94 protein-coding genes and 4 tRNA genes (1 of these 98 running past the window's edge) are annotated in these 115,343 nt (G+C 56.4%); 72 read left to right on the top strand and 26 right to left on the bottom strand.

The window, feature by feature from the left end; translation table 11 throughout:
* The 12 genes from dppA to MWH02_RS14880 form a co-directional block, all read left to right on the top strand.
* Window positions 1-1,553, top strand: partial view of a dipeptide ABC transporter periplasmic-binding protein DppA gene (gene dppA, locus MWH02_RS14935; protein WP_101763804.1) — the 3' portion only. The gene continues 58 nt to the left of window position 1, outside the view; 1,553 of the gene's 1,611 nt are visible here — the last part of the coding sequence; its start codon lies beyond the left edge, outside the window; the stop codon is at window positions 1,551-1,553.
* 198 nt (window positions 1,554-1,751) lie between these two features.
* Window positions 1,752-2,771: a dipeptide ABC transporter permease DppB gene (gene dppB / locus MWH02_RS14930; RefSeq protein ID WP_110867892.1), complete on the top strand. Its 1,020-nt coding sequence runs from the start codon at window positions 1,752-1,754 to the stop codon at window positions 2,769-2,771.
* A 9-nt stretch (window positions 2,772-2,780) separates the two neighbouring features.
* Window positions 2,781-3,683, top strand: coding sequence for a dipeptide ABC transporter permease DppC (dppC, locus tag MWH02_RS14925; protein WP_110867893.1), 903 nt, complete (start codon window positions 2,781-2,783; stop codon window positions 3,681-3,683).
* Window positions 3,684-3,695: 12 nt separating this feature from the next.
* The gene (gene dppD, locus MWH02_RS14920) at window positions 3,696-4,682 is read left to right on the top strand and encodes a dipeptide ABC transporter ATP-binding protein (protein WP_008104610.1); all 987 of its coding nucleotides are present in this window, start codon (window positions 3,696-3,698) and stop codon (window positions 4,680-4,682) included.
* Complete coding sequence (gene dppF, locus MWH02_RS14915) at window positions 4,672-5,682, top strand: dipeptide ABC transporter ATP-binding subunit DppF (RefSeq protein ID WP_137384884.1); 1,011 nt, start codon at window positions 4,672-4,674, stop codon at window positions 5,680-5,682. Before dppD ends, dppF begins: the two co-directional genes overlap by 11 nt.
* A 473-nt stretch (window positions 5,683-6,155) precedes the next feature.
* Window positions 6,156-6,815, top strand: coding sequence for a cellulose biosynthesis protein BcsO (bcsO, locus tag MWH02_RS14910; RefSeq protein ID WP_271460923.1), 660 nt, complete (start codon window positions 6,156-6,158; stop codon window positions 6,813-6,815).
* On the top strand, window positions 6,806-7,606 hold the full coding sequence (gene bcsQ / locus MWH02_RS14905) for a cellulose biosynthesis protein BcsQ (protein WP_101763799.1): 801 nt from the start codon (window positions 6,806-6,808) through the stop codon (window positions 7,604-7,606). The genes bcsO and bcsQ (MWH02_RS14905) overlap by 10 nt, the downstream gene beginning before the upstream one ends.
* Window positions 7,607-7,660: 54 nt before the next feature.
* Window positions 7,661-9,766, top strand: coding sequence for a UDP-forming cellulose synthase catalytic subunit (bcsA, locus tag MWH02_RS14900; protein WP_101763798.1), 2,106 nt, complete (start codon window positions 7,661-7,663; stop codon window positions 9,764-9,766).
* On the top strand, window positions 9,763-12,294 hold the full coding sequence (bcsB, locus tag MWH02_RS14895) for a cellulose biosynthesis cyclic di-GMP-binding regulatory protein BcsB (protein WP_271460922.1): 2,532 nt from the start codon (window positions 9,763-9,765) through the stop codon (window positions 12,292-12,294). Before bcsA (MWH02_RS14900) ends, bcsB (MWH02_RS14895) begins: the two co-directional genes overlap by 4 nt.
* A gap of 11 nt (window positions 12,295-12,305) precedes the next feature.
* Window positions 12,306-16,109, top strand: coding sequence for a cellulose biosynthesis protein BcsC (locus MWH02_RS14890; RefSeq protein ID WP_271460921.1), 3,804 nt, complete (start codon window positions 12,306-12,308; stop codon window positions 16,107-16,109).
* On the top strand, window positions 16,109-16,555 hold the full coding sequence (gene bcsD, locus MWH02_RS14885) for a cellulose biosynthesis protein BcsD (RefSeq protein ID WP_008104594.1): 447 nt from the start codon (window positions 16,109-16,111) through the stop codon (window positions 16,553-16,555). Before MWH02_RS14890 ends, bcsD begins: the two co-directional genes overlap by 1 nt.
* A 9-nt stretch (window positions 16,556-16,564) precedes the next feature.
* The gene (locus tag MWH02_RS14880; protein ID WP_101763795.1) at window positions 16,565-17,569 is read left to right on the top strand and encodes a family 8 glycosyl hydrolase; all 1,005 of its coding nucleotides are present in this window, start codon (window positions 16,565-16,567) and stop codon (window positions 17,567-17,569) included.
* Window positions 17,570-17,626: 57 nt separating this feature from the next.
* Here MWH02_RS14880 and nadS read toward each other — a convergent pair whose 3' ends face one another.
* The 7 genes from nadS to bcsR form a co-directional block, all read right to left on the bottom strand.
* Window positions 17,627-17,911, bottom strand: a complete 285-nt coding sequence (nadS, locus tag MWH02_RS14875; RefSeq protein ID WP_222234973.1) for a NadS family protein — start codon at window positions 17,909-17,911, stop codon at window positions 17,627-17,629.
* A gap of 1 nt (window position 17,912) precedes the next feature.
* On the bottom strand, window positions 17,913-18,245 hold the full coding sequence (locus MWH02_RS14870; protein WP_222234972.1) for a type II toxin-antitoxin system RelE/ParE family toxin: 333 nt from the start codon (window positions 18,243-18,245) through the stop codon (window positions 17,913-17,915).
* A gap of 99 nt (window positions 18,246-18,344) precedes the next feature.
* On the bottom strand, window positions 18,345-21,734 hold the full coding sequence (gene bcsC / locus MWH02_RS14865) for a cellulose synthase complex outer membrane protein BcsC (protein ID WP_271460920.1): 3,390 nt from the start codon (window positions 21,732-21,734) through the stop codon (window positions 18,345-18,347).
* A complete protein-coding gene (bcsB, locus tag MWH02_RS14860) occupies window positions 21,727-24,012 on the bottom strand; it encodes a cellulose biosynthesis cyclic di-GMP-binding regulatory protein BcsB (protein WP_271460919.1) in 2,286 nt (761 codons plus the stop codon). The genes bcsC and bcsB (MWH02_RS14860) overlap by 8 nt, the downstream gene beginning before the upstream one ends.
* Window positions 24,013-24,027: 15 nt before the next feature.
* Window positions 24,028-26,631 (bottom strand): UDP-forming cellulose synthase catalytic subunit, encoded by a 2,604-nt coding sequence (bcsA, locus tag MWH02_RS14855; RefSeq protein ID WP_271460918.1) that lies wholly within the window; start codon window positions 26,629-26,631, stop codon window positions 24,028-24,030.
* Window positions 26,628-27,359, bottom strand: coding sequence for a cellulose biosynthesis protein BcsQ (gene bcsQ, locus MWH02_RS14850; protein ID WP_271460917.1), 732 nt, complete (start codon window positions 27,357-27,359; stop codon window positions 26,628-26,630). The genes bcsA (MWH02_RS14855) and bcsQ (MWH02_RS14850) overlap by 4 nt, the downstream gene beginning before the upstream one ends.
* Window positions 27,359-27,553 carry a cellulose biosynthesis protein BcsR gene (bcsR, locus tag MWH02_RS14845; RefSeq protein WP_101763788.1) on the bottom strand — a complete coding sequence of 65 codons (195 nt, stop codon included), beginning with the start codon at window positions 27,551-27,553 and terminating at the stop codon, window positions 27,359-27,361. Before bcsR ends, bcsQ (MWH02_RS14850) begins: the two co-directional genes overlap by 1 nt.
* A 194-nt stretch (window positions 27,554-27,747) precedes the next feature.
* On the opposite strand from bcsR, the gene bcsE reads away from it, so the two are divergent.
* The 6 genes from bcsE to MWH02_RS14815 all read left to right on the top strand — a co-directional run bounded on the left by bcsE (window position 27,748) and on the right by MWH02_RS14815 (window position 36,923).
* A complete protein-coding gene (gene bcsE / locus MWH02_RS14840; RefSeq protein ID WP_271460916.1) occupies window positions 27,748-29,298 on the top strand; it encodes a cellulose biosynthesis protein BcsE in 1,551 nt (516 codons plus the stop codon).
* Entirely contained in the window at window positions 29,295-29,483 is a 189-nt protein-coding gene (gene bcsF / locus MWH02_RS14835; RefSeq protein ID WP_271460915.1) for a cellulose biosynthesis protein BcsF, read from the top strand. The genes bcsE and bcsF overlap by 4 nt, the downstream gene beginning before the upstream one ends.
* Window positions 29,476-31,107, top strand: coding sequence for a cellulose biosynthesis protein BcsG (bcsG, locus tag MWH02_RS14830; protein WP_110867905.1), 1,632 nt, complete (start codon window positions 29,476-29,478; stop codon window positions 31,105-31,107). The genes bcsF and bcsG overlap by 8 nt, the downstream gene beginning before the upstream one ends.
* A gap of 540 nt (window positions 31,108-31,647) precedes the next feature.
* A complete protein-coding gene (gene hmsP / locus MWH02_RS14825) occupies window positions 31,648-33,660 on the top strand; it encodes a biofilm formation regulator HmsP (RefSeq protein ID WP_271460988.1) in 2,013 nt (670 codons plus the stop codon).
* Between the two features lie 228 nt (window positions 33,661-33,888).
* Complete coding sequence (locus MWH02_RS14820) at window positions 33,889-35,169, top strand: dicarboxylate/amino acid:cation symporter (RefSeq protein WP_101763784.1); 1,281 nt, start codon at window positions 33,889-33,891, stop codon at window positions 35,167-35,169.
* A gap of 245 nt (window positions 35,170-35,414) precedes the next feature.
* Entirely contained in the window at window positions 35,415-36,923 is a 1,509-nt protein-coding gene (locus tag MWH02_RS14815) for a M16 family metallopeptidase (protein WP_101763783.1), read from the top strand.
* A gap of 3 nt (window positions 36,924-36,926) precedes the next feature.
* On the opposite strand, the gene MWH02_RS14810 is transcribed toward MWH02_RS14815, so the two are convergent.
* Window positions 36,927-37,799, bottom strand: a complete 873-nt coding sequence (locus MWH02_RS14810; protein WP_101763782.1) for an alpha/beta hydrolase — start codon at window positions 37,797-37,799, stop codon at window positions 36,927-36,929.
* 398 nt (window positions 37,800-38,197) lie between these two features.
* Window positions 38,198-39,127: a 2-dehydro-3-deoxygluconokinase gene (kdgK, locus tag MWH02_RS14805; protein ID WP_101763781.1), complete on the bottom strand. Its 930-nt coding sequence runs from the start codon at window positions 39,125-39,127 to the stop codon at window positions 38,198-38,200.
* A gap of 282 nt (window positions 39,128-39,409) precedes the next feature.
* Here kdgK and pdeH point away from each other — a divergent pair, with 282 nt between their 5' ends.
* Together pdeH and MWH02_RS14795 are read left to right on the top strand one after the other, a co-directional pair.
* Entirely contained in the window at window positions 39,410-40,183 is a 774-nt protein-coding gene (pdeH, locus tag MWH02_RS14800; RefSeq protein ID WP_101763780.1) for a cyclic-guanylate-specific phosphodiesterase, read from the top strand.
* Window positions 40,184-40,244: 61 nt separating this feature from the next.
* Window positions 40,245-42,305, top strand: coding sequence for an AsmA family protein (locus MWH02_RS14795; protein WP_271460914.1), 2,061 nt, complete (start codon window positions 40,245-40,247; stop codon window positions 42,303-42,305).
* On the opposite strand, the gene ppiC is transcribed toward MWH02_RS14795, so the two are convergent.
* Window positions 42,306-42,587, bottom strand: a complete 282-nt coding sequence (ppiC, locus tag MWH02_RS14790) for a peptidylprolyl isomerase PpiC (protein ID WP_271460913.1) — start codon at window positions 42,585-42,587, stop codon at window positions 42,306-42,308.
* Between the two features lie 72 nt (window positions 42,588-42,659).
* Between ppiC and rep the strand changes: the two genes are divergently transcribed.
* Window positions 42,660-44,681, top strand: coding sequence for a DNA helicase Rep (rep, locus tag MWH02_RS14785; protein ID WP_137384900.1), 2,022 nt, complete (start codon window positions 42,660-42,662; stop codon window positions 44,679-44,681).
* A 184-nt stretch (window positions 44,682-44,865) separates the two neighbouring features.
* Here the strand turns inward: rep and gppA are convergent, their stop codons facing one another.
* Together gppA and rhlB are read right to left on the bottom strand one after the other, a co-directional pair.
* The gene (gene gppA, locus MWH02_RS14780) at window positions 44,866-46,350 is read right to left on the bottom strand and encodes a guanosine-5'-triphosphate,3'-diphosphate diphosphatase (protein WP_222234962.1); all 1,485 of its coding nucleotides are present in this window, start codon (window positions 46,348-46,350) and stop codon (window positions 44,866-44,868) included.
* Window positions 46,351-46,357: 7 nt separating this feature from the next.
* The gene (gene rhlB / locus MWH02_RS14775) at window positions 46,358-47,653 is read right to left on the bottom strand and encodes an ATP-dependent RNA helicase RhlB (RefSeq protein ID WP_110867909.1); all 1,296 of its coding nucleotides are present in this window, start codon (window positions 47,651-47,653) and stop codon (window positions 46,358-46,360) included.
* Between the two features lie 117 nt (window positions 47,654-47,770).
* On the opposite strand from rhlB, the gene trxA reads away from it, so the two are divergent.
* The 18 genes from trxA (at window position 47,771) to MWH02_RS14685 (ending at window position 63,363) form a co-directional block, all read left to right on the top strand.
* Window positions 47,771-48,103 (top strand): thioredoxin TrxA, encoded by a 333-nt coding sequence (gene trxA, locus MWH02_RS14770; protein ID WP_008105741.1) that lies wholly within the window; start codon window positions 47,771-47,773, stop codon window positions 48,101-48,103.
* A gap of 345 nt (window positions 48,104-48,448) precedes the next feature.
* Window positions 48,449-49,708 (top strand): transcription termination factor Rho, encoded by a 1,260-nt coding sequence (gene rho, locus MWH02_RS14765; RefSeq protein ID WP_008105744.1) that lies wholly within the window; start codon window positions 48,449-48,451, stop codon window positions 49,706-49,708.
* 278 nt (window positions 49,709-49,986) lie between these two features.
* Window positions 49,987-51,060 carry a UDP-N-acetylglucosamine--undecaprenyl-phosphate N-acetylglucosaminephosphotransferase gene (wecA, locus tag MWH02_RS14760; protein WP_101763775.1) on the top strand — a complete coding sequence of 358 codons (1,074 nt, stop codon included), beginning with the start codon at window positions 49,987-49,989 and terminating at the stop codon, window positions 51,058-51,060.
* A 34-nt stretch (window positions 51,061-51,094) separates the two neighbouring features.
* The gene (wzzE, locus tag MWH02_RS14755; protein ID WP_192414398.1) at window positions 51,095-52,144 is read left to right on the top strand and encodes an ECA polysaccharide chain length modulation protein; all 1,050 of its coding nucleotides are present in this window, start codon (window positions 51,095-51,097) and stop codon (window positions 52,142-52,144) included.
* Window positions 52,145-52,154: 10 nt separating this feature from the next.
* Window positions 52,155-53,279 carry a non-hydrolyzing UDP-N-acetylglucosamine 2-epimerase gene (wecB, locus tag MWH02_RS14750; protein ID WP_101763773.1) on the top strand — a complete coding sequence of 375 codons (1,125 nt, stop codon included), beginning with the start codon at window positions 52,155-52,157 and terminating at the stop codon, window positions 53,277-53,279.
* A 2-nt stretch (window positions 53,280-53,281) separates the two neighbouring features.
* A complete protein-coding gene (wecC, locus tag MWH02_RS14745; RefSeq protein ID WP_271460912.1) occupies window positions 53,282-54,541 on the top strand; it encodes a UDP-N-acetyl-D-mannosamine dehydrogenase in 1,260 nt (419 codons plus the stop codon).
* Entirely contained in the window at window positions 54,538-55,614 is a 1,077-nt protein-coding gene (gene rfbB, locus MWH02_RS14740; protein ID WP_271460911.1) for a dTDP-glucose 4,6-dehydratase, read from the top strand. The genes wecC and rfbB overlap by 4 nt, the downstream gene beginning before the upstream one ends.
* Window positions 55,615-55,636: 22 nt before the next feature.
* Complete coding sequence (gene rfbA, locus MWH02_RS14735) at window positions 55,637-56,518, top strand: glucose-1-phosphate thymidylyltransferase RfbA (protein ID WP_137384905.1); 882 nt, start codon at window positions 55,637-55,639, stop codon at window positions 56,516-56,518.
* Window positions 56,496-57,194 carry a dTDP-4-amino-4,6-dideoxy-D-galactose acyltransferase gene (rffC, locus tag MWH02_RS14730; RefSeq protein ID WP_271460910.1) on the top strand — a complete coding sequence of 233 codons (699 nt, stop codon included), beginning with the start codon at window positions 56,496-56,498 and terminating at the stop codon, window positions 57,192-57,194. Before rfbA ends, rffC begins: the two co-directional genes overlap by 23 nt.
* Window positions 57,191-58,321: a dTDP-4-amino-4,6-dideoxygalactose transaminase gene (rffA, locus tag MWH02_RS14725; protein ID WP_271460909.1), complete on the top strand. Its 1,131-nt coding sequence runs from the start codon at window positions 57,191-57,193 to the stop codon at window positions 58,319-58,321. The genes rffC and rffA overlap by 4 nt, the downstream gene beginning before the upstream one ends.
* A complete protein-coding gene (gene wzxE / locus MWH02_RS14720; RefSeq protein ID WP_271460908.1) occupies window positions 58,321-59,574 on the top strand; it encodes a lipid III flippase WzxE in 1,254 nt (417 codons plus the stop codon). The genes rffA and wzxE overlap by 1 nt, the downstream gene beginning before the upstream one ends.
* The gene (gene wecF, locus MWH02_RS14715) at window positions 59,571-60,641 is read left to right on the top strand and encodes a TDP-N-acetylfucosamine:lipid II N-acetylfucosaminyltransferase (RefSeq protein ID WP_271460907.1); all 1,071 of its coding nucleotides are present in this window, start codon (window positions 59,571-59,573) and stop codon (window positions 60,639-60,641) included. Before wzxE ends, wecF begins: the two co-directional genes overlap by 4 nt.
* Complete coding sequence (gene wzyE / locus MWH02_RS14710) at window positions 60,638-61,981, top strand: ECA oligosaccharide polymerase (RefSeq protein WP_192236885.1); 1,344 nt, start codon at window positions 60,638-60,640, stop codon at window positions 61,979-61,981. The genes wecF and wzyE overlap by 4 nt, the downstream gene beginning before the upstream one ends.
* Before the next feature lie 28 nt (window positions 61,982-62,009).
* The gene (gene wecG / locus MWH02_RS14705) at window positions 62,010-62,744 is read left to right on the top strand and encodes a lipopolysaccharide N-acetylmannosaminouronosyltransferase (RefSeq protein WP_271460906.1); all 735 of its coding nucleotides are present in this window, start codon (window positions 62,010-62,012) and stop codon (window positions 62,742-62,744) included.
* A gap of 159 nt (window positions 62,745-62,903) precedes the next feature.
* Window positions 62,904-62,980: transfer RNA gene (locus MWH02_RS14700), tRNA-Arg, on the top strand.
* A gap of 90 nt (window positions 62,981-63,070) precedes the next feature.
* Window positions 63,071-63,146: transfer RNA gene (locus MWH02_RS14695), tRNA-His, on the top strand.
* Window positions 63,147-63,162: 16 nt separating this feature from the next.
* A tRNA-Leu gene (locus MWH02_RS14690) sits at window positions 63,163-63,249 on the top strand.
* 37 nt (window positions 63,250-63,286) lie between these two features.
* A tRNA-Pro gene (locus tag MWH02_RS14685) sits at window positions 63,287-63,363 on the top strand.
* 586 nt (window positions 63,364-63,949) lie between these two features.
* Here MWH02_RS14685 and hemY read toward each other — a convergent pair.
* The 4 genes from hemY to hemC are packed head-to-tail and all read right to left on the bottom strand — an operon-like array spanning window position 63,950 to window position 67,981.
* Entirely contained in the window at window positions 63,950-65,146 is a 1,197-nt protein-coding gene (gene hemY / locus MWH02_RS14680; protein ID WP_271460905.1) for a protoheme IX biogenesis protein HemY, read from the bottom strand.
* A 2-nt stretch (window positions 65,147-65,148) separates the two neighbouring features.
* The gene (hemX, locus tag MWH02_RS14675; RefSeq protein WP_271460904.1) at window positions 65,149-66,279 is read right to left on the bottom strand and encodes a uroporphyrinogen-III C-methyltransferase; all 1,131 of its coding nucleotides are present in this window, start codon (window positions 66,277-66,279) and stop codon (window positions 65,149-65,151) included.
* Window positions 66,280-66,302: 23 nt separating this feature from the next.
* Entirely contained in the window at window positions 66,303-67,043 is a 741-nt protein-coding gene (gene hemD, locus MWH02_RS14670) for a uroporphyrinogen-III synthase (RefSeq protein ID WP_101763759.1), read from the bottom strand.
* Window positions 67,040-67,981: a hydroxymethylbilane synthase gene (gene hemC, locus MWH02_RS14665; RefSeq protein WP_271460903.1), complete on the bottom strand. Its 942-nt coding sequence runs from the start codon at window positions 67,979-67,981 to the stop codon at window positions 67,040-67,042. The genes hemD and hemC overlap by 4 nt, the downstream gene beginning before the upstream one ends.
* Before the next feature lie 316 nt (window positions 67,982-68,297).
* Here hemC and MWH02_RS14660 point away from each other — a divergent pair, with 316 nt between their 5' ends.
* The 9 genes from MWH02_RS14660 to MWH02_RS14620 all read left to right on the top strand — a co-directional run bounded on the left by MWH02_RS14660 (window position 68,298) and on the right by MWH02_RS14620 (window position 79,074).
* Entirely contained in the window at window positions 68,298-70,859 is a 2,562-nt protein-coding gene (locus tag MWH02_RS14660; protein ID WP_101763758.1) for a class I adenylate cyclase, read from the top strand.
* Window positions 70,860-70,993: 134 nt separating this feature from the next.
* Window positions 70,994-71,197 carry an LPS translocon maturation chaperone LptM gene (lptM, locus tag MWH02_RS14655; RefSeq protein WP_101763757.1) on the top strand — a complete coding sequence of 68 codons (204 nt, stop codon included), beginning with the start codon at window positions 70,994-70,996 and terminating at the stop codon, window positions 71,195-71,197.
* A 29-nt stretch (window positions 71,198-71,226) separates the two neighbouring features.
* Entirely contained in the window at window positions 71,227-72,051 is an 825-nt protein-coding gene (gene dapF, locus MWH02_RS14650; protein ID WP_110867946.1) for a diaminopimelate epimerase, read from the top strand.
* Window positions 72,048-72,752 carry a DUF484 domain-containing protein gene (locus MWH02_RS14645; protein WP_101763756.1) on the top strand — a complete coding sequence of 235 codons (705 nt, stop codon included), beginning with the start codon at window positions 72,048-72,050 and terminating at the stop codon, window positions 72,750-72,752. The genes dapF and MWH02_RS14645 overlap by 4 nt, the downstream gene beginning before the upstream one ends.
* Window positions 72,749-73,657: a tyrosine recombinase XerC gene (gene xerC, locus MWH02_RS14640; RefSeq protein ID WP_271460902.1), complete on the top strand. Its 909-nt coding sequence runs from the start codon at window positions 72,749-72,751 to the stop codon at window positions 73,655-73,657. Before MWH02_RS14645 ends, xerC begins: the two co-directional genes overlap by 4 nt.
* Window positions 73,657-74,373 (top strand): 5-amino-6-(5-phospho-D-ribitylamino)uracil phosphatase YigB, encoded by a 717-nt coding sequence (gene yigB, locus MWH02_RS14635; protein ID WP_110867923.1) that lies wholly within the window; start codon window positions 73,657-73,659, stop codon window positions 74,371-74,373. Before xerC ends, yigB begins: the two co-directional genes overlap by 1 nt.
* Before the next feature lie 76 nt (window positions 74,374-74,449).
* Window positions 74,450-76,612 (top strand): DNA helicase II, encoded by a 2,163-nt coding sequence (gene uvrD, locus MWH02_RS14630; RefSeq protein ID WP_271460901.1) that lies wholly within the window; start codon window positions 74,450-74,452, stop codon window positions 76,610-76,612.
* Between the two features lie 310 nt (window positions 76,613-76,922).
* Window positions 76,923-77,876: a magnesium/cobalt transporter CorA gene (gene corA, locus MWH02_RS14625; RefSeq protein WP_008105777.1), complete on the top strand. Its 954-nt coding sequence runs from the start codon at window positions 76,923-76,925 to the stop codon at window positions 77,874-77,876.
* A gap of 145 nt (window positions 77,877-78,021) precedes the next feature.
* Window positions 78,022-79,074 (top strand): AbrB family transcriptional regulator, encoded by a 1,053-nt coding sequence (locus MWH02_RS14620; RefSeq protein ID WP_210081002.1) that lies wholly within the window; start codon window positions 78,022-78,024, stop codon window positions 79,072-79,074.
* Here MWH02_RS14620 and rarD read toward each other — a convergent pair.
* Window positions 79,045-79,944, bottom strand: a complete 900-nt coding sequence (gene rarD / locus MWH02_RS14615; RefSeq protein ID WP_192236906.1) for an EamA family transporter RarD — start codon at window positions 79,942-79,944, stop codon at window positions 79,045-79,047. The two genes, MWH02_RS14620 and rarD, sit on opposite strands and share 30 nt — an antisense overlap.
* 22 nt (window positions 79,945-79,966) lie before the next feature.
* Window positions 79,967-80,437 carry a thioesterase family protein gene (locus MWH02_RS14610; RefSeq protein WP_101763750.1) on the bottom strand — a complete coding sequence of 157 codons (471 nt, stop codon included), beginning with the start codon at window positions 80,435-80,437 and terminating at the stop codon, window positions 79,967-79,969.
* A 165-nt stretch (window positions 80,438-80,602) separates the two neighbouring features.
* Here MWH02_RS14610 and pldA point away from each other — a divergent pair, with 165 nt between their 5' ends.
* Genes pldA through rhtC form a run of 3 tightly spaced genes read left to right on the top strand, consistent with a single transcriptional unit; the run spans window position 80,603 to window position 83,967 of the window.
* Window positions 80,603-81,481: a phospholipase A gene (gene pldA / locus MWH02_RS14605; RefSeq protein ID WP_101763749.1), complete on the top strand. Its 879-nt coding sequence runs from the start codon at window positions 80,603-80,605 to the stop codon at window positions 81,479-81,481.
* 23 nt (window positions 81,482-81,504) lie between these two features.
* Window positions 81,505-83,331, top strand: a complete 1,827-nt coding sequence (gene recQ / locus MWH02_RS14600; RefSeq protein WP_101763748.1) for an ATP-dependent DNA helicase RecQ — start codon at window positions 81,505-81,507, stop codon at window positions 83,329-83,331.
* A gap of 12 nt (window positions 83,332-83,343) precedes the next feature.
* On the top strand, window positions 83,344-83,967 hold the full coding sequence (gene rhtC / locus MWH02_RS14595) for a threonine export protein RhtC (protein ID WP_271460900.1): 624 nt from the start codon (window positions 83,344-83,346) through the stop codon (window positions 83,965-83,967).
* A 137-nt stretch (window positions 83,968-84,104) separates the two neighbouring features.
* Here the strand turns inward: rhtC and rhtB are convergent, their stop codons facing one another.
* Window positions 84,105-84,728 (bottom strand): homoserine/homoserine lactone efflux protein, encoded by a 624-nt coding sequence (gene rhtB / locus MWH02_RS14590; RefSeq protein ID WP_101763746.1) that lies wholly within the window; start codon window positions 84,726-84,728, stop codon window positions 84,105-84,107.
* Between the two features lie 104 nt (window positions 84,729-84,832).
* On the opposite strand from rhtB, the gene pldB reads away from it, so the two are divergent.
* Window positions 84,833-85,825, top strand: coding sequence for a lysophospholipase L2 (gene pldB / locus MWH02_RS14585; protein WP_101763745.1), 993 nt, complete (start codon window positions 84,833-84,835; stop codon window positions 85,823-85,825).
* 37 nt (window positions 85,826-85,862) lie between these two features.
* Complete coding sequence (gene yigL / locus MWH02_RS14580; protein WP_271460899.1) at window positions 85,863-86,663, top strand: sugar/pyridoxal phosphate phosphatase YigL; 801 nt, start codon at window positions 85,863-85,865, stop codon at window positions 86,661-86,663.
* 33 nt (window positions 86,664-86,696) lie between these two features.
* Here yigL and glpT read toward each other — a convergent pair whose 3' ends face one another.
* On the bottom strand, window positions 86,697-88,037 hold the full coding sequence (gene glpT / locus MWH02_RS14575) for a glycerol-3-phosphate transporter (protein WP_110867929.1): 1,341 nt from the start codon (window positions 88,035-88,037) through the stop codon (window positions 86,697-86,699).
* A 336-nt stretch (window positions 88,038-88,373) separates the two neighbouring features.
* Between glpT and MWH02_RS14570 the strand changes: the two genes are divergently transcribed.
* A complete protein-coding gene (locus tag MWH02_RS14570) occupies window positions 88,374-89,237 on the top strand; it encodes a carboxylate/amino acid/amine transporter (RefSeq protein ID WP_101763742.1) in 864 nt (287 codons plus the stop codon).
* 133 nt (window positions 89,238-89,370) lie between these two features.
* Here MWH02_RS14570 and MWH02_RS14565 read toward each other — a convergent pair whose 3' ends face one another.
* Window positions 89,371-89,850 (bottom strand): YehS family protein, encoded by a 480-nt coding sequence (locus MWH02_RS14565; RefSeq protein WP_110867931.1) that lies wholly within the window; start codon window positions 89,848-89,850, stop codon window positions 89,371-89,373.
* A gap of 93 nt (window positions 89,851-89,943) precedes the next feature.
* Window positions 89,944-90,876 (bottom strand): HTH-type transcriptional regulator MetR, encoded by a 933-nt coding sequence (gene metR, locus MWH02_RS14560; RefSeq protein WP_192236893.1) that lies wholly within the window; start codon window positions 90,874-90,876, stop codon window positions 89,944-89,946.
* A gap of 135 nt (window positions 90,877-91,011) precedes the next feature.
* Between metR and metE the strand changes: the two genes are divergently transcribed.
* Window positions 91,012-93,282, top strand: coding sequence for a 5-methyltetrahydropteroyltriglutamate--homocysteine S-methyltransferase (metE, locus tag MWH02_RS14555; RefSeq protein ID WP_271460898.1), 2,271 nt, complete (start codon window positions 91,012-91,014; stop codon window positions 93,280-93,282).
* A gap of 40 nt (window positions 93,283-93,322) precedes the next feature.
* Here metE and MWH02_RS14550 read toward each other — a convergent pair whose 3' ends face one another.
* Window positions 93,323-94,159, bottom strand: coding sequence for a dienelactone hydrolase family protein (locus MWH02_RS14550; protein WP_192414432.1), 837 nt, complete (start codon window positions 94,157-94,159; stop codon window positions 93,323-93,325).
* 301 nt (window positions 94,160-94,460) lie between these two features.
* Here MWH02_RS14550 and udp point away from each other — a divergent pair, with 301 nt between their 5' ends.
* From udp to tatD, 10 genes are all read left to right on the top strand, one after another.
* The gene (gene udp, locus MWH02_RS14545; RefSeq protein WP_008105797.1) at window positions 94,461-95,222 is read left to right on the top strand and encodes a uridine phosphorylase; all 762 of its coding nucleotides are present in this window, start codon (window positions 94,461-94,463) and stop codon (window positions 95,220-95,222) included.
* Window positions 95,223-95,321: 99 nt separating this feature from the next.
* Window positions 95,322-96,593 (top strand): tetratricopeptide repeat protein, encoded by a 1,272-nt coding sequence (locus tag MWH02_RS14540; protein WP_271460897.1) that lies wholly within the window; start codon window positions 95,322-95,324, stop codon window positions 96,591-96,593.
* A gap of 201 nt (window positions 96,594-96,794) precedes the next feature.
* Entirely contained in the window at window positions 96,795-98,306 is a 1,512-nt protein-coding gene (gene rmuC / locus MWH02_RS14535) for a DNA recombination protein RmuC (RefSeq protein ID WP_271460896.1), read from the top strand.
* 75 nt (window positions 98,307-98,381) lie between these two features.
* Entirely contained in the window at window positions 98,382-99,140 is a 759-nt protein-coding gene (gene ubiE / locus MWH02_RS14530; protein ID WP_008105805.1) for a bifunctional demethylmenaquinone methyltransferase/2-methoxy-6-polyprenyl-1,4-benzoquinol methylase UbiE, read from the top strand.
* Window positions 99,141-99,146: 6 nt separating this feature from the next.
* Complete coding sequence (gene ubiJ / locus MWH02_RS14525; RefSeq protein ID WP_271460895.1) at window positions 99,147-99,752, top strand: ubiquinone biosynthesis protein UbiJ; 606 nt, start codon at window positions 99,147-99,149, stop codon at window positions 99,750-99,752.
* Complete coding sequence (gene ubiB / locus MWH02_RS14520) at window positions 99,749-101,386, top strand: ubiquinone biosynthesis regulatory protein kinase UbiB (protein WP_101763734.1); 1,638 nt, start codon at window positions 99,749-99,751, stop codon at window positions 101,384-101,386. The genes ubiJ and ubiB overlap by 4 nt, the downstream gene beginning before the upstream one ends.
* Window positions 101,387-101,496: 110 nt before the next feature.
* The gene (gene tatA, locus MWH02_RS14515) at window positions 101,497-101,751 is read left to right on the top strand and encodes a Sec-independent protein translocase subunit TatA (protein WP_008105810.1); all 255 of its coding nucleotides are present in this window, start codon (window positions 101,497-101,499) and stop codon (window positions 101,749-101,751) included.
* A gap of 2 nt (window positions 101,752-101,753) precedes the next feature.
* Window positions 101,754-102,281 carry a Sec-independent protein translocase protein TatB gene (gene tatB / locus MWH02_RS14510; RefSeq protein ID WP_210080993.1) on the top strand — a complete coding sequence of 176 codons (528 nt, stop codon included), beginning with the start codon at window positions 101,754-101,756 and terminating at the stop codon, window positions 102,279-102,281.
* Window positions 102,282-102,283: 2 nt separating this feature from the next.
* A complete protein-coding gene (gene tatC, locus MWH02_RS14505; protein WP_101763732.1) occupies window positions 102,284-103,042 on the top strand; it encodes a Sec-independent protein translocase subunit TatC in 759 nt (252 codons plus the stop codon).
* 84 nt (window positions 103,043-103,126) lie between these two features.
* Window positions 103,127-103,909 (top strand): 3'-5' ssDNA/RNA exonuclease TatD, encoded by a 783-nt coding sequence (tatD, locus tag MWH02_RS14500; RefSeq protein WP_271460894.1) that lies wholly within the window; start codon window positions 103,127-103,129, stop codon window positions 103,907-103,909.
* Here tatD and rfaH read toward each other — a convergent pair.
* The gene (rfaH, locus tag MWH02_RS14495) at window positions 103,906-104,394 is read right to left on the bottom strand and encodes a transcription/translation regulatory transformer protein RfaH (RefSeq protein WP_101763730.1); all 489 of its coding nucleotides are present in this window, start codon (window positions 104,392-104,394) and stop codon (window positions 103,906-103,908) included. The genes tatD and rfaH overlap by 4 nt on opposite strands.
* A gap of 209 nt (window positions 104,395-104,603) precedes the next feature.
* Between rfaH and pepE the strand changes: the two genes are divergently transcribed.
* The 3 genes from pepE (at window position 104,604) to fre (ending at window position 107,634) form a co-directional block, all read left to right on the top strand.
* Window positions 104,604-105,335, top strand: coding sequence for a dipeptidase PepE (gene pepE / locus MWH02_RS14490; protein ID WP_210080991.1), 732 nt, complete (start codon window positions 104,604-104,606; stop codon window positions 105,333-105,335).
* Window positions 105,336-105,408: 73 nt separating this feature from the next.
* Window positions 105,409-106,893, top strand: coding sequence for a 4-hydroxy-3-polyprenylbenzoate decarboxylase (gene ubiD / locus MWH02_RS14485; protein WP_101763728.1), 1,485 nt, complete (start codon window positions 105,409-105,411; stop codon window positions 106,891-106,893).
* 39 nt (window positions 106,894-106,932) lie between these two features.
* Window positions 106,933-107,634: an NAD(P)H-flavin reductase gene (fre, locus tag MWH02_RS14480; RefSeq protein ID WP_101763727.1), complete on the top strand. Its 702-nt coding sequence runs from the start codon at window positions 106,933-106,935 to the stop codon at window positions 107,632-107,634.
* 117 nt (window positions 107,635-107,751) lie between these two features.
* On the opposite strand, the gene fadA is transcribed toward fre, so the two are convergent.
* Complete coding sequence (gene fadA / locus MWH02_RS14475; protein WP_137386834.1) at window positions 107,752-108,915, bottom strand: acetyl-CoA C-acyltransferase FadA; 1,164 nt, start codon at window positions 108,913-108,915, stop codon at window positions 107,752-107,754.
* A gap of 10 nt (window positions 108,916-108,925) precedes the next feature.
* Entirely contained in the window at window positions 108,926-111,109 is a 2,184-nt protein-coding gene (gene fadB / locus MWH02_RS14470) for a fatty acid oxidation complex subunit alpha FadB (RefSeq protein WP_271460893.1), read from the bottom strand.
* A 186-nt stretch (window positions 111,110-111,295) separates the two neighbouring features.
* On the opposite strand from fadB, the gene pepQ reads away from it, so the two are divergent.
* Genes pepQ through hemG form a run of 4 tightly spaced genes read left to right on the top strand, consistent with a single transcriptional unit; the run spans window position 111,296 to window position 115,277 of the window.
* On the top strand, window positions 111,296-112,627 hold the full coding sequence (gene pepQ / locus MWH02_RS14465; RefSeq protein ID WP_192414452.1) for a Xaa-Pro dipeptidase: 1,332 nt from the start codon (window positions 111,296-111,298) through the stop codon (window positions 112,625-112,627).
* On the top strand, window positions 112,627-113,244 hold the full coding sequence (locus MWH02_RS14460) for an IMPACT family protein (protein WP_137384924.1): 618 nt from the start codon (window positions 112,627-112,629) through the stop codon (window positions 113,242-113,244). Before pepQ ends, MWH02_RS14460 begins: the two co-directional genes overlap by 1 nt.
* 27 nt (window positions 113,245-113,271) lie before the next feature.
* Complete coding sequence (trkH, locus tag MWH02_RS14455; RefSeq protein WP_101763723.1) at window positions 113,272-114,723, top strand: Trk system potassium transporter TrkH; 1,452 nt, start codon at window positions 113,272-113,274, stop codon at window positions 114,721-114,723.
* 17 nt (window positions 114,724-114,740) lie between these two features.
* Window positions 114,741-115,277 (top strand): menaquinone-dependent protoporphyrinogen IX dehydrogenase, encoded by a 537-nt coding sequence (gene hemG / locus MWH02_RS14450; protein WP_110867943.1) that lies wholly within the window; start codon window positions 114,741-114,743, stop codon window positions 115,275-115,277.
* Window positions 115,278-115,343: the final 66 nt, after the last annotated feature.

The following is a 115,343-nucleotide window of genomic DNA, read 5'->3' as shown; positions in this document are numbered from 1 at the left end:
TGACCGTTGCCGCTGGTGTCCAGGCGAAAACCCTTGTTTATTGTTCAGAAGGTTCGCCGGAAGGCTTCAACCCGCAGCTCTTCACATCGGGCACCACCTACGACGCAAGCTCGGTACCGATCTACAACCGACTGGTTGAGTTCAAAACCGGTACCACCGAGCTGCAGCCAGGTCTGGCAGAAAAATGGGATGTCAGCGCGGACGGTAAAACTTATACCTTCCACCTGCGTCAGGGCGTGAAGTGGCAAACCACCAAAGACTTCAAGCCAACCCGCACCTTCAATGCCGATGACGTCGTGTTCTCCTTCGAGCGTCAGCTCGACAAAAACAACAAATATCACGGTGTTTCTGGCGGCAGCTACGAATACTTCGAAGGCATGGACATGCCTAAGCTGATCGCCAAAATCGAAAAAGTTGACGATTACACCGTACGCTTCACGCTGACGCGTCCAGAAGCGCCGTTCATTGCTGACCTCGGCATGGACTTCGCCTCAATCATTTCTAAAGAATATGCCGACAACATGCTGAAAGCGGGCACGCCTGAGAAGCTGGACCTCAATCCAGTGGGCACCGGTCCGTTCGTACTGCAGCAGTATCAGAAAGACTCGCGCATTCTGTATAAAGCTAACCCAGACTTCTGGGGCACTAAGCCGAAGATTGATCGCTTAGTGTTCTCCATCACGCCAGACGCCTCTGTGCGTTATGCGAAACTGCAGAAAGGCGAATGCCAGGTCATGCCGTACCCGAACCCGGCCGACATCGCCAGCATGAAGAAAGACGACAAAATTAACCTGATGGAACAGCCAGGTTTGAACGTTGGTTACCTGTCGTTCAACACCGAGAAAAAGCCGCTGGATAACGTGAAGGTGCGTCAGGCACTGACCATGGCGGTGAACAAACAAGCCATCATTGATGCCGTTTATCAGGGCGCTGGCCAGGCCGCGAAAAACCTGATCCCACCCACCATGTGGGGCTACAACGACGACATCAAAGATTACGCTTACGATCCTGAGAAAGCCAAAGCGCTGCTGAAAGAGGCAGGCATGGCGGATGGTTTCTCCATCGACCTGTGGGCAATGCCGGTTCAGCGTCCATACAATCCGAACGCACGTCGCATGGCGGAAATGGTTCAGGCTGACTGGGCGAAAATTGGCGTGAAAGCCAAAATCGTCACCTTCGAATGGGGCGAGTACCTGAAACGCGCGAAAGCCGGTGAACACCAGACGGTGATGATGGGCTGGACCGGTGATAATGGGGATCCGGATAACTTCTTCGCCACGCTGTTCAGCTGTGCAGCGGCGAAAGACGGTTCTAACTACTCACGTTGGTGCTACAAGCCGTTTGAAGATTTGATTCAGCCAGCCCGTGCTGAAGCCGATCACAACAAACGTATTGAACTGTACAAACAGGCTCAGGTAGTGATGCATGACCAGGCTCCAGCGCTGATCATCGCTCACTCAACCGTCTACGAGCCAGTGAGTAAGAAAGTCTCTGGTTATGTGGTTGATCCATTAGGTAAACATCACTTCGAAAACGTCGATATCCAGGAATAACCTTTCGGATTATCGCGGTCAGGGCCAGCATTGCTGGCCCTCGGGCGGCACCTTCGCCGCCCGTATTCCGCTCTTTTTTTCCGGCAAATTCTACTAATGAAGCGCTTCTTGCGTCGCGTCCGCCTTTGGCTGGCTGCGAGTGTTGAGCAATGTTGTCCCCGGCGGTAACGCTGTGGGAAATGTCAGAGAACCAGGCTTATGCTGCAATTCATACTCCGACGTTTGGGCCTTGTCATCCCAACGTTCATCGGTATCACGTTATTGACCTTCGCGTTTGTCCACTTGATCCCCGGCGATCCGGTACTGATCATGGCTGGCGAACGCGGTATCTCTCCTGAACGTCACGCGCAATTGATGGCGCAGTTTGGCCTCGATCAGCCGATGTGGAAGCAATACATCACCTACATCAACGGCGTCTTACACGGTGACCTCGGCATCTCGCTGAAAAGCCGTATCCCGGTTTGGGACGAATTCGTACCACGCTTCAAAGCTACGCTGGAACTGGGCATCTGCGCCATGTTGTTCGCGGTCGCTGTCGGCATTCCTGTTGGCGTGCTGGCCGCGGTGAAACGCGGCTCGATCTTCGATCACACCGCCGTGGGCATCTCGCTCACCGGTTACTCGATGCCGATTTTCTGGTGGGGCATCATGCTGATCATGCTGGTCTCGGTGCAGTGGAACCTCACGCCGGTCTCCGGGCGCGTCAGCGACACCATCTTCCTCGACGACAGTCATCCGCTCACCGGCTTTATGCTGATCGATACGCTGTTCTGGGGCGAAGAGGGCGATTTTAAAGATGCGGTGATGCACATGATTCTGCCGGCCATCGTGCTCGGCACCATTCCGCTGGCGGTGATCGTGCGTATGACGCGCTCCTCGATGCTGGAAGTGCTGGGTGAAGATTACATCCGCACCGCGCGCGCCAAAGGGCTGACGCGTATGCGTGTGATTGTGGTGCATGCGCTGCGTAACGCCATGCTGCCGGTCGTCACCGTGATTGGTTTGCAGGTTGGTACGCTGCTGGCCGGTGCGATTCTGACCGAAACCATCTTCTCGTGGCCGGGACTCGGTCGCTGGCTGATCGAAGCGCTGCAACGCCGTGACTATCCGGTGGTGCAGGGTGGCGTGTTGCTGGTGGCGATTCTGATCATCGTGGTCAACCTGCTGGTTGATCTGTTGTACGGCGTGGTCAATCCACGTATCCGTCATAAGAAATAAGGGGGAATCATGTCTGCTGTTGATCCCGCAAGCGTAACTGCTGCACCCAAGCCGATGACCCCGTTGCAGGAATTCTGGCACTACTTCAGGCGTAACAAAGGCGCGGTTATCGGCCTGGTTTACATCGTTCTGATGCTGTTAATCGCTATCTTTGCTGATGTGTTGGCACCGCACGCACCGGCTGAGCAATTCCGTGATGCCTTGCTGCATCCGCCGGTTTGGCAGGAAGGCGGCAGTTGGAGCTACATCCTCGGTACCGATGACGTGGGCCGCGATGTGCTGTCGCGCCTGATGTACGGCGCGCGCCTGTCGCTGCTGGTTGGCTGCATGGTGGTGGTGCTGTCGCTGATTCTCGGCGTGATATTTGGCCTGATGGCCGGCTACCTTGGCGGCGTGGTTGACGCCATCATTATGCGTGTGGTCGATATCATGCTGGCGCTGCCAAGCCTGCTGCTGGCATTGGTGCTGGTAGCGATCTTCGGTCCGTCGATCGTTAATGCCTCGCTGGCGATTACCTTCGTCGCCTTGCCGCACTATATCCGTCTGACGCGTGCTGCGGTGCTGGTTGAAGTTAACCGCGACTACGTTACCGCCTCAAGCGTGGCGGGTGCCGGTACGCTGCGCCAGATGTTCATCAATATTCTGCCTAACTGCCTGGCACCGCTGATCGTGCAGGCATCATTAGGTTTCTCCAACGCCATCCTCGATATGGCGGCGTTGGGCTTTCTCGGTATGGGGGCGCAACCGCCAACGCCGGAGTGGGGCACCATGCTCTCTGACGTGTTGCAGTATGCGCAAAGTGCCTGGTGGGTGGTGACATTCCCTGGAGTGACCATTCTGCTAACGGTTCTGGCATTCAACCTCATGGGCGATGGTTTGCGTGATGCACTCGACCCGAAACTCAAGCAGTAAAGAGGCACCGAGATGGCGTTATTAAATGTAGACAAGTTATCGGTGCATTTCGGCGACGAAAAAACACCGTTCCGTGCGGTTGACCGCATCAGCTATCAGGTCGAGCAAGGCCAGGTAGTCGGCATCGTCGGGGAATCCGGTTCCGGTAAATCGGTCAGTTCGCTGGCGATTATGGGCCTGATCGATTATCCCGGCCGCGTGATGGCCGAGAAACTGGAATTCAATCAGCGCGACCTGCAGAAAATTTCCGAAAAAGAGCGCCGCCAGTTGGTGGGCGCCGAAGTAGCGATGATCTTCCAGGACCCGATGACCAGCCTCAACCCTTGCTACACCGTGGGTTTCCAGATCATGGAAGCGCTGAAGGTGCATCAGGGCGGCAGCAAACGTACCCGTCGTCAGCGTGCGATTGATCTGCTCGATCAGGTGGGCATTCCCGACCCGGCATCGCGCCTGGATGTCTATCCGCATCAACTGTCGGGCGGGATGAGCCAGCGCGTAATGATCGCGATGGCGATTGCCTGCAAACCGAAGCTGCTGATCGCCGATGAGCCGACCACCGCGCTCGACGTGACCATTCAGGCGCAAATCATCGAACTGCTGCTGGAGTTGCAGAAGCAGGAGAACATGGCGCTGATCCTGATTACCCACGATCTGGCGCTGGTGGCCGAAGCGGCTCAGCACATCATCGTGATGTATGCCGGACAAGTGGTGGAGAGCGGTAAAGCGGTGGATATCTTTAAAGCGCCGCGTCATCCCTACACGCAAGCCTTACTGCGCGCGCTGCCGGAGTTTGCTGCGGACAAAGCGCGTCTGGCCTCGCTGCCTGGCGTGGTGCCGGGTAAATACGACCGCCCAACCGGCTGCCTGTTAAATCCGCGCTGCCCGTATGTGACCGATCGCTGCCGCCGCGAAGAACCGGAGCTGCGCGACATTCCTGGCCGCCAGGCCAAATGTCACTTCCCACTGGATGATGCAGGGAGACCGACTTATGAGTCTTGATAACGATAAGCAGGATTACCTGCTGCAGGCGATTGACCTGAAAAAACACTACCCGGTGAAGAAAGGTCTGTTTGGCCAGGAACGTCTGGTCAAAGCGCTGGATGGCGTCTCGTTCAACCTCGAACGCGGCAAAACGCTGGCGGTGGTCGGCGAGTCTGGCTGTGGTAAATCCACGCTGGGCCGCTTGCTGACGATGATTGAAACGCCGACCGAAGGCCAGCTGTTCTGGCACGGTCAGGATCTGTTGAAACACGATCCGCAGGCGCAGAAACTGCGTCGCCAGAAAATTCAGATCGTGTTCCAGAACCCGTATGGCTCGCTCAATCCGCGTAAGAAAATCAGCCAGATTCTGGAAGAGCCGCTGGTGATCAACACCTCGCTGACCAAAGCGGAGCGCAAGGAAAAAACGCTGGAGATGATGGCGAAGGTTGGCCTGAAAACCGAGCATTACGATCGCTATCCGCACATGTTCTCGGGCGGCCAGCGTCAGCGTATCGCGATTGCGCGTGGTTTGATGCTCGATCCTGATGTGCTGATCGCCGATGAGCCGGTCTCCGCGCTCGACGTGTCGGTGCGTGCGCAGGTGCTGAATCTGATGATGGATTTGCAGCAGGATTTAGGCTTGTCCTACGTCTTCATCTCGCACGATCTCTCCGTGGTGGAACACATCGCCGATGAGGTGATGGTGATGTATCTCGGCCGCTGCGTTGAGAAGGGCAGCAAAGAGGCGATCTTCAGCAATCCGCGTCATCCTTACACGCAGGCACTGCTGTCGGCGACACCACGTCTCAACCCGGACGATCGCCGCGAGCGCATCAAACTGACGGGCGAGTTGCCAAGCCCGCTCAATCCGCCGCCGGGCTGTGCGTTTAACGCGCGCTGCCGTCGTCGTTTTGGCACCTGCGTTCAGCTGCAGCCAAAACTGAAGCAATATGGCGATCAGCAAATCGCCTGCTTCGCGGTTGATCAGGATGAAAATCAGCCGGTAGGCGTGTCATAAATTACTGCCATAAATGAATCAAGGCTCCTGCGGGAGCCTTTCTTTTTGCTGATTAATACATGAGATAAATTAACGACAAAAAGGGTTACTGCCAAAGCCCTGACAAAAGCATTACGCCACTGCATCTGTGAACAATTGGTCCTGATTTAGATATATAGCGTAAAGGCAAATTCCTATTTTCATCATCATTGTGTGAGCAATGTCACTGCAGAATAAAATCCATAACTTGCAGCGCAGTAGAGGTTTTTCAGTAGCTTAGGTTAAAATCCCCTGCGTGATTATTTCTGTTAATTGATACTAATTAATCTCCGTCCATAAATAACTGCATGCTTTTTGCATTCCCGCTTTTTCAATCTTAAAGATAGAATTGTTTTATTGAATGCGCTGTTTTAGTAATCAGATTTGTCTCACCGTCTTTTAATGTGTGTGATATATTCGCGGAAAATTCTCTCCCGCTTTTACAGGCTCTGATCATGAAGAATTACGACGATCTGCAGCGTTTTAAAGAGAAAACGCAGACGCTTGACATCGCTTTTAAGGATATGTCCGGTCAATCGCAGGAAGCCGATCAAAGTCAGTGGGCGCTACTGCGTCAATTGACCACCGAACAAGAGCCTGAATTAGGCAGCGGTCAGCGCATTGATATGCCGCAACCACAGCCGATTCGCGGGGATGAATTCAGCGCACCGCCGGAACCGGCTCAGGCTGCACCAGCCAGCCCGACGCGCGCATCGATTCTCGATAGCCTGAACGCACCTGCCGCCGCGCAACCGGAGAGCGGCTCATCGCTGTTTCCGCCCGCGCCGTCGGTTAAGCCGCTCTCCTCTGCGACGCCATTAGCGCCGAAAGCCACGCTGGTCGAGCGCCAGGCGACAACCTCACTGTTTCCACCAGCAAAACCTGCCGCCGCGCCAGCCGCTCAGCCTGCTGCTGTTGCCGCACCGGCAGCTCCCGCGCCAATCGCGCCAGTGCCTGTGCCAACCCTGGCCGCTGCGGTTAAACCGGCACGTCCGGCTGCGCCGGCCCCGTCTCGCTTTGGTGCGCTGTTCCGCTCGCGTCCAGCCGAGCCGGCTAACCTGTCAAAAGAAACACCGTTAAAACCGCTACTGGAGAAGATTGCGCTATGCCGTTAGTTTGTGTGTGCTCGCCAAAAGGGGGAGTAGGGAAAACCACCATGGCGGCCAACCTTGCGTGGAGTCTGGCTCGCGCTGGCAGCAAGGTATTGGCAATCGATTTCGATGTTCAGAACGCCTTGCGCCTGCATTTCGGTGTACCGCTGAATGATGGTCGCGGCTTTGTGGCACGCTCTGAAGATCAGGCTGACTGGAGCCAATCGATTCTGACCACCGGCGGCAATATTTTCGTCATGCCGTATGGCGAGGTGAGCGAAGAGCAGCGTGAACGCTTTGAAGAGAACCTGGTAAAAGATCCGCATTTCCTGAAACGCGGGCTGGATACGGTGCTGAATTATCCGGGACTGGTGATTATCGCCGATTTTCCCCCCGGTCCGGGTCCGGCGCTTAAAGCAATGCAGGCACTTGCCGATATGCATTTAGTGGTGATGTTAGCGGATACCGCATCGGTCTCGTTGCTGCCGCAAATAGAAAATGACCGCATGATCGGTCGGCCGCTGAATAATAAACGTGGTCACTATTTTGTCCTTAACCAGAGCGATAACCGCCGCAATATTAGCCGTGAAGTCACCGCTTTTATGCAGCAGCGGTTGGGTGAGAACTTATTAGGCGTGGTTCATCGTGATGAAAGCGTCGCGGAAGCCAATGCCTCGCAACAATCGGTTTATGATTTCAGCCCAGCGTCTGCAGCTGCGTTTGATATCGAATTAGTGGCAAAACGCGTAGCCAATATCCTGGATATCACCGTGGGTAACGGCGAAGTTCAGGCACCTTTTCGCAGCCACTATTAATAATGAGGCCGACTCCGGCCACATAATAACAACACAGCTTCTTCAGGGTGAATCATGAGTAAACTCGGGTTTTACCTGCTGCTGCTGGTGCTTGCACCGGTGGCGGCGGTAATTGTCATCACGCCTATGGACAGCCAGAAGCAATATATATTTGGCTTAATCAGCATCGGGATGATGTTTTTACTGGGCTTCAGCAAAAGCCGCAAAATAACCATCGTTATGGTTATCTTATCCGCGCTGATGTCGACCCGATATATCTGGTGGCGTACTACGGAGACGCTGCAATTTAATTCTGAGATTGAAGCGATTCTCGGTATCGGCTTATATCTGGCCGAACTCTATGTCTGGCTGATCTTAATTCTCGGCTTCCTGCAAACCACCTGGCCATTAAAACGCACCATCGAACCTTTGCCGGATGATACCAGCCTGTGGCCGACGGTGGATGTCTATGTTCCGACCTACAACGAAAGCCTCGATGTGGTGCGTGATACCGTGCTGGCGGCGCAGTGTATTGATTACCCGCGTGACAAGCTGAAGGTCTATTTGCTGGATGACGGTAAGCGCAGTGAGTTTGCGGTATTTGCCGCCGATGTTGGCGTGGGTTACATCACCCGTGACGACAATAATCACGCTAAAGCCGGTAACCTCAACCACGCGATGAAGATCACCAAAGGTGAGCTGATTTGCATCTTCGACTGCGATCACGTGGCCACGCGCACCTTCCTGCAGGCGACGGTCGGTCCGTTCCTGAAAGATCCAAAGCTGGCGCTGCTGCAAACCCCGCACTACTTCTATTCACCGGATCCGTTCGAGCGTAACCTGCGCGCGGCGCGCAGCATCCCGAACGAAGGTTCACTGTTCTACGGCCCGGTGCAGCAGGGTAACGATAACTGGAACGCCACCTTCTTCTGCGGTTCTTGTGCGGTGATTCGCCGTAGCGCGCTGGAAGAGATCGGTGGTTTTGCGGTGGAAACCGTGACCGAAGATGCGCATACCGCGCTGAAAATGCAGCGTCGCGGTTGGGGATCGGCCTTCCTGGCAATTCCGCTGGCGGCCGGTCTGGCGACCGAGCGTCTTGGCCTGCACGTCGTGCAGCGTAACCGCTGGGCGCGCGGCATGACGCAGATCTTCCGCGTTGATAATCCGCTGTTTGGCCGTGGATTGAAGTGGCAGCAGCGTCTGTGCTACCTCAACGCCATGCTGCACTTCCAGTTTGGCTTGCCGCGCGTGGCGTTCCTGACGGCACCGCTGGCCTACCTGCTGTTTAACCTGAATATCATTCATTCGTCAGCCTCGCTGATTTTCGCCTACGTCCTGCCGCATCTGGTGATGTCGCTCTACGTCAACTCGCGAATGAACGGCAAGTTCCGTTACACCTTCTGGGGCGAAATCTACGAAACCGTGATGTGCTTCCACCTCGTCATCCCAACGCTGCTCACCATGCTGGCGCCGAAGCGCGGTAAGTTTAACGTAACGGATAAAGGCGGCCTGCTCGATCAGGGCTTCTTCGACTTCCACATCGTGCGTCCACATGTGATTGTCGCGGTGCTGCTGTCGATCGGCATCATCGCGGGCGTGGTGCGCGCTACTGCGCATGACTACTTTGGCGTCGATCCTTACGTTATTGCGCTCAACGTCGGCTGGGCGGTATTCAGCCTGGTTATCCTGATGGCGGCGATTGCCGTGGCGCGCGAAACCAAGCAGGTGCGTAAAACCATTCGTATTGAGGTGCAGATCCCGGCGGTGATTCACTACGCTAGCGGCATCTCGTCACGCACGAAAACCAGCGATCTGTCGATGGGCGGCGCGCAGCTGGATGCGCCGGACAATCGTCATGAGCACGATGAAATTGAAGAGATCGATCTGCTGCTGAAGTCGGGCACCATCACCATTCCGGTGAACAAAATCTCCGGCGATGAGGAGAGCATCCGTCTGCGCTTTGGCGATATGCCGCTGTCGCGCCGCCGTGAGCTGGTGCGCGTGGTACTGGCGCGTGCCGATGCGTGGATTCAGCCAGAGTATAAGCAAGACAATCCACTGGTTTCGCTTGGCACCATTATTCGTACCGTCTTTGAGCTGTTCTGGCTGACCTGGAAAGATCGCCGTGAGAAGCGTAAGCGTGACAACCAGCCCGCAGTAAAAGAGGACAGCGCTGCATGAAGAATTTGACGCAAAGGTTGCTGGCAAGCTCGCTGGCAACGGCGCTGCTGCTCGCGCCAGCGTGGGCCGAAACCCCGCCAGTCACTCAGGATAGCGCTGCACTTTCAGACGTGCCGCCGCCGCAAGGCATCGAAAGCGCTGCCGATCCGCAGCTGCAACAGGCAGCGGGCGCTGCACCTTATGCGCCAGCGGAAACCGCACCGCAAACCGCTCCCGAAACCGCACCGGAAGCCGCATCGACAACGGAAAACAACGCGCCTGCTGAACCTGCGCCCAGCGAACCTGCTGCCGCACCAGAAATGGTGCTGCCAACGGTAGCGCCAACCGCACCGGCGATGATGCCAGAAACGTCTTCCGTGACGCTTAACCAGCCGATCAGCAGCACCGTTTCGGTGGCGCAAATGGGCCAGCCGCGCGGCATTACGTTGACCGGCGGCCAGCTGCAATCCGGCATCATGTTCACGCTGCCCAGCGATGAAGTGATCACCAACGCGCGTCTTAATCTGTCGCTGCGCGTCTCGGCGGCGCTGGCCGCGCGTAACACCTCGCTGCAGCTGATGCTGAACGGTCAGCCGCTGGGTACCTTGCCTTTGGGCGCCAGCGACAGCGATGTCAGCGATTACCAGCTGGATATTCCGGCGGCGATGGTGGTCTCCAGCAATAACCTCAGCTTCAAGATTAACGATGCCGACAAGCTGCTGTGCGAGAAAGAGAGCGCGCAGCAGTATCAGGTGTCGATTTTGCCGAAGACCTCGCTGAGCCTCGAAGGCCAGCAGCTGAACATCGGCACCAGCCTGCGTAACTTCCCGCGTCCGTTTATTGATGCGCAGCGCATGACGCCCGCCAGCGTCACCTTTGGCTTTGCCGCCAATGTCGCGCCGGACAGCATCAGCGCCGCTGCGCTGGTGGCATCGTGGATGGGCATTCAGTCGGATTATCGTGGCATCCGTTTCCCGGTGGTGCGCGGCGATCTGCCTGAACACAACGGCATTCTGGTCGGCCATCCGGGCGACAAAATTGGTACCGTAACCTTGCCAGCCACCAGTGGTCCGCTGCTGCAGGTGATCGATAATCCGAACAATCCGGTCTACAAACTGCTGCTGGTGGTGGGCGCGAATGACGATCAGCTACGTCAGGCCGCTAACCGTTTAACCACTCAGCCGCTGGCGACCGATGCCAGCAGCCTTAACGTGCAGCCGCAGCCGATAGGTGAACGTAAGCCGTACGATGCGCCGCGCTGGATCAACACCATGCGCCCGGTGCGTTTGAGCGAACTGCTGCGCAAAGATCAGAGCCTGACCACCACTGGCATCTGGCACGATGCGCTGAGCGTCAACTTCCGCGCGGCGCCAGACCTGTTCCTGTGGGATGGCGACACCATTCCGGTGGAGCTGCACTATCGCTTCCCATCCGAAAGCTGGATTGATGAGGACAACTCGTTCCTTAACGTAATGATTAACGGCACATTCCTGCGCAATCTTACAGTGAATAAAGTCGGCTTGCTGGAGAGCGCCTGGCATCGGCTGGGCGGCGACGCGCGTCAGGAGCATTACACCCTGAAGCTCGAACCGTACCTGATTTACGGTGACAACCAGCTGGCGCTCTACTTCAACATCAAGCCGAAAGCGGATGCGCCGTGTGGCGTGCTGCTGAACAACAACATTAAGAGCCGCATTGAAGAGGATTCGTGGATCGATCTGAGCCACACGCGCCACTTCACCATGCTGCCGAATCTCTCTTACTTTGTTGGCGCTTCGTTCCCGTTCTCGCGTCTGGCGGACTTCTCGCAGACCACGCTGCTGTTGCCGGAACAACCAAGCGATGCGGAGATCGCCACGCTGCTGGATATGGCCTCACGCGCCGGTAACGCTACCGGCGTACCGCTGCTGCAAAATCAGGTGCTGTTTGGCCTGCCAAACGGCGGCACCAACATGACGCGCCTGCAGCAGAGCGATCTGCTGGCGGTCAGCACCACGCAGAACAACGAGTTCAACCAGGCCATGCTGGCGAACACGCCGTTCGATACCAGCGGCAACACGCTGGGCGTGAAAGAGCCCACCACCTGGGACAAACTGCGTGGCTGGCTGACCGGCGACTGGTATCGCCAGCCGCTGGATGCCGATCGTTACTTCTCCTCCAACGAAGCGTGGCGCGGCTTTGTCAGCTATCGCTCGCCGTGGAACCCGGATCGCTTAGTGGTGATGACGGTGGCGACCAGCGATCAGCAACTGCTGCGCCTGCATGAAGACCTGAATTCTGCACGCATCAACGCCGGGATTCGCGGCGATACCGCCATCATCACCGATGAGAACGGCATTCGCAGCTTCCGCGTCGGCCCGCAATTCCCGAGCGGCGAAATGCCGTGGTACATGATGGTGGTGTGGTATGCCAACCAGCACTCGGTGCTGATGGCGCTGGCGGCGCTGCTGCTTTCAGCGTTGGTCGGCGGCGGTGCATGGGTGATGCTGAAACGTCATGCGTGGCGTCGTCTCAACCCAAAAGTTGATAGCAAGTCCGGCAAGAAGTAAGGATAAAAACAATGAAAAAACATCTGTTAAGTGCCGGTATTCGCCATGCCTTGATTCTGGGTGGCGCGCTGACGCTCTCTCAGCCGCTGCTGGCGGCGGAGAGCAGTAATCCTGCGTTACAGGCGCTGTTTGATCAGGCGGCTTACTGGCACCAGAAAGCGCATGACGATTTGGCCAAAGCCTCGCTGCAGAAAGTGCTGATGGTTGAGCCCAACAACACGCAGGCGCTCTATCTGCTGGCGCTCTATTCACAGCAGAGCGGCGGCACGGCGGAGGCGGCGCAGTGGCGTGCGCGCCTGAGCGCGGCCTCGCCGAACGATCCGCATCTCACCGAGCTGGATAACGCCCGCCAGCTGCAAACCATTCCGCAGGCGCAGCTGCAGTTGGCGCGCCAGCAGGCACGCAGCGGCAACATCGCGGCGTCGCTGCAAACCTGGCGTAACACCTTCAGCGGCAACGAGCCGCCGCCGAGCGTGGCAGCCGAATATTATCTAACCATGGCGGGCGATCGTTCGCTGCTGCCGCAGGCGGTTGAAGCGCTGCGTCAGTTCTCCGCCGATCATCCGCAGGATACCGGTGCCAAACTGGCGCTGGGTAAAGCACTAACTTATCAGGAAGCAACGCGTCGTCAGGGTATCGATGTGCTCGGCAGCCTGGCAGACGGCAACAAAGAAGCGGACCGTTCGCTGCGTCAGGCGCTGTTGTGGCTGGGTCCGCAGGCGTCCGATGCGTCGCTGTACCAAACCTGGCAGCAGCGCCATCCGCAAGACAACGCGGTGCTGGATTACTACCGTAAAAACGTTGGCGGTGCGGAGAAGGGCGCAGGCTTTACCGCGCTGAACAGCGGCGACGTCAGCAACGCGCAGAACAACTTTGAGAAAGTACTGCAAGCTAATCCGCAAGATGCGGATGCGCTGGCCGGTATGGGCTATGTGGCCCAGCGCGCCGGACGTTATGCCGAAGCGGCGGATTACCTGACGCGCGCGGCGCAGATGGGTGGCGATCAGAGCGATACGCGCCAGAAGCAGGCCGCCGATGCACGCTTCTACGCGCAGCTGGCCTCCGCGCAGCAGGCGCTGAAAAATGGCGACAGCGCGCAGGCGTTGGCGCTGAGCGAACCGCTGGCGCAGGCCGACGGCGAGAAAGGCGTCTCGGCCAAACTGTTCCGCGCCGATGTGCAGCGTCGCAGCAATCAGCTCGATCAGGCGGAGCAAACCTATCGCGCCATCCTGCAAAGCGATGCCAATAACCGCAACGCCAAAGAAGGCTTGTTCTACGTGCTGCGTCAGCAGAACCGGGGCGCAGAAGCCAATACGCTGCTGGCATCACTGCCCGACAGCGTGCGTCAAAGCGTGGCACCGCGCGGCAGCAGCACCGATCCGATTCGTGCCCAGGCCAAACGTGAAGTGGCGGCGGGCAATAACAGCGCCGCCATCGCCACCTTGACCTCGGGTATTCAGCGCTATCCCAACGATGGCTGGCTGCGTCTCGATCTGGCACGTCTCTACCGCGCGCAGGGCAATAACATGATGGCGGCCAATATCATGCAGCCCACCCTGCGCAGCGGCGCCAGCACCACCGAACTCTATGCAGGTGCGTTAAACGCCAGCGAAAGCAGCGCCTGGCAGCAGGCGAGTCAGTTGCTGTCTCGCATTCCCAACAGCAGCAAAAACAGCGATATGCGCGAGCTGGCGCAGCGCGTCAACTTCAACCTGCAGATGGCTACCGCCGATCAGTATCTGGCGCAGGGCTCGAACGCGGCAGCGGCCAACACCCTGCGCGCGCTGGCCTCTACGCCGCCCGCCAATCCGGTGGATGCAGGTAACCTGGCGCAGAAGCTGGCGAAAGCCGGCGATCTCACCAGCGCGGTGTCCGTGGTGCGCAGCAATATGCAGCGCGGCATTCAGGGCAATGCCGGTGATTACGCCGCGCAGGTGGCGGTGCTGAATCAGGCCGGGCTGAATACCGAAGCGCAGAGCTTCCTCAGCAGCCCGGAACTGCAGGCACGCAGCACGCCAACCCAGCTGGCGGGCATCCGCAACGGCTACGTGATCAACGAAGTGGATCGTCTGCGCGAGCAGAAACAGTACGCCGCCGCTTACGACAAGCTGGTGGGCGCGCTGCAGCACGATCCGCAGAACCGCGATCTGATGTTCGCCATGGCGCGACTCTACCAGTCCGGCAAGATGAACAAAGAAGCGGGCGTGGTATACGACTACCTGATGACGCAGGATACGCCAACGCAAGACGCGCGCACCGGCGCCATCAACGTGGCGCTGGCACAAAATGACGTCAACAAAGCCAATACCTTAGCGCGCGGCCTGCGCAACGAGCAGTCGCCGGATCGCTTGCTGCTGTTAGCCCGCGTGGCCGAAGCCAACGGCGAACACAGCCAGGCGATGAGCTACCTGCGCACCGCGCGCGGTCAGCTGATTGGTCTGCAGGGCGCAGAAACCGGCAGCGTGCCAGGCGTAGGTGGTCTGGCGCTGGCTGACAATCCGTTTATCAATCGCGGCACCTCGCCGGTGGGGCGTACGCCTTCCAGCTATGGCGCGGTGATGCCGTGGCAGTCGGCACCGGCGGCCACCAGCAGCGCCGAAGGCGTGACGCTGGCGAGCAACACCCCGGCGATTCAGCAAAGCCAGACGCTGCGCCAAATCGACAACATGATGGATGACCTGCAAGAGAAAACCGGCACCTGGGTGCAGGGTGAAATGCAGGTACGCGGTCGTGATGGCGAATCAGGTTTGAGCAAACTCACCGAAGCTAAAGCGCCGCTCACCTTCTCCACCGTGCCGTTTGGCGAGTCGCGCTTCGACTTCACCATGACGCCGGTTTCCCTCACCGCCGGCAGCGCCGGTGGCGACGCATGGCGTCGATTCGGCACCAACGCGCTGGTGCAGGGCAATGTGGTTGCCACCGGTGCGGCGAAAATTGATGATACGCCCAACTCCACCACCGATTCGCAATCCGCGACCGGCGTGGAGCTGAACATGGCGCTGAAGGGCGACAGCTACAAGATTGACCTCGGCAGCACGCCGCTGGGTCAGGACTTGAGTACGCTGGTTGGCGGCGTGCAGTGGTCGCCGAAGCTGACCGACTTCCTGACGCTGATCCTTACCGGTGAACGCCGCGCGATGACCGACAGCTTGCTGTCGTATGTCGGCGTCGAAGACAAAACCAGCGGTAAACGCTGGGGCCGCGTGACTAAAAACGGCGGTAACGCCTTGCTGAGTTACGACAACGGCGATGCCGGTTTTTATGTCGGCGGCGGCGCGTACAGCTACATCGGCGAAAACGTGGCGACCAATAACAGCGTGCAGGCGACCGCAGGCGCGTATGTGCGTCCGTATCACCTCGACGATCGCGAGCTGAAAGTCGGCATGAGCTTGTCGTGGATGGATTACTCGAAAAACCTCAGCTACTTCAGCTACGGTCAGGGCGGTTACTTCAGCCCACAGAACTATGCGTCGGTGTCGTTCCCTATCGAATTCAGCCGCAAGTTTGACGATCTGAAAGTGAACGTCGGCGGTTCGGTGGGTTATCAATCCTATAGTCAGGATAAGAGCGCCTACTTCCCGAATAATCCGTCGTTGCAGGCGCAGCTGCAAAGTCTGGCCGATCAAGGCTACGTGAAGGATGCGTTCTACAGCGGCGACAGCAAAAACGGCATTGGCTACAACCTGCATGCCGGTGCGGATTATAAGATCAACAAAGATGTCACCGTGGGCGGTCAGCTCGGCTACGACACCTTTGGCGATTACAACGAGAGCACCGCCAATCTGTACTTCCGTTACATGTTCGGAGATTACTAATGAGTGAGCAAGTAACCGCACGCGTCAGCCATCCGCATCAGCCGGGCTGGTTTGATTTGGTGAGCGCGATGATTGAGAGCATGCTGGACAACGCGGGCGAGGAAGCGGAAGGCTTTCTCAATGGCGTCGGCGTATCGCTGGCAACACGCTATCCTTTACCCGACGCGCGCACCGTGCAGGATCTGGAGCGTGAAATGAATTTGCAGCTGGCGCGATTTAACTGGGGCTTTGTGCAGTTACAGCCGCAGGAGAATGCCATTCTGATTCAGCACCACGCGCTGCCGCAGGGCGACAGCAACGTCGGTGTTGAACGTTGGCAGCTGGCGTTGAGCGCGGTGCTGGCGGGCGTGTATGCACAATGGCTGCAGGCACAAGGCGGCAGCGCGGCGGTGCCGGTGACGCTGGAGAACAACGACGGCGGCACGCTGCACTATCGATATCAATAGGATGCTGTAATGAGAGTGATGCGGTTCTGGCGTCAATGGATGCTGTGTTTCATGGTGATGTTTTTTAGCGCTCAGGCGGCCGCAGATGGCTGGAGTACCTATAAAAGCCGTTTTATGGGCAGCGATGGCCGAATCAGCGATACGGCCAACAACAACGTTAGCCATACCGAAGGGCAAGGCTACGGCATGTTGCTGGCGGTGGCGCATGACGATCGCGCCACTTTCGATCTGCTGTGGCAGTGGACGCGCAGCCATCTGCGTAATCCGCAAAACGATCTGTTCTACTGGCGCTACACGCCAGGCGCCGCCGATCCGATTGCCGACAAAAATAACGCTTCCGATGGTGATGTCCTGATTGCCTGGGCGCTGCAACGTGCGGCACAGAAGTGGGGCGGCGATTATCAGCAGGCCTCCGACCGCATTCAGCGTGCGATCGTGAAGCTGAATGTGATCAGCTACGGCGGACATAAAGTGATGCTGCCGGGCGCGCAGGGCTTCAACAAAACCAGCTACGTGGTGCTTAATCCCTCTTATTTCCTGTTTGAGGCCTGGCGCGAGTTTGCGGAACACAGCCATCTGCGTATCTGGAATGAGCTGATTGATGACGGCATGGATTTGCTGGGTGAGATGCACTTCGGCAAAACCGGCCTGCCGCTCGATTGGGTGGCGCTGAATGCTGATGGTTCTGTGGCACCGGCGGTCGGCTATTCCAATCGCTTCAGCTATGACGCGATCCGTATTCCGCTAAATATCTGGTGGTACGACCCGCAAAGCCTGCGTCTGGTGCCGTTCCAGCGTGTCTGGCAAGGTTCGGCGCGCATGACCACGCCCGCCTGGTATGATGTGTTGGGCAACACGCCAGCGCCGTACAACATGGAGGGGGGATTGATTGCGGTGCGCGATTTGACCCTGGGCCAAACCCAGTATCTCAATGACACGCTGGCAGCGGATCAAAACTACTTTTCCGCCAGCCTGCAGCTGCTGACCTGGCTGGCATATCAGGAAAAGCGCTAAATCTCATTTTTGGCCTGGTCGCTATAAATGGCGACTTCAGGACGGCGGAGCTGTTGATTAATGTGACGCAAGCTCGTGGAAGAATTTTGGATTGGCTTGAATCATTGCCAGCACCTTTGCGGCCAGTCCGGTCGGATTGCGCCGCCCCGTTTCCCAACTTTTAATGGTATCAAGGCTGGTGCCGAGGACCTGCGCCATTTCGCTTTGCGAGACGTTCAGCTGCATCCTAATGGCTTTTACATCAGCCAACTCATAACGGGTAACGCGAGCAGGCTCGCTTGTACCGTTTTTAATTTCTACAGCTTCTTCAAGCGATGCTTTCAGCTCGTCAAAAAAACTCATGTTATACCTCGTCTTTTAATCGTTGGGTCAACTTCTTCAACTCGGCTTTTTCCGCATGCGTGAGGCTCTCTTTGATATTTTTCGGGTAGGCCATTACCAGGTAAATCACTTCAACGGTGGCGAGGAAATAAATCACCCTTGCACTGCCACTTTTTCCCTGATTACCCGTTGCCATCCTGATTTTTCGCAGGCCACCAGTATGTTGAATGAGATCACCTTTCTCAGGTGACTCGATAAGCGTTTTTTGTAACTCCCTGAGTTCGTCATCCGTGGCGATTTGCTTTATCTGGCGAGTAAATATTGGAGTTTCAATAAACTCAATCGCATGACTCATCGGCTATCTCCTTTGCCTTCAAGGAGTACATTGTACACTAAAATGTGTGCCGTTAAAGACTCTCAGGCGTCAGAGTTAATGTGAGCTACGTCCGAAGTGCTATTTAAAATCCGCATACGGCGTCAGCGGTTGTGGCGGCATATCCATGTCGCCGTTCCAGCCGGACATCGAGTAGCGCATGAAAATCAGGCCGTGGCTCGGGGTGTAATCCTTCGCCTGCTGAATATCCATCGCCAATCCCACCGACCAATGCGGCGTAATGCGTCGCTCTACCAGCGCCTGCAGCGTGTAGCCAAAACCTCTACCCGAACTGCTGTCTGAGGTGGGATTCGACGCCAGCATAAAGCCTGGATTGACCGGATAGCGCTGCTGCCCGTCGGTATGCGATTGCGACCAGGAAACCGAGCCGCCGAGATCAAACGACCAGTTCTCTGTGCGCTGGCGATAGGTCACCGGCAGCGACAGCGAGAAATATTGCTGCGGGCTGTAATAGCCGCCCTGACCGAAGGTGTAGTCGCTGAGATCCTTCTGGTAATGCCACAGCATGCTGTTCAGGCCCACGGTGGCGCGGCGATTATCTTCATTAATCAGCTTGTAGTAATAGCCCGCCATCAGGCGCTCGCGGCTGTTATCCGCCACGTTATCACCGCTGAGTTGATGCGCACTGATATCGCCCCACACGCCATGCGCGCCGCCCTGATCATAACTCAGTCCGAGCGAGCCGCCGGTTGCCACCACGCCGCCCCAGGTTTTGCCGCCGTTTGCCGCGGGATCGCGCGCGCCTGCGTACGCCAGCAGCGAGCTGGAGATCGGTCGGCGTGATGCGGTGAACGTCAGGCCAATGTCTTTGACGTCGGTTTTCCAACTGACGCCGCCGACCCAGTTGCGGGTCTCGAAGCCGAGCGGCGTGGTGCCGAAATCAGCCGACCAGCGATCGTTATGCCAGCCCACGCCTAGCGCGGTACCTTCATCGCGCTGAGTAAAGTCGCGGCTGCATCCGCCGGAATTGTCATCGTTACAGCTGCCGAACTGCTCGCTGTGGCTGCCGTTGCTGGTGGAGAAAGTGCCGGCTGAAACCCGCACATGATCGACACGCACAAAGCTGTGGCCATCGGCCAGCGGTGTTTCCGCCTGCATCATGGTGGTATGGGCGGTGAAATCGGAAGTGCCGCCGTTGCCTTTGTTGCGCGAGTAATCCTGCTCCAGCGTGAACGTGGTGTCCTGCTGACGATAAAGATCGGCGGCGTCGCTGCGGATGCTACGTTTCAGCCAGTCATCCTGCGCCTGATTGCGGGTTAATTGCGTATAACGATCGTTATCCTGTGGCACATCCGGGCTGATGCCGCTCGCGGCCATCGCCCGTTGATAATCCTGCTGCGCTTGTGCGGGTTGTTGCAGCTGCGTTTCCAGCCGCGCCGCATCGCGAAACACCAACGCTTTTTCCTGTGACGCGGCCTGTTGCGCCGCGCGGATTTTCAGCTCAGCAAACATCTGTTGAGCACGCACCGCATCGCCACTGTTTTGCCAGGCGAGCGCCACGCGCCGACCACTGTTCACGCTTTGCTGCGCCACGCCTGGCGGCAAGTCTTGTAACGCGCGTTGCGCTTCTGCAGGGCGTTTTAAGGCGATCAAGGCTTCGATACGACCCAGCGCCGCATCGCCGTTTTTACGGTCTTGCTGCTGCACCTGTTGATAGCTCGCCAGCGCACTGCGGGCGTCGCCGCGCTCCAGCGCCCAATCGGCCAGCGTGATATCGCGGCGGATAGAAGCGGGTTGCTGTTGTAGTAATGCAATCGCCGCCGTTTCATCGCCGCGCGTGCGTAAATCACTGGCGCGGGTAAACACTTTGTCCTGCTCGAGACGATCGGCCAGCTCATGCATGTTGCTGTCCCAGCGCGCAGCGGGCAGGCGATGCAAGGTGGCCAGCGCCGCGTCATCGCGGTCGCCGGAAGCCAGCCACAGCGCCGATGCATACAGCGCTGTGGGTTCCTGTGGATGCTGGCGCACCATCGCGTCCATCACCTGCGCGCCCTGAGTTTCTTCGCCGCCGTTGCGCAGCGCGCCAGCCAGTCGATAAACCAGCCAGATATCATCGGGATTCGCCTGCGCCAGCTGGCGATACTTCTCCGCCGCCTGATGCCATTGGCCTTGCTGCGCCAGCGCATCGGCTTCGGCCATTAGCGCATCGGTGCGCAGCTGTAGCAGACGACGTTTCGCCGTGCTATTGCTGCGATCTAAGCGCAGCGCCTGCTGCCAATAACGCTCTGCCTGCGCAGAATTTTTGCGTGCCAGCGCGGCATCACCTAAGCCAATCAGCGCCCAGCTATCGCGATTATCCAACTCTTGCGCGCTGCGGTAATAGCCTTCCGCCGCGGCGATATCGCCTTTTTTCAGCGCCGCATCGCCGTTGTTAATCGCCAGCCAGTAACGGTTGGTTTGCAGCAGCGACTGCCATTTGCCGATCTGCGTGCTGGCCTGACCGGCCTGTATCGCTTTCTCCAGCCAGCGAATGGCGGCGGCGCGATTGTTGGCTCGCGCCTGCGCCTGGCCCATCGCGCCCATCAGTTCAGCATCGTTGGGATTGGCGGTTAGCGCGGCATTGAGCGCGGCAATCGCATTGGCGCCGCCACCGGCATCCACCAGCGCTAAGCCACGCATGCGCTGGCGATACGCCGGATCGGCGAGCAGTTTTTGCTGACGCGCCAGCTCTTGCTGACCGCGCTGCTGGGCATCGCCTTCGGTAAAGGTTTGCAGATATTGCTGCAGGCTGGCGACGCTGCTTTCGCTCACCGGCTGATTCTGGATCTGCTGTAGCCACAGCTCGGAAGCGGCATCGCGCCCGCCGTTGCGGTTGGCGAGACGACGCAACTGGGTGAAGGCTTCGGCCGGCTGATTATTATCAAACGCCATGCGCGCCAGCTGCAGTTCTACGCCGATGTTGCCGGGATAGCGCTGTTCCAGCGCCTGCAACTGTTGATACGCTTGCAGCTGCTGGCCGGGTAAACGCGCCACCAGCCGCCAATACTCCAGCTCGGTATTCACATCAGGGAACACGCCGTGGAACAGCGCGTCCCACGCGGCTTTGGCTTCTACGACGTGCCCGGCGGTGGCCAGCAGTCGCGCCTGCTGCAGCTGCTGACGCCCTTCCGCAGTCACCAGACGCAAGCCGGCTGCTGATTCACGCGTGGCGGCGGCATTCGGTGCCACGCGCTTCAGTTCATCCAGCAGTTTTTGCGCTTTGGCCTGATCGCCCTGGCGCAGTGCCATGCGGATTTGCGCCGCCAGCACCTGCGGATTATCAGGATCGATTTTTTCCAGCCGATAGAGCGATTGCTGTACCAGATCGATTTTGTTGGTCGATTCGCCGGTACGAATCTGCATCAGCAGCCACTCAACCGGCGAAACCTGGGGACCGATCGGGGCGGCAGTCGCGCCTGCCAACACCCCGAGCGTGCTACTGATCAGCAATCCCAGCTGCAGCTTATTCATCGTCATCCAGCTCGGCCAGACGGCGACGGCTGACCATGCGCATTAAACGCCACGCCATCAGCGCAAACAGAACCACGACCACCACCGCGCAAATCGCCAGCCACACCGGATGGGTGGCCAGCAGATTCCACAGGCGTTCCCACCACGGCAGGTGACCGACGTAATAGGTATCGCCGACGCGGATGCTGTTAACCCCCGATTCACGGATCACCGTGGCGGTACCGAACACTGCCGCGCGTTTGCCGCTGTCGAGCAGCGCGTTATTCAGCAATTCCCAGCCGCGTGGGCTGTCGGCCAGCAATGCCACGACGCTGCGTTGATCGTTGAACGGTGACTGGAAACCGACAATCGCGCCCATCGGCCCGCGTGAGCTAATGGTAGTTTGGCTTTCCACCGCGCGTTCACTGTCAGAAATCGGTACGTTGGCTGCTGCGTTGCTGCGTGCAGGCATGCTGATCCAGCTGCGGGCGGCATCGGCCAGCAGCGGGATCTTCGTGTCGTCCTGCAGATCCTGCGGAATGCCGCCGATCATCAACATATCCGCATCCGCCGATTTCGCTTTGCTCCAGTCATCGCTCATCTGCACGCGCAGCGCCGGATAACCGGTTTGTGCGCCGATGCTGCCGAGCGCATTCAGCAGCGTGCTGACTTCGTCATTGCTCGGCCTGGATTGCACCAGCACCAGCGTTTGCGCCAGATCGGCGTAGCGGCTGTACGGGAAACCGGCGTTGGCGAACGCGCCCAGCGACGGCATTTCGATGTAGTGACGATAGCCGGAGAAATCGATGCTCGAGGTATCGTCAATCACCACGTGATGTCCGACGGCGGTGACGGTTTCGCAGCGGCCATCGGCGGTACCGCCAATAAAGGTGTTGGCGTAATCAAAGTTAAAACGCAGCTGATTCACCACGCCGAGGCGCAGCGCCGGAATGGTCAACTGGCGATTGCTGTCCTGCAAACCCTGCATCAGCGGGATGCGCATCAGCTGCTGACCGGCGGTATCTTTCTGCGTCAGCGGATAATCCTGCATGAACTGATTGTTGAGATGCACCGCGAGACGCGAGCCATCCTGCTGAATCGGCGAGGTGTAGCGGTAGCGCAGATCCATATCGATGCCGCGCGCGCGCACCAGGAACAGATCCGGTGGCAGATTCAGCGTCAGGCTGATCGGATTCGGCTGCAAACCGTTGCCCTGTAGCTGGTTTTGATACTGCGTCAGCTCGGCAAAGGTGGTGCGGCGATCGGTGCGCACCCAGTTCGGCGCGTCGTACGCCTGACGCGGCGCCAGCCGTTTTACGCTGTCGATGGTTGAGCTGTCGCCGCGCAGCAGCAGCTGGCCTTGCGCAATGCCTTCGACGGCGGTCAGCAGGTCATTATCGTCACGGCCAAGGATCAGCAGCATCTTCTCGTACGGATTATCCGGCTGATTCACCATCTCCACCGTCGGTTTCTCCACTGGCGGCAGATCTTTCAGGAAGTCGGGACGATGATCGTTGGTGGCAAACACCACCGCATGCTGCTCTTTGGGCAGCTGGTTATACAGCACCGGGAAAGATTGTCCGCGCCACTGCGCTTTGCTGCCAAACCAGGAAGCCAGAATCCCGGCCGCACGCTGTTGCAGCAGATTCGGCTGGGCGTTGAAGACCATCGGTAGCTGCAACGGACGGCTGTCGCGCGTATCTAAGAACGGCTCCGGGAAATGCGACAGATCGTTCTTCAGCGGCAGCTTCTGCAGCGTCAAATCGAGTTTGCTGGCTTTGCCGATATCCAGCCAGATGGTGCTGTTGGCCGGGTTTTCACATACGTTGGCATAGTGACCTACCAGCTCAAGTCGCACGCGGTTGAAGTCGCTGATAAAGCGCGGATCGATAGGGATTTGCGTTTGGTTCTCTTTGCCGAGCTGCTCGGCGGTGACCGTCACCAATCCCACCAGTTCATCGTTGAGATAGACTTTGAGCTGCGACAGCGTCGGAATCAGCGCCGGCGAAGGACGATAGCTCAGATTCAGCAGCGCGCGCGTCACCACTTCATCGCTGCGCACGCCGAACTCAATCTGGCTGCTCGGTTCGGTACCGCGCAGCATCATGCTGCCGGGCGGCGGAGCGACCTGATTAAACACCAGCTGGCTGTCACGCAGCGGCGCGTTGGCGTCGACCCGCGCGTTCACCTCCGGTAACGGCTGCGGCGCAGTCATGGCGCCAGAAGTCAGCGGCGCGGCCTGCACCACAGAGACGCAGCCCAGCAGCAGGGCGGTGAACCAACTCAGTTTTTTCGTCATGGTCATATCATCAACTTAAGTAAAATCGGTTTTGATCGTCGCAGGCTGGCGGTCAATACGCTGCGGTAGCAGTGTCGCCAGCCAACTCACCAACGCGGTGAGGCCACGGAATAAGCGGCGCAGCGGCGCAGGTCCATACTCGGCCAGACGCAGATAGCCTTTAAAACCCAGCACCATAATGTCGGCCAGACTTTGCACCGGTTTATCTTCCGGGAATCCGTCCTGCCACAGCGCCCAGGTATCGGCGCGAGCGAAGGTGCACTGAATAAATTCAATGTGTTGGCGCGTCGTGAGTTGATGCAGGCGAATCCCGGCGCGACGGCCAAACACGCGCTGCACCTGACACGGGAAGCTGAACTCTTGCTGACCACGGCGCAGCAGCAGCGACACGGTTTCGTCCTCTTTCAGCGCATCGGCTTCGCGCAGCTCAACGCCCACGCCGCCGTCGGAATAGTCACGCAGGGTGCACGGCACCATGTGTCCATCTTCACGTGCGATGGCGGCGGGCATGGCGATTTCCACACGATGCGCTTCGCGGATCTGACGCGCTTCAACCGATACCGCCACCGCGCCGCCGAGGATAATCATGTTGTAAATCACCCACACCAAACTGACCCAAATGGTGAGCATTTCGTTGGCCGGACCGTACGCCATGCGCCAGAAGGCCATGCCAATACCGGCGATATTCAGCAGCACCAGCATCATGTACGGCTTGGTAATCACCCAATCGAGATGACGTTCGGCCACCAATCCACCTTTGGCGGTAACGTTGAATTTGCCTTTGTGCGGATTAAACAGCGCCACCGTGGTTGGCCGCGCGATGTACCACGCCAGCACAGTTTCATACACTTCGCTCCAGAACGAATGTCGCCAGCGGCCCTGAATGCGCGAGTTGGTCAAACTGGTGTGCAGCATGTGCGGCAACACGTAGATGGCGATCGCCAGCGCGGGCGCGTAGATGATGTAGGCGTGGAACAGCAGAAACGCCAGCGGTGCCAGCAGGAAGATCAGACGCGGAATCCCGGCGAGAAAGTGCAGCATGGCGTTGGCGTAACACAGGCGCTGCACCAGCTTTAATCCTTTACCGAACAGCGGGTTATCGAGGCGGAAAATCTGCACCATACCGCGCGCCCAGCGGATACGCTGGCCGATATGCGCGGACAAACTCTCGGTGGCCAGACCGGCAGCCTGCGGAATACGGATATACGCCGAGGTGTAACCCTGACGATGCAGGCGCAGCGAGGTGTGCGCATCTTCGGTGACGGTTTCTACCGCAATGCCGCCGATCTGATCCAGCGCAGTTCGGCGCAATATGGCGCAAGAGCCGCAGAAGAACGCCGCATCCCAGGTATCGTTGCCATCCTGCACCAAACCGTAAAATAGCGAGCCTTCGTTAGGCGTCTGGCGGAAACGACCGAGGTTACGTTCAAACGGATCGGGTGAGAAGAAGTGGTGCGGCGTTTGCAGCATCGCCAGCCGATGATCTTTCAGGAACCAGCCCATCGTCAGCTGCAGGAACGAGCGCGTCGGCACATGGTCGCAGTCAAAAATGGCAACATATTCTCTGCGGCACACGGCTTTCAAAGCATGGTTGATGTTACCCGCTTTGGCGTGTTCGTGGGTGGGACGCACCACGTAATTGACGCCGACGCTGGCGGCAAACTCGCGGAACTCTTCGCGCGTGCCGTCGTCCAGCAGGTAGATATTGAGCTTGTCCTGCGGCCAATCGATGCCCATCGCCGCGTAGAGGGTCGGTTTCACGACGCTCAGCGGTTCGTTGTAGGTCGGTACCAGAATATCGACGCTCGGCCACGAGGTGATTTCCGGCGGCATCGAGACCGGCTGACGATTGAGTGGCCACAGCGTCTGGAAATAACCCAGCACTAATACCGCCCACGCATAGGTTTCTGCACCTATCAGCAGCAGACCAAATGTCAGGCTGATCGGGTCGTCCCAGTTGAGGGTTTCGGTGTAGCGCCACCACAGATAACGGCAGGAAATCGTCAGCGATAACACGATCAGCATGATGGTGGACAAGCGGCCCGGCACGCGACGCACCAGCATCGCCAATCCCCATAACAGCAGCACGAAGACAAACTGCGTAGTGATGCCGAAGGGCTGCGAGATGCACAGCAGCGCCAGCAGGCTGGCGACAATCGCTGCCACGATAAACAGCAGCTGCCGCAACCACGCGGGCAGCGCCTGAATACGTTGTTCGCTGCGCTGGGCGAACCGGTTTCGTTCCAGCCGTGCCGGCAGCGCACCGAGCCACTGATAGAGCGGCTCGCGCCAGCGGAACAGCGGTTTGACGCTGAAACTTTTACGCGTGCGTTTATCCAGCGGCAATACCAGCATCAGCCACAGGCTTTGCAGTGCATAGCGCAGCGGGTCAAGCGGACGTGGGCGCAGCGGCGAAATTTGCGGGTAGTAACGTTGACGATGTTGCAGGATGCGCTGCCATCCCGGTGTTTCCAGCCGCAACAGCGACCACGCGAGTACGCACCACATTAAATGCAGCGCGATGGTGAAACGGCCCGCGCCATGCTGATGCGCCAGCTGAGCGCGGCGTTGCAGCGCCTGCCACGCTTGCGGCATCAGCAGCCAGCGTAATGGATTCACGCCGCGCCTCCCGGCACATGCAGCAGCAGCCAGTTAGCCAGGGTGTTGATCTCTTCGCTGGCCAGCGCATGCGGCCGATATTCGCCCACCGGCTGTTTCATCATCAGCGCTTCCGCCAGCGCTTCATCGCGGTGAATCACTTGGGGAATCAGGTTTTTCAGTGAGTTGATCCACAGCTGATGCAGATCCTGCTGTAGCTGGCTGTTGGCGTTGAACTGGTTGATCAGAAACAGCGTGTGCGCAGGAAAACGCGCGTGATGCAGACGCAACTGACAGTTGGCATCCAGCGTTAGCACCTGCAGCAGACGATCGGCCGCGGTAACCAGGGATCGCTGCCACGGCAACAGATCCGTTGGCATGTCGAAAATAATCCAGTTGTAGTGCGATTTCAGGGCCGGTAGCGCGTGTAGCAGCGGTGCGGCAAATTCTGCGTTGATAGCGCTGATGCTGGCGTACTGTTGCGACGTGAGTGCGCCAAACGGCAGAAAATCCAGCCCTGCCTGATAGCGCTGAGCGCACTGCTGCCACGCTTGCTGTTCGAGCAGCGCGGGCGCCCAGCCCTGAGCGCGGTCGAGCGGCATATTAAAGTGGACAGCTAGCTGATTTACCGGGGAAAAATCGATAACCAGCACCGATTGCTGCAGCGCGTTAAACGCCCAGCCGAGTGCGGCGCTCAGCGAGGTAGCGCCACAACCGCCACGCAATCCTTGTAATGCAATAACAGGCATTAACGTTCTGACTCCTGTGCGGCGCTTATTTCACGCAGCAATGGCCAGCGCGTCATAATGGTATTCAGTCGCGCTTCGCGGGCAATATCAATGTAGCGAAATGCCTTAAGGGAAAAGGCATCACTTAAGGCAGTAATGTCATCGTGCTCTTCGCTGCTAGTCGCATTCAGCGAAAATGCATTCTCTGTTTTCATTATTTTTTGCCACCAAAAAATCGACAACGGATGAATTGTGGTTTTATTTTTTGTAAAGTTTAAACCTGAAGTAAAGACAAATGCTATCCACAGATCAATATGATTTGCGCTAATACGCTATTTTTTATTTCACCCGTTCCAATTGCGGCTGTCTCGATTAAACTAGCCTGGATTGTATCGATCGCGAATCAAATATGAAAAAACATTATGCGCTTGGCCTGCAGCAGATTCAGCAGGAATTAAATACTCTGCAGAATCCGGGGTTTTACTGGATTACCAGCCAGCGTCAGGATGATGCGCGAACGCTGCTGCGTCAGGTAGTTAGCCAACAAAAGGCGGCTACGCTCATCAGTGCGGATGAGAAACCGCAGGCGCTTTTGACGCCCGATCCCATCGGCGGTCCAGCGCGTATGCCGTTATTTTCACTGCCGGCTAATAAACGCAGCCTAAAGCAGCTTGAAAGTGATTTTTCCCGTGTGCTTAATAGTCGCAGTGGCCTGGTGATTTTTTATAGTAATGCCGCGCTGTGGGGAAAATTATCGCCCGATGAGTTAAGCTTCTGGCTTAAGCGCATGCGCCGTTTGTTATGTAAAAAACAAATTACGTTGTTAATGATCACCTCCGGTACGTCAATAATTCACCTGCGTAATCATCTGCAAGGTTATTTTCGCCAGCTTGATGGTCTCGCACATTTGGAGTTTCAGCAGGACAGTTGGCATTATCGAATTAACTGGTGGTATGCGGCAGATAAATTACTGGCCGACCGCGCTATCCGTTTGAGTTATGTCGATAATCAATTTATTGCCGTTAATCAAGCGGAACAAAATATTCCCTTAAGCCGCAATGATGAAAACCAATTCCTTGCTCAGGAAGGTGTGCTGGAAGGCGCGCCGCCGCTTTCGGCGCAATGGCAATTGTTTAGCGATAATGAAAGCGTGTTCTCGCGTGCGCAGCAGGCGAATGCCGCCACGGTCATCTTTACTCTGGTTCATAATCAAGACATTAATTTTTTAGCAACGATGGTCCATAGTTTGCGGCGCTCACGCGGTAGCGCGCTTAAGATTGTGGTGCGCGAAATCAGTACCACGCTGCGCTACAGTGATGAGCGTTTGCTGCTGGCCTGCGGCCTGAATGCCATTGTGCCGACCGCGGCCAGCCTGTCGCGCTTTCTTACCACGCTGGAAGGGGTTCAGGGGCAGCAGTTCTCGCGCCATGTGCCTGCCAATCTCAATGCCCTGATGCAGGCGCTGCAGCCGCTACAGCAGAAAGGCTATTTACCGCTGGATGCCTTTTGCGCGGCGGTGCAGCAGTTGATGAGCAATACGCTGCTGCCGGAAAATGACAAAGGCTTGATGGTGGCGCTGCGCGCGGTGCCGCAGCTGAAACCTGAACAGATTCTGACGCTGTGTAAACCGCGCCGCTTCGGCGATTTGGTGACGCTGGTGAACGACCGCATCTATCTGTTCCTCTCTTCATGCCGATTCAATGATTTGGATATCGCGCTGAAGTCGATCTTCTCGCTGCCGCACGACGAGCTGTTTAGCAATCGTATCGTCTGGTTTGAAGACAATCAGATCGTGTCGGAGGCGGACAAAATTCGTCAGCTGACGCCGGTGGCACAGCGCGACCGGCAGGCCACGCCGCTGGCCGCTGCGCCAGTCAGCACGCAAACCGCCGCGCCTGAGCGCGGGGCACAAACGCCGCAGCCGATTACCCTCAACCTCGACGGAGTAAGCCACCAATGACGCTGATGGATTGGGTGCAGGTGGCGATCCTGCTGTTACTGATTTTGCTGTTACTGACATCACTGTTTGGGCGCGGACGAGCGCGTAGCGGCTCTAATCCGCTGCTGCGTTTGCTGCCGACGCGCGCATTGAGATCAGAAGGACAGTGGCAACGCAAAACCCATAAAACGGATAAACATGAATAACAGATTCACGATGCACGGTTCGTGGTGGCGCGGCCTCGGCGGCTGGAACTTTTACTTCCTGATCAAATTTGCGCTGCTGTGGTACGGCTATCTTAATTTTCACGCGCTAAGTAACCTGGTGTTTCTGGCGTGGCTGCTGTTCCCGCTGCCGGGCGTGCGGCTGCATCGCTTGCGTCAGTGGATTTCGCTGCCGATTGGCGTGGCGCTGTTCTGGCACGATACCTGGCTGCCGGGACTCAATTCGATTATGAGCCAGGGCAGCCAGCTGGCAGGCTTCTCGCCCAGCTATCTGCTCGATCTTGCCAATCGCTTTATCAACTGGGAGATGATTGGCGCGGGCTTTGTACTGCTGGTGCTGTATCTGTTTATCGCGCAGTGGATTCGCGTCACCGTGCTGGTGTCGCTGATGCTGATCTGGCTCAACGTGCTGACGATCGCCGGACCGGCAATGAATTTACTGCCGAACAGTGCCGCCACGCCGACGGTGAAGCTCAACGATACGCCAGCGGCGAAAGCGCCAGATGGCCTCGATCAATCCGCGCCGCCAACCAGCGCCAACCTCACCGCGTGGCTCAACCGTTTTTACGATGCCGAGCGCCAGCGTGCGACCCATTTCCCGGACGCCTTGCCAGCTGATTCGCAGCCGTTCGATATTCTGGTGATCAACATCTGTTCGCTGTCGTGGTCGGATTTGAACGTCGCGCAGCTGCGTAATCATCCGCTGTGGCAGCACTTCGATATTCTGCTTAACAACTACAACTCTGCTACCGGTTACAGCGGCCCGGCGGGGATTCGTCTGCTGCGCGCCAGCTGCGGCCAGAGCTCGCACAGCGATCTGTACAAAGCCACCGATCAGCGTTGCTATCTGTTTGATAATCTGGCGAAGCTGGGCTTTAAGCAGCAATTGATGATGGATCACACCGGCGTGTTTGGTAACTATCTCAAAGAGCTACGCGAAGAGGGCAATCTGCAGGCGCCGCTGATGTCGCAGGCGGGCATCTCGCCGGAGGTGACGTCATTTGATGGCTCGCCGGTATTTAATGATGCGCAGCTGATGCAGCGCTGGCTCGACGATCGCACCAAGAGCAGCGATGCGCGCTCCGCGACCTTCTATAACCTGATTCCGCTGCATGACGGTACGCGCGAGTTGGGCAGTACGCGCAGCGCAGACTGGCAGCCGCGCGCCAAAGTGCTGTTTGATCAGCTCGATGCCTTCCTGACCAATCTGGAGAAGTCGGGCCGTCGCGTGATGGTGCTGGTGGTGCCGGAACACGGCGCGGCGCTGCAGGGCGACAAGATGCAGATGTCAGGATTGCGTGATATCCCCAGTCCGGATATCACCCATGTGCCGGTCGGCATTAAGTTTGTTGGCATGAAAGCACCGCATCAGGGCCAGCCGCTTAGCGTGGAGACGCCAACCAGCCTGATGGCGATCTCGGAAATCGTGTCGCGCGTGGTGGATGGCCAGGTATTTAACGCGCCGAACGTTAATATGTCGGTGCTGACCGATAATTTGCCGCAGACGCCGGTGGTGTCTGAGAACGATAACGCGGTGGTGATGATGTATCAGGGTAAACCGTGGATCCGCCTCAACGGCGGCGATTGGGTGCCGTATCCGCAGTAGGGCGCCATTAATGGTGTGATGCCGCTCAGTTAAGCGCGGAGCGACTTTCGTTCGCCATGTGCTGAGGCAGTTGCAGCACCTACGTGCGGCGACCGAGCAGAGGACGCCTGGCCGCGCCCTCTGCACTCCCGGGCCTTGCGCCAGCCCAACCCGCCGCTTCGCGGTGCCTTCACTCATTCACGATTCCTGACGGACCGGTGGCGATTCGCTCCTGCTCAGCGCCACCTCTCGCCGCATCCATGCGGCTCGCCCTGGAATCCCTCATTCGCTCAGCGGCTCGGGATGTCGCCTCAACACCCGCGCTGCAGCATTAACGCGTATTTTTCACTCGCAATCGCTACAAATCTCATGGGGTTGTCATCCATGACGGCCAGGCGCGCTTGAATGCGCGTCAAAACCTGCATAATTCCGAATCACTTCATAAATAACCAAACTTGCTTATTTTTCGCCTTTATCCCGGCGAAAAAAACGCGTGACCTGGGATATACTCGCTGCGAATTTCATCTCATTACACGCCTTTGGTGGCCTGGAGAAGTTTTGTTGCGCGTCAGTCGTTCTCTAACGATAAAGCAGATGGCGACGGTTTCCGCCGTGGCGATGGTGACCATCTGCATCTTTATTGTCATCCAGCTCTTTCACTTTGTGCAGCAGCGCAGGATTGACTACGCCCAGCAAATGGAAAATGTGGCGCACACCGTGCGTCAGCCACTCTCCGAAGCGGTACTCAAAGCCGATATTCCGCAAGCCGAACGCATCCTTAATACCCTGAAACCGGCCGGTATTTTATCGCGCGCCGATGTGGTGTTGCCAAATGCCTTCCAGGCGCTGCACGCCGATTTTGCGCCGGAAAAACCGGTGCCGCGCTGGGTCGCACGCCTGTTTGAGCTGCCGGTACAAATCACGCTGCCGCTCTATTCCGTGGAGCGTTCCGGTTTGCCGAAGCCGATTGCCTATCTGGTGCTACAGGCTGATTCCTCCCGCGTCTATCAGTTCCTGCTCAGCACGTTATCCACCATGATCACCACCTATCTGCTGCTGGCGCTGATTCTCTCGATCGCCATTAGCTGGTGTATCAACCGCTTGATTGTGCATCCGCTGCGCGATATTTCGCGTGATTTACAGGAGCTGCCGCCGCAGGCGATTCTGACCCACAAAATGAAGCTGCCGAATAATCATCGCGATGATGAAATCGGCATGTTGATCCGCAGCTACAACCGCAATCAGCAGGTGCTGGAGTCGATTCACGACGAAATGAGCCGCATGACCACGCATTTTGCCGTTACGGATCTGCCCAATCGCGCGCTGTTCCTTGCGCTGCTCGAACAGCACATCAGCCATCGCCACAATCGTCAGGCGTGGGGCTTGATGGTGATTCGCATTGAAACGTTGCAGGAAGCCAACGGCGTACTGAGCGATGAGCAGCGCGATACGCTGATGCTGACGCTGGTGGAGAAGATTCGCAGCACCGTTGACGATCACTCACTGCTGGCGCAAACCGGGCCCAGCGACTTCGCCTTGCTGATGAAGCGCGCGCACAATCCGTTCCGCGCCATGCGTCTGGCGCGCAACCTGATGATTCGCATTAATCAGCCGGTGAACCTGCAACAGCTGCAGCTGCGCCCGAACGCCAGCATTGGCCTGGCGCTGCATGAAGAGAGCAGCATCTCGGCCAGCGAACAGCTCGATCGCGCCACCTCGGCGATGATGTCGGCGCGGCATCAGGGCAAAAACCAGATTCTGTTCTTCGATCCGGCGCTCACCGAGCGGGCGCAAAAGCGTTTAACGCAGGAACACGACATCTTGCAAGGTCTGCAGGACGAGCAGTTTGCCCTCTATCTCCAGCCACAAATCAATATGGAAACCGGCGAGCTGGCCGGTGCCGAAGCGCTGTTGCGCATGCGCATGCCGGATGGCAGCTACGGATTATCGGAAGAGTTTATTGCCAGCGCTGAAGAGATTGGCGTGATCTCGGCCATTGGCCGCTGGGTGTTTGAAGAAGCCTGCCGCATTCTGGCCGGCTGGCAGAAGCAGGGCATTAACATCCCGCTCAGCGTCAATATCTCGGCGGTGCAGCTGCGTGATGCCAGCATGGTCAGCCATTTGCAGGGCTTGCTGGAGCGCCATCGCATCGCGCCGGGCAACTTCGTATTGGAAATCACCGAAACCGCGCAGATTGGCGATGCCGAACAGGCGATTGCGCTGCTGCGCTTGCTGCAGCAAACCGGCGTGGCGGTAGCGCTCGATGATTTCGGAATGGGCTACTCCAACCTCAACTATCTGCATCAGTTCAAAGCGCTGCCGGTAAATAAGCTGAAAATGGATCGCAGCTTCGTCGCCGCGCTGCCGGATGACGACACCATGGTGCGCATCGTGGCGGCGATTGCCGACATCATTCACCTCGACGTCATCGCCGAAGGTGTGGAAACCGCCGAGCAGCGCGACTGGCTGCTGGCGCGCGGAATTACTATAGGGCAAGGCTACTTATACGCTGAAGCGCTGCCGCTCCACATCTTTAACCAACGCTGGCTCAATAGCTCGCAACTCCCTGAATAATCACCTTGGTTATTGATTTTCCTTACAAAATTGTAGCGGATCGCTGTGCTGAAGCGTTTCAGTTCATAGTTAGAGTTTTGTAACTTTTGTAAGGAATAGTAGGGGATATTAATCTTGTTAACAGGGTGTTATTTTCCTCGCCATCGGTAAGGTTTTACGCTTCTGGCGGCTTGCCGCATGCGTTCTCCACAACAATGGCGGTGCGAACCGTCTTACTGGACACCTGTTATGAAAATCTTAAAAAGCCTCTATTTTCAGGTACTGGTTGCCATCGGCATCGGCGTCCTGTTGGGCCACTTCTATCCTGAGTTAGGCGCGCAAATGAAGCCGCTTGGCGATGGTTTCGTTAAGTTGATCAAGATGATCATCGCCCCCGTGATTTTCTGTACGGTGGTGACCGGTATTGCCGGCATGGAGAGCATGAAAGCCGTTGGACGTACGGGCGCAGTGGCGCTGCTGTACTTTGAAGTGGTCAGCACCATCGCGCTGATCATCGGTTTGGTGGTGGTTAACGTGGTGCAGCCTGGCGTGGGCATGAACGTTGATCCGGCCACGCTGGATGCTAAAGCAGTCGCGGTATACGCGCAGCAGGCGGAGCAGCAAGGTGTGGTCGCCTTCCTGCTGGATGTGATCCCGAATAGCGTCATTGGTGCCTTTGCCAGCGGCAACATTCTGCAAGTGCTGCTGTTCGCTATCCTGTTCGGCTTCGCCCTGCATCGCCTGGGCAGCGCCGGCACCGTGATGTTCAACGTCATTGAGAGCTTCTCGAAAGTGATCTTCGGCGTGATCAACATGATTATGCGTCTCGCGCCAATCGGTGCCTTCGGGGCGATGGCCTTCACCATCGGTAAATATGGCGTCGGCTCGCTGGTGCAGTTGGGGCAGCTGATCATCTGCTTCTATATCACCTGCGTGCTGTTCGTGGTGGTGGTGTTGGGGCTGATTGCACGCTTCGCTGGCTTCAACATCTTTAAATTTGTCGCCTACATCAAAGAAGAGCTGCTGATTGTGCTGGGCACGTCATCTTCCGAGTCTGCGCTGCCGCGCATGCTGGATAAGATGGAGAAGCTGGGCTGTAAGAAATCGGTGGTGGGGCTGGTGATTCCAACCGGCTACTCCTTCAACCTGGATGGCACCTCGATTTACCTCACCATGGCGGCGGTGTTTATCGCTCAGGCGACCAACGCGCATATGGACGTGTTCCACCAAATCACGCTGTTAGTGGTGCTGCTGCTCTCCTCGAAAGGCGCAGCGGGTGTAACCGGCAGTGGCTTTATCGTGCTGGCGGCGACCTTGTCAGCGGTGGGACATTTACCGGTTGCGGGTCTGGCGCTGATTCTCGGTATCGACCGCTTTATGTCCGAAGCGCGTGCGCTGACCAATCTGGTGGGCAACGGCGTGGCGACCATCGTGGTGGCGAAGTGGGTCGGCCAGCTGGATGAGAAACAATTGAATGCGACGCTTTCTGCCGGGAAAAAGGTGAATAACGCACCAGAAACCGCCGCATAACCTGCTATTTGCGTTAATTTGCCGAGAAATGCCCGCTGTCGCTTGCCCTGACAGCGGGCATTTGCATAATAAACCCCATTGATTTTTTTCCCGATTTTTTGCCTCGTTGCGCGACATCCTGACCTTCTCGTGGTCAAAGAGTCTGTTATTAAATAAACGTGGCGGCACAATGCCGCGCCGGTCACCCCAGATGTGACCGAACATGCCGCGCTAACGAGCGTTGATCTGTTTGAGTAGGGGTTCACATGCAGGGCACCAGAATTCGGCTTTTGGTTGGCGGATTGCTACTGGCAGCGTCCGGTTTTGGCGTGCACGCCGAGACGCTCCAACCCGATCCCGCCTGGCAGGAAGGCAAACTGGACAATGGTTTTAGCTGGCAGCTGCTAACCACACCACAACGTCCAAGCGATCGTATTGAGCTGCGCCTGATTGTTAACACCGGTTCGCTGGTGGAGAGTGCGCAACAAACCGGCTATAGCCATCTTTTACCGCGTTTAGCGATGGTGCATAACGCCACGCTGGACACCAATCAGCAACGTGCGCTGTGGCAGCAAGCCATGGATCCGCAACGTCCGCTGCCACCCGCTATTTCGTCGTACGATTACACCCAATACAACCTGAGCTTGCCGAATAACCGCCCTGATCTGCTGAAAGAAGCGCTCAGCTGGCTGGCGGCGACCGCCGGGAAAATGACGATTAATGAGCAGGTGGTTTCTACCGCATTAATGGCGACCGATCCGATTGCCACCTGGCCTGCCAATACGCAGGATGTGTGGTGGCGCTATCGCCTGAAAGGCTCGGCGATGCTGGCGCACGATCCCGGCGAGCAACCGCGCGCGCCGGTGGATATCGCACAGCTCAACAGCTTCTATCAGCAGTGGTACACGCCCGACGGCATGACGCTGTACGTGGTAGGTAACGTCGATAGCCGCAGCATGGCGGAGCAGATCAACAAAGCTTTTGCGCCGCTGAAAGGTAAGCGTGTCGCACCTGCCGCGCTACCGACGCTGTCACCGCTGCCGCATCAGCCGGTGAATCTGGTGAATGGCGGCATGAATCAGGATCGCCTGTCGCTGGTGTGGGACACCGCATGGCAGCCGATTCGTGATTCGCAAAATTTGCAGCGCTACTGGCAGAGCGATTTAGCGCGTGAAGCGCTGTTCTGGCATGTGCAGCGCGCGCTGGCTGACAGCAAAGCGCAAAGCGTGCAGGTTGGCTTCGATTGCCGCGTGCTCTATCAACGTGCGCAGTGCTCGATCAACATGGACAGCCCGAATGCCTCTTTGCCGCAGAATATGAATCAGGTAGCGAAAGAGCTGGCGGCGGTGCGCGACAAAGGGTTACCGCAGGAAGAGTTTGATGCGCTGATGGCGCAGAAGCTGCTGGAGCTCAATAAGCTGTTTGCCACATACGCCCGCACCGACACCGATATTCTGATGGGCCAGCGTCTGCGCTCGCAGCAAAACGCGGTGGTGGACATTGCGCCTGAGCAGTATCAGAAGCTGCGTCAAACCTTCCTCAGCGAGATGACGCGCGATCAGCTAAATCAGGAACTGCGCCAGCAACTGTCGCAGGAGCTGACCATGGTGCTGATTCAGCCGCAGGGTGAAGCCGAGACCAACGTGAAGATGCTGCAGGAAAGCTGGGATAAAGTGATGAAGCTACCCGAACCGCCAGCGGTACCCGCGAGTCCGGAAGAAGTGAAACCGGATAACAGCGCAGGCGCGGCGGATCAGACCGCGCCATCATCCTAAACATTAGGTCTTAGCACGTAGCCATTCGGTTACCAGCATCGGCCAACTGGCGAGCGGTAAATCTGCCACGCCACGGATACCAAATCCGTGGCCGCCTTTCTGGTAGAAGTGAATCTCCACCGGCACTTTATGCTCACGCAGCGCGCTGAAGAACACCATGCTGTTGTTCACCGAAACCGATTCATCATCGGACGCGTGAATCAGCAGCGTCGGTGGCGTGTGTGCGTGTACGCGCGTCTCCAGCGAATAAGCATCAACCATCTTCTGATCCGGCCATGCGCCGAGCAAGCGGGTGCGTGCACCTTCATGCGCCAGACCTTCACGCATGCTGATCACCGGATAGAGCAGCACCATCGCATCCGGGCGCGGTGTGAAGCTGTCGGCTTGATCCTGCACCGGATAGAGTTTCTCGCCAAAGCGGGTGCCGAGGCTGGCGGCAACGTGTCCACCCGCCGAGAAGCCCATCATCACGATATATTTGCCGTTCAGCCCGCGCTGCGCACGTTCACGCAGCACGCGCACCGCACGCTGCGCATCGGCCAGCGGCGCGTCTGGACCTTCATGGTGACCGTCATACGGCAGGCGATACGTCATCACCGCCAGCGTGTAGCCCATTGACGTGAAGAAAGTGGCAAGCGCGCTGCCTTCGCGGTCGATCAATACCCGCTGATAACCGCCGCCCGGCGCGACCAGCAGCGTGATGCCGTTCGAGGTTTCCGGATGCCAGATGGCAATTTCCGGGCAGCGCACGCCGGTGGCGGCGCGGTCATAAGGTTCATACTCTTTGGCGAGATCGACGATCTGCGGCTGAGCGCGCGAATCGCTCGCGCCTGGCGCATCACCGTGTGGCCAGATATTGATGATTTCTGTGTGCATAAGTCAGTCCTGAGCGAGTCATGTTGTCGTTATTTTTTTCGCGGCCGGAGTAACAGCGTCCTGCTGTTGTTGATTAAAACATGGTCTTTTTTGCTGCTGGCGTCCAGCCGAAAACCGCCGATTTCGCCAGTTTCGGACTATGCCTGGCGGCCAGATTTCCTGCCATAACACATTGAATTTAAATCGATCTGATTAGCGCGAGTGAAGAAGTAATACCGTTTTTGTTACAGAAGTGGATGAGTCAGGTCGTTAGCGGAAATTGGCAGGGAAAAATGCTGCGTTAAGGCAAACTGCGCGGGCGGGTTGGTTAGCACAGGTAATGAATGGCGCAGAGATTTGTAGCGGCGCGATTCATCGCGCAATCAATTGCGCCGCTACGGTTGGTGCAGGTGGTTAAGTCATTTCGGCATCGCGCTGAGCGGGATAATCGCCCCGCGATACTGGATCACCGTGCTGGCGGTGAGATGACCGCGTGCGGCGGCATCTTCGGCGCTTCCTCCGGCTAAACGCACCGCCAGATAACCAGCGCTGAAGGAGTCGCCAGCCGCGGTGGTATCGATCACTTTCTCTTTCGCCAGCTTGATGGCGGCGACCTCGCGCAGCGGCTCATCGCCAACCGCCACCAGACAGGAGTCCGCACCGCGTTTGATGGCAATTTCCTGCACGCCCGCAGCGCGTGTGCGAGCAATCACCGCATCCAGCGGCTGCTCGCCCCACAGCAAATCTTCGTCGTCGAGCGTCAGAAATGCCATGTCGGTATGACGCAGCATCTCGGCATACGCCTGCTGAGCGCTGGCTTTATCGGCCCACAGACGCGGACGATAGTTGTTATCGAAAATCACCTTGCCACCGTTCTGACGACAGGCGCTAAGCAGCGTCATCAGTTTTTCGCGACTGGTCGCAGGCAGAATCGCCAGGCTGATGCCGCTCAAATAGAGATAATCATAGTGCGCCAGCTGCTGGCAAATCGCGTCCGCTTGCGCGCTGTCCAGCCAGAAACGGGCGGCGGCGTCGTTGCGCCAGTACCAGAAGGTCCGCTCGCCGTGGTCGTCGGTTTCGATGAAGTACAAACCCGGCATTTTATTGTCGAGGCGCTGAACCAGCGCGGTTTCGACATTTTCCTGCTGCCAGGCGGCGATCATCTGGTCACTGAAACTGTCGGTGCCGAGTGCGGTGACATAATCGACACGCAGCTGTTTATCTGACTGACGCGCCAGATACACCGCCGTGTTCAGCGTATCGCCGCCAAAACCGCGTTTGATGTTCTCACCTTTCTCGGACAGCTCAATCATGCATTCGCCAATAATGGCGATTTTCTTCTGCGTCATGGTCTTCAGCCTGTAGTGAATTCTGCCTTAGTCTCGCGTCTGGTATGGCAGTCGTCAATGGTTTTTAAAACGATGTTTTGATTTAACTTAAGGCAGCAAACCGCCTGCGCCACGGTGATTTAGCGGCCAAAGCGCGTTTTGTTTTGCCGATTAAGTGCGAAGCACGCTGTTACACTCAACTCTTCATGGGACTAACGAGATTGATAAAGTTATCCCGGCGATCGCCGATACTTGCCGCTGAGATGCTATTTGCAGGCACTCAACACCAACCAGGAAAAAACCATGGTGATGAAGAATTTGAGTCATCGGCTGCCTGTTTCAAATGAATTGGAGCAACAACAGGAAACGCGTCTCTTCTGGCAACAGTGCCAACGATTCTATACTTTCCAGCCGATTTACCAGGTCTCAGGCCGCATGCTGGCTATTGAATTACTGACGGCGGTTACCCATCCCTCCGCGCCAGAAAAAAGGCTGTCGCCCGAAGACTATTTTGAAGCACTGACTATCGCGCAGCGGCTTGGTGTCGTCCAGGAACAACTCGAGCTGCTGATAACATGGTCAGCGTTTTTCAATCAGCGTCAGCTGGTGGCGTCGGTTAATATCGACGGTCCAACGCTGATGGAGATTGAGAAGCATGAGTCGATTCGCACGCTGATTGCGCAGCTGCCGTGGGTGCGCTTCGAGCTAACGGAGCATCATGCGCTGCCGCAGGAAGAGATGGTGGCGAAGATGCCCGAACTCGGGCCGCTGTGGCTGGATGATTTTGGCTCTGGCATGGCGAACTTCTCCGCGCTGACCGAACTGCGTTACGACTACATCAAACTCTCGCGCGAGCTGTTTATGCTGCTGCGCGCCAGCGATGAAGGCCGCTCGATGTTCTCGATGCTGCTGGCGTTGATTAACCGTTACTGCAACGGCGTCATCGTTGAAGGCGTCGAAACCGAAGAGGAGTGGCAACAGGTGCGTAGCTCGCCAGCGATGGCGGCGCAGGGCTACTTCTTCTCGCGCCCGGTGCCGTTTAGCGAGCTGGAACGTATGGCTCTTGAGCTTCCCTGATCCCGTTCCGCGGCGTCTCGACTATCCTTAGTCAGACGTGGAAGGGCAAGGAGGAAGCAATATGTCACGTACTCGAAAGATCCTGAGCTGGGTGTTCGGGATTTTTTTGTTATTGGTTGTAGTGATTGTGGTGCTCATCGCCACCTTTGACTGGAACCGCTTGAAACCAACGATTAATCAAAAAGTTTCAGCCGAACTGAACCGACCTTTCGCGATTCGCGGCGATCTCGGCGTGGCCTGGGTTCGCAACCGTGAAGAACCTGGCTGGCGCAGCTGGGTGCCGTGGCCGCAGGTGCATGCCGATGATGTGATGCTCGGCAATCCGCCCTCTATTCCTGATGTCACCATGGTTCATCTGCAGCGGGTTGAAGCCACCATTGCGCCGCTGGCGCTGCTGCATCAGCAGATCTACCTGCCGTGGATCAAGATGCAAAAGCCGGATGCGCGGCTGGTGCAAACCGCAGACAAAAAGAATAACTGGACCTTTGATCTCGCCAGCAGCCAGAACAGCGATGCTAACGCCGCGCCTTCTGCCTGGTCCTTCCGCCTCGACAACATCCTGTTCGATCAGGGACAAGTGCGCTATCGCGACGCCGTCAATAAAGCCGATGTCACAGTGACCATCAATCCGCTGGGCAAACCGGTGCCGTACGCCCAGGTGGCGGGCGGTGACGATCAGCAGAAAGGCGCGGGTGATTTTGTCTTTGGCTGGCAGGCGAACGGCACCTACAACAATCAGAAGCTGGATGGCGACGGCAAAATTGGCGGCATGCTATCGCTGCGCAGTAAAACCACGCCGTTCCCGCTGCAGGTGGATGTGCGTAATGGCACCACGCGTGTACGTATTGACGGTACCTTGCAGGATCCGCTCAATCTTGGCGGACTTGATGTGCGTCTGCGCTTCGCGGGCGATACGCTGGCCAATCTGTATGGCCTGACCGGCGTGCTGCTGCCCGATACGCCGCCCTATGAAACTGACGGCCATTTGATTGCGCGTTTCAATGAGGCGAAAGGGCCGCTATTCCGCTACGAGAAGTTTAACGGCCACATCGGCGACAGCGATATTCACGGCTCGCTCACCTATCGTCAGGGCAAACCGCGTCCAACGCTGACCGGTGAATTGACCTCGAACCAGCTGCGGATGGAAGATTTGGGGCCGCTGATTGGCGTCAACTCCGGCAAAGGCAGCGAGAAAACGCAGCAGGCCAAAGCGCAGCGCGGCGAAGCCTCATCGCAGCCCGCCGATCGCGTGTTGCCACACGACAAGTTTGATACCAAGAGCTGGGACGTGATGGATGCGGATGTGAAGTTCAGCGGCAAACGCATTGAACACAGCAGCAAGCTGCCGCTCAGCGATCTCTATACGCATCTGCAGCTGAAAAACGGCGACCTGTTGCTCGATCCGCTGCGCTTCGGTATGGCCAGCGGCAGCATCAACTCCACCATTCATCTGGAGGGCGACCGCAGCCCGATGCGCGGACGTGCCGATTTGCACGCGCGTAAGCTGCGTCTGCGTCAGCTGTTCCCGGATGTTACGGCGATGCAGAACAGTTTGGGCCAGCTCAACGGCGATGCCTCGCTGAGCGGCACCGGCAATTCGGTGGCGGATCTGCTCGGCACCAGCAATGGCGAACTGAAGCTACTGATGAATGATGGCCTGATCAGCCGCAGCCTGATGGAGATTGCCGGACTAAACGTCGGTAACTATGTGGTGGGTAAGCTGTTCGGCGATGATGAAGTGAAGATCAACTGCGCGGCGACCGATATGAATATTCGTCAGGGCTTAGCGACGCCGAAACTGTTCCTGCTGGATACCGAGAACGCGGTGATCAACGTGACCGGCAACGTTAATTTCGCGAATGAACGCATGGACTTGTCGATCAATCCGGAGAGTAAAGGGATTCGCATCATCACGCTGCGTTCGCCGCTGTATGTGCGCGGCACCTTTAAAAATCCGGATGCCGGGGTGAAAGCCGGACCGCTGATTGCACGCGGTGCCGCAGCGGTGGCGCTCGGGGCGGTGGTTGCTCCCGCCGCCGCGTTGATCGCACTGATTTCGCCTAGCGATACTGACGACAATCAGTGCAGTAATGTGCTGCAGCAGATGAAGAATCAGAAGTGATCAGTTACGCCACAGCACTTTGATGATGTGGTAACCAAAGGCGGTTTTCACCGGTCCGTAAGGCTGTAGCAGCGGACAGGAGAAGACCGCCTTATCAAATGCCGGTACCATTTGTCCTTTACGGAACTCACCCAAATCACCGCCGTTGCGTCCGGATGGGCAGGTAGAGTTTTTCTTTGCCAGCTGCTGGAAGTTCGCCCCTTTCTCAAGTTGCGCCAGCAGGGATTTGGCCTGCGCTTCCTCTTTCACGAGGATATGTAAAGCCGCCGCGGTTTTCGCCATGATGAAGTCCTAATGTGTATAATCCGGCCATTATAACCTCCTTTCTTTTGATTCAACTGAGCGAATTCCGTTATGCGTTTAAACCCCGGCCAACAACGAGCTGTCGAATTTGTCACCGGTCCTTGTCTGGTGCTGGCCGGTGCTGGCTCGGGTAAAACCCGCGTGATCACCAACAAAATCGCCCACCTGATCCGCGAATGTGGCTATCAGGCGCGCCATATCGCCGCCGTAACCTTTACCAATAAAGCCTCGCGCGAGATGAAAGAGCGCGTGGCGCAGACGTTGGGGCGTAAAGAGGCACGCGGCCTGATGATTTCCACCTTTCATACGCTGGGACTGGAGATCATTAAACGCGAATACAAGGCGCTGGGAATGAAAGCCAGCTTCTCGCTGTTCGACGATCAGGATCAGCTGGCCTTGCTTAAAGACCTGACCAAACAGTGGCTGGAAGAGGACAAGACGCTGTTACAGCAGCTGATTTCCACCATCTCCAACTGGAAGAACGATCTGGTCGATCCGCAGGGCGCAGCGGGTTTGGCGCAATCGCAGCGTGACCAGATTTTTGCTCACTGTTATCAGCTGTATGACCAACACCTGAAATCCTGCAACGTGCTGGATTTCGACGACTTAATCGCGCTGCCCACGCTGCTGCTGCAGCGCAATCAGGAAGTGCGCGAACGCTGGCAGCAGCGCATCCGCTATCTGCTGGTGGATGAGTATCAGGACACCAACACCAGCCAATATGAGCTGGTGAAGCTGCTGGTGGGTGCGCGCGCGCGCTTTACCGTGGTGGGCGATGACGATCAGTCAATTTACTCGTGGCGTGGCGCGCGTCCGCAAAACCTGGTGCTGCTGCAGCAGGATTTCCCGGCGCTGGAAGTGGTGAAGCTGGAGCAAAATTATCGCTCGACGCAGCGCATCCTGAAATCGGCCAACATCCTTATCGCCAACAATCCGCACGTATTTGAGAAGCGCCTGTTCTCAGAGTTGGGGCAGGGCAGCGAGCTGAAGGTGCTGAGCGCGAATAACGAAGACCACGAAGCGGAACGCGTGGCGGGCGAATTGATCGCGCATCACTTCATCAACAAAACCGCCTATAAAGATTACGCCATTCTCTATCGCGGCAATCATCAGTCGCGCGTGTTCGAAAAGCAACTGATGCAGAACCGTATTCCGTATCGTATTTCGGGCGGTACGTCGTTCTTCTCACGCCCGGAAATCAAAGATTTGCTGGCTTATCTGCGCGTGCTGACCAATCAGGAAGATGACAGCGCGTTTCTGCGTATCGTGAATACGCCGCGCCGTGAGATTGGTCCGGCAACGCTGCAGAAGCTGGGCGAATGGGCCAACCTGCGCAATAAAAGCCTGTATAACGCCAGCTTCGATATGGGACTGGAGCAAACGCTGAGCGGGCGCGGGCTGGAGCATCTGCAGCGCTTTACGCACTGGCTGAGTGAAATCGTCCAGCTGACCGAACGCGAGCCGGTGAATGCGGTGCGTGATCTGATTCGCGGCATCGACTACGAAAGCTGGCTGTTTGAAACCTCGCCCAGCCCGAAAGCCGCTGAGATGCGCATGAAGAACGTTAACCTGCTGTTCCAGTGGATGACCGAGATGCTGGAAGGCGATGAGCTGAACGAGCCGATGACGCTGGCGCAGGTGGTGACGCGCTTTACGCTGCGCGACATGATGGAGCGCGGTGAAAGCGACGAAGAGCTCGATCAGGTGCAGCTGATGACGTTGCACGCCTCAAAAGGGCTGGAGTTCCCGTATGTCTATCTGGTTGGCATGGAAGAGGGGTTATTGCCGCACCAGAGCAGCATCGATGAGAACAACATTGAGGAAGAGCGGCGTCTGGCTTACGTGGGGATTACGCGAGCGCAGAAAGAGCTGACCTTTACGCTGTGCCGGGAACGCCGCCAGTATGGCGAGCTGATGCGCCCGGAACCGAGTCGCTTCCTGCTGGAGTTGCCGCAGGACGATGTGGTGTGGGAGCGCGAGAAAAAAGTGGTGAGCGCCGAAGAGCGCGTGAAGACCGGGCAGACGCGCGTCGCTGGATTGAGAGCGATGCTGGAGAATGCGAAGAAAGGTTGAGTTCCCGGTCCGTGCTCGCAGTCCCCCTCCTCGGTCCGTGCTCGCAGTCCCCCTCCTCGGTCCTCCCCCATGAATGGGGGAGGAAGATGCTGCAAAATGTAAGTGTTGAAGCAGCCTGTGGCAGCATCTCCTTCCCCCGCGGGCGGGGGAAGGTCGGGATGGAGGACAGCCAGCACATCCCCAATCAGGAAATCGTCAGTAACCAGTGCACGTAGGACTGATAATGACTCTCCTGCTCTAACAGCTCAGAACGCAGCGGATGCGCTTCGCGCCAACCGGCCGGCAACGTCAAATGCAGTGCATCATCATCCGCCTGTAAACGCACGGCAGGCAAAGTGTCATCGCGACGACGACTTGAGAAGATAATCGCTAAGCGTAGCAAACGACTTAAACGCTCCGCCATGCGCGGCGGTACGGCGTTTTGCTGGGTCAGCAAGGCTAAATCGATGCTGCCGCTTTGGTTCTGCAGCAGGCAAGCCAGCATTTTTTTCTGCGCGGGAGTGAAGCCAGGAAGATCGAGATGACGAATCAGGTAAGCGGCGTGTTGCGGTGCCTGGCGGAAATCGACGCTCAGGCCAATTTCGTGGATAGAACAGGCGCTAAGGAGTAGATCGCGACATCGGTTATCCAGCTTCCAACTGCTGCTCACCTGACGGAAGAAACTTTCCGCCAACTGACGTACGCGACCGGCCTGGTCAATATCAATGGCAAAACGACGCTGCACGTTCTGCAATGTGCGGCTGCGGATATCACGATCCACCGGCAGATGCAGCATGCCATACACTAAACCTTCGCGCAGTGCGCCGCCGGCTAGCGTCATGCCTTCAATGCTGAGTTCCTGGAAGATAGCGATGAGAATCGATAAACCGCTCGGGAACACTAAGGCGCGCTCCAGCGTCAATCCTTCAATTTCCAGCTCTTCCAACTTGCCGCACTGAATCGCGCGCTGTTTCAGTTGTTGCAGTTTGCTAAGGGTGATGCGCTCATCCATGCCCTGCGCCATCATAATTTCCTGCAACGCTTGTACGGTGCCCGACGCTCCGACGCAGATTTGCCAGCCTTTTTCGCGCAGCGCAGCGGCCACCGGACGGATCATCTCGCGCGCGGCCAGTTCGGCCTGCTCGAAATTCTCTTTGGCCAGATGACGGTCGCTGAAGTAGCGTTCAAGCCAGGTTACGCAACCCATCGACAAGCTGAACAGCGTGGTAGCATGTGAACCTTCGCCAGTCACCAGTTCGGTGCTGCCACCGCCGATATCGACCACTAAACGCTGATCGGAACCGCCGGTGGTATGCGCTACGCCCTGATAAATCAGGCGTGCTTCCTCTTCGCCGCTGATGACATTCACCGCGCAGCCAAGAATGTGTTCAGCCGTTGTGAGGAAATCCTGCGCATTTTCGGCAAGGCGCAGCGTGGCGGTTGCCACCACGCGGATTTGTTCCGAAGGAATATCCTGCAGCTGTTCGGAGAACAACCTCAGGCACTGCCAGCCGCGTTGCATCGCCTCAGCGGAGAGGTGATTCGCTTTGTCGAGGCCAGCCGCCAGACGCACTTTGCGCTTTATCCGCGCGACGGTCTGAATGCTGCCAGACACCTCGCGCACCACCAACATATGAAAGCTGTTAGAACCTAAATCAATCGCTGCATAAAGTGACGATGCGCTTAGCATGGTGTGCTTAACCCGAACGTTTACGGTTGCTATTGCGCGGCGCGCCGCTCCGACGGTTACTGTTGTTCCCGCCACGGCGTGGGCCGTTACCCGAGCGGCTGCGTTGCAGACGTTTCGGCGGTGGCAGTTCGCTCATCAGCGCATCGCTGTTGTACTTGCTGACCGGAATACCGTGACCAATATACTCTTCGATTGCCGGCAGGTTCAGCGCGTACTCTTCGCACGCCAGGCTGATGGAGTGACCGCTGGCACCCGCGCGGCCAGTACGACCGATACGGTGAACGTAGTCTTCGCGATCGTCAGGCAGATCGTAGTTGAACACATGCGTGACGGCAGGAATGTGCAAACCCCGTGCCGCGACGTCGGTGGCAACCAGGATATCCACATCGCCTTTGGTGAAGTCATCGAGGATACGCAGACGTTTTTTCTGCGCTACATCGCCGGTCAGCAGACCCACGCGATGACCATCGGCAGCCAGATGGCCCCAAATGTCTTCACAGCGGTGCTTGGTGTTCGCAAAGATGATGGCGCGATCTGGCCACTCTTCTTCTACCAGCGTCTGCAGCAAGCGCATTTTCTCTTCGTTTGAAGGGTAGAAAAGCTCTTCTTTAATACGGTGGCCGGTTTTCTGCTCGGGTTCCACTTCCACGTATTCGGCGTTGTTCATGTGCTCAAACGCCAGTTCACGCACGCGGTAAGACAAGGTTGCAGAGAACAGCATACTCAGGCGTTGGGTGGCCGGCGGCATGCGGCGGAACAGCCAACGAATGTCTTTAATAAAGCCGAGATCGAACATGCGATCGGCTTCATCCAGCACAACAACCTGAATCGCGCCCAGGTTAACATGGTTCTGCTTGGCGTAGTCGATCAGACGTCCGGTGGTGCCCACCAGAATATCGACACCATCAGCCAGCACTTTCAGCTGTTTATCGTAGCCGTCGCCACCATAAGCCAGGCCCAGCTTTAAGCCAGTGACTTTCGCTAATGGTTCTGCATCGGCATGAATTTGTACGGCGAGCTCACGCGTCGGGGCCATGATCAGCGCACGTGGCTGATTGATCTGGCGACCTTCTGCGGCAGGATGAGAAAGAAGATAATGAAACGTTGACGTCAGGAACGCCATCGTTTTGCCGGTACCGGTTTGCGCCTGACCCGCAACATCACGCCCTGAAAGCGTAAAAGGCAATGCGAGCGCCTGGATAGGCGTGCAGTTAGAAAAGCCTTTGGTATCAAGGGCTTCTACCACCTGAGGGTGCAGGGCGAAGTCGGAAAACTTCTGTTCAGTTAAGTGTGTTTTGCTCATAGTGTGGTAGAATATCAGCTTACTAGCGCTTTACGAAAGCGTATCCGATGAAATAAAGTCAACCTACGTTGGTATCATTTCCGCCAATTCGCCAGGCGCAATCTTTTGGAGTTAAACATGAGCAGCGATAAGATCGTTCACTTGACCGATGACAGTTTCGACACAGACGTACTGAAAGCAGACGGTGTCACTCTGGTAGATTTCTGGGCTGAATGGTGTGGTCCTTGCAAAATGATCGCCCCAATTCTCGACGAAGTCGCAGAAGAGTACGAAGGTAAACTTACCATCGCTAAGTTGAACATTGATGACAACCCGGGTACAGCGCCAAAATATGGCATCCGCGGTATCCCAACTCTGCTGCTGTTCAAGAACGGCGAAGTGGCGGCAACCAAGGTTGGCGCACTGTCTAAAGGACAGTTGAAAGAGTTCCTGAACGCTAACCTGGCCTAAGCCCGGCGCGGTGTTTGTTCGGCAGTGGTGAATTTTTTCGCCACTGCTGGACGTCTCACTTTAAGCGTGTTAAGTTAATTTCACTGCATTACGCTCTTACCTTGTAGTTTGCATCTAAGTTTTCCCTTGTCAGACCCTACTCGCAATGAACGTTATCGTGGTTTGGCAATCTGATGACTAGCACATTCGGCATCATCTTTCGACTGTCTCCTCGTTTCCTATCGCCACATCTGACGATAATCGTCGAGCTGAGTTGAAAAAGAGCCATTAACAGGCATGGAATTTTTGCCATACCACTCACGACAATCATTTCGAGAATTACCCCGAGTTTAAGAACCCATCACTATGAATCTTACCGAATTAAAGAATACGCCGGTTTCTGAGCTGATTACCCTCGGCGAAAATATGGGGCTGGAAAACCAGGCGCGTATGCGCAAGCAGGATATTATTTTCTCTATCCTGAAACAGCACGCAAAAAGCGGCGAAGACATCTTTGGTGATGGTGTGCTGGAGATATTGCAGGACGGATTTGGTTTCCTCCGTTCTGGAGATAGCTCCTACCTCGCCGGTCCCGATGATATCTACGTCTCTCCCAGCCAAATCCGCCGCTTCAACCTCCGCACTGGTGACACCATTTCTGGCAAGATTCGCCCGCCAAAAGAGGGTGAACGCTACTTTGCGCTGTTGAAAGTTAATGAAGTTAACTATGACAAGCCGGAAAACGCGCGTAACAAGATTCTGTTCGAAAACCTTACGCCGCTGCACGCCAGCAAGCGTATGCGTATGGAACGCGGTAATGGCTCGACTGAAGATCTGACCGCACGCGTACTGGATCTGGCTTCTCCGATTGGTCGTGGTCAACGTGGTCTGATTGTGGCGCCGCCGAAAGCGGGTAAAACCATGCTGCTGCAGAACATCGCGCAGAGCATCGCCTACAACTATCCAGATTGCCTGCTGATGGTGCTGCTGATTGACGAACGTCCGGAAGAAGTGACCGAGATGCAGCGTCTGGTTAAAGGTGAAGTGATCGCTTCGACCTTTGATGAGCCAGCGTCACGTCACGTGCAGGTTGCTGAGATGGTGATCGAGAAGGCCAAGCGCCTGGTTGAGCACAAGAAAGATGTGATCATCCTGCTTGACTCCATCACGCGTCTGGCGCGTGCCTACAACACCGTGGTTCCAGCATCAGGTAAAGTGCTGACCGGTGGTGTGGATGCCAACGCCTTGCATCGTCCGAAGCGTTTCTTCGGTGCGGCACGTAACGTGGAAGAGGGCGGCAGCCTGACCATCATCGCGACCGCGCTGGTTGATACCGGTTCGAAGATGGACGAAGTGATTTACGAAGAGTTTAAAGGTACAGGTAACATGGAATTGCACCTCTCGCGCAAAATCGCCGAGAAGCGTGTATTCCCAGCGATTGACTACAATCGTTCCGGTACCCGTAAAGAAGAGCTGCTCACTACGCAGGAAGAGCTGCAGAAGATGTGGATTCTGCGCAAAATCATCCATCCAATGGGTGAAATCGACGCGATGGAGTTCCTCATCAACAAACTGGCCATGACGAAAACCAACGACGAATTCTTCGATATGATGAAGCGTTCCTAAGTTGCGATCGGCGAGTCGCTAAGCCAAGCGGTGATTCGCACAATATGCCAGGAAATATTGCTAACGCCACGTCTTAACGTGGCGTTTTTTATTTATGGGCATTAGGATTAGCGCAGTCAGGAAGCTTTTATATTGACTGTGACAGAGATTCGTTTGTTTTTTCAGCAATCAGACTTTTCTGTAGCAGAATTCGGAATAGGGATATACGGCAATGGCGGGTGTTTTGCATATTGTTGTCCACGATTTTAGCTGAGAGCATTAACGTGAATTTACTCACTATGAGTACTGAGCTTGGTTTAGTTTTTCTTTTTACTTTAGTGTTCCTGTTTTTTGCTCGCAAAGCAGCTAAAAAAATTGGGCTTGTGGACACACCAAACTCCAGAAAAAGGCACCATGGCGCCATTCCGTTAGTTGGCGGCATTTCCGTGTACGCGGGAATCTGCTTCGCTTTTGCCATCTCAAATTATTATTTGCCGCACGCGATGCTGTATCTGAGTTGTGCGGGCGTATTGGTGCTGGTTGGCGCACTGGACGATCGCTTCGATATCAGCGTTAAAATTCGTGCGCTGGTGCAGGCGGCGGTTGCCATCGTGATGATGGTCGGCGCCAAACTCTATTTGCTCAGTCTGGGCTTTATTATCGGGCCGGTTGAGTTAATTGTCGGTCCCTTTGGCTACGTATTGACGCTATTCGCCGTATGGGCCGCCATCAACGCGTTCAATATGGTGGATGGGATTGATGGCCTGCTTGGCGGCCTCTCCAGCGTCACTTTCGCCGCCATCGGCATCATTCTCTATTTCGACGGCCAGACCAGCCTCGCCATGTGGTGCTTCGCGATGATCGCCGCCACCATTCCTTATATCCTGCTTAATCTCGGCTTGATTGGCCGTCGCTACAAAGTGTTTATGGGCGATGCCGGCAGCACCATGATCGGTTTCACCATCATCTGGATTCTGCTGGAAACCACCCAAGGCCTGAGTCATCCGATCACGCCCGTCACCGCGCTGTGGCTGATCGCGATTCCGCTGATGGATATGGTGGCGATTATGTATCGCCGTTTGCGCAAAGGCATGAGCCCGTTTTCCGCTGACCGCCAGCACATCCACCATTTAATTATGCGCGCCGGATTCACGTCACGTCAGGCGTTCCTGCTGATTACCGTCGCCGCCGCGCTTCTGGCGGGTATTGGTGTGCTCGGCGAGTATCTGGCTTTCATCCCGGAATGGGTGATGCTGGTGCTGTTCATGATGGCATTCCTCCTTTATGGCTATTGCCTGAAACACGCATGGCGCGTGGCGCGCAAAATCCGTCGGATTAAACGTCGCTGGCAAAGCAGCGAAGATAAAAAATAAATTACCCAGAAAGTACCCTGATAAGGATTTTGTTATGACCTCTGTCGTTGTGGAGAACGAACTGGATATACGTGGCCTTGGCTGCACACTCTGGCGTGGTAAACGCTGGATTATCGGTCTGGCGCTGCTGTTTGCGCTGGTCGCCTGGTTAGCATCGATGTTAATGAAGCAGGCGTGGAGCACCACGGCGGTGACCGATCGTCCAACGGTCAATATGCTGGGTGATTTCTTCGTACAGCAGCAATTCCTCAATAATCTGGATGTGCGCACCAATACGCTCAATCTCAGTTCGCCAGCGCCGACCGTGATGGATGAGGTTTATCAGGAGTTCACCATGCAGCTGGCATCATGGGATACGCGCCGTGATTTCTGGCAGCAGACCGAATACTTCAAAAGCCGCAAAAGCGGTAACGCGCACAACGATGCGGCGCTGCTCGACGACCTGATCACCAACATTCAGTTCACCGCTGCCGACCCGGCGCGCAATATCTTAGATAACATTAAGCTGGTGGCCGAAACCGCCAGCGATGCTAACAATCTGCTGCGTCAATATATTGCCTACGCCAGCGAGCGTGCGGCGCGTCATCTTAATGCGGAGCTGAAAGGCGCCTGGCAGGCGCGCAGCGTGCAGCTGGCGTCGCAGGTTAACCGCCAGCAGGAAGTGGCGCAGACGGTATTTGAACGTCAACGTCAGCGCATCGAACAGGCGCTGAAAGTGGCGAGCGAGCAGGGGATTAAAGAGAATCGCGCGCCGGCAACCGGCGAAGCGCTGCCAGACAGCGATCGTTTCCTGCTGGGTCAGCAAATGCTGCAGGCGCAACTCGACACTTTACAAGCCAGCGGGCCTGCTTACGATTTAAGCTATGATCAAAACAAAGCGATGCTGAGTACGCTGCAGGCCGGTCCGCGTCTGGATAAACAATTCCAGACTTACCGCTATTTGCGCACCCCGGAAGAGCCGGTGTCGCGCGATAGTCCGCGCCGCCTGTTTATGATGATCATGTGGGGCGTAATTGGCGCGCTGGTCGGTGCGGGAGTGGCGCTGGTGCGTCGTCCGCGTTCAACGTTAGCAACGAGCCATTAAGAGAAGCCACGTGAAAGTTCTGACGGTATTTGGCACGCGTCCTGAAGCGATCAAAATGGCTCCGCTGGTGCAGGCGCTGGCGCAGGATGCTGCGTTCGAGTCACGCCTATGCGTCACCGCACAACATCGTGAAATGCTCGACCAGGTGCTGCGTTTGTTCCAGCTGCAGCCTGATTATGATCTGAATATCATGCGCCCGGAGCAAGGGCTGACGGAGATCACCAGCCGCATACTGCAGGGCATGAAAACCGTACTCGCTGATTTCCAGCCGGATGTGGTGTTAGTGCACGGCGATACCACCACCACGTTTGCGGCCAGCCTGGCGGCGTTTTATCACCAGATTCCGGTGGGTCACGTAGAAGCGGGATTGCGTACCGGCAACCTGATGTCGCCGTGGCCGGAAGAGGCCAATCGCACGCTCACCGGCCATCTCGCCAGTTATCACTTCACGCCCACGCAAAATTCGCGACAAAATCTGCTGCGCGAGAATCTGCCGGATGCGCGCATTTTCGTGACGGGCAACACGGTGATTGATGCGCTGCTGTGGGTGCGTGATCGCGTGCTGGACGATGCCGATCTCAATGCCCGCCTCGCCGCGCGCTATCCGTTCCTCGACGCTGACAAAAAACTCATTCTGGTTACGGGTCATCGCCGCGAAAGTTTTGGCGACGGCTTTGAACGCATTTGCAGTGCGCTGGCGCAAATCGCGCGCCAGCATCCGCAGGTGCAAATTGTCTATCCCGTGCACCTCAATCCCAACGTCAGCGAGCCGGTTAACCGCATTCTCAGCGGCATCGAAAATATCATCCTGATTGAGCCGCAAGAGTATCTGCCGTTTGTCTGGCTGATGAATCGCTCATGGCTGATTCTCACCGACTCCGGTGGCATTCAGGAAGAAGCGCCGTCATTAGGCAAACCGGTGCTGGTGATGCGCGATACCACCGAGCGTCCGGAAGCGGTGGAGGCAGGCACGGTGAAACTGGTCGGCACCGATATCAGTAAAATTGTCGCTGAAGTCAGCCTGCTGTTGCAGGACGATGAAGCCTGGCAGGCAATGAGTCGCGCGCACAATCCGTATGGCGATGGCCATGCCTGCGCGCGCATCTTGCAGGCCCTAAAACAACACAGAGTGTAACCATGCGTTTTGAAACCATTTCCGTTATCGGACTGGGCTACATTGGGCTGCCAACGGCAGCCGTTTTTGCCTCAAAGGGAAAGAAAGTCGTTGGCGTGGATATTAATGTCCGCGCCGTTGAAACCATCAATCGTGGCGATATCCATATCGTGGAACCCGAGTTGGGTGATGTGGTGCGCGAAGCCGTGCGTGCCGGTCATCTACGTGCGACTACACAGGCCGAAGCCGCCGATGCATTCCTGATCGCCGTGCCCACGCCGTTTATCGGCGACCATCAGCCGGATCTCAGCTATGTGCAGGCCGCGGCGCTGTCGATTGCACCCGTGTTAAAAGCGGGCGATCTGGTGATCCTCGAATCGACGTCGCCGGTGGGCGCCACCGAGCAAATGGCGGAATGGCTGGCGGCGGCGCGTCCCGATTTGCGTTTCCCGCAGCACGGTGATGCGTGCGATGTGTTTATCGCTTACTGCCCGGAGCGCGTGTTGCCCGGCAAAGTGATGGTTGAACTGCTGGAAAACGATCGCGTCATTGGTGGCATGACGCCAGCCTGTTCCGCACACGCCAGCGAGCTGTACCGCATTTTCCTGCGCGGCGCGTGTGTGGAAACCAATGCGCGTACCGCCGAGATGTGCAAATTGACAGAAAACAGCTTCCGCGATGTGAATATCGCCTTTGCCAATGAGCTGTCGCTGATTTGCGCCGAGCAGGGCATCAACGTGTGGGAGCTGATAGCGCTGGCGAATCGCCATCCGCGCGTCAACATCCTGCAACCCGGACCGGGCGTCGGCGGGCACTGTATCGCCGTCGATCCGTGGTTTATCGTGGCGCAGAATCCAGAACAGGCGCGACTGATTCGCACCGCACGTGAAGTGAATGATGCCAAACCGGGCTGGGTGCTGGATCAGGTAAAAAAGGCGTTAGCAGAGTGCCTCACCGCCAGCGGAAAACGCGCCAGCGATGTCACCATTGCCTGCTTTGGTCTGGCCTTCAAACCGAATATTGACGATCTGCGCGAAAGTCCGGCGATGAGCGTCGCCCATCGGATTGCCGAGTGGCACAGCGGCGCAACCTGGGTGGTTGAACCGCATGTGGAAGACATTCCGCAACGTCTGGCGCACGAAGCCACGCTGGTTGCCACGGACGTAGCGCTGCAGCAGGCGGATATTCTGGTGATGTTGGTTGATCACGCACAGTTCCGCGCGATTGATGCGGCCCAGATTGCCCAGCCGTGGATTGTTGATACCAAAGGCGTTTGGCGATGAAACAGTTTCTGGTGACCGGCGGGGCAGGATTTATCGGTTCTGCGCTGGTACGTTTTCTGCTTGAAAACACTGAACACCGCGTGGTGGTGGTCGATAAGCTGAGCTATGCCGGCAATCTGGCGTCGCTGGCGCCGGTGCAACAGAATGCACGTTTCGCCTTCGAACAGGTGGATATTTGCCATCGCGCTGAGCTGGATCGCGTCATGGCACACTATCAACCGGATTGCATTATGCATCTGGCGGCAGAAAGTCATGTTGACCGCTCGATCGATGGACCTATCGCCTTCATCGAAACCAATATTGTCGGCACCTATCAGCTGCTGGAAGCGGCGCGTCATTACTGGAATGGCATGGCAGATGAACGCAAAAAAGGCTTCATTCTGCATCATATCTCCACTGATGAAGTGTTTGGTGACCTGCACGGTAGCGACGATTTCTTTACCGAAACCACGCCGTATGCGCCGAGCAGCCCCTATTCGGCGACCAAAGCCAGCAGCGATCATCTGGTGCGCGCCTGGCTGCGCACCTACGGTTTGCCGGTCATCATCACTAACTGCTCCAACAATTACGGACCGTATCATTTCCCGGAGAAGCTGATCCCGCTCACCATCATTAATGCGCTGGCGGGCAAACCGCTGCCAGTGTATGGCAACGGCAGCCAGATACGCGACTGGCTATATGTAGAGGATCACGCGCGGGCGCTGTATAGCGTGGTGAGCAGCGGCAAAGTAGGGGAAACCTACAATATTGGTGGTCATAACGAGCGACGTAATCTTGAAGTGGTTGAAACGCTGTGCGATCTGCTGGATGAGTTGGCGCCGCAGCAGCGTGCACCGCACCTGAGCCGCTACCGTGACCTGATTACCTTTGTTAGCGATCGTCCCGGCCACGACCAGCGCTACGCCATCGACGCCAGTAAAATTAAGCGTGAGCTGGGTTGGACGCCGCAGGAAACCTTTGAGAGCGGCATTCGTAAAACCGTGCAATGGTATCTGGCAAACCCGCAATGGTGGCAGGCAATTCTTAACGGCAGCTATCGCGGTGAGCGTCTGGGATTAGCCACGCCGCGTTAAACGCACTTCAGAAGGAGCAGCGATGAAAGGCATTATTTTAGCCGGAGGTTCGGGCACGCGTTTGCATCCGATTACCCGCGCCATCTCGAAACAGCTGTTGCCGGTATATGACAAACCCATGATTTACTATCCGCTGTCGGTACTGATGCTGGCAGGGATTCGCGAAATTTTGATCATCACCACGCCAGAAGATCGCGCCCATTTTGAACGCTTACTGGGCGACGGCAGTGAATTTGGGATTCAGCTAACCTATGCAGAACAACCCAGTCCTGATGGGCTGGCGCAGGCATTTATCATTGGCGAAAGTTTTATTGGTGACGATCACTGTTGTCTGGTGCTGGGCGACAATCTCTATTTCGGCCAGGGTTTCAGCCCCAAGCTGAAGAAAGTGGCCGCGCGCAGCAGCGGCGCGACCGTCTTTGCTTATCAGGTGATGGATCCGGAGCGCTTTGGCGTGGTGGAGTTTGATGACGACTTTAACGCGCTCTCCATTGAGGAAAAACCGCAGCAGCCGAAATCGCGCTGGGCGGTCACCGGCCTCTATTTTTACGATAATCGCGTGGTGGAGTTTGCCAAACAGGTGAAACCTTCCGAGCGCGGTGAGCTGGAAATCACCGCCATCAACCAAATGTATCTCGATCAGGGCGAGCTTGCAGTGGAGTTGCTAGGGCGCGGATTTGCCTGGCTGGATACCGGCACGCACGACAGCCTGATTGAGGCGAGTATGTTTGTGCAGACGGTGGAAAAACGGCAGGGCTTTAAAATTGCCTGCCTGGAAGAGATTGCATGGCGTAACGGCTGGCTGAGCGATGCCCAGCTTTTAGCCGCGGCTCAGGCGCTAACCAAAACCGGCTACGGCCAGTATCTGCTGGATGTTCACAATGCCCGTCCGCGTCAATATTGATCCCCTTACATGGGAAAATGAGTTCTTCGGTCAGAACAGCGTGCGCTTATCGCTGGATGGCGATTTGGTGCTGGCCGAGGCCCTTCAGCAGCCGTATGCGCTGTGGCAAGTGAAGGTGCCCGCTGAACGCGTTGATGCCATCGATGCGCTGAGCCAGCATGGTTTTCAGTTAGTGGAAGGCGAAGCTGACCTTTCCCTCAGCATCAAACATACCGAGCGGCAAGTTGGCGTGCGCATTGCGCGGGAAGCACAAATCCCGGCACTGCGTGAAGCGGCTGCGCAGGCGTTTAGCCAAAGTCGCTTCCGCGCGCCGTGGTTTGCTGCGGCGGACAGCGGACGTTTCTACGCGCAGTGGATTGAAAATGCGGTGCGCGGCACCTTTGATAATCAATGTCTGGTGGCCTGCGATGAGCAGGGCGCGCTGCAAGGTTTCGTCTCGATGCGCGAAGTGGACGGCGACATGCGCATCGGTCTGCTGGCGGTATTGCCCGCCGCACAAGGTTGCGGCGTCGGCCAGCGCCTGCTGCTTGCTGCCGCCGACTGGGGCCGCGTACGTCAGCTAACGCATCTGCGCGTGGCGACCCAGCTCAGCAATCTCACGGCGATGCGCCTCTATTTACGCAGCGGTGCGCGGCTGGAAAGCACCGCTTACTGGTTCTACAGGAAAGCCTCATGATCCCATTTAATGCGCCGCCGATTGTCGGCAGCGAAGTTGAATATATGCAGTCGGCGATGGCCAGCGGCAAGCTGTGCGGCGATGGCGGCTTCACTCGCCGCTGCCAGCAGTGGATGGAACAGCATTTCGGCAGCAGAAAAGTGCTGCTGACGCCATCCTGCACCGCGTCGCTGGAGATGGCGGCGCTGCTGATTGACCTGCAGCCTGGCGATGAAGTGATCATGCCGAGCTACACCTTCGTCTCCACCGCCAACGCCTTTGTGCTGCGCGGCGCGATCATTGTGTTTGTCGATGTGCGCCCCGATACGCTGAATATTGATGAAACGCTGATTGAAGCGGCGATCACGCCGAAAACCCGCGCCATCGTGCCAGTGCATTACGCGGGCGTGGCCTGCGAGATGGACAGCATCATGGCGCTGGCGGCGAAGCATAAACTCTATGTTATCGAGGATGCCGCGCAAGGCGTGATGTCGCAGTACAAAGGACGCGCGCTCGGCACCATTGGTCACATTGGCTGCTTTAGCTTTCACGAAACTAAAAATTACACCGCCGGCGGTGAAGGCGGCGCAACGCTGATCAATGACGCGAAGCTGGTGGATCGTGCCGAGATCATTCGTGAAAAAGGCACCAACCGCAGCCAGTTTTTCCGTGGTCAGGTAGATAAATATACCTGGCGCGATATTGGCTCCAGCTATTTGATGGCGGATTTGCAGGCGGCCTATTTGTGGGCGCAGCTGGAAGCGGCGGAGCAAATTAATCAGCAGCGTTTGCGTTTGTGGCAACGCTACTACGATGCGCTGCAGCCGCTGGCTGCTGCCGGCCGTATTGAGCTGCCGGTAGTGCCAAAAAATTGCCGCCACAATGCACATATGTTCTACATCAAGCTGCGCGACAGCGACGATCGTCAGGCGCTGATCAACTGGATGAAAGAGGCGGAAATTCTCACGGTGTTCCATTACATCCCGCTGCACTCGTCGCCAGCGGGTGAACGTTTTGGCCGCTTCCACGGTGATGATGCCTTTACCACGCGTGAAAGCGAGCGCCTGCTGCGCCTGCCGCTGTTCTACAACTTATCGGATAACAACCAGCGTACGGTGATCAGTTCGCTGCTGAGTTTCTTTGCCTGATGTCATTAGCAAAAGCATCAGTCTGGACCGCTTCTTCCACGCTGGTAAAAATCGTTGCTGGCCTGCTGGTGGTGAAACTGTTAGCGATAAGCTTCGGACCCGAAGGGATCGGGCAAGCCGGTAACTTCCGCCAGCTGATTACTGTACTCGGCGTATTGGCGGGCGCGGGCATCTTTAACGGCGTCACTACGTTAGTCGCGCAACATCAGCAACAGCCACAACAACTGCGCGCGGTGACCGGCACGGCTTCGGCGATTGTGCTCGGTTTTTCAACGCTGCTGGCGCTGGTGTTTTTGCTGGCGGCAACGCCCATCAGCACGGCGCTGTTTGGTCATGCTGAATATGCCAACGTGGTGCGCATTGTTGCCTTTCTACAGCTCGGTATTGCCTGGGCCAATCTGACGCTGGCGTTGCTGAAGGGCTTCCGCGATGCGCGCGGCAATGCGCTGGCGCTGATTGCCGGAAGTATCGTCGGCGTGCTGGGTTATGTGCTGTGCTGGTGGCTGGGCGGCTATGCTGGTGCGTTAGTGGGATTGGCGCTGGTGCCGGCGCTGCTGGTGTTTCCGGCGTTGCTGATGCTGCGTCGCCATCGCGATCGGCTGCCGATGAGCTGGCTGATGCCAGGCTGGCATCCTGACCTGGCGCGCAATCTGGCGAAGTTTACGCTGATGGCGCTGATCACTTCATTCACCTTGCCGGTGGCGTGGGTGATGATGCGAAATCTGCTGGCCGAGCAGCAAGGTTGGGCGCAGGTCGGTTTATGGCAGGGCGTGACCAGTATTTCCGATGCCTACCTGCAATTTATCACCGCCACCTTTAGCGTCTGGCTGCTGCCCACGCTGGCGCGGCTGGAGCAGAAACCGCAAATCGCCCGTGAGATTGGGCGTGCGCTGCGCTTTGTGTTACCTGCCGTCGCAGCGGCCAGTTTCTGCGTATGGCTGCTGCGCGATGTCGCTATCTGGCTGCTGTTTTCGCCGCAGTTCAGCGCGATGCGTGACCTTTTCGTCTGGCAGTTGTGTGGTGATGTGTTTAAAGTCGGCGCCTATGTTTTCGGATATCTGGTGATCGCCAAAGCGTCACTGCGCTTCTATATTCTGACGGAAATCAGCCAGTTTGCGCTGCTGACCGGTTTTTCCCATTGGCTGATTCCGCTGCACGGGACCGCCGGGGCCGCGCAGGCTTACATGGCAACCTACGTTCTCTATTTCGCCCTTTGTTGTGGCGCCTTCATGATTTATTGCCGGAAAAAATGACGACTTTTCACGTATTGGGATCGGATATCCCGCATCACAATCATACGGTGCTGCGCTTCTTTAATGACGTGATGAGCGCCGAGCTGCCTGGCGCTGCGCCGCGTCAGTTTATGGTGGTATCCAGCGCGCCCGAAACGCTGCAAGCGTATGCTTCATTGCAGATTGAAACCTTTGCCAGCAAGCGTGCGCTGGCGCAAGCGGTGGTGACGCGTGCTGCCGATCGCTCGCAGCGCTTCTTCTTTCACGGCCAGTTTAATCCCAGCATTTGGTTGGCCTTGCTGAGCGGCAAACTGCGTCGTCAGCAGGCGTTCTGGCATGTATGGGGCGCAGATCTCTACGAAGAAGGGCGCGGCCTTAAGTATCAGCTGTTTTATCTGCTGCGCAGAATGGCGCAAGGGCGCGTGGCGCGCGTGTTTGCGACGCGCGGTGATGTGCACCATTTCCAGCAGCGTCATCCGCGCGTTCCCGCCTCGCTGCTCTATTTCCCGACGCGCATGCCGGACGTGGCGCTGCCTGCGCCAGTGAAAAGCCCCGATTTCACTATTCTGCTCGGTAACTCCGGCGATCGCAGTAATCGTCACATTGCCGGTTTAGAGGCGATTCGAGCCCAGTTTGGTGAACAGGTGAAAATCGTCGTGCCGCTCGGTTATCCGCAGAATAATCACGCTTATATCGATGAGATTGCCGCCGCCGCACAGCGCCTGTTCCCGGCGGGGCAAGTGACGCTGCTGCGCGACAAGATCGACTTTGATGCCTATCTGACATTGCTTAGCCGCTGCCAGCTCGGCTATTTTATGTTCGAGCGCCAGCAAGGCATTGGTACGCTTTGCTTGCTGATTCAGGCCAATATTCCGTTTGTGCTGAACCGCAAAAATCCGTTCTGGCGCGATCTTAGCGAGCAAGGTTTGCCGGTGCTGTTTAGCGAAGATGCGCTGGATAGCGCCAGCGTGGCCGAAGCGCAACGGCAATTAGCGCAATGCGATCACTCTTCGATCGCCTTTTTTGCCCCCGGCTATCTGGCAGGCTGGCGCGACGCGCTAACCCTGAGTGAAAGGGAGAGAACATGAGCCTGATGCAGTTTAGTGGTCTGCTGGTGGTTTATCTGTGTTCGCTGGGTTTCATTCTGACCCTAACCTGGCGGGAATTTAAACGGGTGCGCTTCAACTTCCACCTGTTCTTCACCATTTTGTTTTTACTGACCTTCTATTTCGGCTTCCCGCTGACCAGCGTGCTGGTATTCCGCTTTAACGTGGCGGTGGTGCCGCCGGAATATCTGCTGCAGGCGCTGCTGGCCGCTACCAGCTTTTATGCCATCTATTACGTTAGCTATAAGGTGCGGCTGCGGCCGGCCAATGCGCCTGCGCGCAAACCCTGGCTGCAGATGAACCGGGTTGAAACCCATCTGACCTGTCTGCTGCTGGCGCTGGTGGCGATTGGCACCGTGACGGTGTTCTTTATGCACAACGGCCTGCTGCTGTTCCGGCTTTCGGCTTACAACCAGATCTTCTCCAGCGAAGTGTCCGGCGTGGCGCTTAAACGCTTCTTCTACTTCTTTATTCCGGCGATGCTGATTCGCTACTTCCTCAAGCCAACCCAGCGTCAGTGGCTGTGGTTTTTGCTGGTGTCGGTGGCATTTGGCTTGCTGACCTACGCGCTGGTGGGCGGCACGCGCGCCAATATCATTATCGCGTTCGCGCTGTTCTTGTTTATTGGCATTACGCGCGGCTGGATCACACTGTGGATGCTGGTTGGCGCCGGTGTGATGGCGATTGGCGGTATGTTCTGGCTGGCGTTGCGTCGCTATAACCTCGACGTGGTGGGCGATGAAGCGTTTTATACCTTCCTTTATCTGACGCGCGATACCTTCTCGCCGTGGGAAAATCTGGCGCTGTTACTGCAAAACTACGACAAGATCGATTTTCAGGGGCTGGCACCGATTTGGCGCGATTTCTACGTGTTCATTCCCAGCTGGATGTGGCCGGGACGTCCAACAGCCATTCTTAACAGCGCTAACTACTTTACCTGGGAAGTGCTGAATAACCATTCAGGCTTGGCGATCTCGCCCACGCTGTTGGGTTCGCTGGTGGTGATGGGCGGCGTGTGGTTTATCCCAATCGGTGCGGTGGCTGTCGGCCTGCTGATGAAAGGCTTCGATAACCTTTATCTGTATGGCCGCGATACCAGCAATCGTTACAGCGGGGCGATTTTGCAGAGTTTCTGCTTCGGCGCGGTGTTTAATATGATCGTGCTGGCGCGTGAAGGGCTGGATGCTTTCGGCTCGCGCGTGGTGTTCTTTTGTCTGATTTTTGCGGCCTGTATGTGGGCGGCTAAATTGCTTTACTGGCTGTTGGCGCGCGCGGGGTTGATTCGTCCGCGCAGCGAGCCGGTTTTACACAGCCCTTCTTAACCTTTGGGCACAACGGGAAATTCATATCATGGAAACCGATAAGCCGCGCTATAGCCTGCGCGGAGTCGATCTTCACGCCTTCAACGATATGGCGAGCTTTCTGCGCTTTCTGCTGCCCGAGGGTAAACCGCGTTGCGGCACGCTGGTGGCGATGAATGCCGAGAAAATGCTCACGCTGGAAGAAGATGCGCAGCTACGCGCACTGATCGCTGAGGCTGAGTTCAAATATCCGGATGGCATCAGCATCGTCCGTTCGCTACGTAAGAAGTATCCTCAGCTGCAGGTGAACCGCATTGCAGGCGCGGATTTATGGGAAGCGTTGATGGAGAATGCAGGGCGTAGCGGCATTCCGGTGTTTCTGATTGGTGGACGTCAGGCGGTGCTGCAGGAAACCTGCGACAAGCTGCGCCGACAGTGGAATGTGAATATCGTTGGCAGTCAGGATGGTTACTTTGCGCCTGAAGCGCGCGACGCGCTGTTTGCCCGCATCGCCGCGAGTGGTGCGCAGATTGTCACGGTGGCGCAAGGTTCGCCGCGCCAGGAGCTGTTGATGCGTGATTGCCGCGCCCATTGGCCGCATGCGCTCTATATGGGCGTTGGTGGCACTTACGATGTGTTTACCGGGCACGTTAAGCGCGCGCCCGTTTGGTGGCAAAAGTCCGGACTGGAATGGCTTTATCGCCTTATTCGTCAGCCTTCGCGTCTGCGTCGCCAATTAAAGCTGCTGAAATACTTACGCTACCATTGGCGGGGCGACCTCTGAAATTGCTGGTTTTTCCAGCGAAAATGAGAGGGTAAGCGCCTCAAACTGCTGTAATTATCGATGGAATGCACAAAGCGTAATCAAACGCGTTTTTTTTCTAAAAAAGGGCTGGACAGTATGAGGTCAAGCCCGTAGTATGCCCATCCGCAACGGCGCTACGCGCCCGTAGCTCAGCTGGATAGAGCGCTGCCCTCCGGAGGCAGAGGTCTCAGGTTCGAATCCTGTCGGGCGCGCCATTTAGTTTGTGCGCAAGAGCTTCGGTGGTTGGTTAGACCGCGTTATGCAGTGAATTAGTAAGCGAAACACGCTTACGCACCAGAATTATGGTGGCTATAGCTCAGTTGGTAGAGCCCTGGATTGTGATTCCAGTTGTCGTGGGTTCGAGTCCCATTAGCCACCCCAGATTTTGCTCGGTCACGCGATGGTGGCGGAATTGGTAGACGCGCTAGCTTCAGGTGTTAGTGTTCTTACGGACGTGAGGGTTCAAGTCCCTCCCTTCGCACCAGGCAAAATTACGCAGTAGCGTTAAAGAAGTAAAAAATCGGCGAGTAGCGCAGCTTGGTAGCGCAACTGGTTTGGGACCAGTGGGTCGGAGGTTCGAATCCTCTCTCGCCGACCATATTCGAAAAGCCTGCTTGAAAAAGCAGGCTTTTTTCGTTTGTATCCGCCATTCATATTCTCAACTCTTACCATCATTTCCTTTGAGCGTTATTCCGCACATTGTCGCTATTTAGATACATATAAATCATTGATTTATATGGGCATGACAATTCCTTGCATAGCTTGTCGTTCTGCGGAGACAGCTTATTGAGTGATCGTCGCGTTTTACCGACAGTGGCTAACACCGGGATTGTGGCAGGGACTATATCCTGTTGATATTAATTAGCTTATTGCACGTGCTGCAACTTTGGCACGTCTTGTGCAATAATCTACCTGTAGATGCTCATTCCACCTCTTATGTTTGCTGATGCCACATAAACCTGGGAATGATGCAGAGCCCCTTACGGCATCCGTTGTCCAGCCTGGCAGTATTTGCGCACGCTTTACTGCAGTAAGAAGGACATTACGTTGAGTCGGATGCCATCAGTTGTCTTAACGACCTGATCTTACACCTGCTTATGGCAGGTGTTTTTTTGTCTGCAGTATATGACAGGCAAAAAAAAGCCGGGACAAGCCCGGCGTGCACAAAAGTAACAATCGTAAAATCAGATGCTGGTATTGGTCTTCAGCGTAAGTAGCAGGCCTTCACGACGCATTTTGGCAGCGTCTTCCGGACGATGCAGGCGGTCGTAAACATCGGCCAGCCAAGCATAATCAAACGCATCCGGACGCTGCGCCAGCGCTTGCTGGAACGCTTCTGCCGCCTGCTGCCATTCCCCATGACGCATCAGCAGCTGACCCAGCGTGCTATGGAGCAGCGGCGTGGCGCCATGCTGTTTAATCTGCTGACGCAATGCTTTCTCCAGAGATTGCGGATCACCACTTTTAATACGCGGCATCAGCAATACCAGACGATCGTCATATTGACGTTTCAAACCTTCCAGCACGATGCTCTGCGCGGTATCCGGGTCGTCACACTCAATCAGATGTTCTGCCATAGCCACCTGCAAGGCGGTTTCCTGACGCGTTTTGCGGCTCTGGTTTTGCCACCATTTCTTCAAACCGTCGCTGCCTTGATCGGCCATCGCCTGGTTCATCAGGCCCAGCCAGGCTTGCTGCTGCAAGGCATCGCGCTGTGCTTCATCATTGATCTGCACTTTCTGCATCGCAGGCAGAATGTCGAGCAATGCGCCCCATGCGCCGGTACGAATATAGGCTTGTTCTGCCAGACGCAACACTTCCGGATGGCGCGGCGCGACTTCCAGCAGGCGATCAACGCCATGGCGTGCCGCATGATCTTCGTTGCGCGCCAGTTGCAGACGTACGCGTGTGATTTCAACCGGAATCGTGTCATTCACCGACAGCTCAGAAGCGCGCTCCAGATGCTGATTAGCACGGATTTCGTCACCGCGTTGCTGTGCCGCTTCGGCAGCCAGCAAGTAGTTTGCCACTGGCTGATCGGCGTGGTCGGCATTTTTCGACAGCAGTTTTTCGGCCTGTTTAAAGTCACCTTCCGCCAGTTTCATCAGCGCGCTTTGCGTGTGACGCTGCGCGCTACGGCGCTTGCGGCCGGTGAACCAGCCGCGTGTGCGTGCGCCGGTACGGAATAGGCGACGCAGAATCCATTCCACCAACAAAATCACCAGCAGGCTGAGGATCAAGATGATCGCCAGGCCGGTTACGCTGGTTTCAATGTTCCAGTGGTCGGTTTGGATCAGCACGTAGCCCTGATGGCCGGCTACCATCGGTCCAACCACAATGCCCGCAATCAGCAGCAGGAAAAGCACCAATACTTTCAGCATGGTTAGCCTCCTTGTTGATCAGCAGCAACCGATGGCTGAGCCAGCAAATTACGTACGCGGGTTTGCATCAGTTTTTCCAGCAGCGGCTGGCTTTCCAGCGTATCCGGCACATCCATTGAAATGCTTTGCTGGCTCAATTCATCCAGCTGTGCAAGGAAGGCTTTGGTGGCGGCATCGTTGGTGTCATACCAGGCGCGAACCCAGGTTGATACCGCATCGATAGACTGTTTGTAGATCTCATCCTGATGACGCGGTACGGCCTGAGCCGCAATCAGCAGGCGCGAACGAATGTTTTCGCGCAGGTAAACGTCCTGATTCGGTGCCAGCAGCGGCTGTGCGGTGTTGTCGCGGCGGCGGATGGTGATGAAATCATCCATAAACTTATGCCAGCTTTTCACCAGATTTTGACGCCACTCGTGCAGCGAACTTGAGAGTTCACCGCCATCAGCGTCCATAGGCGAATCATCGCTGTCGTTGTCGGCCAGGCGTAGATTATCGACGCCGTTCGACAGCTGATTAAGCTTGAGGATGGTGCCGTCATAATCAACCTGGCTGACGGCGGAGAGTGAACTGATGTCCTGCGTTAAGGCGCGACGCACGTTCATCACACTCGGATCGTTCATGTCGGCCAGGCTGGAATCAGCACTTTTCAATAACGCTGCCGCGGTGGTGACATCCTGATCGCTCCACAGTTTGCGGCCCGCCAGTTTGACGAGGTAGTCCGCTTGCGCCAGTAGCCAGGTACGCGTGTCGTTTCCAGAGATGGTAGCGACTTTATCACGCAGGGTTTCCAGCTCTTTTGCGCTGTTATCCTGCTGCGTGCGCGCCTGCTGCAAGGCGCTGTTGGCGCTATCCAGCTGTTGCGTCAGCTGCTGTTTGTCGCTGCCCAGTTGCTGCTGCAAGGCGCTCAGCTGCTCACTGAGATTCTGGTTAGTTTGAGCCTGTAAATCGGCCTGGTGTTTCCCATTAAGGTAAAGTCCCGCCCCAATCGCCAGCGCAATCACAATCGCCACGGCACTCAGCACCTTGCCATCGCCTTTTTTATCGCGAGGTGGTTTGGTTGCTGGCGAGGGAGAATTGTCCGCTGGGGTGGTTTCTTCAACCATGGCGGAGGAGGCTTTTTGTTCCGTCATTATGGCTCATCCCATTGTTAAGTTCAGCGTAACGCGCGCAGCAGCGCATCGTTATCGGCACCATCGGCTACATCAATGTCCTGCCAGCCTAATTCAGCGGCTTGCGTAGCCAAACGTTCACTGACGACCACAAGCCGACAGTGCAGTAACCATTCCCGACGATCAATTGGCGGAAACAGAGAAAAGAGTTGTTGTAACATTTCGCCGCTGGTTACCACCAGCGTTGTAATACCGCGATCGCGCCAGCGGCGGCCTTCAGTCGCGCCGTTGTAGTGCTTTTCACAGCGCTGATAACACTCGCAGTATTGCACCTCAACGCCGCGTTCAATCAGCGTTTCTGCCAGCAACTCGCGCCCCGGACTGCCGCGCAGAATCAGCGCGCGTTTGCCACTAACCTGCTGCAGACGGTTCAGGCGCACCAGCTCTTCGCTGGTCTCCCGCGCATGAGGATAGTCTACTTTGAGATTACTGACGGTATGCAGGGCTAAAGCGGTGCTGCGACCAATAGCATAATAGTTGAGGGCTTCAGGCCATGTTGTCGCGCTTTGCTGTAAAGCGGGCTCGGCGAAAGTAACGACCTGCTGCGACAGTAAAAACACCAGATCGCCTGGCTGTAACGCCGCAAGTTGGCTTGGCAAATGGATAAGATCGCGACCCGGCGTAAATTCAATCAGCGGGAAGCCCCATGCCAGCTTGCCCAGGCTGCGCAAACGCGAGACCAGTTCAGTGGCGGCCGGTTCCGGGCGGGTCACGAGGATGGTCATACTGGCGGTTGACCTTGATACACTTCACGCAGAATGTCGCGCGCGCCGCCATCCAACAGCTCTTCGGCCAGCGAAACCCCCATTCTTTCGGCGTGATCGCGTGGACCGCGACGCTCGCCGACCACCATTTGACAGCCGTCCGGTGAGCCAACTAATCCGCGCAGCCACAGCTGATCGTCTTCCAGCACCGCGAAGCTGCCGATAGGCACCTGACAACCGCCTTCCAGCCGCGTGTTCATTGCGCGTTCGGCGCGGACGCACACGGCGGTATCGTCGTGATTCAACGCCTGTAGCAGCGTAATCAATTGCTCATCATCTGCGCGGCATTCAATGCCGACGGCGCCCTGACCCACGGCGGGCAGGGAGATCTCGGCAGGCATTGCCTGACGGATGCGATCTTCCAGACCTAAACGCTTCAAACCGGCCGCCGCCAGAATGATGGCGTCATATTCACCGGCATCAAGTTTGCCAAGACGCGTGCCGACGTTGCCGCGCAGTGAGCGAATCACTAAATCCGGACGACGGGCGCTAAGCTGGCACTGGCGACGCAGGCTGGACGTCCCGACAACCGCGCCTTGCGGCAGCTCATCAACACTGTTGTAACGATTGGAGACGAAAGCATCGCGCGGATCTTCACGCTCGCAAATGGTCACCAGACCGAGGCCTTGTGGAAAATCGATCGGCACATCTTTCATTGAGTGCACGGCGAGATCGGCGCGGCCTTCCAGCATTGCCAGCTCAAGCTCTTTAACGAACAGCCCTTTGCCGCCAACCTTTGCCAGTGGCGTATCAAGGATGACATCACCTTTGGTGACCATCGGCAGCAACTCAACTTGCAGACCCGGATGAGCCGCCATCAGACGCTGTTGGACATATTGTGCCTGCCACAAAGCAAGGGGACTTTGTCTGGTAGCAATTCTGAAAATTTTGTTTAACATGCTGTTAACCATTTTGATCGTTCATCGAATATCCTATCATTGATAGGGGAATGCTGTCAGTTTCAACGGATTGAAAAGGCCGCGATGTCAGACTGCGCCTGGATCTTGCGGGTCGCAGTTTTATGTCGAAGTCTGAAAAAAGCAGGGCTACGGTCGGAACATGCTAAACTGTTAAGTAGCGCAACTTTCTTTACGGTCAATCCTCCGGGTGTTAGATTGATCACGTTTCCAGCAATTATTTGCCCGATATCTTTATTATTAAGCGGCAGAATGCGGAAACAGGGTGCTTAACACTGGGACAATCAGGCGAAACGTCTTGTACCTCTACATTGAGACACTAAAACAGAGACTGGATGCGATTAACCAGCTGCGTGTAGATCGCGCACTGGCTGCCATGGGGCCTGCTTTCCAGCAAGTCTACAGTCTGCTGCCAACATTATTGCACTACCATCATCCGCTGATGCCGGGCTACCTCGAAGGTAGCGTTCCGCATGGCGTCTGCCTTTACACGCCCGATGAAAATCAATTCCAGCTACTGCAGAACTTAGCGGGCGGACAACCGCTCGATCTCACCGCCGCCGTCGCGGGCGAACGTCCAATTACCGGCATTTACTCAATGGGCAGCACCTCGTCGGTTGGGCAAAACAGCATTTCCGACCTCGACATCTGGGTATGCCACCAATCGTGGCTGGATAATGAAGAGCGCCTCAATCTGCAGCGTAAGTGTACGCTGTTGCAGAAATGGTGTGTGTCGATGGGTGTGGAAGTCAGCTTCTTCCTGATTGACGAGAACCGTTTCCGCCATAACGAAAGCGGTAGCCTCGGCGGTGAAGACTGCGGTTCTACCCAACATATTTTGCTGCTGGATGAGTTCTACCGTACCGCCGTGCGTATGGCGGGTAAACGCATCCTGTGGAATATGGTGCCTGGCGAAGAGGAGCACCATTACGACGATTACGTCATGTCGCTCTATTCACAAGGCGTCCTGACGCCGAATGAGTGGCTGGATCTCGGCGGCCTTGGCACGCTGTCGGCGGAAGAGTACTTCGGTGCCAGCTTGTGGCAGCTGTATAAAAGTATCGACTCGCCGTATAAAGCGGTGCTGAAAACCCTGCTGCTGGAAGCCTACAGCTGGGAATATCCCGACACGCAGCTCTTGTCGATGGACATCAAGCAGCGCCTGCACGACGGCGAAATTGTCTCCTTCGGTCTCGATCCTTACTGCATGATGCTGGAGCGCGTGACGCGCTATCTCACCAGCGTTGATGACATGGCGCGCCTCGATTTAGTGCGTCGATGTTTCTATTTAAAAGTGTGTGAAAAGCTCTCGAGCGAAGATCACCATCATCAGCGCACCGGCTGGCGGCGCGAGATCTTATCGCAGCTGGTTAAAGAGTGGGGCTGGGATGAAGAGAAGTTAGCGGTACTGGATAACCGCGCGCAGTGGAAAATCGAACGGGTACGCGAAGCGCACAACGAGCTGCTGGATGCGATGATGCAGAGCTATCGCAACCTGATTCGCTTTGCGCGTCGCAACAATTTAAGCGTCAGCGCCAGCCCGCAGGATATCGGCGTGCTGACGCGTAAACTGTATGCCGCGTTCGAGGCGCTGCCGGGTAAAGTCACTTTAGTGAACCCGCAGATTTCGCCCGATCTCTCGGAAGAGAATCTTACCTTTATTCATGTCCCGGCGGGCCGCGCTAATCGCGCCGGTTGGTATCTGTATAACCAATCGCCGGACATGAGTTCCATCATCAGCCATCAGCCGCTGGAATATAATCGCTATCTGAACAAGCTGGTGGCGTGGGCGTGGTTTAACGGTTTGCTGACCAGTAAAACGCGTCTGCATATGAAGGGCAACGATCTGTGCGATCTGCCGCGTCTGCAGGAACTGGTTAACGATGTGTCGAGCCACTTCCCGCTGCGCGTGCCAGCACCGACGCCGAAAGCGCTCTACAGCCCGTGCGAAATTCGTCACTTAGCGATTATCGTTAACCTGGAACACGATCCTACCTCCGCATTCCGCAATCAGGTGGTGCATTTTGATTTCCGTAAGCTGGATGTGTTCAGCTTCGGTCAGCAGCAGCAATGTTTGATTGGCAGCATCGATCTGCTCTATCGCAACTCGTGGAATGAAGTGCGTACGCTGCACTTCAATGGCGAGCAGGCGATGATTGAGGCGCTGAAAACCATTCTCGGCAAAATGCATCAGGATGCAGCGCCGCCGGATACGGTGGAAGTATTCTGCTACAGCCAGCATCTGCGCGGTTTAATTCGTACTCGCGTGCAGCAGCTGGTTTCGGAATGCATTGAGCTGCGTCTGTCGAGCACGCGTCAGGAACCGGGCCGCTTTAAAGCGTTACGCATGGCGGGCCAAACCTGGGGCTTATTCTTCGAACGCATGAGCGTGTCGGTGCAGAAGCTGGAAAACGCCGTGGAATTTTATGGCGCGATTTCTAACAACAAGCTGCATGGCTTGTCGATTAAAGTGGAATCGAACCAGACGCCGCTGCCGCCGGTGGTGAACGGCTACGCCAGCGAAGGCATCATTCAGTTCTTCTTTGAAGATACTAATGACGATCGCGGCTTCAACATCTATATCCTCGACGAAACCAATCGCGTTGAGGTTTATCACCATTGCGAAGGCAGTAAAGAAGAGCTGGTGCGTGACGTGAGTCGATTCTACTCATCGTCGCATGACCGTTTTACCTACGGTTCCAGCTTTATCAACTTTAACCTGCCGCAGTTCTACCAGATTGTGAACACTGGCGAACGTTTCCAGGTGATTCCTTTCCGCAGCCAAACGCTGACGCAGCTCTGCGCTACCCAGCCTGACAACGACAACGGCGACTTCCAGCCGCGCTACCAAATGCATTGATCCCGCCCGCGTTCGCGCGGCGGGATGCGCTGTTACTCTGACCTGCCGCAGGAAATGCGGCTATTTCCTGTTGCTTTTACAACGTCAACTGCGATGATAAGCAACCATGGCTTTAGGACAGAAGAGCAGACAGAATGATACGAGTGATGAGTCAGCTGGGTATGGCGCTGGCACTGGTCAGCCTGGTAGGCTGTGGCCTAAAAGGACCGCTGTATTTCCCGCCGAAAGATCAGCCAAACAAGCCGAAACAGCAGGTCACCGCGCAGCAGCAAAAAGCGGCTCAGGATGCTGATGTTGGTGGTTTGGTCACCAGCAAGCCTGGTTCGCAGGCTAACTAAACTCTATGAGTAATCCGGCGGAGCAGAAAATGCAGTTCTCAAAAATGCACGGTCTCGGCAACGACTTTATGGTTGTGGATGCTGTGACGCAAAACGTCTTTTTTTCGCCGGAACTGATTCGCCGCCTGGCGGACAGAAATCTGGGGATCGGTTTTGATCAGCTACTGATCGTTGAACCGCCTTACGATCCGGATCTCGATTTCCATTACCGCATTTTCAACGCCGATGGCAGCGAAGTCGCGCAGTGCGGCAACGGCGCACGCTGCTTTGCCCGCTTTGTGCGTCTGAAAGGTTTGACCAATAAAAGCGACATTCGTGTCAGCACGCAAACCGGCCGCATGGTGCTCAGCGTTACCAATGATGAGCTGGTGCGCGTCAATATGGGTCAACCCAACTTCGAACCGCAAAGCGTGCCGCTTCGCGCGAATAAAGCAGAGAACCTTTATTTGCAGCGGGTGGCCGAGCAAACCGTGATGTTTGGTGCGGTATCGATGGGCAATCCGCACTGCGTGATTCAGGTAGAAAGCGTGAAAACCGCGCCGGTGGAAACGCTGGGCCCAGAGCTGGAAAGCCACGAGCGATTCCCGGAGCGCGTCAACGTCGGCTTTATGGAAGTGGTCAATCGTGAACACATCCGTCTGCGCGTGTATGAACGTGGCGCAGGCGAAACCCAGGCATGCGGCAGCGGCGCCTGTGCGGCGGTCGCCTGCGGTGTTCAGCAGGGCATTCTGGCGGAAAATGTCCGCGTCGATTTGCCGGGCGGAACGCTGCACATTGCCTGGAAAGGGGAAGGGCAACCGCTGTTTATGACCGGTCCAGCCACACACGTCTACGATGGGTTTATTCATCTATGAAAAATGTCGAAGAGCAAACCGAAAGCGAGGTTTTGCTGGACGATCAATCGGTAAGCGCATTTCTGCGTCAAAACCCCGATTTTTTTATTCGCAATGCGCGCCAGGTTGAACAGATGATGGTGCCGCATCCGGTACGCGGCAGTGTTTCGCTGGTGGAGTGGCATATGGCGCGGCAGCGCAACCACATCCAGCAGTTAGAAGAGGAGATCACGCTGCTGATGGAGCAGGCTACCGCCAACCATCAGCTGTTTGATCGCCTGCTGGCGCTGCAAGGTCATCTCGCCGCCGCCGACAGCTTGCAAGAGATGCTAACGCGTCTGCACCGCTGGGCGCGCGAACTGGGTCTGGCCGGCGCACACGTACGCGTGTTCAATGACAAGTGGCACATCGGCGCACCCTCTGATTTCACCCAGCTCGGCTTGTCACGTCAGGCATTCGAACCGCTGCGCATTCAGCGCTTCGGCAATGAACATCACTATCTCGGCAGCCTGAACGGTCCGGAATTGCTACTGCTGTTGCCGCAGGCCAAAGCGATTGGCTCGGTAGCGATGTCGCTGATGGGCGAACGCGGCGAGCTGGGCATATTAATGTTCACCAGCCGCGATAATCAGCATTATCAGGCGGGCATGGGCACGCTGCTGCTGCAGCATCTGGCGCAAATGTTGCCGGATCTGCTGTCACGCTGGATTGAACGCGCATGAGTCACGTCAGTCCGCTGCTGCCGGCCGTGGATGGCTTTCTGCGTTATCTCAAGGTCGAACGCCAGCTGAGTCCGCTGACGCAAAAGAATTACCAACGGCAATTGCAGGCGATTATAGCAATGGCCGATGAGATGAAGCTGACGAGCTGGTCGCAGCTGGAACCGGCGCAGGTGCGCAGCCTGGCGGCACGCAGCCGGCGGGGCGGTTTAGGCGCCAGCAGTCTGGCGCTGCGTATGTCGGCGCTGCGCAGTTTTCTCGACTGGCAAGTGTATCAGGGCATGCTGAGCGCCAATCCCGCCAAAGGCATCGCCTCGCCGCGTAATGCGCGCCATCTGCCGAAAAACATGGATGTCGACGAAGTTAACCAACTGCTGGAGATCGAGCTCAACGATCCGCTGGCGGTACGCGACCGCGCGATGCTGGAAACCATGTACGGCGGTGGTTTGCGTCTGTCTGAGCTGGTGAATATGGATTGTCGCCACATGGATTTGGAGGCCGGTGAAGTGCGGGTGCTGGGTAAAGGCAGCAAAGAGCGCCGCGTACCGATTGGCGGCACGGCGGTCACCTGGATTCAGCACTGGTTACCGCTGCGTGCTAGCTTTGCGCCGCAGGATGATGCGGTGTTTGTCTCCAGCCGCGGCAGCCGGATTTCGACGCGCAACGTGCAGAAGCGTTTTGCCGAATGGGGCATCAAGCAAGGCGTTGCCAGCCATATTCATCCGCATAAACTGCGCCACTCTTTTGCCACGCATTTGCTGGAATCAAGCGGCGATCTGCGCGCGGTACAGGAACTGCTCGGTCACGCCAATCTGGCGACCACGCAAATCTACACCCATCTGGATTTCCAGCATCTGGCGACGGTTTACGATGCGGCCCATCCGCGTGCCAAACGAGGAAAGTCTTAATGAAGTTTTATCGTCCGCTCGGCCCAATCAAAGCAATCACCTTTGATCTCGACGACACGCTGTATGACAACTATCCCGTCATCCGCAAAACCACTGCCGAATCGCACGCTGCGCTGCAGGCGTATCATCCGGCGCTGCGAGAATTCACCCCGGCGGATTATCAGGCGCTGCGCAATGAGTTGCTGGCGCGCGAGCCGGAAATTTATCACGACGTGTCTGAATGGCGTCGTCGCTCGGTGGAGCTGGCGTTGCTCAATGTCGGCTTATCCAAAGCGGAAGCCACCGCCGGTGCCAGCGACGTGATGAGCGTCTTCCATCAGTGGCGTAGTGAAGTCGATATGCCGGAAGAGACGCATCAAACGCTGACGTGGCTGGGTGAGCGCGTGCCGCTGGTGGCGATCACTAACGGCAATGCCTGTCCGGAAAAGCTCGGCATCCATCACCACTTCCAGTTCGCGCTGCGTGCCGGTCCGCACGGTCGCGCCAAGCCGTGGCAGGATATGTATCATCTGGCCGCTGAGCGTTTGAACATCGCACCGCAGCACATTCTGCACGTCGGCGACGATCTCACCACCGATGTGGCCGGTTCGCTGCTTGCCGGCATGCAAGCCTGCTGGATCAATCTACGTGAAGGCAATCTGATGAAGATTGACGATGCGCGTTTGCTGCCGCATGTTGAAATTGATCGGTTGGCATCTCTGACCTCGCTGCTATAATCCACACATGTAAATATATACAGCTCTATCCGCAGCAGTGTGGATTTGAGTTCATTTTCTTTCGCGAACGGTGCTTATGGACGTTTCTGATCTGCTTGACGGCTTGAATGACAAACAGCGCGAGGCGGTCGCCGCACCGCGCAGCAACCTGCTGGTGCTGGCCGGAGCAGGCAGTGGCAAAACCCGTGTGCTGGTGCATCGCATCGCCTGGCTGCTGTCGGTAGAGAACTGCTCGCCGTATTCGATTATGGCGGTGACCTTCACCAACAAAGCGGCGGCGGAAATGCGCCATCGTATCGATCAGCTGATCGGCACCAGCCAGGGCGGCATGTGGATTGGCACTTTCCACGGCCTGGCGCACCGTTTACTGCGCGCGCATCACCTTGATGCCGGCTTGCCGCAGGATTTCCAGATCCTCGACAGCGACGATCAGCTGCGTCTGCTGAAGCGCCTGATCAAAGCGATGAACCTTGATGAGAAACAGTGGCCTGCGCGTCAGGGCATGTGGTACATCAACGGCAAAAAAGATGAAGGCCTGCGGCCAAAAAACATCGAAAGCTACGGCAATCCGGTTGAACAAACCTGGCTGCGCATCTATCAGGCGTATCAGGAAGCCTGCGATCGCGCCGGTTTAGTGGATTTCGCCGAGCTGCTGCTGCGCGCCCACGAACTCTGGCTTAACAAGCCGCATATCCTGAACCATTACCGTGAGCGTTTCAGCAACGTGCTGGTGGATGAGTTCCAGGATACCAACAATATTCAGTACGCATGGATTCGCATGCTGGCGGGTGATAGCGGCCGCGTGATTATTGTTGGCGATGACGATCAGTCGATTTACGGCTGGCGCGGTGCGCAGGTGGAGAACATCCAGCGCTTCCTGCAGGATTTTCCCGGCGCGGAAACCATTCGCCTGGAGCAGAACTATCGCTCGACCAACAACATTCTGAAAGCGGCGAACACGCTGATCGCCAACAACAATGGCCGCCTCGGTAAAGAGCTGTGGACCGACGGCAGCGATGGTGAAAAGATCTCACTCTACTGCGCATTCAACGAGCTGGATGAAGCGCGCTTTGTGGTCAATCGCATCAAAAGCTGGCACGAGAACGGCAATGCGCTGCAGGATTGCGCCATTCTCTACCGCAGCAACGCCCAATCGCGCGTGCTGGAAGAGGCGCTGCTGCAAGGCAGCATGCCGTATCGCATTTATGGCGGCATGCGCTTCTTCGAGCGTCAGGAGATTAAAGATGCGCTGGCCTATCTGCGTTTAATGGCCAATCGCAATGACGATGCAGCCTTTGAGCGTGTGGTGAACACGCCGGTGCGCGGCGTCGGCGATCGTACCCTCGATGTGGTGCGCCAGACCGCGCGCGATCAGCAACTCACCTTGTGGCAGGCCACGCGCGAGCTGTTGCAGAACAAAGCCTTAGCCGGACGCGCCGCGTCGGCGTTACAACGCTTCTGCGAGTTGGTCGATTCACTGGCCAGCGAAACCGCCGAGATGCCGCTGCATGTGCAAACCGATCGCGTAATTAAAGACTCCGGTTTATGGGTGATGTACGAGCAGGAGAAGGGCGAGAAAGGCCAGGCGCGTATAGAAAACCTTGAGGAACTGGTCACGGCAACGCGCCAGTTCAGCTATCAGGACGAAGACGAAGATCTGATGCCGCTGCAGGCGTTCTTGTCGCATGCGGCGCTGGAGGCAGGCGAAGGCCAGGCCGACAAATGGCAGGATGCGGTGCAGCTGATGACCATGCACTCGGCGAAAGGGCTGGAGTTCAGCCAGGTATTTATCGTTGGCATGGAAGAGGGCATGTTCCCGAGCCAGATGTCGCTGGATGAAGGCGGTCGTCTGGAAGAGGAGCGCCGTCTGGCTTACGTTGGCGTGACGCGTGCCATGGTCAAGCTGACGCTCACCTATGCTGAAAGCCGTCGTCTTTATGGTAAGGAAGTGTATCACCGTCCATCACGCTTCATCGGCGAGCTACCGGAAGAATGCGTGGAAGAGGTGCGTTTGCGCGCCAGCGTCAGCCGTCCGGTGAACCATCAGCGCATGGGCACGCCCATCGCGCAAAACGACAGCGGCTTCACGCTCGGCCAGCGCGTGCGCCATGCCAAGTTCGGCGAGGGCACCATCATCAACCTCGAAGGCAGCGGTGAACACAGCCGTTTGCAAGTGGCGTTTCAGGGCCAGGGCATCAAGTGGCTGGTGGCGGCTTACGCCCGTCTGGAAACGGTGTAGCGCGGTTGCGCTACCTTGACGACTTTTTCGTCTCAGCGTAACATGCGCGCACTATTATCATGAGAGGACAATGCCTTGGACGCGCCCAGTCGATGCTGGCTCAATCACCTGTTTAACAGGAACTCCTAAGGTTACCTCTTTTAGCTGGTAGCCTTAGCGGTTAACAGCGACCTCCCTTTTTTACTCTCGTCGCGTGAGTTAGCACTGATTTACCCTTGAAGCGAAAGTTTCCGTGTTCAGGCTTCGCCGTGCCCGTAATTTACAGTGGTCACCGCCTTGTCCCATTCCGAAAAAATGGGGAGTTATTGCTATGCTGAGCGCATTTAAACTCGATCGTAATCGCCTGACGCGCATCGAGCTGGAAGAAGATAACGACAAACTCAACACGTCTGTTTGGGTCGATCTGATCGAACCTGACGACAGCGAACGCGATCGCGTGCAATGCGAGCTCGGCCAGAGCCTGGCGACGCGTCCGGAGCTGGAAGACATCGAAGCCTCGGCGCGTTTCTTCGAAGACGAAGACGGCCTGCACATTCACTCCTTCTTCTTCTTTGAAGATGCCGAAGACCACGCTGGCAACTCCACCGTGGCATTCACCATCCGCGAAGATCGCCTGTATACGCTGCGCGAACGCGAACTGCCAGCTTTCCGTCTCTATCGCATGCGTGCACGCAATCAGATGCTGACCGATGGCAACGCCTATGAGCTGCTGCTGGATCTGTTTGAGACCAAAATCGAACAGCTGGCGGATGAGATCGAGAACATCTATAGCGCGCTGGAGAAACTCAGCCGCGTGATCATGGAAGGCCAGCAGGGCGAAGAGTACGATCAGGCGCTGTCACGTCTGGCGGAGCTGGAAGATATCGGCTGGAAAGTGCGGTTATGTCTGATGGATACCCAGCGTGCCCTCAACTTCCTGGTGCGCAAAGCGCGTCTGCCGGGCAACCAGCTGGAGCAGGCGCGTGAAATCCTGCGCGATATCGAATCGCTGTTGCCGCATAACGAATCGCTGTTCCAGAAGGTCAATTTCCTGATGCAGGCGGCAATGGGCTTTATCAACATCGAGCAGAACCGCATCATCAAGATCTTCTCAGTGGTTTCGGTGGTATTCCTGCCGCCGACGCTGGTGGCATCCAGCTACGGCATGAACTTCGAGTTTATGCCGGAGCTGAAATGGAGCTTTGGTTATCCGGGCGCGATTAGCCTGATGATTCTCGCTGGCCTGGCGCCGTACCTCTATTTCAAACGCAAGAACTGGTTGTAACCGTTCTCAAGTCCAGGTCGTCATGAATGACGACCCTACAAAACCGCTCATGACAAATGTAGGGGCGCCATTTATAGCGACCTGGTAGATAAACTTAAATTTTCTGCGTAACCTGTTGGCTCTGCTCACTATCTGATTCTCTCCTATGGCGCGCTTCTCATTGCGACTTCAGTGGACACTGCTGCTGATTGCTTCGTTAGTGCTGGGGATTATCCTCCAGCTGTTCCATCTTCCTGCGGCCTTGCTGCTTGGCCCGATGATCGTCGGCACCTTTATGGGCTTGTCCGGCGCGACTGTTCGCATCGATAAACGTTTCTTCGTGCTGGCACAAGCGGTGCTCGGCTGCATGATTGGCCAGAGCTTATCGCCGGGCATTCTCACACCGCTGATCCAGGATTGGCCGGTGGTGTTGGCGGTGCTGGTGCTGACGTTGGCGGCCAGCGGCCTGTCCGGCTTTCTTCTGGTACGCTTCAGTAGTTTGCCCGGCCCAACCGGCGCATGGGGATCGTCGCCCGGCGGCGCTTCGGCGATGGTGGCGATGGCCGGTGATTTCGGGGCGGATGTGCGGCTGGTGGCGTTTATGCAGTATCTGCGCGTGCTGTTTGTCGCCACCGCTGCGGCCGTGGTGGCGCGCATTGGCCTCGGCACCCACGGCGGTGCAGCTGAACTGGTGTGGTTTCCCGCGCTGCACAGCAGCTTTCTGCTGACGCTGCTGGTGATGGTCGCCGGTGCGTGGCTCGGCCAGAGGCTGCGAATTCCTTCTGGTGCCTTGCTGCTACCCGCGCTGATCGGTGCGGTATTGCACGGCACCGATGTGGCGACTTTGCAGGTTCCGGAATGGCTGCTGGCGCTAGCCTATGCACTGATTGGCTGGAGCGTGGGATTGCGTTTCACCCGGCCGATTTTCAAACTTGCGCTGCGAACGCTGCCGCAAATGTTGTTGTCGATTTTTGGTTTGATGCTGTTGTGCGGCGGATTAGCCTGGATGCTAACGCGCGTGCTACACGTCGATCTGATGACCGCCTATCTGGCAACCAGCCCGGGTGGGCTGGATACCGTGGCGATTATTGCGGCCGGCACGCGCGTCGATATGGCTTTTGTCATGGCGCTGCAGACGCTGCGTCTGTTCACCATTCTGCTTACCGGTCCGGCGCTGGCGCGTTTTATTTCACGCTACGCGCATGCGCGCCCGAGCTGAGAACGCAACCGCATCAATAATGAACACGGCGAGCGCCAGCCAGATAAAGCCGAAGGTCACCATTTTATCCGGCGTCAGGCGCTCGCCGTAGAACAGCACCGCCAGCAGGAACATCAGCGTCGGACCCAGATACTGGAAGAAACCGACGGTCGATAAGCGCAGACGCGCGCAGGCGGCAGCAAAAAACATCAGCGGAATGGTGGTGATAATGCCCGCCGCGACCAGCTTGAGATTGAGGCTCATGGCGTTGGCGCTGAGATGGCTGGTGGCGCTATCGGCAAAACCAAACAGATAAATCGCCGCTAGCGGGAATAGCCACAGCGTTTCGATCAACATGCCACTTTGCGCATCGACCTGAATTTTTTTGCGCACCAAACCGTACAAAGCAAAACTCAACGCCAGGCCAAGGCCGATAATCGGCAGCGATCCAAACTGCCACAGCTGCACCAGCACGCCGGTGGTCGCCAGCAGTACCGCCAGCCACTGCAAGCGGCGGAAGCGTTCGCGCAGGAACAGCATGCCAAACACCACATTAATCAGCGGGTTGATAAAGTAGCCGAGGCTGGCTTCCAGCATGTGCTGATTGTTCACTGCCCAGATAAACAGCAGCCAGTTGCCGCCAATGGTGATGGCGGTCAGCGCCAGCAGCAGCACCTTTTTCGGCTGAGCCAGTACGCTACGTACCTGCGCCCAGCTGCGCGTCAATGTGATCAACAACAGCATAAACAGTGCGGACCAAATCACGCGATGCGTCATGATCTCGGTAGCGGGCACCTCTTTGACCAGTTTGAAGTAGGCGGGGGCAATGCCCCAAATGAAGTAAGCGCCGAGCGCATAGCCAATACCCTGGCGAGTTTGTTGCGAATCCATCATGTCATTCCAAAAATACTGATTAGCCAATCATGTAGGTGGCGGTAGCGGTGGCGATGTAATCGCCTTGCTGGTTATGTAACTCCACGCGCGCCACAGCGACTTTGTTGCCGCCGCGCAGCAGGCTGCTGGTGGCGACAAAGCGCTCGCCACGGCCAGGGCGCAGATAATCCACGCGCATATCGATGGTGCCCATGCGCGACAGGCGCTGACGCAGCTCTTCCTCGGTAATGCTCTCCTGACGCGTCAGCGCATAGCTGACACACACCAGCCCGGCCGCGACATCGAGCACTGAAGCGATCACGCCGCCGTGCAGAATCTGCTGCGCTGCGTTGCCGACCAGCATGGTTTTATTGGCGAAGCCGAGTTCGGCGTAATCCGCTTCCAGTCGATCCAGCTCTAATCCGAGCGCCTGATTGAAGGGCATGTGATAAACAAAGATTTCGCCAATCAGACGACGCGCTTCCTGCTGTGTCAGCAACGGGGATGACATAATGCCTGCCTTAAAATGTTAACGAGTTGTGTATATTATGCCGCGTTCGAGCCGCTTTCCAGTTTCGGAAATCGGCGCTGATCAACCGCAGGTTTTGCGTGTAGAATGGCCTGCTTTTTGAACCGTCACTTGACGATTACGACACGCAGTTCTCTGGAGAATTCTATGCGTAAGCATTACGCCTTGCTGGCCGCGGCGCTGATCCTTCCTGGCCTGGCGCAGGCTGAAGAAGCCACGATAAAAGAGGTTCATGATGCACCGGCAGTGAAGGGCAGCATTATCGCTAACCTGCTGGAGAAACACGATAACCCGTTCGTGCTTTATCCTTACGAAAACAACTATCTGCTCTACACCTACACCAGCGACATGAACAAAGAGGCGATCTCTTCGTACAACTGGGCAGACAAAGCTAAAAATGATGAAGTAAAATTCCAGCTCAGCCTGGCGTTTCCGCTGTGGCGCGGCATTTTAGGCGATAACTCGGTGCTGGCGGCGTCTTATACTCAGCGCTCGTGGTGGCAGCTCTCGAACCGTGGTGCGTCATCACCGTTCCGTGAAACCGATTATGAGCCACAAATTTTCCTCGGCTGGGCCACCGATTACACTTTCGCAGGCTGGACCTTACGCGATGTGGAAACCGGCTTAGTGCATCAGTCGAACGGCCGCAGCGAGCCGACCTCACGCAGCTGGAACCGCGTTTACGCGCGCTTCATGGCGCAGAACGGCAATCTGCTCGCAGAGATCAAACCCTGGTATCGTCTGCCTGAAAGTGAAAGCAATGACGATAACCCGGACATCACCAAATACATGGGTTACTACCGCGCCAAGCTCGGCTACATGATGGGCGAGAACATTTTCAGCGTGGAAGGTAACTACAACTGGAACAGCGGCTTTGGCGGTGCAACCTTCGCCTGGAGCTACCCGATCTCTGAACACGTGCGCTTTTACACGCAGGTCTTCAGCGGTTATGGTGAATCATTGATTGACTATAACCATCGCCAGACGCGCTTTGGCGTGGGCGTGACGCTCAACGATCTGTTCTAACCCGCAACAAAGACAGGATTACCGTGGCAACATCGGCAGTGCTTAATCAGGAAATGCTGGCGCAGCAGGTATTACAAGATACCTTCGGCTATCAGCAGTTCCGCCCAGGTCAGCAAAACATCATCGAAACCGCCCTGTCAGGACGCGATTGTCTGGTGGTGATGCCGACTGGCGGCGGCAAATCGCTGTGCTATCAAATCCCGGCGCTGGTGCGCGAAGGGCTGACGCTGGTGGTTTCACCGCTGATTTCACTGATGAAAGATCAGGTCGATCAGCTGCTGGCCAACGGCGTGGCTGCAGCGTGCCTCAACTCGACGCAGACGCGTGAGCAGCAGCAGCAGGTGTTTGCGGATTGTCGTACCGGCAAGCTCAAGCTGCTGTATATCGCGCCTGAACGTCTGATGATGGACAATTTCCTCGACAGCCTGCACCAGTGGAATCCGGTGATGCTGGCGGTGGATGAAGCGCACTGTATTTCGCAGTGGGGCCACGATTTCCGTCCGGAATATGGCTCGATCGGCCAGCTGCGTCAGCACTTCCCTGATTTGCCGGTCATGGCATTGACCGCCACCGCCGATGAAACCACGCGTAACGATATCGTCCATCTGCTGCAGATGGACGATCCGCTGATTCAAATCAGCAGCTTTGACCGCCCCAATATTCGCTACACGCTGGTGGAGAAATTCAAACCCACTGAGCAACTTCTGCGTTATGTGCAGGATCAGCGCGGCAAAAGCGGCATCATTTACTGTAACAGCCGCGCCAAAGTGGAAGACACCGCCGCGCGCCTGCAAAGCCGTGGTTTGAGCGTTGGCGCGTATCACGCCGGCATTGATAGCGCGCAGCGTGCCAGCGTGCAGGAAGCTTTTCAGCGTGACGATCTGCAAATCGTGGTCGCTACCGTGGCGTTCGGGATGGGCATTAACAAACCCAACGTGCGCTTTGTGGTGCACTTCGATATTCCGCGCAACATCGAATCCTATTATCAGGAAACCGGCCGCGCCGGGCGCGATGGCCTGCCTGCCGAAGCGATGATGCTTTACGATCCGGCCGACATGGCGTGGCTGCGTAAATGTCTGGAAGAGAAAGTGCCCGGCCCGTTGCAGGATATAGAACGCCACAAACTCAACGCGATGGGCGCGTTTGCTGAAGCGCAAACCTGTCGTCGTCTGGTGTTGCTGAACTATTTCGGAGAAGGTCGCCAGCAACAGTGCGATAACTGCGATATCTGCCTCGATCCGCCGCGTCGCTACGACGGTTTGCTGGAGGCGCAAAAGGCGCTGTCGAGCATCTATCGTACCGGCCAACGCTTTGGAATGGGCTATATTGTTGAAGTTTTGCGCGGCGCCAGTAATCAGCGCATTCGCGACAACGGCCACGACAAACTGCCGGTGTACGGCTTAGGCCGCGAGCACAGCCACGAACACTGGATCAGCGTGCTGCGTCAGCTGATCCACCTCGGGATGGTAACGCAAAACATCGCTATGCATTCGGCGCTGCAACTCACCGAAGCGGCGCGTCCGGTATTACGTGCGGAAGTGCCGCTGATGCTGGCGGTGCCGCGTATCGTGACGGTGAAAACGCGCGGCAGCAGTTCGCCGAAAGTGCACAGCGGCAATTACGATCGCCAGCTGTTTGCCAAGCTGCGTAAGCTGCGCAAAGCGATTGCCGATGAAGAGAATATTCCGCCGTACGTGGTGTTTAACGATGCCACGCTGATTGAAATGGCAGAACAAATGCCGATTAGCGCGTCAGAAATGCTCAGCGTGAACGGCGTCGGTCATCGCAAACTGGAGCGTTTTGGTAAGCCGTTCCTGGTGATGATCAAAGAACATGTTGATGAAGGTTAGAGGAAAAAATTCATGCTGATGTTATTCGCCACCGTCGCGCTGGTGCATCTGGTTGCGCTGATGAGTCCCGGCCCGGACTTCTTCTTTGTGTCGCAAACGGCGGCGAGCCGCTCACGCAAAGAGGCGATGATGGGCGTTCTGGGCATTACGCTGGGTATTGTGATCTGGGCCGGAGTGGCGCTGATGGGCCTGCATCTGATCCTGGAAAAAATGGCCTGGCTGCATGAAATCATTATGGTCGGCGGCGGATTGTATCTGCTGTGGATGGGCTGGCAGCTGATGCGCTCAGCGCGTCAACGTCATAAGCAGCCACAATCGGAAGCTCCGATGGTTGAGCTGCCGAAAAAGGGCATGAGCTTCCTGAAAGGTTTCCTGACTAACCTGTCGAACCCAAAAGCGATCATCTACTTCGGTAGCGTATTCTCATTGTTTGTTGGCAACGACGTTGGCGCGATGGAGCGCTGGGGGTTGTTCCTGCTGATTATCGGAGAGACGTTCGCGTGGTTTACGCTGGTGGCGGCGATTTTCGCTATGCCGTGGATGCGAGATAAGTATCAGCGAATGGCGAAATGGGTGGATGGTATGGCGGGCGTGTTATTCGCCGGTTTTGGCATTCACCTTATCATTTCACGTTAAGCCTGGTTTACTTGCCATTTCGGCACCGGGCAGTGCTCGCCCTCCTCACGTACGACGTGTACGCTCCGGGGGCTGCGCGCTGGCCGGCACCGAACTGGCTGCGCCACCGACGGCTTTGACGTGGGTGCGATTTTCTTTTACGCCATTCTGCGAGCGCTGGCTAGCAGCGCGCCTACTGCCATAAACAATCCACCAAAGGTGCGGTTCAGCAGCTTCATCTGCTTCGGTCCTTTAATCCAGCCGGCGATACGCGTTGCCAGCGTGGCGTAACCAATCATTACGATGATATCGACCACAATGGTGGTCACGCCCAGCACCAGATATTGCATGAGCTGCGGCTGGTGCGGCTGAATAAACTGCGGGAACAGCGCAGCGAGAAACACGATGCTTTTCGGGTTGGTGAGGTTCACCAACACGGCACGCTTAAACAGGCGGCGACGCGGCATCGCTTTGGCAACGGCGTCGAGGTCGATGCCACCCGCGGAGCGCCACTGCTGAATGCCCAGCCATACCAGATAGGCTGCACCGGCCCACTTCAGGACTTCAAACGCCAGAATCGATTGGGAAAACAGCGCACCTAAACCGGCGCCGACCAGCACAATATGAATGGCCAGACCCAACTGCAAGCCGGTAATCGATGCCGCTGCGCCGCGATAGCCGTGACTGATGCCGGTGCTCATGGTGTTGATCGCGCCGGAACCGGGTGAAAGGCTAAGGATGGTTGTGGTCAGCAGATAGGTTAACCACCATTCAATGGTCATGTGTGACATTCCCTGAAGTTAGCGAAGTGTGACACAATACGACAGAAAATCGCCGCACGCTACGCAGCACAGGCGCGCAAATCACGTTTTTTTCAGGGGGACGGATGCAGCAGCATAAACAGAGTTGGCTCGGACGTGAGCGAGGCTTTTCGGCCTTTGCCACCGGTCCGCTGCTCGACTTCTGGCGTCGCCGTGAAGAGTGTGAATTCACGGGTGTCGGCAACCTCAAGATTCGCTACGTCCGTTTCACCTCACCGCAACATCGTCGTGTCATTCTGGTCGTGCCTGGCCGCATTGAGAGCTACATCAAGTATCCCGAACTGGCTTACGACCTGTTCATGTGCGGCTACGATGTGGTGATTCTCGACCATCGCGGTCAGGGACGTTCCGAGCGTCTGCTGGAAGATTCGCATCGCGGCCATGTGGTGGAATTTGGCGACTACGTTGACGATCTGGAAACGCTGTATCTGAAAGAGATCGTGAGTCCACATTATCAGCAGCGCTACGTGCTGGCCCACTCGATGGGCGGCGCGATTTTAGCGCTGTTTCTGGCGCGTCAGCCGCAGGCGTTTCATGCTGCGGTATTCTCCGCGCCGATGTTTGGCATTGTGCTGCCGCTGCCCGACTGGATGGCGCACCGCATTCTGGACTGGACCGAGAAACTGCCGGCGCTGCGTGAAGGTTACGCGCTGGGCACCGGGCGCTGGCGCGCCAATCCGTTTGGCATCAACCGCCTGACGCATAGCCGCGAACGCTATCGCCGTAACCTGCGTTTTTACGCCGACGATCCGGCAATTCGCGTCGGTGGCCCCACTTATCACTGGGTGCGCGAAGGCGTGCAGGCCGGGCGGGACATCTTCAATCAGGTAGCGAACATCACCACGCCGACCTTGCTGCTGCAGGCCAGTGAAGATGATGTGGTGGATAACCGCTCACAAAATCTATTTTGTACGGCGATGGCCGCAGCAGGACATCCCTGCGCGGGCAACGCGCCGTATGTGATCAAAGGAGCGCGTCATGAGATCTTGTTTGAAACAGACGCGATGCGTGCCGAAGCGCTAAACGCGGTGGTCGATTTCTTTGAACGCCACGCTTAATCAATTTTACTTTCCGATATCAACACCCGAGGTTTACATGTATCACATCGTCGCATCCGACCTGGATGGCACGCTGCTCTCTCCGGACCACCGCCTGACGCCGTTCGCTCGCACCACGCTGCAGGAACTGGTGGCGCGTGACATCCACTTTGTTTTTGCCACCGGCCGTCACTATATCGACGTCGGACAGATGCGCGATAAGCTCGGTATTCCAGCTTACATGATCACGTCTAATGGCGCACGCGTGCACAACGCCGCAGGTGAACTGGTGTTCAGCCACAATCTTGACGCCGACATCGCCAGCGATCTGTATGGCCTGCAATATCATGACGAGCATATCCTGACGCACGTCTATCGCGACGATGAGTGGTTCATGAGCCGTCATCGCCCGGATGAGCAGGACTATTTCCGTGAATCGGTGTTTAACTATCAGGTTTACCAGCCGGGCATGCTGCCGACTGATGGCATCAGCAAAGTGTTCTTCACCTGCGAAGAGCCGGAGCGGTTGATTCCCATGGAGCAGGCGATTGAAGCGCGCTGGGGCGATCGCGTGAATGTCAGCTTCTCGCTGCCAACGTGTCTGGAAGTGATGGCGGGCGGCGTTTCCAAAGGCCACGCGCTGGAAGCGGTAGCGAAACAGCTCGGCCACTCGCTGAAAGCGTGCATCGCCTTTGGCGACGGCATGAATGATGTGGAGATGCTCAGCATGTCGGGTAAAGGCTGCATCATGCGCAATGCGCAGCAGCGTTTGAAAGATACCTTGCCGACGCTGGAAGTGATTGGCAGCAACGCGGATGACGCCGTGCCGCACACGCTGCGTAAACTGTTCCTCGCCTAGAAAAAAGGGCCGGTCACCACCGGCCCTTTTTCGTTATGCCAGCTGTTTCTTGTGCTTGTGCTCACTGACCATGGTGAGCAGCAGCAGAATCACTGCCAGCACCGATCCGCCAATCATCACAATGAATCCGCCGTCCCAGCCGAAATAATCCACGGTGTAACCGACAATCGCACTCGCCGCAACCGATCCGCCGAGATAGCCAAACAGCCCGGTAAAGCCGGCTGCCGTTCCGGCCGCTTTTTTCGGTGCCAGTTCCAGCGCGTGCAAGCCAATCAGCATCACAGGACCGTAAATCAGGAAACCGATCACAATCATGCACAGCATGTCGATGCCTGGATTGCCTGGAGGATTCAGCCAGTACACCACGGTGGCGATGGTCACCAGCGTCATAAAGAACACGCCGGTTGCGCCACGGTTGCCGCGGAACACTTTGTCCGACATCCAGCCGCACAGCAGCGTGCCGGGAATACCGGCATATTCGTAAAAGAAGTAGGCCCACGAGGATTTATCCAGCGTGAAGTGCTTCACCTCTTTCAGGTAGGTCGGCGACCAGTCGAGAATGCCGTAACGCAGCAGGTATACAAACACGTTCGCCAGTGCGATGTACCACAGCAGCTTGTTGGGCAGAATGTACTGCATGAAAATCTGCTTCGCCGTCAGCTCCTGCTCGTGATCCTCGTTGTAATCCGGCGGATAATCATTTTTCCACGCTTCAATCGGCGGTAAACCGCAAGATTGTGGTGTGTCACGCATCAAGGCGAAGGCAATAATCGCGATGAGGATGGCGCCAAACGCCGGCATATACAGCGCGGCTTTCCAGTCGTTAAACCACGCCATGCCGAGCAGGAACAGCAGCGGAGGAATACCGCCACCGACGTTATGCGCGCAGTTCCACACCGACACAATTCCGCCGCGCTCTTTCTGCGACCACCAGTGCACCATGGTGCGTCCGCACGGCGGCCAGCCCATGCCCTGGAACCAGCCGCACAGGAACAGCAGCACAAACATCACCATGATGCTGGAGGTGGCCCACGGCACGAATCCCATCACCAGCATCACCGCTGCGGCAAGGATCAATCCGGCGGGCAAAAACACGCGCGGATTCGAGCGGTCTGAGACCGAGCCCATAATGAATTTCGAGAAGCCGTAAGCGATGGAAATGCCCGATAGCGCAAAGCCGAGATCGCCGCGCGAGAAGCCTTGTTCCACCAGATAAGGCATTGCCAGCGCAAAGTTTTTACGCACCAAATAGTAGGCGGCATAGCCAAAAAATATTCCCAGGAAAATCTGCCAGCGCAGACGACGATAAAGCGGATCAACACGATCATCGGCCACTTGTGGGCGATGCGGTGCAGGTTTGAAAATACTCAACATGAGTGTGGCCCTCCAGGGCGCGATATAGTTATGAGTTCCCAGCAGGTTGGGGCAAAAACAGGCAGTAAAAATGGCAAAGCGAAGTTTCCATTTCGCGCAAAGGATAGTGATGGTCACGCGCAGTTACTGTGACATGTGACACATATGTTACAGTTTTATGACAATTGAGAGCGAAAAAAACCAGGAAATGTTGTATTTCGCGCATTTTTAGCCGGTCGTAAAAATGAGGTTCGAAAATTATTCGTCGTTATTTTATCCACTTGTAAACCAGATAGTTCACCCCGATTTCGACAGTTTGTTTACACTAGCGCCACTGTTCATTTTGAGATCGTTACCGTGCCGTTACTGATCGTTACCACCATTCTGTGGGCCTTTTCCTTCAGTTTGATCGGGGAATACCTCGCAGGTCAGGTGGATTCCTGGTTCTCTGTTTTGATGCGTCTGGCGCTCGCCGCCATCGTTTTCCTGCCGTTCCTGCGCTGGCGCGGTTACCGTGCTTCCACCATCCTGCTGTATATGCTGGTGGGCATGCTGCAGCTTGGCATCATGTATTTATTAAGCTTTGAGGCTTATCTGTATCTCAGCGTGACCGAGTTCCTGCTGTTCACCGTGATGACGCCGCTGTATGTCACGCTGATCTACGATTTGCTCAGCCGACGTCCGCTGCGTATCGGCTATGCCTTCAGCGCGCTACTGGCGGTAATCGGTGCGGCGATTATTCGTTATGACAAAGTCAGCGACCATTTCTGGTTCGGCTTGCTGCTGGTACAGGCGGCAAACATCTGCTTCGCCATCGGCATGGTGGGCTACAAACGCCTGCAGGAAACTCGCCCGATGCCGCAGCACACCGCATTTTCGTGGTTCTATCTGGGCGCGGTGATGATCGCGGTGATCGCCTGGAGCTTGTGGGGCAATCCGAACAAACTGCCGACCACGTCGCTGCAGTGGGGCATTCTGGTGTGGCTGGGCGTGGCGGCTTCAGGTTTGGGCTACTTCATGTGGAACTACGGCGCTACGCAGGTGGATGCTGGCACGCTGGGTATTATGAACAACATGCATGTGCCAGCGGGCTTGCTGGTGAATCTGGCGATCTGGCAGGAGAAACCGCATTGGCCAAGTTTTCTCGCCGGTGCCGCCGTGATTTTCGCATCCCTTTATGTGCACAAACGCTGGGTATTAGGTAAGAAAAGCAACGCATAGGCTAAAAGGGAAGGGATAGCGCGGCAGTGGAGCAAAGCATCCGAGCCATGGATGGCGAGGCTGATCCACAAGGAAGTGGTTTCCCTTTGCGATCTGCCGCGCTATCCCTGACCCGGCTCGAACAAAGAAGCGATTAACCCTTCTTAGCCGGCGCCGGACGATGAATCATCGTCAAACCTTTCAGGAAATTACGCAGAATCTGGTCACCGCATTCGCGGAAATTCTTATGATCCGGGTTGCGGAAAATCGCGCCAACTTCAGCCTGTGAGATCTTAAAGTTCGCTTTCAGCAGCACATCCGGAATATCGGTGGTCTTCAGCTCAAAGGCGATACGCAATTTCTTCATGAAAATGTTGTTATTCATGCGGCGCTCAATCGAAGGTGCGGGCGCATCTTCACTCTTACCGCGACGGTAAAAAATCAGACCGTTAAGGAAATAGCCCATCAATACATCTGGCAGCTTGCGAAACGCGGCATCGTCATCTTTCTTCATCCACGCCTGCACGTCTTCCAGCGGCACTTCACTTCCTGCCAGGGCAAAAATCTCCACCACTTTGCTATCGCTCAAATCCAGCATATAGCGCACGCTGCGCAGAACATCGTTACTCATCATGGTGAAACTCTCTTGGTCGCGGGTTGAGGCGGCGCATTATAGAGCAGGCGGGGCAGGGATAACAGCGCGGGCGACTTTCGCCGCCCAACAACATCAGGATGAGGTGGTTTGAAGTGAGCCGGGACGCGCGGCATCGCGCACAAAGGGCAGATGTTCACAGGCGTGCTGACGGGCAAACCGCACAAAGGCTTCCATTACCGGCTGACGCTGCTCGCCTTCGCGTACGGCGGCATACAAGCGGCTCCACAAACCATTTCCTAAGGTTTTGGTCACCACCAACCCCTGCTGCTCAAAATTCTCTACCACCCAATGTGGCAGCGCGGCGATGCCCATACGCGCCGACACCATCTGAATCAGCAGCAGCGTGTTATCCACGCTCTTCAAGGCTGGACTGACGCCCGCAGGCTGCAGGAAATGGCGCCACACATCCAAACGCTGACGCTGCACCGGATAAATCATCAGCACTTCATCGGCCATATCTTCCGGGGCAATGTGCTCAAGCTGCGCCAAAGGATGATCCGGTGCCATCACCAAACGCACTTCAAAATCGAACATCGGTGAATAAAACAATCCACTGCGCGGCAAAATATCGGAGGTCAACACGACATCCAGCTCGCCCTGTTGCAACGCGGGTTGCGGATCAAAGGTCACGCCGGATTTGAAATCCATCACCACCTGCGGCCAGCTCTGGCGGAAATTATTTAGCGCGGGCGTCAGCCACTGAATACAGCTGTGACACTCAATGGCGATACGCAACGTGGCCTGATGCGGCTCATGACACGCCTGCAAAGCCTGCTGAATCTGCGGTAAAACCTGCTCAGCCAACTGCAGCAAAATCTCTCCCTGCGGCGTAAAACGCAGCGGCTGGCTTTTACGCACAAACAGGCGAAAACCCAGCCGCTGCTCCAGATCGCTGAACTGGTGGGATAACGCCGATTGCGTCTGATGAAGCTGGGAGGCGGCGGCAGCTAACGAGCCGGTGTTCCGTAACGCCTGCAGCGTCCGCAGGTGTTTGAGTTCGATCATGAGAATCCTTCACATCGAGATTGAACAAATTGCGCTTGAGGAACATACAGTACCCGCAGATTATGGCGGTGTAAACATCTGGACGGCTAAACATCTCTGCCCCCTATTCAGTTAAGAATATCTGGAGAACAGAAAATGACCATTCTGAACCACACTCTCGGTTTCCCTCGCGTTGGATTGCGTCGTGAATTGAAAAAAGCACAGGAAAGCTATTGGGCAGGTAAAAGCTCACAGGAAGAGCTACTGGCGGTGGGGCGCGAACTGCGCGCCCGTCACTGGCAACAGCAGAAAGAGGCGGGCGTGGATCTGCTGCCAGTGGGCGATTTCGCCTGGTACGATCACGTGCTCACCACCAGCCTGCTGCTGGGTAACGTGCCAGCTCGCCACCAAAATCAGGATGGATCGGTCGATCTCGACACGCTGTTCCGCCTTGGCCGTGGCCGCGCACCAAGCGGTGAACCGGCGGCAGCGGCGGAAATGACCAAATGGTTCAACACCAATTATCACTACATGGTGCCGGAATTCACTCAAGGGCAGCAGTTCAAACTGACCTGGACTCAGTTGCTGGATGAGGTTGATGAAGCGCTGGCGCTCGGGCACAAGATTAAACCGGTGCTGCTGGGTCCGGTTACCTATTTGTGGCTGGGTAAAGTGAAAGTTACGCCGTTCGACCGCCTGTCACTGCTTAAAGACATTCTGCCGGTTTACCAACAGGTGCTGGCTGAACTGAAAAAACGCGGCATCGAATGGGTACAAATCGATGAGCCAGCACTGGCGCTGGAACTGCCGCAAGCGTGGCGCGATGCCTTCAAACCGGCTTACGACGCGCTGCAGGGCGAAAGCAAATTGCTGCTCACCACCTATTTCGACAGCATTGGTCAGAACCTCGACGTGATCAAAGCGCTGCCGGTGCAAGGTCTGCATGTTGACCTGGTTCACGGCAAAGACGACATCCAACAGGTGAACCAGCAGATTCCCGCGGATTGGCTGCTCTCCGTCGGCGTAATCAATGGCCGTAACGTCTGGCGTGCCGATCTCAGCAGCTGGTTTGCACGTCTGCAGCCGCTGGTGGGGCAGCGTCAACAATTGTGGATTGGATCATCCTGCTCGCTGCTGCACAGCCCAATCGACTTAAGCGTGGAAACGCGCCTCGATGAGGAAGTGAAAAGCTGGTTCGCCTTTGCTCTGCAGAAGTGCGCTGAGCTTGCACTGCTGAGTCATGCGCTGAACAACAACGATGCCGCTTCGCTGGTTGAGTGGAGCGCACCGATTCGTGCGCGTGCCAACTCCACGCGCGTTCACAATGCCGCAGTCGGCGAGCGTCTGGCGAAAATTCAGGCCAGAGACGTTGAACGTGCCAGCAGCTACTCCGAGCGTGCCAAAGCGCAGCGTCACCGCTTTAATCTGCCAGCGTGGCCGACCACCACCATAGGTTCATTCCCGCAAACCACCGAAATTCGCGGCCTGCGCCTCGACTTTAAAAAAGGCAACATTGATGGTGGAAACTACCGCACTGGCATCGCCGAGCACATCAAACAGGCAATTGTGGAGCAGGAACGGTTGGGCCTCGACGTGCTGGTGCATGGCGAAGCAGAACGTAACGACATGGTGGAATACTTCGGCGAAAACCTCGACGGCTTCGTGTTCACCCAAAACGGCTGGGTACAGAGCTACGGCTCGCGCTGCGTTAAACCGCCGATCATCATCGGCGACGTAAGCCGTCCGCAAGCTATCACCGTTGAGTGGGCGAAGTACGCGCAGTCGCTGACCGATAAACCGGTGAAAGGCATGCTGACCGGTCCAGTGACGATTCTCTGCTGGTCGTTCCCGCGTGAAGATGTAAGCCGGGAAACCATCGCCAAACAGATTGCGCTGGCGCTGCGTGACGAAGTGGAAGATCTGGAAAAAGCCGGTATTGGCATTATTCAGATTGATGAACCGGCACTGCGCGAAGGCCTGCCGCTGCATCAGTCCGATTGGGCGGCGTACCTGACCTGGGCGGTGGATGCGTTCCGTCTCAATGCCGCCGTGGCGCAGAATGAAACCCAGATCCATACCCACATGTGTTACTGCGAGTTCAATGACATCATGGACTCGATTGCCGCGCTGGATGCGGATGTTATCACCATCGAAACCTCACGTTCCGATATGGATCTGCTGGATACCTTTAAGGAGTTCGACTATCCCAACGAAATCGGTCCGGGCGTGTATGACATTCACTCACCAAACGTGCCGAGCGTGGAGTGGATGGAAGAGTTGCTGCGTAAAGCGGCGCAGAGCATCCCGGCAGAGCGTCTGTGGGTTAACCCGGATTGTGGCCTAAAAACGCGTGGCTGGACGGAAACCCGTCAGGCGCTGGCGAACATGGTAAAAGCGGCGCAAAACCTGCGAGGTGAAACGGCTTAGTCGCTGTAAATGAGATTGGGGCGCCACGCGCCCCTTTTTATTATGCGTTCGGCGCTACGCCATGCTGCGCGAACCATGCCAGCATGCGTTGCCAGCCATCTTTGGCGGAATCGGCGTGATAGCTCGTACGATAATCCGCGTTGAAAGCATGTCCCGCATCCGGATACACCACGATCTCCGCTTTAGCATTGGCGGCGTGCAGCGCCTGTCGCATCTTATCAATGCTCTCCAGCGGGATGCTCTCATCCTGACCACCGTAAAGGCCCAGCACCGGTGCGTTGAGATCCACCGCGATATCGATCGGATGCTTCTGCTGCTTCAGCGTCTTCTCACCGTCTAAGCGTCCATACCACGCCACCGCTGCACGCACCTGCGGATTGTGCGCGGCAAACAGCCAGCTAATACGTCCGCCCCAGCAGAAACCGGTAATCGCCAGGCGACGGATATCACCATCGTGGCGCGTGGCCCAGTTGGCCACATGATCGAGATCGGACAACACTTGCGAATCCGGAACTTTACTCACCAGCTCTTTAAACAGCGTGGGAATGTCGTGGTAATCGTTGGGATCGCCCTCGCGGAAATAGAGTTCCGGAGCGATGGCCAGATAACCTTCCAGCGCCAGACGGCGGCAGACATCGCGGATATGCTCGTGCACGCCGAAAATCTCCTGCACCACCAACACAACCGGCAAGGTGCCTTGATACTCTTTTGGTCGTGCGTAATAGGCAGGCAGGTTTTCGCCCTGGCTCGCAACTGAGGTCTCGCCAGCATGAATCGCGTCGCTGCCGGTAATAATGGTGCTGCTTGCGGTGGGCTGAACGGCCGGTGCAAAGCCGCCGGGTGCCGTTTTTTGTGCCATATTGTCTTCGGTTTTCATTGTTCTCTCCGTGCTAGCAAATGCGCAATCACGTAACTATAGCCTGGCGAAGTGAAGCAAGGCTGTCGTAGGGTACAGAGGGATTTTTTCACGTGTGCTGCTTCTCTATTAACATTGCCACCAACACTTACACAGCACCGCTTGTAGCAATTCAGAATTGCACAGCGTGAATGTGTGATTTATGTCACATAATGTTTTTCTGATAATGTAAGTTTCATTATCGATGGTGAATTGAGTCACATATTTATGCCGCCTGCTCACGTAGAGTGGCGCGCTCATCCCCAATTATCAGGAGTCTGTTATGGCCCAGTCTGACGTTTTCCACCTTGGCATTACTAAAGCTGATTTGAAAGGAGCCACGTTGGCCATCGTGCCTGGCGATCCTGAGCGCGTAAAGAAAATCGCCGCGTTGATGGACAATCCACAGCATCTGGCTTCACACCGTGAATTCACTACCTATCTGGCTGAAGTGGATGGCAAACCGGTTGTGGTGTGCTCCACTGGTATCGGCGGACCTTCTACCTCAATTGCGGTTGAAGAGCTGGCGCAACTGGGTGTGCGCACCTTCCTGCGCGTTGGCACCACCGGCGCTATCCAGCCGCATATTAATGTGGGCGATGTGCTGGTCACTACCGCTTCGGTACGCCTCGACGGTGCCAGCCTGCACTTTGCGCCGATGGAGTTCCCGGCCGTGGCTGATTTCACCTGCACCACCGCGCTGGTGGCAGCGGCAGAAGCGTGCGGCGCGAAAACCCACATTGGTATTACCGCCTCATCTGACACCTTCTATCCAGGCCAGGAACGCTACGACACTTTCTCCGGTCGCGTGGTGAATCGCTTCCAGGGCTCAATGGAAGAGTGGCAGCAAATGGGCGTCCTCAACTATGAGATGGAATCCGCTACACTGTTAACCATGTGCGCCAGTCAGGGACTGCGTGCCGGCATGGTGGCTGGCGTCATCGTTAACCGTACGCAAAAAGAGATCCCGGATGCCGCGACCATGAAGCAGACCGAAAGTGATGCGGTGAAAATTGTGGTTGAAGCCGCGCGTCGCTTAATTTAGTGCGCCAGTCAGGGATGAATTCGAGACCAGGCTTATAAGGAATCCCGCAACTTCCTGATTAGAATGCGCGCAATTTCAGCAGCTACTGAGAAATTTCTTATGCGCAAAATGGTTTCTGTCTCACGTCCCAATTTCATGAATAATCCCGCTACTGCACAATCACGCGTTGAAGGTGCAGCAGCGAGATTTCGCCAGGCGATGGCGGCGAATAATTATCCTCTTGCGCGTCAATGCTGTGAAGAAGTGCTGCGCGTCTTGCCCCATCATATGCAGGTGCTCAGCGACTACGCGCTCACCCTGATGCGCGTTGGCGAATACAAAAAATCTTATAAAATTTACCAGAAGATTTACCAGGCTCCGGCCGCGCAGCGTGCACAGGCATCGGAAACCTGGCTGGATGGATTAACCGAAGTGTGCGGCTGGTTGAATAAAGAAGATGAAGCGGCACGTTACGGCCTCGAATCGCTGCAAAAATCTGATGTGACTTTCAGTAAAGGGGCGAAAGTCGCCTTCCCTTCTGAGACACCACCGCCGATCAACCGCAGTAATCCGGCAGAAAATATCATCTCCTTTAGCCTGTATGGCAGTCAGCCACGCTACTGCGAAACCTTGATTAAAAACATCGAAGTGGCGCGCGAGCTTTATCCCGACTGGATCTGCCGCGTCTATCTCGACGACAGCGTGCCGCAGCACGTCTGGCAGCGCCTGACGCAGCCAAACACCCAACTGGTGGATATGTCGCATGAGAAAACTATCTTCCCAACGCTGTGGCGTTTCCTGGTGATGGACGATGACAGCGTCAAACGCTACATCGTGCGTGATGCGGATTCGTTGCTGTCCGAGCGCGAAGTCGTGGCGGTAGAAGCCTGGCTGACTTCGCCTTACTGGTTCCATCATATGCGCGATTACTTCTCGCATACCGAGCTGCTGCTGGCGGGCATGTGGGGCGGCTGCCACGGCGTGTTCCATAACGTTGAGCAGCAGATGCGTGACTTTATTGCGCAATATGAAGGCAGCGAACGCTTTACCGATCAGTACTTCCTTAAAGTGGCGCTGTGGCCGACGGTACGTGAGAGCATCTTGAATCATGACGATATTTTCCGCTTCCATCATGCGCAACCGTGGCCGGCGCATCAGCCGATTCGCTGGCAAACCGACAGCTTCCACGTCGGTAGTAACGCCGGTTTTGCCAGCATGGCGGGTCAGGTCGAAAACGCTGAGAACGGCTGGCAGCAGGTTGAGATCACCTACGACGGGAAAAGCTGGACCTATCCGGCCAAAATCCAGGGTGAAACCGAATGGGTGTTGCCGATGCCCTTCTTCCTGATTGATGCGTGGAAAGCGGGCGATCTCACCGTAAAAGCCCTCTAATTAGAGAACGTTTCCCTAAATAATTCGAGTCGCAGGAAGGCGGCAAGCGAGCGAATCTCCGGGAGCTTACATCAGTAAGTGACTGGGGTGAGAACGTGCAGCCAACGCATCTGCGGCTTGAAGTATGAAGGGAAAAAAATCTGGACATTCATACAGTAGAGCTCTACCTTTTCCCTCAGCAAGTCGATCCGCGGGGGGATTATGGATCAGCAACTTATCATTAGCGGCGCGCTGGCGCTGGCCGGTTTGGGCATTGGCTGGATCATTGCTCAACTGCGCGCCGGTCATCAGCATGCCAGCTTCACCACCGAGCGTCGCCTGCTGGAAGAGGCGCAGCAGCGTCAGCAGCAGCAGCTCGAACAGTTACAGCAGCAAATCCAACAACGCGAACAGGAGATGCGCCAGCTACACGGTGCGCTGAGCGGTGCGCAGGAACGTTTGCAGCAGCTTGATTACTGGCGCGGCGAAAGTGAACAACTCAGCCGTGAACTGCGAAATCAGCTGGAAGTGAACAGCGCGCAGGAAGCCGAACTGCGCGAAGTGACCATTCGTCTTGAAGAGACGCGCTACGGTGCAGAAGAGAAGCAGCGACTACTGACCAACAGCGAACAGCGCCTCAGCGCGCAGTTTGAAAATCTCGCCAATCGCATCTTCGAAAACAGCGGGCGGCGCGTCGATGAACAAAACCGTCAAAGCCTGAATAGTCTGATTGGTCCGCTGCGCGAACAGCTGGACGGTTTCCGCCGTCAGGTCACCGACAGCTTTGGCCTGGAAGCGCGTGAACGTCACACGCTGACCCACGAAATTCGCCAGCTACAGCAACTCAACGCACAGATGGCGCAGGAAGCGGTCAATCTTACTAAAGCGCTAAAAGGCGACAATAAAATTCAGGGAAACTGGGGCGAAGTGGTATTGGCCCGTGTGCTGGAAGCGTCTGGCCTGCGTGAAGGTTACGAATACCAAACGCAGGTGAGCGTGCAGCTGGAACAGCAGGGCAGGATGCAACCGGATGTGATCGTGCGTTTGCCGCAGGCTAAAGATGTGGTGATTGACGCCAAAATGACGCTGGTGGCCTACGAGCGCTACTTCAATGCCGACGATGAAGCCACGCGTGAGCAGGCGATTCAGGAACACATTAGCGCCATGCGCGGACACATTCGCCTGCTGAGCCGTAAAGATTACCAACAATTGCCCGGTTTACGCTCTCTGGATTATGTGTTGATGTTTATCCCGGTGGAACCGGCGTTTCTGCTGGCGATTGATCGTCAGCCCGAGCTGATCAGCGAAGCGTTACAGCAGAACATCATGCTGGTTAGTCCCACCACGTTGCTGGTGGCGCTGCGGACTATCAATAATCTCTGGCGTTATGAGCATCAAAGCCGCAACGCACAGCGCATCGCCGACCGGGCAACGCGGCTGTACGACAAAATGCGGCTGTTTGTCGATGACATGAGTGGCATCGGGCACAATCTCGACAAAGCGCAGCAAAGTTATCATCAGGCGATGAAAAAGCTGTCTGAAGGGCGCGGCAATCTGATCGCACAAAGTGAAGCGTTCCGTTCGCTTGGCGTGGAGATCAAACGTCCGATTAATCCGCAACTGGTTGAACAAGCGCAGCCGGAAGAAGCGGATGAAGATTGGGCAGACGATCGCACCGAGGATGAAAACGTTGCAGAACCAACAACAGACTCGCTGCGCCGCATCAACGAATAGCACGGTGGTCGCGTGCTCGTGTAGCGCGACTCTGATACACTTCGGCAAGAATTGTTTGTGGAACAGGTAAAACCGATGGCAGATGAATCACAGCAGGAAACTACCCATTTTGGCTTCCAGACCGTCGCGAAAAGCGAAAAGGCCGATAAAGTTGCGGACGTGTTTCACTCCGTCGCGGCAAAATATGACCTGATGAACGATTTGATGTCGTTTGGCATCCATCGTGTCTGGAAGCGTTTTACCATTGACAGCAGCGGCGTGCGCCGCGGTCAGCGCGTGTTGGATCTGGCGGGTGGTACCGGCGATCTCACGGCAAAATTCTCACGTCTGGTGGGCGAAACCGGCCAGGTTGTGCTGGCAGACATCAACAGCTCGATGCTGAAGATGGGCCGCGAAAAGCTGCGTAATCTCGGCGTGTCGGGCAATGTCAGCTATGTGCAGGCGAATGCCGAAGCGCTGCCGTTCCCGGATAACTACTTCGATTGCATCACCATCTCATTCGGCTTGCGTAACGTGACCGAAAAAGAGAAAGCGCTGGCATCAATGTTCCGCGTGCTGAAGCCAGGCGGACGTCTGCTGGTGCTGGAGTTCTCGAAGCCGCTGCTGGAGCCGCTCAGCAAAGCTTACGATACCTATTCATTCCACATTCTGCCGCGTATTGGTCAGCTGGTGGCGCAAGACGCTGAAAGCTATCGCTATCTGGCGGAGTCGATTCGTATGCATCCCGATCAGGAAACTCTGAAAGCGATGATGAACGATGCGGGCTTTGAAAATACCACCTACTTCAACATGACTGGCGGTATTGTCGCGCTGCATCGCGGATTTAAATTCTAATCCATCATGACTTTAACTCCTCTCATCACCGGCGGTCTTGAGACCGCCCTGAACCGTGTTCTCTATCGCGATCGCAGCCTGAAAGCCGCACGCCAGCGTTTGGCTGGTAAGGTATTGATGCTGCGTCTGCAAGAGCTCGATTTTCCTTTGGTGCTGGTATTTAGCGAATCGCAACTCGATGTGCTGAGTGATTGGCAAGACAACAGCGACTGCACGGTGAGTTTGCGTGTCAGTACTTTGCCGAAACTGCGCGATCGCCAGCAGCTCACCAGCCTGATTCGTAGCGGTGAACTGGAGGTGAATGGCGATTTGCAGGTGGTACAGCAATTCTCCGCGCTGATGGATCTCGCCGAGCTGGATCCGGCGGAATATCTTGCACCGTGGATTGGCGATATCGCTGCGCAAGGCGTAAGCCAGGCCGCACAGCAGGCGCTGAAGTTCGTGCAGCAGCAGTTCATCAGCCGCCAGGATTATCTTGGTCAGGTGCTGACGGAAGAGTGGCGCGTTGCGCCGGGCGCACTGGAACTGGCATGGTTTTGCGAGGAAGTGGAAGCGACAGAACGTTCGCTCAATGCGTTTGAAACGCGTTTGGCACAGCTGGAGGCGAAATGACGCTGGGAGAAATTCGGCGCTTATACTTCATCATCAAGATCTTTCTGACTTACGGCCTTGATGAACTGATTCCCCGCATGCGCTTCACGCTGCTTTTACGCTTGTGGCGGCGCTGCATCTTCTGGATCCCTAACCAACATAAAGATGCTTCCGCCGGCGTGCGCATCCGTTTAGCGATGGAGCAGTTGGGGCCGGTGTGGATCAAATTCGGTCAAATGCTCTCGACGCGTCGCGATCTGTTCCCACCGGCGATTGCCGATGAACTGGCGGTGCTGCAGGACCGCGTTGCGCCATTTGATGGCGTGAAAGCCAAACAGCAGATTGAAAAGTCGATTGGCGGCCCGGTGGAAACCTGGTTTGAAGACTTCGATATCAAACCGCTGGCCTCGGCTTCTATCGCGCAGGTGCATACCGCAACGCTGAAATCCAACGGCCGCGCGGTGGTAATTAAAGTGATTCGTCCCGACATCCTGCCGGTGATCAGAGCCGATATGCGACTGATTTACCGTCTGGCGCGGTGGGTGCCGCGTTTGTTGCCGGATGGTCGTCGTCTGCGTCCGGTAGAAGTGGTGCGCGATTACGAAAAGACCTTAATTGATGAGCTGAATCTGCTGCGTGAAGCGGCGAATGCCATCCAGCTGCGTCGTAACTTTGACCAAAGCCGCATGCTGTATGTGCCGGAAGTGTTTTCTGATTATTGCAGCGAATCGATGATGGTGATGGAACGCATTTACGGCATTCCGATCTCAGATATCGCCACGCTGGAGCAGCACGGCGTTAACATGAAACTGCTGGCCGAGCGCGGTGTGCAGGTATTCTTCACTCAGGTGTTCCGCGACAGCTTCTTCCATGCCGATATGCATCCTGGCAATATCTTCGTCAGCTACGATCACCCGGAAGATCCGCAATATATCGGCATCGACTGCGGTATCGTCGGTTCGCTGAACAAAGAAGATAAGCGCTATCTGGCCGAGAACTTCATCGCCTTCTTTAACCGCGATTACCGCAAAGTGGCCGAGCTGCATGTGGATTCTGGCTGGGTACCGGCCGATACAAACGTCGAAGACTTTGAGTTTGCCATTCGTACCGTATGTGAGCCGATTTTCGAAAAGCCGCTGGCTGAGATTTCGTTTGGCCACGTGCTGCTGAACCTGTTCAACACCGCGCGTCGCTTTAATATGGAAGTGCAGCCGCAGCTGGTGCTGTTGCAGAAGACGCTGCTGTATATTGAAGGGATTGGCCGCCAGCTCTATCCGCAGCTTGACCTGTGGAAAACGGCTAAGCCGTTCCTTGAAGATTGGATCAAAGATCAGATTGGTATCCCGGCGATTTTGCGGGCGGTGAAAGAGAAAGCGCCGTACTGGGCGGAAAAACTGCCGGAGTTGCCGGAGCTATTTTACGACAGCATGCGCCAGCACAAATTATTGAAGCACAGCGTCGATAAACTCGTCACCGATTTAAACGTACAGCGAACACGCAATCATCAGGCGCGCTATCTGTTTGGTGTAGGCGCTACACTGTTATTAAGTGGCACCGCCGTGCTGTTAAGTCGACCGGATTGGGATTTCTTCCCGGCGCTATTAATGGCCGCTGGCATCGTCACCTGGCTTATTGGCTGGCGCAAGACAAACTGATTGTCTGCCTGGTGCAAATCGCGTAATGTCGCAAGCTAAAGCCCGAAATCATACGGGCTTTCTGTGCGTTACAGTCAACAGTTTTTCACAGAATATTAGAGGCATATCTCATGGGCGGTATCAGTATTTGGCAATTGTTAATCATTGCCGTCATTGTTGTTCTTCTGTTCGGTACCAACAAACTTCGTAACCTGGGTTCGGATTTAGGATCTTCCATTCGTGGCTTCAAAAAAGCTATGGGCGATGAAGACGATAAAAAGGATCAACCGAAAGAGCAGGACGCTGACTTCAACGCCAAAACTCTGGCAGACAAACAGCAAACCACGGCGACTAAAGACGACGCCCGGAACGACAAGCAGGTATAACTGTGTTCGACATTGGTTTTAGTGAACTGGTATTAGTGTTCGTGATCGGGCTGATTGTGCTTGGCCCGCAGCGGTTACCGGTTGCGGTGAAAACCGTCGTCGGCTGGATCAGAGCCATTCGCTCACTGGCCGCGAATGTACAAAACGAACTGGCGCAAGAGTTGAAACTGCAGGAATTGCAGGACAGCCTGAAAAAGGTGGAAGAAGCGGGCCGTGGCACGTTGTCACCCGAGCTAAAAGAGTCGATGGAGGAACTGCGTAAAACCGCCGACTCAATGAAACGTTCGGTGCAGCAGAGTATCGATCTCGAAAAAGAGGAAGATGAAGCCAACACTATTCATCAGACTCCGCCAGCCGCCGTGCAGCCCGTGACTTCACCTGCGGTCACGCCCGCAGCAGCAGAACATCAAACCAGTGCGCCTGCACAGACTCCGCAGCCTACTGACGAAACCTCTGCCGCAGAAACCCCTCCCGTCGCCAGTGCTCCTGAAAGCACCGCGAAGACTTCTCTCGTAAAAGATGAACGATAAACATGGCCGTTGAAGATACCCAACCGCTCATTAGCCATTTGATTGAGCTGCGCAAGCGTTTGTTGAATTGCATCATCGCTGTTTTAGTCATCTTTCTGTGTCTGGTCTATTTCGCGAATGATATTTACCATCTGGTCGCGTCGCCGCTGATCAGCCAGATGCCAGCCGGGGCGAGCATGATCGCTACCGACGTCGCATCGCCATTCTTCACGCCGATCAAGCTGACCATCATCGTTTCGGTGTTTCTGGCCGTGCCGGTGATTTTGTATCAGGTGTGGGCCTTTGTGGCGCCCGCGCTCTATCGCCACGAACGCAAACTGGTGATGCCGCTGCTGTTCTCCAGTACGCTGCTGTTTTACGTCGGCGTGGCGTTTGCTTACTTCATCGTGTTCCCGCTGGCGTTTGGCTTCTTCGCCAAAACCGCGCCGCAAGGCGTGACCATCGCAACGGATATCACCAACTACCTCGACTTCGTCATGACGATTTTCATGGCCTTCGGCGTGGCGTTTGAGGTGCCGATTGCGATTGTGCTGCTGTGCTGGACCGGCATAACTTCACCAGAAGATTTGAAAAAGAAACGTCCTTACATGTTGGTTGGCGCGTTCGTGGTTGGGATGTTGCTCACACCGCCGGATGTTTTCTCGCAAACTTTGCTCGCTATTCCGATGTACTGCCTGTTTGAAGTCGGCGTATTCTTCTCCCGCTACTATGTGGGTAAAGGACGTCAGTCTTCGGATGAGGAACACAACACCGAATCCTGATGTCCTTAATGCAGGGCATCCCGCAGCGCGCGGGAAGATGAATCTAAACCGCCCCGTTGGGCGGTTTTTTATTGGGGAGAAGACATGTTTGATATCGGTGTAAACCTGACCAGCACGCAATTCGCAAAAGATCGCGAGCAGGTGGTAAAACGTGCGCGCGAAGCAGGCGTCACCGGCCTGTTAATTACCGGCACCAACGCGCTGGAGAGCCAGCAGGCGCGGCAGCTGGCGGCATTGCACGCGGGCTATTGCTGGTCAACCGCCGGCGTCCATCCGCACCATGCCAGTGAATGGTCGGCGGAAACCGCGAATACCTTGCGTCGCCTGGCGGAAAGTGAGCAGGTGGTCGCGATTGGCGAATGTGGCCTGGATTTCAATCGCAATCTTTCGGCCCACGATCAGCAGGAATACGCTTTCGATGCGCAGCTGGCGTTGGCTGCTGAGCTACAGCTACCGGTGTTTTTGCATTGCCGTGAAGCGCACGATCGTTTTGTTGCAGTACTTGAGCCGTGGCTACCGAAGCTGGTTGGTGCAGTCGTGCACTGCTTTACTGGTACGCGTGACGAGCTGCAAGCGTGTCTGGCGCTGGGATTGTCGGTGGGCATTACCGGTTGGGTATGCGACGAGCGTCGCGGCATGGAACTGCGTGAATTGCTGCCGCTGATTCCGGCTGAGCGCCTGTTACTGGAAACCGACGCACCGTATTTACTGCCGCGCGATATGCATCCGCGTCCCACTTCGCGCCGCAATGAGCCATGCTTCCTGCCGCATATTGTGCAGCAGGTGGCGAACTGGCGTGGCGAGGAGGCGGAAGGGCTGGGCGCGCAGGTTAATCTCAACGCGCGTCAGCTGTTTAAACTCGCTTAGAGTTTACGGAACTGCTTGTTATCCACGCTGCGCATCACCTGTTTGTTCAGCATGTTGAGCAGCAAAACGGAGCGCGTTTCACCATCCGGCTCGGCAAAAATGGCGCGCAATCCTTCGAACGTGCCATCGGTGATGATCACTTCATCACCGCTTTGCGGGGTTTCCGCATCAAGCACGATCTGAGGCACGTCGGTTTGCAGCGCTTCGATCACATCATTTGATACGGTGGCCGGCATGGTGCCAAAGCGCACGAAGTGGCTGACGCCGCGCGTGCTGCTGATGGTGGTGGTGTGAATCGCTTCGGGATCGAATTCGATAAACAGATAGTTGGGAAACAGCGGCTCACTCACGGTGGTGCGTTTACCGCGCACAATCTTCTCCAGAGCGATCATCGGGCTGAGGCAATTCACCTCTTGCCGCTCAAGATGCTCTTTCGCGCGCAACAGTTGTCCACGTTTGCAATAGAGTAAGTACCAGGATTCCATAACCGCTCCCAAATAATGGACGCTAAGAATATCAAATCAGTTGTCAGAGTTATAGCGCATCGGCGGGTGGAAACCGGGCGCTGAAAACAATTTCACTACGATTTATCCGATTGATGCGGCTTATTTACGCTTTCTTGCAAGAAAATTGACGGCCGGCGACCATCTGTATCAGACTCCCTCCCCATCTTTCGATTGAAAAGGAGTGGCTGATGGAACTGTTCCTGTTGAGTAACGGTAAAGTGGCTGACGATGCGCCGCTGTTAAGTTACGCCCACCCGCAGCTGCATGCGATGATCGCCCAGCGCGGCATCACTTCGGCGGTGCTGGTACCGTACGCGATTATTCGTGGCGATCACGCGCAGCGCGCGCAGGAGTTATCCGCGTCGTTAGGCATTGACGTGCGCACCGTGCACGAGTTTGCATCGCCCGTTGCGGCGATTGAACAAGCTGAGCTGATTCTGGTGAGCGGCGGAAATACCTGGTTCCTCAATCAAATGCTGCACGAGCACGGCTTGATCGTCGCTATCCAACGCGCGGTGCGCGAGCGTGATGTGCCGTACGTCGGCTGGAGCGCCGGTTGCAATGTCGCAACGCCTTCCATTCGCACCACCAATGATATGCCGGTGCGCAGCAGCGTAGTGTTGCCCGCGCTGGGTTTGTTCCCGGTGCAGATCAATCCGCATTATCTTGATGCGCACGTCAGCGGCCATATGGGCGAAACGCGTGATGAACGACTGGCCGAGTTCTGTGCCGTTAACCCGCATGAATCGGTGATTGCGCTGCGTGAAGCCAGCTTCCTGCACGTGAGCGAAAATCGCCTGCGTTACTACAGCGCACGCGGTGAAGACTTCAAAGTGTTCCGTCACGGCGAGCCGATTACTGCTTATCACGATGTATTGGCGATTCAGTCGCTGGTGCCGTTTTCCTGTCAGCCTGCCTGACGCAAAACCTCAACATGTCAGCGTAAAACGCCTCTATAATGGCGTTTCACTCTGGCCGGAAAGCTAAAGCCGCATGAAATATCAGGATTTACGAGACTTCCTCGCATTGCTGGAACAGCGTGGCGAGTTAAAGCGCATCACTCAGGAGATCGATCCTGAGTTAGAGATGACGGAAATTGCCGACCGCACGCTGCGCGCTGGCGGCCCAGCGCTGCTGTTCGAAAACCCGAAAGGGTACGACATGCCGGTGCTGTGTAATCTGTTTGGCACACCCAAACGCGTGGCGATGGGCATGGGCCAGGAAGAGGTCAGTGCGCTGCGTGAAGTAGGCAAGCTGCTGGCGTTCCTGAAAGAGCCGGAGCCGCCAAAAGGCTTCCGCGATCTGTTTGATAAGATGCCGCAGTTCAAGCAAGTGCTGAACATGCCAACCAAGCGTCTGCGCAATGCGCCGTGCCAGGAAGAGATTTTCAGCGGCGATGACGTCGATCTGTCGCGCATTCCGGTGATGAAATGCTGGCCGGGCGATGCTGCGCCGCTGATTACGTGGGGATTAACCGTCACGCGCGGCCCGCATAAAGAGCGACAAAATCTGGGTATCTATCGTCAGCAGGTGATCGGCAAGAACCGCGTGATTATGCGCTGGCTGTCGCATCGCGGCGGCGCGCTGGATTTCCAGGAGTGGTGTAAAGCGCATCCGGGCGAACGTTTCCCGGTGTCGGTGGCGCTGGGCGCCGATCCTGCCACCATTCTCGGCGCGGTAACGCCGGTGCCGGATACACTCTCCGAATACGCCTTTGCCGGTTTGCTGCGCGGTAACAAAACCGAAGTGGTGAAGTGCGTTTCGAACGAACTCGAAGTGCCGGCCAGCGCGGAAATCGTGCTGGAAGGTTATATCGAGCCGGGCGATGTCGCGCCGGAAGGTCCGTACGGCGACCACACAGGCTACTACAATGAAGTAGATAGCTTCCCGGTGTTTACCGTGACGCACGTAACGCAACGTCGCAACCCGATTTATCATTCAACCTACACCGGACGTCCACCGGATGAACCGGCGGTGCTGGGCGTGGCGCTCAATGAAGTGCTGGTGCCGATTCTGATCAAGCAATTCCCGGAGATCGTTGATTTCTATCTGCCGCCGGAAGGCTGCTCTTATCGCCTCGCGGTAGTAACGATCAAGAAACAGTACGCGGGTCACGCCAAGCGCGTGATGTTCGGCGTGTGGTCGTTCCTGCGTCAGTTCATGTACACCAAGTTCGTGATTGTGTGCGATGACGACGTCAACGCGCGCGACTGGAATGATGTGATTTGGGCGATTACCACCCGCATGGATCCGGCACGCGATACGGTGCTGGTTGAGAACACGCCCATCGATTATCTCGACTTCGCCTCGCCGGTTTCCGGCTTAGGCTCGAAGATGGGACTTGATGCGACCAATAAGTGGCCGGGTGAAACCACGCGCGAGTGGGGCACGCCGATTGTGAAAGATCCGGCGGTGACCGCGCGCATTGACGCCATTTGGGATGAGTTAGCTATCTTTGCCGAGCCGCCGCAGCGCTAACGGCGGCAGACCAATTAGACCCGAAGAAAAAGGGAACGCATGACAACGTTAAGCTGCAAAGTGACTTCGGTTGAAGCGATTACGGACACGGTTTACCGCGTTCGTTTAATTCCGGCGGCGGATTTTAACTTCCGCGCCGGACAGTATTTGATGGTGGTGATGGATGAGCGCGATAAGCGCCCGTTTTCACTGGCTTCTACGCCAATGGAAAAGGACATCATTGAGCTGCACATCGGCGCGTCGGATCTCAATCTCTACGCGATGGCGGTGATGGACCGCATCAAGAACGATCGCCAGATTACGGTTGATATGCCGCACGGCGATGCCTGGCTGCGTGAAGATAGCGAGCGTCCGATCATTCTGATCGCGGGCGGTACCGGCTTCTCCTATGCGCGTTCTATTCTGCTGACCGCGCTGGCACAGCAACCCGATCGCGAGATTGCGATTTACTGGGGCGGCCGTGAGCTGATGCATCTGTACGATCTGGATGAGCTGAATGCGCTGGCGGTGAAGCATCCGAACCTGAAAGTGATCCCGGTGGTTGAACAACCTGCGGATGACTGGACCGGACGCAGCGGCACGGTGCTGACGGCGGTGATGCAGGATTTCGCGTCGCTCAGCGAGCACGATATCTATATTGCCGGTCGTTTTGAGATGGCGAAGATTGCGCGTGAGCGTTTCTGCGCCGAGCGCGGTGCGCTGGAAGCGCAGATGTTTGGCGATGCGTTTGCCTTTATTTAAGGTCAACAGAACGTGATAAATCGCGCCGCTACGAGAATGTTCACGGATTCGTCGCGGCGCAATGTATTGCGTAAAAAAACCGCCCGAAAGGGCGGTAACACGTGCAACATTAACGTATTAAACCCGTTCGAACACCGTGGCGATGCCCTGGCCTAAGCCAATGCACATGGTCGCCAGACCAAATTGCGCATCGCGACGTTCCATCAGATTCAGCAGCGTAGTACTGATACGCGCACCGGAACATCCCAGCGGATGACCGAGCGCAATCGCGCCGCCATTCAAATTGACTTTCTCATCCAGCTGTTCCAGCAAGCCCATGTCTTTAATGCATGGCAGCGCCTGTGCGGCAAAAGCCTCGTTGAACTCGAACAGGTCGATATCCTGCACGCTCAATCCCGCGCGCTTGAGCGCCAGCTTGCTGGCGGGAACCGGACCGTAACCCATAATCGACGGATCGCAGCCCACCACCGCCATGCTGCGAATGCGCGCGCGCGCTGTCAGACCGAGTTCGCGTGCGCGGCTTTCACTCATGATCAACATCGCGGCTGCGCCGTCGGAAAGCGCGGATGAGCTGCCTGCGGTCACGGTGCCGTTGACCGGATCGAATGCCGGGCGCAGCGCAGCCAATCCTTCGAGGCTGGTCTCTTCGCGGATCACTTCGTCGCTCTCAAAGCGCTTCAACACGCCGTCGGCGTCGTGGCCGTAGGTCGCCACAATCTCACGCTTGAAATCGCCACGTTGAGTTGCCGCCCAGGCGCGCTGGTGCGAACGCAGCGCAAAAGCATCCTGCTGCTCGCGCGTAATGTGATGCATGCGCGCCAGCATCTCGGCGGTTAACCCCATCATGCCCGCCGCTTTTGCTACCGTGCGACCCAGGCCCGGATGGAAATCCACGCCGTGGCTCATCGGCACGTGGCCCATATGTTCTACGCCGCCAATCAGGCAGCTGTGCGCATCGCCAACCATAATCGCGCGTGCCGCGTCGTGCAGCGCCTGCATCGACGAACCGCACAGGCGGTTGACGGTGCTGGCAGGTACGCGATGCGGAATCTCCGCCAGCAGCGCGGCGTTACGAGCAATGTTGAAGCCTTGCTCCAGCGTCTGCTGCACGCAGCCCCAGATAATGTCGTCCAGCGTGGCGGGATCAACCGCCGGGTTGCGGCTCAGCAGCTCACGCATCAAATGCGCCGAGAGATCTTCCGCCCGTACCTGACGAAACGCACCGCCTTTGGAGCGGCCCATCGGCGTGCGGACCGCATCAACAATTACCACTTTTTCCATTTTCATTACCTCAGGCACTTTGCAGCGCCGCTTCGTCAATCGGTTGCACCGCGGGATACCAGCTCTGATGCTGATGGGCTTTTTGCAACAGCAGCTCCGGCAGCGCGTACAGCGGGCCGAGCGCGGTATAACGTTTGGCCTGGTCGACCACGTTGCTGTTGCCCAGCGTATCCATGTAGCGGAACGCGCCGCCACGGAACGGCGGGAAGCCTAAACCGTACACCAGCGCCATATCAGCTTCGGCCGGTGAAGCGATGATCTTCTCTTCGAGGCAGCGCACCACTTCGTTGAGCATCGGCAGCATCATGCGGTTGGCGATCTCGTCATCGCTGAACACGCGCGTCGGCTGGCAAATCGGTTCCAGCAGCGCATCGACAGCCGCATCGGCTCTCTTCTGCGCTTTGCCTTTTTTATCCTGCTCCCAGCGGTAAAAGCCCTGACCGTTTTTCTGGCCGTAACGTTTGGCGTCAAACAGCACGTCGATCGCGTCGCGATAATCTTTCTGCATGCGAGACGGGAAACCTTGCGCCATCACCTGCTGAGCGTGATGCGCGGTATCAATGCCGACCACATCCAGCAGCCACGCGGGGCCCATCGGCCAGCCGAACTGTTTTTCCATCACTTTATCGATCTGACGGAAATCCGCGCCGTCGCGCAGCAGCAGGCTGAAGGCGGCGAAGTAGGGGAACAGCACGCGATTCACAAAGAAGCCGGGACAGTCATTCACCACAATCGGCGTCTTGCCCATTTTGCTCGCCCAGGCCACCACTTTGCTGAGGGTCGCTTCTGAGGTTTTCTCACCGCGAATCACTTCAACCAGCGGCATACGCGGTACCGGATTGAAGAAGTGCATGCCGCAGAAGTTTTCCGGACGTTTCAGGGCTTGCGCCAGCAGGCTGATCGGAATGGTTGAGGTGTTGGAGGCGAGAATGGCGTCCTCGCGCAGATGCTGTTCGGTCTCTGCCAGCACTTTGGCTTTGATCTGCGGATTCTCTACTACCGCTTCTACCACCACGTCGGTGCGTTCGAATCCGGCGTAATCCAGCGTGGGCTGAATGGTGGTGAGTACGCTCGCCAGTTTCGCGCCGTCAATTTTGCCGCGCTCCAGCTGTTTGTTCAGCAGCTTGCTGGCTTCGGTCATGCCCAGCGTTAATGCCTGCGGATTGATATCTTTCATCATCACCGGCACACCTTTCCACGCCGATTGATAAGCAATGCCGCCGCCCATAATGCCTGCGCCTAATACTGCCGCTTGCTGCGGCGCACCGGCCGCACTGCTGTGCTTTTTCGCCAGGCCTTTGACGTACTGATCGTTCAGGAAGATACCGACCAGCGCGCGTGCCACATCGCTCTGCGCCAGCGGCACAAACGCGGCGGTTTCCAGCTTCAGCGCATCATCACGTCCGAGGCTGGCGGCAGCTTCAATGGTTTTGATGGCGGTAATCGGTGCCGGATAGTGTTTGCCCGCGGTTTGCAGCACCATGCTTTTGGCGATGGTGAAGCTCATGGCGGCTTCAATCGGGCTGAGTTTCAGCGGTACCAGCTTCGGCGCGCGGCGTGTCTGCCAGTTGCCCTGCACGATGGCGTCCTGCAATACGGTCAGCGCAGCGGCATGTAGTTTGTCGCTGCTGACTACCGCATCCACCAAACCGAGTTTCAGGGCGCTGCTGCCATCAACATCTTTACCGGCGGCGATAATCTCCATCGCGCTATCGGCGCCAAGCAGGCGTGGCAAGCGCACGCTGCCACCAAAGCCCGGCATAATGCCCAGTTTGGTTTCCGGCAGGCCAATGCGTGCGGTCGGCGTGGCAATGCGGAAGTCGGTCGCCAGTATGCATTCACAGCCGCCGCCCAGCGCATAGCCGTCGATGGCGGCCACGGTGGGCACCGGCAAATCCTCTAAACGATTGAAGATGCTGTTGGCAAACGCCAGCCATTGGCTCAGCTTCTCTTCTGGCGCATCAAACAGCGACAGGAATTCTGTGATGTCGGCACCAACGATAAATGCCGGTTTGGCCGACGAGAGCAACAGGCCGCGCAGCGCGGGTTGCTGTTCCAATACGCTTAATGCCTCGCCCAACGAGGCAACGGTTTTGGTATCGAGTTTGTTCACCGAACCGGGCGCATCGAAAACCAGCTCGGCGATGCCGTCGTCAAGCCAGTGAACTGAAAGGGTATCGCCTTGGTAGAGCATGTCCGTCTCCTGAAACCGCGAAAGTTGATCTGGTCATACCAGATGAGTTGGAGTGTGAGTGTGATGTTAATTATTTGCAAACCAGAGTTTGATTATTTGATACAACGATCACAGCGCGCGCAGCACGGCATCGCTAACACGGCTGTGCTACACTGCGGCCACTTTCGCGACATCGGAGACTAGTCCATGGATTCACTGAAAACCCTGTATCACGCGCACATCAATACGCTGCAGCAGCGAGCGCAGCAGGTGCTGGCTCGCTTTAAGCTTGATGCCATGCTGATTCATTCCGGCGAGCTGTTGACCGTTTTTCTCGACGATCACGACTATCCGTTTAAGGTGAATCCCCAGTTCAAAGCGTGGGTGCCGGTGACGCAGGTGCCAAACTGCTGGTTATGGATTGATGGCGTGAATAAACCCAAGCTGTGGTTCTATTCGCCGGTTGATTACTGGCACAACGTTGAGCCGCTGCCAAACAGCTTCTGGACTAACGATGTGGAGGTGATTGGCCTGAAGAGTGCCGATGAGATCGCGCAGCTGCTGCCAGCACAGCGTGAAAACGTAGCCTATATCGGTCCGGTGCCGTCACGTGCTTCCCAGCTCGGTATTAACAGCGAGCAGGTGAACCCGAAAGGCGTGATCGATTTCCTGCATTATCATCGCAGTATCAAAACCGACTATGAACTGGCGTGTATGCGCGAAGCGCAGAAGCTGGCGGTGGCGGGCCATCGCGCTGCTAAAGAGGCGTTCTTCTCTGGCATGAGCGAGTTCGATATCAATATCGCCTATCTGACCGCAACCGGCCATCGCGATACCGATGTGCCTTATGGCAACATCATTGCGCTCAATGAACATGCCGCGGTGCTGCACTACACCAAACTGGATCATCAGCCGCCGGCCAAACGCCACAGCTTCCTGATTGACGCCGGTGCGGAATACCTCGGTTACGCCGCTGACCTGACGCGCAGCTACGCGGCGCAGAGCAAATCGCGCTATGCCGACATGGTTGCGGCGATGAACAAGGAAGAGCTGGCGCTGATCGCCACCTTGAAAGCCGGCGTGCGCTATACCGATTATCATCTGCAGATGCATCAGCGCATTGCGCGTCTGCTGCTGAAGTTCGAGTTGGTGAAAGGCCTGACTGAAGAGACGCTGGTGGCGGAAGATTTAACCGGTCCGTTTATGCCGCACGGCCTTGGACATCCGCTCGGCTTGCAGGTGCACGATGTGGCTGGCTTCATGCAGGATGACAACGGTACGCATCTGGCGGCACCGTCGCAGTATCCGTATTTGCGTTGTACGCGCGTGCTGGAACCTGGCATGGTGCTGACTATCGAACCGGGCTTCTATATTATCGATTCGCTGCTGACGAAGCTGCGCGGCGGCAAGTTCAGCCAATACTTTGACTGGGCGGCAATTGATGCACTGAAACCTTACGGCGGTATTCGTATCGAGGATAACGTGGTGGTTCACGCTAATCGCATTGAAAACATGACGCGCGACTTGCACCTTGCCTGATGGATGCTTACGACATTCCCGCTCAGGCCGTAAGTCTCAGCGAGGAAACCATCAAGAAAAGCCGCTTCATCACCTTGCTGGCGCACACGGCCGGCGTGGAAGCGGCGCGCGCGTTTGTGCAGCAGGTGAAGCAGGAACATCCTACCGCGCGGCATCACTGCTGGGCGTGGGTGGCGGGTGCGCCGGATGATTCGCAGCAGCTGGGTTTCTCCGATGATGGCGAACCTTCTGGCACCGCGGGTAAACCGATGCTGGCCCAGCTGATGGGCAGCGGTGTCGGTGAGATCACCGCGGTGGTAGTGCGTTATTATGGCGGCATTATGCTGGGCACCGGCGGCCTGGTAAAAGCTTATGGCGGCGGCGTGCAGCAAGGACTGAAGCAACTGGCGCGTCAGCGTAAAGTGCCGATGGAATCTTTTACCCTGCAGTGCGATTACGCCCAACTCAGCGACATTGAACGCCTGCTGCAACGTTTTGACGGCATTATAGAAGAGAGCCATTATCAGGATCGTATTGCGCTGCGTTTAGCGTTGCCGCATGCGCAGATTGATGGCTTTCGCCAAAACCTCTCTGATTACAGCCGGGGCGCGCTGACGCTCATCCCGCTGACAAACTAAAAGCTTCTGTTTAAAGGAAACGGCTGAATGCATTTTCGCGCCATTACCCGCATCGTGGGCCTGCTGGTGATTCTGTTCTCGGTGACCATGATTTTACCGGGCCTCGTCGCCTTGATTTACCGTGATGGTGCCGGGCGCGCGTTCAGTCAGACCTTTATGATGGCGATCGTTATCGGTTCACTGCTGTGGTGGCCAAACCGCAAGCAGAAAACCGAACTCAAGCCGCGCGAAGGTTTCCTTATTGTGGTGCTGTTCTGGACCGTGTTGGGCAGCGTCGGTGCGATGCCGTTTATCTTCGCCGAGCAGCCGCATCTCTCAATCACTGATGCCTTCTTTGAGTCCTTCTCTGGCCTCACTACCACCGGCGCCACCACGCTGGTGGGACTGGATACGTTGCCTAAAGCGATTTTGTTTTATCGTCAGATGCTGCAGTGGCTCGGCGGGATGGGGATCATTGTGCTGGCGGTGGCGATTCTGCCCATTCTGGGCGTGGGTGGCATGCAGCTCTATCGCGCCGAAATGCCGGGACCGTTGAAAGATAACAAGATGCGTCCGCGTATCGCGGAAACAGCTAAAACGTTGTGGCTGATCTACGTATTGCTCACCGTGGCGTGCGCGGTGGCGCTGTGGCTGGCGGGCATGCCGATGTTTGATGCTATCGGCCATAGCTTCTCGACGATCGCGATTGGCGGATTCTCAACCCATGATGCCAGCATCGGCTACTTTAATAGCCCAACTATCAACACCATTGTCGCGGTATTTCTGCTGATCTCGGGCTGTAACTATGGCCTGCACTTCTCTTTATTAAGTGGTCGCAACCTGAAAGTGTACTGGCGCGATCCCGAATTCCGCATGTTTATTGGCGTACAACTGACCTTAGTGCTGATCTGTACCATAGTGTTGTGGTTCCACAATGTGTACGCCAGCGGCTGGCAAACGCTGAATCAGGCGTTTTTCCAGGTGGTATCAATGGCGACCACGGCCGGTTTTACCACCGACAGCATTGCGCGCTGGCCGCTGTTCCTGCCGGTGCTGCTACTGTGCTCGGCTTTTATCGGCGGCATGGCGGGTTCAACCGGCGGCGGTTTGAAGGTGATTCGCATACTGCTGCTGTTCAAACAGGGTTCGCGTGAACTGAAGCGATTGGTGCACCCGAATGCGGTTTACACCATCAAGTTGGGTAATCGCGCGCTGCCGGAACGTATCCTCGAAGCGGTGTGGGGTTTCTTCTCAGCTTATGCGCTGGTATTCCTGCTCAGCATGTTGGCGATTATCGCCACCGGCGTGGATGACTTCTCGGCTTTTGCTGCCGTGGCCGCGACCCTGAATAACCTCGGGCCCGGTTTGGGCGTGGTAGCAGACAACTTCACTTCAATGAATGATGTCGCGAAGTGGATTTTGATTTTAACCATGCTGTTTGGACGCCTTGAAGTGTTCACGCTGCTGGTGCTGTTCACGCCGACCTTTTGGCGCGAATAATAAAATAGGATTGAGTAATGAAAGCGTTGATTCTGTATTCCAGCCGCGATGGACAAACCCGTGACATTGCCGCGCGCATTGCGCAGACCTTAGTGCCGCATCAGCTATGCGACGTGATCGATTTACTGCATGCGCAGCAGATTGATTGGTTGCAGTATGATCGCGTGCTGATTGGTGCTTCGATCCGCTATGGCCATTTCAATCCGGCGTTGCTGAAATTTGTCACCCAGCACAGAGCACAGCTGCAGCAGCGGGTGAGCGGCTTCTTTAGTGTCAACCTGACGGCGCGTAAAGCAGATAAGTGTACGCCAGAGACCAATGCGTATACGCGCAAGTTCCTGGAGCAGTCACCGTGGCAACCCGATTGCTGTGCGGTTTTCGCCGGGGCGTTGCGTTATCCGCGTTATCGCTGGTTTGATCGCGTCATGATTCAATTCATTATGCGTATGACCGGCGGGGAAACCGATACATCGAAAGAAGTGGAGTACACCGATTGGAATAAAGTGGCGCTTTTTGCCCAGGGTTTTGCGCAGTTACCAGGCAAATCGTTGTGAAATACAGCGTTGTGGCGAAATTTAGGTCGAACAGTAATTTATTTGCAATTAACCCTTGTCAGCTCC

Origin of the sequence: Pantoea leporis (genome assembly GCF_028048155.1) — a bacterium.
Classification (GTDB): domain Bacteria; phylum Pseudomonadota; class Gammaproteobacteria; order Enterobacterales; family Enterobacteriaceae; genus Pantoea; species Pantoea leporis.
The sequence above is the reverse complement of the archived record's forward strand: the minus strand, read 5'-3'. Positions and strand labels throughout refer to the sequence as shown.

Excerpts from the sequence above, each read along its gene's own strand:
- dppB (WP_110867892.1), top strand. The coding sequence starts at position 1,752 with ATGCTGCAATTCATACTCCGACGTTTGGGCCTTGTCATCCCAACGTTC.
- dppC (WP_110867893.1), top strand. The coding sequence starts at position 2,781 with ATGTCTGCTGTTGATCCCGCAAGCGTAACTGCTGCACCCAAGCCGATG.
- dppD (WP_008104610.1), top strand. The coding sequence starts at position 3,696 with ATGGCGTTATTAAATGTAGACAAGTTATCGGTGCATTTCGGCGACGAA.
- dppF (WP_137384884.1), top strand. The coding sequence starts at position 4,672 with ATGAGTCTTGATAACGATAAGCAGGATTACCTGCTGCAGGCGATTGAC.
- bcsO (WP_271460923.1), top strand. The coding sequence starts at position 6,156 with ATGAAGAATTACGACGATCTGCAGCGTTTTAAAGAGAAAACGCAGACG.
- bcsQ (WP_101763799.1), top strand. The coding sequence starts at position 6,806 with ATGCCGTTAGTTTGTGTGTGCTCGCCAAAAGGGGGAGTAGGGAAAACC.
- bcsA (WP_101763798.1), top strand. The coding sequence starts at position 7,661 with ATGAGTAAACTCGGGTTTTACCTGCTGCTGCTGGTGCTTGCACCGGTG.
- bcsB (WP_271460922.1), top strand. The coding sequence starts at position 9,763 with ATGAAGAATTTGACGCAAAGGTTGCTGGCAAGCTCGCTGGCAACGGCG.
- MWH02_RS14890 (WP_271460921.1), top strand. The coding sequence starts at position 12,306 with ATGAAAAAACATCTGTTAAGTGCCGGTATTCGCCATGCCTTGATTCTG.
- bcsD (WP_008104594.1), top strand. The coding sequence starts at position 16,109 with ATGAGTGAGCAAGTAACCGCACGCGTCAGCCATCCGCATCAGCCGGGC.
- MWH02_RS14880 (WP_101763795.1), top strand. The coding sequence starts at position 16,565 with ATGAGAGTGATGCGGTTCTGGCGTCAATGGATGCTGTGTTTCATGGTG.
- nadS (WP_222234973.1), bottom strand. The coding sequence starts at position 17,911 with ATGAGTTTTTTTGACGAGCTGAAAGCATCGCTTGAAGAAGCTGTAGAA.
- MWH02_RS14870 (WP_222234972.1), bottom strand. The coding sequence starts at position 18,245 with ATGAGTCATGCGATTGAGTTTATTGAAACTCCAATATTTACTCGCCAG.
- bcsC (WP_271460920.1), bottom strand. The coding sequence starts at position 21,734 with ATGAATAAGCTGCAGCTGGGATTGCTGATCAGTAGCACGCTCGGGGTG.
- bcsB (WP_271460919.1), bottom strand. The coding sequence starts at position 24,012 with ATGACGAAAAAACTGAGTTGGTTCACCGCCCTGCTGCTGGGCTGCGTC.
- bcsQ (WP_271460917.1), bottom strand. The coding sequence starts at position 27,359 with ATGCCTGTTATTGCATTACAAGGATTGCGTGGCGGTTGTGGCGCTACC.
- bcsR (WP_101763788.1), bottom strand. The coding sequence starts at position 27,553 with ATGAAAACAGAGAATGCATTTTCGCTGAATGCGACTAGCAGCGAAGAG.
- bcsE (WP_271460916.1), top strand. The coding sequence starts at position 27,748 with ATGAAAAAACATTATGCGCTTGGCCTGCAGCAGATTCAGCAGGAATTA.
- bcsF (WP_271460915.1), top strand. The coding sequence starts at position 29,295 with ATGACGCTGATGGATTGGGTGCAGGTGGCGATCCTGCTGTTACTGATT.
- bcsG (WP_110867905.1), top strand. The coding sequence starts at position 29,476 with ATGAATAACAGATTCACGATGCACGGTTCGTGGTGGCGCGGCCTCGGC.
- MWH02_RS14820 (WP_101763784.1), top strand. The coding sequence starts at position 33,889 with ATGAAAATCTTAAAAAGCCTCTATTTTCAGGTACTGGTTGCCATCGGC.
- MWH02_RS14815 (WP_101763783.1), top strand. The coding sequence starts at position 35,415 with ATGCAGGGCACCAGAATTCGGCTTTTGGTTGGCGGATTGCTACTGGCA.
- MWH02_RS14810 (WP_101763782.1), bottom strand. The coding sequence starts at position 37,799 with ATGCACACAGAAATCATCAATATCTGGCCACACGGTGATGCGCCAGGC.
- kdgK (WP_101763781.1), bottom strand. The coding sequence starts at position 39,127 with ATGACGCAGAAGAAAATCGCCATTATTGGCGAATGCATGATTGAGCTG.
- pdeH (WP_101763780.1), top strand. The coding sequence starts at position 39,410 with ATGGTGATGAAGAATTTGAGTCATCGGCTGCCTGTTTCAAATGAATTG.
- MWH02_RS14795 (WP_271460914.1), top strand. The coding sequence starts at position 40,245 with ATGTCACGTACTCGAAAGATCCTGAGCTGGGTGTTCGGGATTTTTTTG.
- ppiC (WP_271460913.1), bottom strand. The coding sequence starts at position 42,587 with ATGGCGAAAACCGCGGCGGCTTTACATATCCTCGTGAAAGAGGAAGCG.
- rep (WP_137384900.1), top strand. The coding sequence starts at position 42,660 with ATGCGTTTAAACCCCGGCCAACAACGAGCTGTCGAATTTGTCACCGGT.
- gppA (WP_222234962.1), bottom strand. The coding sequence starts at position 46,350 with ATGCTAAGCGCATCGTCACTTTATGCAGCGATTGATTTAGGTTCTAAC.
- rhlB (WP_110867909.1), bottom strand. The coding sequence starts at position 47,653 with ATGAGCAAAACACACTTAACTGAACAGAAGTTTTCCGACTTCGCCCTG.
- trxA (WP_008105741.1), top strand. The coding sequence starts at position 47,771 with ATGAGCAGCGATAAGATCGTTCACTTGACCGATGACAGTTTCGACACA.
- rho (WP_008105744.1), top strand. The coding sequence starts at position 48,449 with ATGAATCTTACCGAATTAAAGAATACGCCGGTTTCTGAGCTGATTACC.
- wecA (WP_101763775.1), top strand. The coding sequence starts at position 49,987 with ATGAGTACTGAGCTTGGTTTAGTTTTTCTTTTTACTTTAGTGTTCCTG.
- wzzE (WP_192414398.1), top strand. The coding sequence starts at position 51,095 with ATGACCTCTGTCGTTGTGGAGAACGAACTGGATATACGTGGCCTTGGC.
- wecC (WP_271460912.1), top strand. The coding sequence starts at position 53,282 with ATGCGTTTTGAAACCATTTCCGTTATCGGACTGGGCTACATTGGGCTG.
- rfbB (WP_271460911.1), top strand. The coding sequence starts at position 54,538 with ATGAAACAGTTTCTGGTGACCGGCGGGGCAGGATTTATCGGTTCTGCG.
- rfbA (WP_137384905.1), top strand. The coding sequence starts at position 55,637 with ATGAAAGGCATTATTTTAGCCGGAGGTTCGGGCACGCGTTTGCATCCG.
- rffC (WP_271460910.1), top strand. The coding sequence starts at position 56,496 with ATGCCCGTCCGCGTCAATATTGATCCCCTTACATGGGAAAATGAGTTC.
- rffA (WP_271460909.1), top strand. The coding sequence starts at position 57,191 with ATGATCCCATTTAATGCGCCGCCGATTGTCGGCAGCGAAGTTGAATAT.
- wzxE (WP_271460908.1), top strand. The coding sequence starts at position 58,321 with ATGTCATTAGCAAAAGCATCAGTCTGGACCGCTTCTTCCACGCTGGTA.
- wecF (WP_271460907.1), top strand. The coding sequence starts at position 59,571 with ATGACGACTTTTCACGTATTGGGATCGGATATCCCGCATCACAATCAT.
- wzyE (WP_192236885.1), top strand. The coding sequence starts at position 60,638 with ATGAGCCTGATGCAGTTTAGTGGTCTGCTGGTGGTTTATCTGTGTTCG.
- wecG (WP_271460906.1), top strand. The coding sequence starts at position 62,010 with ATGGAAACCGATAAGCCGCGCTATAGCCTGCGCGGAGTCGATCTTCAC.
- hemY (WP_271460905.1), bottom strand. The coding sequence starts at position 65,146 with ATGCTGAAAGTATTGGTGCTTTTCCTGCTGCTGATTGCGGGCATTGTG.
- hemX (WP_271460904.1), bottom strand. The coding sequence starts at position 66,279 with ATGACGGAACAAAAAGCCTCCTCCGCCATGGTTGAAGAAACCACCCCA.
- hemD (WP_101763759.1), bottom strand. The coding sequence starts at position 67,043 with ATGACCATCCTCGTGACCCGCCCGGAACCGGCCGCCACTGAACTGGTC.
- hemC (WP_271460903.1), bottom strand. The coding sequence starts at position 67,981 with ATGTTAAACAAAATTTTCAGAATTGCTACCAGACAAAGTCCCCTTGCT.
- lptM (WP_101763757.1), top strand. The coding sequence starts at position 70,994 with ATGATACGAGTGATGAGTCAGCTGGGTATGGCGCTGGCACTGGTCAGC.
- dapF (WP_110867946.1), top strand. The coding sequence starts at position 71,227 with ATGCAGTTCTCAAAAATGCACGGTCTCGGCAACGACTTTATGGTTGTG.
- MWH02_RS14645 (WP_101763756.1), top strand. The coding sequence starts at position 72,048 with ATGAAAAATGTCGAAGAGCAAACCGAAAGCGAGGTTTTGCTGGACGAT.
- xerC (WP_271460902.1), top strand. The coding sequence starts at position 72,749 with ATGAGTCACGTCAGTCCGCTGCTGCCGGCCGTGGATGGCTTTCTGCGT.
- yigB (WP_110867923.1), top strand. The coding sequence starts at position 73,657 with ATGAAGTTTTATCGTCCGCTCGGCCCAATCAAAGCAATCACCTTTGAT.
- uvrD (WP_271460901.1), top strand. The coding sequence starts at position 74,450 with ATGGACGTTTCTGATCTGCTTGACGGCTTGAATGACAAACAGCGCGAG.
- corA (WP_008105777.1), top strand. The coding sequence starts at position 76,923 with ATGCTGAGCGCATTTAAACTCGATCGTAATCGCCTGACGCGCATCGAG.
- MWH02_RS14620 (WP_210081002.1), top strand. The coding sequence starts at position 78,022 with ATGGCGCGCTTCTCATTGCGACTTCAGTGGACACTGCTGCTGATTGCT.
- rarD (WP_192236906.1), bottom strand. The coding sequence starts at position 79,944 with ATGGATTCGCAACAAACTCGCCAGGGTATTGGCTATGCGCTCGGCGCT.
- MWH02_RS14610 (WP_101763750.1), bottom strand. The coding sequence starts at position 80,437 with ATGTCATCCCCGTTGCTGACACAGCAGGAAGCGCGTCGTCTGATTGGC.
- pldA (WP_101763749.1), top strand. The coding sequence starts at position 80,603 with ATGCGTAAGCATTACGCCTTGCTGGCCGCGGCGCTGATCCTTCCTGGC.
- rhtC (WP_271460900.1), top strand. The coding sequence starts at position 83,344 with ATGCTGATGTTATTCGCCACCGTCGCGCTGGTGCATCTGGTTGCGCTG.
- rhtB (WP_101763746.1), bottom strand. The coding sequence starts at position 84,728 with ATGACCATTGAATGGTGGTTAACCTATCTGCTGACCACAACCATCCTT.
- pldB (WP_101763745.1), top strand. The coding sequence starts at position 84,833 with ATGCAGCAGCATAAACAGAGTTGGCTCGGACGTGAGCGAGGCTTTTCG.
- yigL (WP_271460899.1), top strand. The coding sequence starts at position 85,863 with ATGTATCACATCGTCGCATCCGACCTGGATGGCACGCTGCTCTCTCCG.
- glpT (WP_110867929.1), bottom strand. The coding sequence starts at position 88,037 with ATGTTGAGTATTTTCAAACCTGCACCGCATCGCCCACAAGTGGCCGAT.
- MWH02_RS14565 (WP_110867931.1), bottom strand. The coding sequence starts at position 89,850 with ATGATGAGTAACGATGTTCTGCGCAGCGTGCGCTATATGCTGGATTTG.
- metR (WP_192236893.1), bottom strand. The coding sequence starts at position 90,876 with ATGATCGAACTCAAACACCTGCGGACGCTGCAGGCGTTACGGAACACC.
- metE (WP_271460898.1), top strand. The coding sequence starts at position 91,012 with ATGACCATTCTGAACCACACTCTCGGTTTCCCTCGCGTTGGATTGCGT.
- MWH02_RS14550 (WP_192414432.1), bottom strand. The coding sequence starts at position 94,159 with ATGAAAACCGAAGACAATATGGCACAAAAAACGGCACCCGGCGGCTTT.
- udp (WP_008105797.1), top strand. The coding sequence starts at position 94,461 with ATGGCCCAGTCTGACGTTTTCCACCTTGGCATTACTAAAGCTGATTTG.
- MWH02_RS14540 (WP_271460897.1), top strand. The coding sequence starts at position 95,322 with ATGCGCAAAATGGTTTCTGTCTCACGTCCCAATTTCATGAATAATCCC.
- rmuC (WP_271460896.1), top strand. The coding sequence starts at position 96,795 with ATGGATCAGCAACTTATCATTAGCGGCGCGCTGGCGCTGGCCGGTTTG.
- ubiE (WP_008105805.1), top strand. The coding sequence starts at position 98,382 with ATGGCAGATGAATCACAGCAGGAAACTACCCATTTTGGCTTCCAGACC.
- ubiJ (WP_271460895.1), top strand. The coding sequence starts at position 99,147 with ATGACTTTAACTCCTCTCATCACCGGCGGTCTTGAGACCGCCCTGAAC.
- ubiB (WP_101763734.1), top strand. The coding sequence starts at position 99,749 with ATGACGCTGGGAGAAATTCGGCGCTTATACTTCATCATCAAGATCTTT.
- tatA (WP_008105810.1), top strand. The coding sequence starts at position 101,497 with ATGGGCGGTATCAGTATTTGGCAATTGTTAATCATTGCCGTCATTGTT.
- tatC (WP_101763732.1), top strand. The coding sequence starts at position 102,284 with ATGGCCGTTGAAGATACCCAACCGCTCATTAGCCATTTGATTGAGCTG.
- tatD (WP_271460894.1), top strand. The coding sequence starts at position 103,127 with ATGTTTGATATCGGTGTAAACCTGACCAGCACGCAATTCGCAAAAGAT.
- rfaH (WP_101763730.1), bottom strand. The coding sequence starts at position 104,394 with ATGGAATCCTGGTACTTACTCTATTGCAAACGTGGACAACTGTTGCGC.
- pepE (WP_210080991.1), top strand. The coding sequence starts at position 104,604 with ATGGAACTGTTCCTGTTGAGTAACGGTAAAGTGGCTGACGATGCGCCG.
- ubiD (WP_101763728.1), top strand. The coding sequence starts at position 105,409 with ATGAAATATCAGGATTTACGAGACTTCCTCGCATTGCTGGAACAGCGT.
- fre (WP_101763727.1), top strand. The coding sequence starts at position 106,933 with ATGACAACGTTAAGCTGCAAAGTGACTTCGGTTGAAGCGATTACGGAC.
- fadA (WP_137386834.1), bottom strand. The coding sequence starts at position 108,915 with ATGGAAAAAGTGGTAATTGTTGATGCGGTCCGCACGCCGATGGGCCGC.
- fadB (WP_271460893.1), bottom strand. The coding sequence starts at position 111,109 with ATGCTCTACCAAGGCGATACCCTTTCAGTTCACTGGCTTGACGACGGC.
- pepQ (WP_192414452.1), top strand. The coding sequence starts at position 111,296 with ATGGATTCACTGAAAACCCTGTATCACGCGCACATCAATACGCTGCAG.
- MWH02_RS14460 (WP_137384924.1), top strand. The coding sequence starts at position 112,627 with ATGGATGCTTACGACATTCCCGCTCAGGCCGTAAGTCTCAGCGAGGAA.
- trkH (WP_101763723.1), top strand. The coding sequence starts at position 113,272 with ATGCATTTTCGCGCCATTACCCGCATCGTGGGCCTGCTGGTGATTCTG.
- hemG (WP_110867943.1), top strand. The coding sequence starts at position 114,741 with ATGAAAGCGTTGATTCTGTATTCCAGCCGCGATGGACAAACCCGTGAC.